94 protein-coding genes and 1 tRNA gene (2 of these 95 only partly in view) are annotated in these 115,343 nt (G+C 62.5%); 48 read left to right on the forward strand and 47 right to left on the reverse strand.

All coding sequences use genetic code 11. The features are described 5' to 3' along the window. The 6 genes from CCOS864_RS06345 to fes all read left to right on the forward strand — a co-directional run. Window positions 1-266, forward strand: partial view of a glycerophosphodiester phosphodiesterase gene (locus CCOS864_RS06345; protein ID WP_115085540.1) — the 3' portion only. 805 nt of this gene lie to the left of the window's left edge; 266 of the gene's 1,071 nt are visible here — the last part of the coding sequence; its start codon lies off the left edge, out of view; the stop codon is at window positions 264-266. Window positions 267-335: 69 nt separating this feature from the next. Continuing rightward, complete coding sequence (locus CCOS864_RS06350) at window positions 336-974, forward strand: LysE family translocator (protein ID WP_115085541.1); 639 nt, start codon at window positions 336-338, stop codon at window positions 972-974. 77 nt (window positions 975-1,051) lie between these two features. Next, window positions 1,052-1,591: an RNA polymerase sigma factor gene (locus CCOS864_RS06355; protein ID WP_115085542.1), complete on the forward strand. Its 540-nt coding sequence runs from the start codon at window positions 1,052-1,054 to the stop codon at window positions 1,589-1,591. Further along, entirely contained in the window at window positions 1,584-2,552 is a 969-nt protein-coding gene (locus tag CCOS864_RS06360; protein WP_115085543.1) for a FecR family protein, read from the forward strand. Before CCOS864_RS06355 ends, CCOS864_RS06360 begins: the two co-directional genes overlap by 8 nt. A gap of 69 nt (window positions 2,553-2,621) precedes the next feature. Further along, complete coding sequence (locus tag CCOS864_RS06365) at window positions 2,622-5,036, forward strand: TonB-dependent receptor (protein ID WP_115085544.1); 2,415 nt, start codon at window positions 2,622-2,624, stop codon at window positions 5,034-5,036. A gap of 7 nt (window positions 5,037-5,043) precedes the next feature. After that, entirely contained in the window at window positions 5,044-6,639 is a 1,596-nt protein-coding gene (gene fes, locus CCOS864_RS06370) for an enterochelin esterase (protein WP_233673912.1), read from the forward strand. A gap of 27 nt (window positions 6,640-6,666) precedes the next feature. On the opposite strand, the gene CCOS864_RS06375 is transcribed toward fes, so the two are convergent. Then, on the reverse strand, window positions 6,667-8,409 hold the full coding sequence (locus CCOS864_RS06375; protein WP_115085545.1) for a SulP family inorganic anion transporter: 1,743 nt from the start codon (window positions 8,407-8,409) through the stop codon (window positions 6,667-6,669). Between the two features lie 148 nt (window positions 8,410-8,557). Here CCOS864_RS06375 and CCOS864_RS06380 point away from each other — a divergent pair, with 148 nt between their 5' ends. Beyond that, window positions 8,558-8,965, forward strand: a complete 408-nt coding sequence (locus tag CCOS864_RS06380; protein ID WP_233673913.1) for a DUF2388 domain-containing protein — start codon at window positions 8,558-8,560, stop codon at window positions 8,963-8,965. A gap of 58 nt (window positions 8,966-9,023) precedes the next feature. Here the strand turns inward: CCOS864_RS06380 and CCOS864_RS06385 are convergent. The 5 genes from CCOS864_RS06385 to CCOS864_RS06405 all read right to left on the reverse strand — a co-directional run bounded on the left by CCOS864_RS06385 (window position 9,024) and on the right by CCOS864_RS06405 (window position 12,887). Further along, window positions 9,024-9,097: transfer RNA gene (locus CCOS864_RS06385), tRNA-Gly, on the reverse strand. A gap of 157 nt (window positions 9,098-9,254) precedes the next feature. Further along, the gene (locus CCOS864_RS06390) at window positions 9,255-10,139 is read right to left on the reverse strand and encodes an alpha/beta fold hydrolase (protein WP_115085546.1); all 885 of its coding nucleotides are present in this window, start codon (window positions 10,137-10,139) and stop codon (window positions 9,255-9,257) included. Between the two features lie 319 nt (window positions 10,140-10,458). Beyond that, on the reverse strand, window positions 10,459-11,151 hold the full coding sequence (locus CCOS864_RS06395; RefSeq protein WP_115085547.1) for a pseudouridine synthase: 693 nt from the start codon (window positions 11,149-11,151) through the stop codon (window positions 10,459-10,461). Window positions 11,152-11,178: 27 nt separating this feature from the next. Then, window positions 11,179-11,400: a cysteine-rich CWC family protein gene (locus CCOS864_RS06400; RefSeq protein ID WP_115085548.1), complete on the reverse strand. Its 222-nt coding sequence runs from the start codon at window positions 11,398-11,400 to the stop codon at window positions 11,179-11,181. Then, window positions 11,397-12,887 carry a sensor domain-containing diguanylate cyclase gene (locus CCOS864_RS06405; protein ID WP_115085702.1) on the reverse strand — a complete coding sequence of 497 codons (1,491 nt, stop codon included), beginning with the start codon at window positions 12,885-12,887 and terminating at the stop codon, window positions 11,397-11,399. Before CCOS864_RS06405 ends, CCOS864_RS06400 begins: the two co-directional genes overlap by 4 nt. A gap of 213 nt (window positions 12,888-13,100) precedes the next feature. On the opposite strand from CCOS864_RS06405, the gene CCOS864_RS06410 reads away from it, so the two are divergent. Next, window positions 13,101-13,478 (forward strand): hypothetical protein, encoded by a 378-nt coding sequence (locus CCOS864_RS06410; RefSeq protein ID WP_115085549.1) that lies wholly within the window; start codon window positions 13,101-13,103, stop codon window positions 13,476-13,478. An 8-nt stretch (window positions 13,479-13,486) separates the two neighbouring features. On the opposite strand, the gene CCOS864_RS06415 is transcribed toward CCOS864_RS06410, so the two are convergent. Further along, the gene (locus CCOS864_RS06415) at window positions 13,487-14,596 is read right to left on the reverse strand and encodes an enoyl-CoA hydratase/isomerase family protein (RefSeq protein ID WP_115085550.1); all 1,110 of its coding nucleotides are present in this window, start codon (window positions 14,594-14,596) and stop codon (window positions 13,487-13,489) included. Between the two features lie 126 nt (window positions 14,597-14,722). On the opposite strand from CCOS864_RS06415, the gene ung reads away from it, so the two are divergent. The 4 genes from ung to CCOS864_RS06435 all read left to right on the forward strand — a co-directional run bounded on the left by ung (window position 14,723) and on the right by CCOS864_RS06435 (window position 22,047). Then, entirely contained in the window at window positions 14,723-15,415 is a 693-nt protein-coding gene (gene ung / locus CCOS864_RS06420) for a uracil-DNA glycosylase (RefSeq protein WP_115085551.1), read from the forward strand. Window positions 15,416-15,543: 128 nt separating this feature from the next. Continuing rightward, the gene (locus CCOS864_RS06425; RefSeq protein ID WP_115085552.1) at window positions 15,544-17,478 is read left to right on the forward strand and encodes a hypothetical protein; all 1,935 of its coding nucleotides are present in this window, start codon (window positions 15,544-15,546) and stop codon (window positions 17,476-17,478) included. A 187-nt stretch (window positions 17,479-17,665) separates the two neighbouring features. Beyond that, the gene (locus CCOS864_RS06430; protein WP_115085553.1) at window positions 17,666-19,561 is read left to right on the forward strand and encodes a hypothetical protein; all 1,896 of its coding nucleotides are present in this window, start codon (window positions 17,666-17,668) and stop codon (window positions 19,559-19,561) included. A 221-nt stretch (window positions 19,562-19,782) separates the two neighbouring features. Further along, window positions 19,783-22,047, forward strand: a complete 2,265-nt coding sequence (locus CCOS864_RS06435; RefSeq protein ID WP_115085554.1) for an autotransporter outer membrane beta-barrel domain-containing protein — start codon at window positions 19,783-19,785, stop codon at window positions 22,045-22,047. A gap of 45 nt (window positions 22,048-22,092) precedes the next feature. Here CCOS864_RS06435 and CCOS864_RS06440 read toward each other — a convergent pair whose 3' ends face one another. The 5 genes from CCOS864_RS06440 to CCOS864_RS06460 all read right to left on the reverse strand — a co-directional run bounded on the left by CCOS864_RS06440 (window position 22,093) and on the right by CCOS864_RS06460 (window position 27,466). Next, entirely contained in the window at window positions 22,093-23,124 is a 1,032-nt protein-coding gene (locus tag CCOS864_RS06440; protein WP_115085555.1) for an AbrB family transcriptional regulator, read from the reverse strand. Next, the gene (locus CCOS864_RS06445; RefSeq protein ID WP_115085556.1) at window positions 23,117-24,631 is read right to left on the reverse strand and encodes a tripartite tricarboxylate transporter permease; all 1,515 of its coding nucleotides are present in this window, start codon (window positions 24,629-24,631) and stop codon (window positions 23,117-23,119) included. Before CCOS864_RS06445 ends, CCOS864_RS06440 begins: the two co-directional genes overlap by 8 nt. A 1-nt stretch (window position 24,632) precedes the next feature. Continuing rightward, the gene (locus CCOS864_RS06450; RefSeq protein WP_115085557.1) at window positions 24,633-25,091 is read right to left on the reverse strand and encodes a tripartite tricarboxylate transporter TctB family protein; all 459 of its coding nucleotides are present in this window, start codon (window positions 25,089-25,091) and stop codon (window positions 24,633-24,635) included. A gap of 70 nt (window positions 25,092-25,161) precedes the next feature. Beyond that, window positions 25,162-26,142 carry a Bug family tripartite tricarboxylate transporter substrate binding protein gene (locus tag CCOS864_RS06455; RefSeq protein WP_115085558.1) on the reverse strand — a complete coding sequence of 327 codons (981 nt, stop codon included), beginning with the start codon at window positions 26,140-26,142 and terminating at the stop codon, window positions 25,162-25,164. A gap of 34 nt (window positions 26,143-26,176) precedes the next feature. Then, a complete protein-coding gene (locus tag CCOS864_RS06460) occupies window positions 26,177-27,466 on the reverse strand; it encodes an OprD family porin (RefSeq protein ID WP_115085559.1) in 1,290 nt (429 codons plus the stop codon). Between the two features lie 201 nt (window positions 27,467-27,667). Here CCOS864_RS06460 and CCOS864_RS06465 point away from each other — a divergent pair, with 201 nt between their 5' ends. After that, window positions 27,668-28,339: a response regulator gene (locus tag CCOS864_RS06465; RefSeq protein ID WP_115085560.1), complete on the forward strand. Its 672-nt coding sequence runs from the start codon at window positions 27,668-27,670 to the stop codon at window positions 28,337-28,339. Then, window positions 28,332-29,711 carry a sensor histidine kinase gene (locus CCOS864_RS06470; protein ID WP_115085561.1) on the forward strand — a complete coding sequence of 460 codons (1,380 nt, stop codon included), beginning with the start codon at window positions 28,332-28,334 and terminating at the stop codon, window positions 29,709-29,711. Before CCOS864_RS06465 ends, CCOS864_RS06470 begins: the two co-directional genes overlap by 8 nt. Here CCOS864_RS06470 and CCOS864_RS06475 read toward each other — a convergent pair. Both CCOS864_RS06475 and ygfZ read right to left on the reverse strand, forming a co-directional pair. Next, window positions 29,708-30,514 (reverse strand): HDOD domain-containing protein, encoded by an 807-nt coding sequence (locus tag CCOS864_RS06475; RefSeq protein WP_115085562.1) that lies wholly within the window; start codon window positions 30,512-30,514, stop codon window positions 29,708-29,710. The genes CCOS864_RS06470 and CCOS864_RS06475 overlap by 4 nt on opposite strands. A gap of 54 nt (window positions 30,515-30,568) precedes the next feature. Then, the gene (gene ygfZ / locus CCOS864_RS06480) at window positions 30,569-31,510 is read right to left on the reverse strand and encodes a CAF17-like 4Fe-4S cluster assembly/insertion protein YgfZ (RefSeq protein WP_115085563.1); all 942 of its coding nucleotides are present in this window, start codon (window positions 31,508-31,510) and stop codon (window positions 30,569-30,571) included. A 165-nt stretch (window positions 31,511-31,675) separates the two neighbouring features. On the opposite strand from ygfZ, the gene CCOS864_RS06485 reads away from it, so the two are divergent. Beyond that, on the forward strand, window positions 31,676-31,930 hold the full coding sequence (locus CCOS864_RS06485; RefSeq protein ID WP_115085564.1) for an FAD assembly factor SdhE: 255 nt from the start codon (window positions 31,676-31,678) through the stop codon (window positions 31,928-31,930). Further along, on the forward strand, window positions 31,914-32,366 hold the full coding sequence (locus tag CCOS864_RS06490) for a protein YgfX (protein WP_115085565.1): 453 nt from the start codon (window positions 31,914-31,916) through the stop codon (window positions 32,364-32,366). Before CCOS864_RS06485 ends, CCOS864_RS06490 begins: the two co-directional genes overlap by 17 nt. Here CCOS864_RS06490 and nadB read toward each other — a convergent pair. Then, the gene (gene nadB / locus CCOS864_RS06495) at window positions 32,335-33,951 is read right to left on the reverse strand and encodes an L-aspartate oxidase (RefSeq protein ID WP_115085566.1); all 1,617 of its coding nucleotides are present in this window, start codon (window positions 33,949-33,951) and stop codon (window positions 32,335-32,337) included. The two genes, CCOS864_RS06490 and nadB, sit on opposite strands and share 32 nt — an antisense overlap. Before the next feature lie 432 nt (window positions 33,952-34,383). Between nadB and rpoE the strand changes: the two genes are divergently transcribed. The 10 genes from rpoE (at window position 34,384) to pdxJ (ending at window position 44,415) form a co-directional block, all read left to right on the forward strand. Then, window positions 34,384-34,965 carry an RNA polymerase sigma factor RpoE/AlgU gene (rpoE, locus tag CCOS864_RS06500; protein WP_010220971.1) on the forward strand — a complete coding sequence of 194 codons (582 nt, stop codon included), beginning with the start codon at window positions 34,384-34,386 and terminating at the stop codon, window positions 34,963-34,965. Between the two features lie 31 nt (window positions 34,966-34,996). After that, a complete protein-coding gene (locus CCOS864_RS06505) occupies window positions 34,997-35,587 on the forward strand; it encodes an RseA family anti-sigma factor (RefSeq protein WP_115085567.1) in 591 nt (196 codons plus the stop codon). Between the two features lie 12 nt (window positions 35,588-35,599). Beyond that, the gene (locus CCOS864_RS06510) at window positions 35,600-36,565 is read left to right on the forward strand and encodes a MucB/RseB C-terminal domain-containing protein (protein WP_115085568.1); all 966 of its coding nucleotides are present in this window, start codon (window positions 35,600-35,602) and stop codon (window positions 36,563-36,565) included. A 204-nt stretch (window positions 36,566-36,769) separates the two neighbouring features. After that, window positions 36,770-38,167, forward strand: coding sequence for a DegQ family serine endoprotease (locus CCOS864_RS06515; protein WP_166675652.1), 1,398 nt, complete (start codon window positions 36,770-36,772; stop codon window positions 38,165-38,167). A gap of 225 nt (window positions 38,168-38,392) precedes the next feature. Beyond that, the gene (gene lepA / locus CCOS864_RS06520) at window positions 38,393-40,192 is read left to right on the forward strand and encodes a translation elongation factor 4 (RefSeq protein WP_115085570.1); all 1,800 of its coding nucleotides are present in this window, start codon (window positions 38,393-38,395) and stop codon (window positions 40,190-40,192) included. A 5-nt stretch (window positions 40,193-40,197) separates the two neighbouring features. Further along, complete coding sequence (gene lepB / locus CCOS864_RS06525; RefSeq protein WP_115085571.1) at window positions 40,198-41,052, forward strand: signal peptidase I; 855 nt, start codon at window positions 40,198-40,200, stop codon at window positions 41,050-41,052. Window positions 41,053-41,300: 248 nt separating this feature from the next. After that, window positions 41,301-41,990 carry a ribonuclease III gene (gene rnc, locus CCOS864_RS06530; protein ID WP_115085572.1) on the forward strand — a complete coding sequence of 230 codons (690 nt, stop codon included), beginning with the start codon at window positions 41,301-41,303 and terminating at the stop codon, window positions 41,988-41,990. Further along, a complete protein-coding gene (era, locus tag CCOS864_RS06535; RefSeq protein ID WP_115085573.1) occupies window positions 41,983-42,885 on the forward strand; it encodes a GTPase Era in 903 nt (300 codons plus the stop codon). Before rnc ends, era begins: the two co-directional genes overlap by 8 nt. A gap of 57 nt (window positions 42,886-42,942) precedes the next feature. Further along, the gene (recO, locus tag CCOS864_RS06540) at window positions 42,943-43,626 is read left to right on the forward strand and encodes a DNA repair protein RecO (protein ID WP_115085574.1); all 684 of its coding nucleotides are present in this window, start codon (window positions 42,943-42,945) and stop codon (window positions 43,624-43,626) included. Between the two features lie 63 nt (window positions 43,627-43,689). Continuing rightward, window positions 43,690-44,415 carry a pyridoxine 5'-phosphate synthase gene (pdxJ, locus tag CCOS864_RS06545; RefSeq protein ID WP_267954166.1) on the forward strand — a complete coding sequence of 242 codons (726 nt, stop codon included), beginning with the start codon at window positions 43,690-43,692 and terminating at the stop codon, window positions 44,413-44,415. Between the two features lie 139 nt (window positions 44,416-44,554). Here the strand turns inward: pdxJ and CCOS864_RS06550 are convergent, their stop codons facing one another. Both CCOS864_RS06550 and CCOS864_RS06555 read right to left on the reverse strand, forming a co-directional pair. After that, the gene (locus CCOS864_RS06550; protein ID WP_115085575.1) at window positions 44,555-45,946 is read right to left on the reverse strand and encodes a heavy metal sensor histidine kinase; all 1,392 of its coding nucleotides are present in this window, start codon (window positions 45,944-45,946) and stop codon (window positions 44,555-44,557) included. After that, window positions 45,943-46,617, reverse strand: a complete 675-nt coding sequence (locus CCOS864_RS06555; protein WP_045197646.1) for a heavy metal response regulator transcription factor — start codon at window positions 46,615-46,617, stop codon at window positions 45,943-45,945. Before CCOS864_RS06555 ends, CCOS864_RS06550 begins: the two co-directional genes overlap by 4 nt. Before the next feature lie 204 nt (window positions 46,618-46,821). Between CCOS864_RS06555 and CCOS864_RS06560 the strand changes: the two genes are divergently transcribed. From CCOS864_RS06560 to CCOS864_RS06580, 5 genes are all read left to right on the forward strand, one after another. Further along, window positions 46,822-48,075: a TolC family protein gene (locus tag CCOS864_RS06560; RefSeq protein ID WP_115085576.1), complete on the forward strand. Its 1,254-nt coding sequence runs from the start codon at window positions 46,822-46,824 to the stop codon at window positions 48,073-48,075. Between the two features lie 37 nt (window positions 48,076-48,112). Then, on the forward strand, window positions 48,113-49,327 hold the full coding sequence (locus CCOS864_RS06565; protein ID WP_115085577.1) for an efflux RND transporter periplasmic adaptor subunit: 1,215 nt from the start codon (window positions 48,113-48,115) through the stop codon (window positions 49,325-49,327). A gap of 13 nt (window positions 49,328-49,340) precedes the next feature. After that, complete coding sequence (locus CCOS864_RS06570) at window positions 49,341-52,502, forward strand: CusA/CzcA family heavy metal efflux RND transporter (RefSeq protein ID WP_115085578.1); 3,162 nt, start codon at window positions 49,341-49,343, stop codon at window positions 52,500-52,502. A gap of 100 nt (window positions 52,503-52,602) precedes the next feature. Continuing rightward, window positions 52,603-53,931, forward strand: coding sequence for an OprD family porin (locus CCOS864_RS06575; protein ID WP_115085579.1), 1,329 nt, complete (start codon window positions 52,603-52,605; stop codon window positions 53,929-53,931). Between the two features lie 98 nt (window positions 53,932-54,029). Further along, window positions 54,030-54,236, forward strand: coding sequence for a hypothetical protein (locus tag CCOS864_RS06580; RefSeq protein WP_115085580.1), 207 nt, complete (start codon window positions 54,030-54,032; stop codon window positions 54,234-54,236). Window positions 54,237-54,306: 70 nt separating this feature from the next. On the opposite strand, the gene cmoB is transcribed toward CCOS864_RS06580, so the two are convergent. The 7 genes from cmoB to CCOS864_RS06615 form a co-directional block, all read right to left on the reverse strand. Beyond that, entirely contained in the window at window positions 54,307-55,263 is a 957-nt protein-coding gene (cmoB, locus tag CCOS864_RS06585; protein ID WP_115085581.1) for a tRNA 5-methoxyuridine(34)/uridine 5-oxyacetic acid(34) synthase CmoB, read from the reverse strand. Beyond that, window positions 55,260-56,003 carry a carboxy-S-adenosyl-L-methionine synthase CmoA gene (gene cmoA / locus CCOS864_RS06590; RefSeq protein ID WP_115085582.1) on the reverse strand — a complete coding sequence of 248 codons (744 nt, stop codon included), beginning with the start codon at window positions 56,001-56,003 and terminating at the stop codon, window positions 55,260-55,262. The genes cmoB and cmoA overlap by 4 nt, the downstream gene beginning before the upstream one ends. Before the next feature lie 85 nt (window positions 56,004-56,088). Beyond that, complete coding sequence (locus CCOS864_RS06595; RefSeq protein WP_115085583.1) at window positions 56,089-56,481, reverse strand: protease inhibitor I42 family protein; 393 nt, start codon at window positions 56,479-56,481, stop codon at window positions 56,089-56,091. A gap of 191 nt (window positions 56,482-56,672) precedes the next feature. Continuing rightward, the gene (lon, locus tag CCOS864_RS06600) at window positions 56,673-59,093 is read right to left on the reverse strand and encodes an endopeptidase La (RefSeq protein WP_115085584.1); all 2,421 of its coding nucleotides are present in this window, start codon (window positions 59,091-59,093) and stop codon (window positions 56,673-56,675) included. A 142-nt stretch (window positions 59,094-59,235) separates the two neighbouring features. Next, window positions 59,236-61,644, reverse strand: a complete 2,409-nt coding sequence (locus CCOS864_RS06605) for a glucose/quinate/shikimate family membrane-bound PQQ-dependent dehydrogenase (RefSeq protein WP_115085585.1) — start codon at window positions 61,642-61,644, stop codon at window positions 59,236-59,238. Window positions 61,645-61,674: 30 nt separating this feature from the next. After that, window positions 61,675-63,033 (reverse strand): carbohydrate porin, encoded by a 1,359-nt coding sequence (locus CCOS864_RS06610; protein ID WP_115085586.1) that lies wholly within the window; start codon window positions 63,031-63,033, stop codon window positions 61,675-61,677. Between the two features lie 266 nt (window positions 63,034-63,299). After that, window positions 63,300-65,372: a TonB-dependent receptor gene (locus CCOS864_RS06615; RefSeq protein WP_115085587.1), complete on the reverse strand. Its 2,073-nt coding sequence runs from the start codon at window positions 65,370-65,372 to the stop codon at window positions 63,300-63,302. Between the two features lie 197 nt (window positions 65,373-65,569). Here CCOS864_RS06615 and CCOS864_RS06620 point away from each other — a divergent pair, with 197 nt between their 5' ends. Continuing rightward, a complete protein-coding gene (locus tag CCOS864_RS06620) occupies window positions 65,570-65,791 on the forward strand; it encodes a VF530 family protein (protein WP_045197670.1) in 222 nt (73 codons plus the stop codon). A 4-nt stretch (window positions 65,792-65,795) separates the two neighbouring features. Further along, window positions 65,796-66,449 carry a Pr6Pr family membrane protein gene (locus CCOS864_RS06625; RefSeq protein WP_115085588.1) on the forward strand — a complete coding sequence of 218 codons (654 nt, stop codon included), beginning with the start codon at window positions 65,796-65,798 and terminating at the stop codon, window positions 66,447-66,449. A 9-nt stretch (window positions 66,450-66,458) separates the two neighbouring features. Here CCOS864_RS06625 and CCOS864_RS06630 read toward each other — a convergent pair whose 3' ends face one another. Together CCOS864_RS06630 and CCOS864_RS06635 are read right to left on the reverse strand one after the other, a co-directional pair. After that, the gene (locus CCOS864_RS06630; RefSeq protein WP_115085589.1) at window positions 66,459-67,226 is read right to left on the reverse strand and encodes a siderophore-interacting protein; all 768 of its coding nucleotides are present in this window, start codon (window positions 67,224-67,226) and stop codon (window positions 66,459-66,461) included. After that, window positions 67,223-67,792 carry a PadR family transcriptional regulator gene (locus CCOS864_RS06635; RefSeq protein WP_115085590.1) on the reverse strand — a complete coding sequence of 190 codons (570 nt, stop codon included), beginning with the start codon at window positions 67,790-67,792 and terminating at the stop codon, window positions 67,223-67,225. Before CCOS864_RS06635 ends, CCOS864_RS06630 begins: the two co-directional genes overlap by 4 nt. Window positions 67,793-68,095: 303 nt before the next feature. On the opposite strand from CCOS864_RS06635, the gene CCOS864_RS06640 reads away from it, so the two are divergent. Further along, a complete protein-coding gene (locus CCOS864_RS06640) occupies window positions 68,096-68,512 on the forward strand; it encodes a C40 family peptidase (protein WP_415842482.1) in 417 nt (138 codons plus the stop codon). On the opposite strand, the gene CCOS864_RS06645 is transcribed toward CCOS864_RS06640, so the two are convergent. Further along, a complete protein-coding gene (locus CCOS864_RS06645) occupies window positions 68,509-71,634 on the reverse strand; it encodes a transglycosylase domain-containing protein (protein ID WP_115085592.1) in 3,126 nt (1,041 codons plus the stop codon). The genes CCOS864_RS06640 and CCOS864_RS06645 overlap by 4 nt on opposite strands. A 437-nt stretch (window positions 71,635-72,071) precedes the next feature. Here CCOS864_RS06645 and CCOS864_RS06650 point away from each other — a divergent pair, with 437 nt between their 5' ends. Next, the gene (locus CCOS864_RS06650) at window positions 72,072-73,493 is read left to right on the forward strand and encodes an amino acid permease (RefSeq protein ID WP_115085593.1); all 1,422 of its coding nucleotides are present in this window, start codon (window positions 72,072-72,074) and stop codon (window positions 73,491-73,493) included. 244 nt (window positions 73,494-73,737) lie between these two features. Next, window positions 73,738-74,328: a hypothetical protein gene (locus CCOS864_RS06655; RefSeq protein WP_115085594.1), complete on the forward strand. Its 591-nt coding sequence runs from the start codon at window positions 73,738-73,740 to the stop codon at window positions 74,326-74,328. Between the two features lie 143 nt (window positions 74,329-74,471). Here CCOS864_RS06655 and CCOS864_RS06660 read toward each other — a convergent pair whose 3' ends face one another. After that, window positions 74,472-75,596, reverse strand: a complete 1,125-nt coding sequence (locus tag CCOS864_RS06660) for an OpgC family protein (protein ID WP_115085595.1) — start codon at window positions 75,594-75,596, stop codon at window positions 74,472-74,474. A 263-nt stretch (window positions 75,597-75,859) separates the two neighbouring features. Here CCOS864_RS06660 and CCOS864_RS06665 point away from each other — a divergent pair, with 263 nt between their 5' ends. Genes CCOS864_RS06665 through CCOS864_RS06675 form a run of 3 tightly spaced genes read left to right on the forward strand, consistent with a single transcriptional unit; the run spans window position 75,860 to window position 78,743 of the window. Beyond that, window positions 75,860-76,234 (forward strand): GtrA family protein, encoded by a 375-nt coding sequence (locus CCOS864_RS06665; RefSeq protein WP_115085596.1) that lies wholly within the window; start codon window positions 75,860-75,862, stop codon window positions 76,232-76,234. Further along, complete coding sequence (locus CCOS864_RS06670) at window positions 76,231-77,196, forward strand: glycosyltransferase family 2 protein (protein WP_115085597.1); 966 nt, start codon at window positions 76,231-76,233, stop codon at window positions 77,194-77,196. The genes CCOS864_RS06665 and CCOS864_RS06670 overlap by 4 nt, the downstream gene beginning before the upstream one ends. After that, window positions 77,193-78,743 (forward strand): glycosyltransferase family 39 protein, encoded by a 1,551-nt coding sequence (locus CCOS864_RS06675; protein WP_115085598.1) that lies wholly within the window; start codon window positions 77,193-77,195, stop codon window positions 78,741-78,743. The genes CCOS864_RS06670 and CCOS864_RS06675 overlap by 4 nt, the downstream gene beginning before the upstream one ends. A gap of 5 nt (window positions 78,744-78,748) precedes the next feature. Here CCOS864_RS06675 and CCOS864_RS06680 read toward each other — a convergent pair whose 3' ends face one another. After that, window positions 78,749-80,359, reverse strand: a complete 1,611-nt coding sequence (locus CCOS864_RS06680) for an FMN-binding glutamate synthase family protein (RefSeq protein ID WP_115085599.1) — start codon at window positions 80,357-80,359, stop codon at window positions 78,749-78,751. Between the two features lie 201 nt (window positions 80,360-80,560). On the opposite strand from CCOS864_RS06680, the gene CCOS864_RS06685 reads away from it, so the two are divergent. After that, the gene (locus CCOS864_RS06685; RefSeq protein ID WP_115085600.1) at window positions 80,561-80,824 is read left to right on the forward strand and encodes a type B 50S ribosomal protein L31; all 264 of its coding nucleotides are present in this window, start codon (window positions 80,561-80,563) and stop codon (window positions 80,822-80,824) included. Here CCOS864_RS06685 and CCOS864_RS06690 read toward each other — a convergent pair. Further along, complete coding sequence (locus CCOS864_RS06690) at window positions 80,817-85,118, reverse strand: DEAD/DEAH box helicase (RefSeq protein WP_115085601.1); 4,302 nt, start codon at window positions 85,116-85,118, stop codon at window positions 80,817-80,819. The genes CCOS864_RS06685 and CCOS864_RS06690 overlap by 8 nt on opposite strands. 184 nt (window positions 85,119-85,302) lie before the next feature. Here CCOS864_RS06690 and CCOS864_RS06695 point away from each other — a divergent pair, with 184 nt between their 5' ends. Together CCOS864_RS06695 and CCOS864_RS06700 are read left to right on the forward strand one after the other, a co-directional pair. Beyond that, the gene (locus CCOS864_RS06695; protein WP_115085602.1) at window positions 85,303-85,716 is read left to right on the forward strand and encodes an NUDIX hydrolase; all 414 of its coding nucleotides are present in this window, start codon (window positions 85,303-85,305) and stop codon (window positions 85,714-85,716) included. 22 nt (window positions 85,717-85,738) lie between these two features. Next, window positions 85,739-86,377 carry a LysE family translocator gene (locus CCOS864_RS06700; protein ID WP_115085603.1) on the forward strand — a complete coding sequence of 213 codons (639 nt, stop codon included), beginning with the start codon at window positions 85,739-85,741 and terminating at the stop codon, window positions 86,375-86,377. Window positions 86,378-86,380: 3 nt separating this feature from the next. Here the strand turns inward: CCOS864_RS06700 and metR are convergent, their stop codons facing one another. Further along, the gene (gene metR, locus CCOS864_RS06705) at window positions 86,381-87,298 is read right to left on the reverse strand and encodes a transcriptional regulator MetR (RefSeq protein ID WP_045197692.1); all 918 of its coding nucleotides are present in this window, start codon (window positions 87,296-87,298) and stop codon (window positions 86,381-86,383) included. Window positions 87,299-87,408: 110 nt separating this feature from the next. Here metR and metE point away from each other — a divergent pair, with 110 nt between their 5' ends. Then, the gene (gene metE / locus CCOS864_RS06710; RefSeq protein ID WP_115085604.1) at window positions 87,409-89,718 is read left to right on the forward strand and encodes a 5-methyltetrahydropteroyltriglutamate--homocysteine S-methyltransferase; all 2,310 of its coding nucleotides are present in this window, start codon (window positions 87,409-87,411) and stop codon (window positions 89,716-89,718) included. A 49-nt stretch (window positions 89,719-89,767) separates the two neighbouring features. Here the strand turns inward: metE and CCOS864_RS06715 are convergent, their stop codons facing one another. Both CCOS864_RS06715 and CCOS864_RS28010 read right to left on the reverse strand, forming a co-directional pair. Next, window positions 89,768-95,176, reverse strand: a complete 5,409-nt coding sequence (locus CCOS864_RS06715; protein WP_148708517.1) for a dermonecrotic toxin domain-containing protein — start codon at window positions 95,174-95,176, stop codon at window positions 89,768-89,770. After that, window positions 95,169-95,375: a hypothetical protein gene (locus CCOS864_RS28010; protein ID WP_148708518.1), complete on the reverse strand. Its 207-nt coding sequence runs from the start codon at window positions 95,373-95,375 to the stop codon at window positions 95,169-95,171. The genes CCOS864_RS06715 and CCOS864_RS28010 overlap by 8 nt, the downstream gene beginning before the upstream one ends. Between CCOS864_RS28010 and CCOS864_RS06720 the strand changes: the two genes are divergently transcribed. Further along, window positions 95,374-96,366: an alpha/beta fold hydrolase gene (locus CCOS864_RS06720; protein ID WP_115085606.1), complete on the forward strand. Its 993-nt coding sequence runs from the start codon at window positions 95,374-95,376 to the stop codon at window positions 96,364-96,366. The two genes, CCOS864_RS28010 and CCOS864_RS06720, sit on opposite strands and share 2 nt — an antisense overlap. Before the next feature lie 96 nt (window positions 96,367-96,462). On the opposite strand, the gene CCOS864_RS06725 is transcribed toward CCOS864_RS06720, so the two are convergent. The 11 genes from CCOS864_RS06725 to CCOS864_RS06775 form a co-directional block, all read right to left on the reverse strand. Then, a complete protein-coding gene (locus CCOS864_RS06725) occupies window positions 96,463-96,789 on the reverse strand; it encodes a GlpM family protein (protein ID WP_162195932.1) in 327 nt (108 codons plus the stop codon). Window positions 96,790-96,822: 33 nt separating this feature from the next. Continuing rightward, window positions 96,823-98,148: a two-component response regulator AauR gene (aauR, locus tag CCOS864_RS06730; protein ID WP_115085607.1), complete on the reverse strand. Its 1,326-nt coding sequence runs from the start codon at window positions 98,146-98,148 to the stop codon at window positions 96,823-96,825. Further along, a complete protein-coding gene (aauS, locus tag CCOS864_RS06735; RefSeq protein ID WP_115085608.1) occupies window positions 98,145-100,052 on the reverse strand; it encodes a two-component sensor histidine kinase AauS in 1,908 nt (635 codons plus the stop codon). Before aauS ends, aauR begins: the two co-directional genes overlap by 4 nt. 65 nt (window positions 100,053-100,117) lie before the next feature. Further along, complete coding sequence (locus CCOS864_RS06740; protein WP_115085609.1) at window positions 100,118-100,852, reverse strand: amino acid ABC transporter ATP-binding protein; 735 nt, start codon at window positions 100,850-100,852, stop codon at window positions 100,118-100,120. Next, the gene (locus CCOS864_RS06745; RefSeq protein ID WP_167458866.1) at window positions 100,849-101,517 is read right to left on the reverse strand and encodes an ABC transporter permease subunit; all 669 of its coding nucleotides are present in this window, start codon (window positions 101,515-101,517) and stop codon (window positions 100,849-100,851) included. The genes CCOS864_RS06740 and CCOS864_RS06745 overlap by 4 nt, the downstream gene beginning before the upstream one ends. After that, complete coding sequence (locus tag CCOS864_RS06750) at window positions 101,514-102,260, reverse strand: amino acid ABC transporter permease (RefSeq protein WP_115085611.1); 747 nt, start codon at window positions 102,258-102,260, stop codon at window positions 101,514-101,516. The genes CCOS864_RS06745 and CCOS864_RS06750 overlap by 4 nt, the downstream gene beginning before the upstream one ends. Before the next feature lie 99 nt (window positions 102,261-102,359). Then, window positions 102,360-103,292 (reverse strand): glutamate/aspartate ABC transporter substrate-binding protein, encoded by a 933-nt coding sequence (locus CCOS864_RS06755; protein ID WP_115085612.1) that lies wholly within the window; start codon window positions 103,290-103,292, stop codon window positions 102,360-102,362. A gap of 313 nt (window positions 103,293-103,605) precedes the next feature. Next, window positions 103,606-105,144 carry a glycerol-3-phosphate dehydrogenase gene (glpD, locus tag CCOS864_RS06760; RefSeq protein ID WP_115085613.1) on the reverse strand — a complete coding sequence of 513 codons (1,539 nt, stop codon included), beginning with the start codon at window positions 105,142-105,144 and terminating at the stop codon, window positions 103,606-103,608. Window positions 105,145-105,327: 183 nt separating this feature from the next. Beyond that, window positions 105,328-106,083, reverse strand: coding sequence for a DeoR/GlpR family transcriptional regulator (locus CCOS864_RS06765; protein ID WP_045197716.1), 756 nt, complete (start codon window positions 106,081-106,083; stop codon window positions 105,328-105,330). Window positions 106,084-106,209: 126 nt separating this feature from the next. After that, window positions 106,210-107,709: a glycerol kinase GlpK gene (glpK, locus tag CCOS864_RS06770; RefSeq protein WP_115085614.1), complete on the reverse strand. Its 1,500-nt coding sequence runs from the start codon at window positions 107,707-107,709 to the stop codon at window positions 106,210-106,212. A gap of 67 nt (window positions 107,710-107,776) precedes the next feature. Next, entirely contained in the window at window positions 107,777-108,628 is an 852-nt protein-coding gene (locus tag CCOS864_RS06775; RefSeq protein ID WP_115085615.1) for an MIP/aquaporin family protein, read from the reverse strand. A 283-nt stretch (window positions 108,629-108,911) separates the two neighbouring features. Between CCOS864_RS06775 and ybaK the strand changes: the two genes are divergently transcribed. After that, the gene (gene ybaK / locus CCOS864_RS06780) at window positions 108,912-109,382 is read left to right on the forward strand and encodes a Cys-tRNA(Pro) deacylase (protein ID WP_115085616.1); all 471 of its coding nucleotides are present in this window, start codon (window positions 108,912-108,914) and stop codon (window positions 109,380-109,382) included. 94 nt (window positions 109,383-109,476) lie between these two features. Continuing rightward, window positions 109,477-110,256, forward strand: coding sequence for a PhzF family phenazine biosynthesis protein (locus tag CCOS864_RS06785; protein ID WP_115085617.1), 780 nt, complete (start codon window positions 109,477-109,479; stop codon window positions 110,254-110,256). Between the two features lie 50 nt (window positions 110,257-110,306). On the opposite strand, the gene CCOS864_RS06790 is transcribed toward CCOS864_RS06785, so the two are convergent. Both CCOS864_RS06790 and argF read right to left on the reverse strand, forming a co-directional pair. Further along, on the reverse strand, window positions 110,307-111,416 hold the full coding sequence (locus tag CCOS864_RS06790) for an ABC transporter ATP-binding protein (protein ID WP_115085618.1): 1,110 nt from the start codon (window positions 111,414-111,416) through the stop codon (window positions 110,307-110,309). Further along, window positions 111,413-112,333, reverse strand: coding sequence for an ornithine carbamoyltransferase (gene argF / locus CCOS864_RS06795; protein ID WP_115085619.1), 921 nt, complete (start codon window positions 112,331-112,333; stop codon window positions 111,413-111,415). The genes CCOS864_RS06790 and argF overlap by 4 nt, the downstream gene beginning before the upstream one ends. Window positions 112,334-112,710: 377 nt before the next feature. Between argF and CCOS864_RS06800 the strand changes: the two genes are divergently transcribed. Further along, entirely contained in the window at window positions 112,711-114,819 is a 2,109-nt protein-coding gene (locus tag CCOS864_RS06800; RefSeq protein WP_115085620.1) for a molybdopterin oxidoreductase family protein, read from the forward strand. A gap of 92 nt (window positions 114,820-114,911) precedes the next feature. Next, on the forward strand, window positions 114,912-115,247 hold the full coding sequence (gene grxD, locus CCOS864_RS06805) for a Grx4 family monothiol glutaredoxin (protein ID WP_028943477.1): 336 nt from the start codon (window positions 114,912-114,914) through the stop codon (window positions 115,245-115,247). A gap of 70 nt (window positions 115,248-115,317) precedes the next feature. On the opposite strand, the gene bfr is transcribed toward grxD, so the two are convergent. Then, window positions 115,318-115,343, reverse strand: the 3' end of a protein-coding gene (bfr, locus tag CCOS864_RS06810; RefSeq protein WP_115085621.1) for a bacterioferritin. It continues 445 nt past the right edge of the window; only the last 26 of its 471 coding nucleotides appear in the window; the start codon falls outside the window, past its right edge — the gene reads right to left on this strand; its stop codon occupies window positions 115,318-115,320.

A 115,343-nucleotide genomic window follows, 5' to 3' on the forward strand; every position in this document is an offset into this window, starting at 1 on the left:
CCATTGGCACCGGGCCGTCGGCGGCACTTGCCGAGGGGGGCGCGCAGAGTTACGCCGACCTGGTGCAGCCCTGGATGAATCAGCTCAGCCACGACAAAGGCCTGCTGGTGCATGTGTACACGGTTGATGAGGCGGTAGATTTTCGCAAGGTGATGGCCGCTGGCGTCGACGGTATCTTCACCAATCGCAGCGGCCAGCTGCTGCGCTATTTCGCCCGGCCAAGCGCCCACAGCGAGGCACAGATCCTGCGCGCTCACGGCTACTGAGAGACTGGCTGAGGCCAGGCGGCTGCCGTAGACTTCGCGCCTTGCACTGACTTTCAGGACACTGCCCCGATGACCTTTTCGCTGCTGCTCGCCGTACTCGCTTCCGGTTTTATCTACGGTATTACCCCGGGGCCCGGCGTGCTGGCGGTGCTCGGCATTGGTGCCACCCGCGGGCGCCGTGCCGGTGCGGGGTTTCTTTGCGGGCACTTGCTCGGCGATGTGCTGTGGTGCAGTACCGCGCTGGTGGCGATCGTCGGTGCCCGGCAAATCGGCAGTTCGGTGTTCGACATCCTCGGTGTGATCAGCGGCCTGTACCTGTTCTGGCTGGGCATGCGGGCCTTGCGCAGCCGTCCGGGCAATGGCGAGGGTGAGCAGGGGCCGGTGCGCAAGCCGTTCTGGCACGGCGTGGTGTTTGGCCTGACCAACCCCAAGGCCTACCCGGTGGCGGTGGCGACTTTCACTGCCTTGCTTTCGAGTCGCGCCGAAGCGCTCGACTGGTCGATGCTGCCGGCGCTGATCGCCCTGAGTTTTGTCGGCGGCTTGCTGGCCTACGTCATCCTGATCGGCGTGGTCGGCGCCCGCCACGTGCGCACTGTCTACACCCGCTACGAGCTGTGGATCACCCGCGCTTGCGGGCTGATGTTCATCGGCTTTGCCGTCAATGCCCTGGCGCACGCCTTGCCAGGCCTGTTGCCGCGCAACAGCTGAGGGCTGGCAGAAGGCTACACAGGTATGTGAGAATGATATGAATTCCTATTCATGTCCTTCTCGCACGCCGGACCTTCATGACTTCGCTCTCTACGCCCTGGACCGCGGCTGCCCCGGCCTTGCAGGCGGTCGCCGACGATCTGCTGGCCAACTACAGCGACTTGCGCCGCTACCTCTGTGGACGCCTGCGCAATCCGGATGATGCGGCCGACATTGCCCAGTCGAGCTTTGCCCAGGCCTATGCCCACGCCTTGAATGCCCCAGTGGTCAACGCCCGGGCCTTGCTGTTCCAGGCCGCGCGCAACCTGTGCATCGATCAATACCGACGGCGCAGCAACGAATTGGCGGCGCTGGAAGACTGGCTGACCCGGGCTGATGTGCTGAGCCCGAGCGTTGAAGAGATCATCATCGCCCGCGAGCAGTTGCAGCAGTTGATCGAGCGTATCGAGCGCATGCCGCGCCTGCGCCGCGAGGTGTTCGTTCGTGTGCGCCTGCACGGCCAGCCCCATCGCCAGGTGTGTGCCGAGCTTGAACTGTCGGCCAAGGCTGTGGAGCTGCACATCGCCCGTGCGGTGTTCGATTTGTCCGAGCTGAGCCTGGCGGCGCGGCATGCCTGAGTCTTCGCCGGTCTCCACGCGCAAGGTGCAGCAGGCCCTGACCTACCTCGCCGCGCTGAACAGCGACGACCCCGAACGGGTGCAGCAGGCGCGCGGTCAGCTGGAACGCTGGCGCGGCAAAAGCAGCGAGCACGAACGGGCCTGGCAAGAGGCTGAACAACGCTGGCAACTGGTGCATCGACTGACCCCGCAACTGCGTACGGCAGTGGCCCCGGAACCGCTCAATATCAGCCGTCGGCGTCTGCTGCGCCAGGGCGGTGGCTTGCTGGTGGCGGTGGCGGGGGCCAGTTGGCTGGGCTGGCTGTGGCGGCGTACGCCGCAGTTCGATCGCCTGCTGCAAACCGTGCATGCCGAACCGCCACGCCGCGAGATCTTGCCCGATGGCAGCCAGTTGCTGCTGGCCGCCGAATCCAGCCTGCGCATCGAGTACAGCAACGGCGTGCGCCAGGTGCGCTTGCTGCATGGCAATGTCTATTTCGATGTGGCGCGCGAGCGCTTGCGGCCGTTTCTAATCAGCACCCGGCTGGGCGAGGTTCAGGTGCTGGGCACGGCGTTCAGTGTCAGCGACCGCGGCGGTGAGATTCAGATTGCCGTGGCCCGTGGACGGGTCGAGGTGCGAGGCCTGCGTGAAGGTTCGCAGGTACTGCAGGCCGGTGAGCGCATCAGCCTCGATGCGCAAGGCCGTTTGCTGCCGCTCAGGGCTGATCCGCATGCCACGGCGAGTCTGCAGCATTGGCAGCGTGGCTGGTGGTCGTTCACCGATGCGCCGCTGGTCGAGGTGATCGCCGAGCTCAACGCCTATGCCCTGCAACCGGTGACGCTGGCCGCTGATGCCGCCCAACTGCACCTGACCGGCAGCTTCCCTAGCGACCAACCGGAAATGCTCCTGCAGACGCTACCGAAAATCCTCCCGGTGAGCCTGGTTCAGCATGGACAGCAACGCACCCTGCAACGGCGCTGAAAAAGTTTTGAGGGGTAATGGCGAGGTGGCCCGTCTTCATCGCTGAACCCACCTCTGCAAGGACAGATCATGTCGCTTCCCCATGCCCGCCCGGCACACCCTGTGGCTTTCCCCGGTACCCTGCGTCGGCTGGCGCTGGCCTGTGCCCTGGGTAGCGCCAGCCTGTTGCCGTTGAGCGCGGTCAACGCCGCCGCCCTGGCCGCCGATGCTCAGGCCTTGAGCCTGAACCTGCCGGGCCAGTCCCTGGAAGCCGCGGTGCATGCCCTGGCCCGCGAAGCCGGGGTCGCCATCGCCGCCGACAGCCAGTTGCTGGCCGGCCGCAGCGCCCCGGCATTGCAGGGCCGGTTCACCTTGCAGCAGGCCTTGCAGCGCTTGCTGGCCAACAGCGGCCTGGTGGCCAGCGAAGAGAACGGGGTGATCATCCTGCGCAGCCTGAACAGCGACGGCGCCCTGACCCTGGGCGAGCTGAACATCAACGCCAACAGCAACCCCAGCAGCGTACCCGAGGCCTACAGCGGTGGCCAGGTTGCTCGCGGCGCACGGCTGGGCATGCTGGGTAATCGCGATGTGATGGAGACGCCCTTCAACGTCACGTCCTACACCGCCCAGCACATGGAAAACCAGCAAAGCGGCACGGTTGGCGCGGTGCTGCGCAACGATCCGTCGATCCGCTTCAGCACGGGCGAAGGCCACGCCTACGAAAACTTCATGATCCGTGGCTACTCCCTCGACTCCACCGAGCTTGCGCTAAATGGTCTGTACGGCCTGGCCCCGGATGGCCACGTGCCGACCGAGTTCCTTGAGCGGGTTGAAGTGCTCAAGGGGCCCGGTGCCTTGCTCAACGGCATGGCGCCCAACGGCGGTGTCGGCGGGGTGATCAACCTGGTGCCCAAGCGCGCCGGCGAAGCGCCGCTGACCCGTTTGACCAGCAGCTACGTGTCTGACGGTTATGTTGCTGAACACATCGATCTGAGCCGTCGCCTGGGTGACGAGCAGCGCTTCGGCATTCGCTTCAACGGTGTCTATGGCAGCGGCGAAACCGGTGTCGACCAGCAGTCCAAGGACCGCACCCTGGCATCGCTGGGCATGGACTACCGTGGCGATGGCTGGAAGCTCGAACTGGATGCCTACGAGAGCCACGAAAAACTTGAGGACGGCAGCCCGATGATGGCCGGCTTCAGCAAACTGGGCTACGTCACCAAGGCGCCGAAACCGGATACCAACATCCTCGACGGCATCTCGGCCAAGCAGATCAGCAAGGCCGTGGTGCTGCGCGGCGAATACGACCTCAACGATGACTGGAGCGCCTACGCCAGCGTCGGCAGCGCCCGCACCCGCTACAAAGGCTTTCTCAATGGCACCCGGGTGATCGTCACCGGCGCCAACGGCGATGCCAGCGGCGAGACCTACAACCAGGCCGGCTACACCCATAGCCTGTCCACCGAGGCCGGGGTGCGTGGCAACTTCGTCACCGGCCCGGTGAACCATCAACTCGTGCTGAGTACCACCCTGCTGCACCAGGACATCGGCCGCGCCGCCACCGTGACCAGCAAGAAGTACCTGACCAACATCTACCATCCGGGCAAGCCGATCATTGCCGGCGACATCGGTTCCAGCGACAAGACTGGCGACAACACCCTGTCCAGCTTCGCCGTCGCCGATACCCTGGGCTTTATCGACGACAGAGTGCTGCTGACCCTCGGCGTGCGCTCGCAACGGGTGCGGCAGAAGATGAGCAAGCCGGCCTACGACGAGCGCGCCCTGACCCCGGCCCTGGGCCTGGTGCTCAAGCCCTGGGACGCGCCGGTGTCGCTGTACGCCAACTACATCGAAGGCTTGACCCAGGGCGGCATGGTCACCGACTTGGCCGCCGCCAACTACGGCGAGCAGTTCGCCCCGTACAAGGCCAAGCAGATGGAGGCCGGGGTCAAGTGGGACCTGGGCGACTTCACCCACACCCTCAGCGTGTTCCAGATCGAGAAGCCGAGCATGCTCCTCGACCGCGCCAGCAATCGCTACACCGACGATGGCGAGCAGCGTAACCGTGGCGTCGAATGGAACCTGTTCGGCTCGCTGACCCCGAGCGTGCGCCTGCTCGGCGGTGTCACTTACACCCGTGCCGAACTGACCCGCACCGCTGGCGGCACTTTCGATGGCAACACCGCCCGTGGTGTGCCGGCCTGGTCGGCCAACCTCGGCGCCGAGTGGGACACCCCCTGGGTCGAGGGCCTGACCCTGACCGCGCTGGGCATCCACAGCAGCTCGCAGTACCTCGATAGCGCCAACGACCTGAAAATCCCGCAGTGGACCCGCTACGACCTCGGCGGCCGCTACAGCACGCGCATCCTCAGCAAGGACGTGGTACTGCGCGCCAGCCTGGAGAACGTCGAGAACCGCGCCTACTGGGCCGGGGTGTTCAACGACGGCTATGCCACGGTCAGCGAGCCACGCACGCTGAAACTCTCCGCCAGCATCGACTTCTGAGGTGAACATGCAGACGTTCAATCAATGGAGCTGCGCCCTGGCGCTGGCCCTGTGCGTGAGTGGCAACGCGATGGCGGAAACCGACAATATCCTGCACCCGGGGCAAACTGTCAGCGCCAGCTTTGCCCAGGCGCAACAACCAATCTGGACCGTGCAGCTCAAGACCGGCGATCTGGTCCAGGGGCGGCTGCAGGGCGATGTCAGCCTGCGTTTGCTCGATGCCCAGGGCCAACCTGTGCGGCTGCTGATCGATGGCCGGGACCAGCCGCGCGAGTTCATCTTCATCGCCGATCGCGATGGCGCCTACGGCCTGCGTGCCGAGGCGCTGGCCACCCGGCCGCAAGCCACCTACGCGTTAAGCCTGAAGCCGGTGATTTCAGCCAGCGCGCAGAAGCGCACGGCTGCCCCGTTGCAGAGCCCGACCCTGCGGGCGTTGCAGCAACAGCTGGCCCAGGGGGCGAGCACCGAAACCTTCTGGAAGGATCGTCAGCAACAGGGCGCGCCGATGGTCGAAGCGGTGGAGGGCAAGCCTGGCTTGTCCTTGGTGACCTTCCTCTGGCGCGGTGCGCGGAACAACGTGCGGGTGTTCGGCGCGCCCTCGGGTAATCACGATGAGCTGCAACGTCTTGGCGACAGTGACGTGTGGTTTCGCAGCTATCTGCTGCCTGCGTCTGCACGCCTGAGCTACCAGATGGCCCCGGACGTCCCGGCGTCCGATGATCGTCGAATGATCCTCGCCAGCACCCAGCGTGATCCGCTCAACCCGAACCGCTTTGCTGATGGCAGCGGTGATCCGTTCCTGTCGCGCTCGCGCCTGGAACTGCCTGCAGCGCCCGCGCAGCCCTGGGTCGCCGAACGCCCGGGCATTGCCCGTGGCACCCTGGAGCGCAAGGTGCTGAGCAGCAAACTGCTGGGCAACGAGCGTGACGTGTACCTGTACCGGCCGGCGCAGTGGCAGGCTGGCGCGAAGGGGCAGGGCTTGCTGGTGCTGTTCGATGCCCATGCCTATACCCGCCAGGTGCCGACGCCGACGATTCTCGACAACCTGATCGCCGAGGGTCTGATCCCACCCACCGCGGCGTTGATCATCGCCAACCCCAGCGACCTCAGCCGCCAGCAGGAGTTGCCGCCCAACCCGCAGTTCGCCCGCTTCATGGCGGAAGAGCTGATGCCCTGGGCGCGCCAGCAAGGCCTGGCGGCGTCGGCAGCGCGCACCGTGGTCGCCGGTTCCAGCTACGGCGGCCTGGCTTCGGCCTATATGGGACTGAAGCACCCGGAACTGTTCGGCAATGTGTTGAGCATGTCCGGTTCCTACTGGTGGGGGCATGAGGGCGAGGAGCCGGGCTGGCTCACCCGCGAATACGTCAAGTCGCCTAAGCAACCGCTGCGCTTCTACCTGCAGTCGGGCCTGTTCGAAGGACCGAAAATCCTCGACACCAACCGCCATCTGCGTGATGTGCTGTTGGCCAAAGGCTATGCAGTGGAGCAGGTCGAGTACCCGGCCGGGCATGATTATTTGCAGTGGCGGGGCAGCCTGCCGTGTGGCTTGATCAGCTTGATCGGCAAGGCTGCGCAAGCGCCCGAGGCCTGTCAGCTCCGGTAATGGCTCGATCGCGGGGCAAGCCCGCTCCTACCCATCTGTAGGAGCGGGCTTGCCCCGCGATGCCGTTTCCATCCCCGGCACCGTTGCCCTGCGACTGCGGTTACGCCATAACCGATACGCCCTGATCCCCGAGCGCACCGAGCCAAACAGCAAGCCGTTCTCCATCTCCCGCGCGATCCCCGAGCGCACCAGCATGCGCAAGAAGCGCCCGCGCGCCCGGGCGATGCCGAAGTAGATGCCGCGGGCTTTCAAGGTATCGCGCACCTCGCGCAGGGCAGCGATGCCGCTGACATCGATCGAGCTGACCGCCTCGGCATCGAACAGCACCGCGCGCGGCTGCTCTTCGCGCTGCACCGCCTCAAGCAAACGCATCTTGAAGTAGTCGGCATTGAAGAACAGGATCGCATCGTCAAAGCGATACACCACCAGCCCCTGCACCGTGCGCGCATCCTGGTGGCGGCGGATGTCGACCTGGCCTTCGATGCCCGGTACCCAGCCGAGTACTGCATCGGTGGGCTGATAGATGCTGTAGAGCAGGCGCAGGATCGCCAGGGTCACGGCGATGATGATGCCCGGCAGCACGCCGACCCCGAGCACGCCGACGGTGGTCAGCACGCACAACCAGAACTCGAAGCGGCTGAGGCTGTAGATTTTCTTCAGCGACTGCACATCGATCAGGCCCCAGCCGGCCATCAGCAGCACCGCGCCGAGGGCGGCCTGGGGAATCCAGGCCATGGGCGTGGTGAAGGCGAGCAGGATCAGGGCGATGACCAGGGCGGCGATAATCCCCACCAGCTGGCTTTTACCACCGACCATGTCGTTGACCGCGGTGCGTGAGTCGGCACCGCTGATGGCAAAGCCCTGGGAAACCCCGGCGGCAATGTTGGTTACCCCGAGCGCCAGGAATTCATGGTTGGCGTTGATCGCATATCCATGGCGGGCAGCAAAGCTGCGGGCAGTGAGCATGGCGCTGCAAAAGCTCACGGTGGCGATACCCAGGGCATCGCGCAGCAGGCTTTTCATCTCTTCCAGATTGGTTTGCGGCCAGGCCAGTTCCGGCATGCCGGCCGGCACCGGGCCGAGAATCGCCACGCCGAAGCGGTCGAGGCCAAACAGCCCGACCACCAGGGTTGCCACTGCCACGGTCACCAGCGCCGCCGGCAGGCGCGGGTAGCGGCGCGGCAGCCAGATCAGCAAACCCAGCCCGGCGACGCCGATCACCAGGGTCAGCCAGTGGATTTCTTCCAGGCGCTGCAGCAGGTTGATCAGGCTGAGGATGAAGCCGTTGCCTTCGATCTGGAATCCCACCACCTTGCCCAGTTGCCCGGCCAGCAGGCTCAGGCCAATACCGTTGAGGTAGCCGATGAGAATGGGCCGCGAGAAAAAACTGGCAATAAACCCGGCCCGCGCCAGCCCGGCACCGATCAGCATCAAACCGACCAGGATGGTGACAATCACCGACAACTGCGCCAGCCGCGCCGGGTCGCCCATGGCCAACGGTGCAATGGCCCCGGCGACCATGGCGCAGGTGGCGGCATCCGGGCCGACCATCAACTGCCGCGAACTGCCGATCAGGGCATAGACCATCATCGGCAGGATGCACGCATACAAGCCGTACTGCGGCGGCAGCCCGACGATCTGCGCATAGGCAATGGCGATAGGAATCTGGATCGCCGCCACCGACAAACCGGCCTGCAGGTCATGGCGAAACCATTCGCGGCGGTATTGCAACAGATTGGCCAGGCCTGGCAGCCAGCGGGAGAGAAACATGCACGGATCCTTTCGAGTGTTTCGCGGTGGGCTATTAAAGCGCAGTGCGTAGTGCCTGGGCAGGGCGTCAAATCAAAAACACCGCTGTTAAGTCTGGTTCAAGCCGTGGAGAATGCCGGCCGATTACAGGGACATTGAATGGAAGCCGATGGAACGCACGATCAATAGCTGGAAAAAGCCCGCAATCCTGCTGAGCCTGGCCTGGTGCTGCACCGCCCAGGGCATGGGCGACATCTTTGGCGATGGCACTGGCAATGTTGATGGCATGCTGACCCTGGGGGCCACGGTGTACGTGCCCTTCATGCTCACCGGGGCAACCACCTTCGGGCCCACCATGGCCTCCGAGGGGACTTCCGGCAGCGATGGCAAGCGGGTGCTTGCACAAGCCCGTGACGATGCTGCGGCGTTCATTGCCAGTGACGGGGCTTACCGGGGTGTCTATCTGCAATCGGCGCTGAATTGGTTGCGCAGCGAGGGGCGTGGAGCAGGCGCAACGGACCGCGAGCTGGCCCAGGGAATACTGGTGCTGGCAGCAGTTGAGGCGAAGGGGATTTAGCGAAACAGCCACCAGGGCGGTGGCCAAGGCCTCAGCTGCGCTGAAACCTGAAAGAAACTGGAGCGGGTGAAGGGAATCGAACCCTCGTTATCAGCTTGGGAAGCTGGAGTAATGCCATTATACGACACCCGCTTTCAGGGCTGACTTTGTACCAGAACTTCGCCGCGATTTGAAGCTCTTTGTTGCTGCAGAGCCATCGGCCGGTGGCCGCTAGTGCAAGGTCGTGCATCTTCTTTCTGGCCTTTGGGGCCGTTGATGCAGGAGGCTGCGCTAGCGGTCACCGTGTCGCTCAGATAGCCAGTGCATGGTGCTCCTGGGTGTAGCTGTAACGGGGACGCGATTCTTTCAGCGCAGGCTTGAGGAAACCCAGCAGCACTTCACGGGTGTCGCGGCAGGCGGCCTTGTGTTCCATGTCGAGGAAATGGCCGGTGGCGCGGATCTCGCGAAAGTGGCTGTTGCGCACATGCTGACCGAACTGGCGGGCATCCTCGGTGGTGGTGTATTCGTCCCACTCGCCATTCATGAACAGCACCGGAATGTCGATCACCCGCGCCGCCCGCAGAGCGTTGCCCAGGTCGTGGTCGAGCACCTGGTTGATGTGAAAGTGCATCTGCGCGTATTCGTGGTTGTCCAGGCTGCTGACGTGCCGGTAGTTGAAGCGCTTGAACAGCGACGGCAGGTGCTTGCCGATAGTGTCATTGACCAGGTTGCCGACCCGGTAGCGATCGCAGGCGCTCAGGTACTGGCAACCGCGTTCGAGGTAGTCGCGCATCGGTTCGTTGATCACCGGCGAGAACGAACTGACCACGGCCTTTTCGATGCGCCGTGGCTTGTGCGCCAGGGCCAGCAGGGTGCAGGCGCCGCCCCAGGAGAAGGACATGACGTGATCGGCGCCAAAATGGTCGATCAGCTCCAGGAGGATCTGCCCTTCGGTTTCCTTGGTCAGCAGATGTTCGTTGCGGTTGTGTGGCTTGGACTTGCCGGCGTAGGGCTGGTCATAGAGCACCACGTTGAATTGCGGGTGCAGGTTGCGCACCGTCTGGGCAAAGGAGGCCGTAGTGGCCAGCGAGCCATTGATCAGGATGATCGTCTTCTCAGCGGCGTCTGCGCGATAGAACTCCGTGTAAACCCGATACTGACCTTGTATATCAAGCACAGCGATTTCTGGCCTCATGTCGTCGACTCCTGGCGCAAAAAGGGTGTTCGCACATGCAAGGATGCGCGTTCTTTATGACAGGTAGGCATACGCCTTGAAGTAGCTGAGGGCCCTGGTCGATCCGTTGGCACGCTGGTCGACCGGTATTGTTCTAGGAGGGCAATCTGCCGGACGCCGATGCTTCGAGGCACGGGTCGCCAGCAAAAAGGTGTCTTGGACTACGACTGTGACCGGTGAGTCACATGCAGACTGACGATTGGATTCAAGCAGGCACCTGGGCAACCCGCAAGTGCCTTTCGGGCAATTGGTGAAATTTTTCCGCCAGGCGGTCGCAGGCTCAGATCGCCTGGATTTCTTCCGGATAGAGCGCCCGGTACTGGCCCGGTTGCAGGTTCGGGTCCAGCTGCAATGGGCCCATGCGTTCGCGGTGCAGGCGCAGGACCTTGTTGTCGAAGTAGCCGAACATGCGCTTGACCTGGTGATAGCGCCCTTCAACGATGCTCAGGCGGGCGCTGCGCGGGCCCAGCAGGGTCAGTTCGGCGGGCTGGGTGGTGAGGTCTTCGAAGGCGAAGTAGAAGCCCTGCCGGAACTTGTCGATGTAGTGTTCGCCAATCTCCTGCTCGGTCTCGACGTAGTAGACCTTGGGCAGTTTGGTCTGCGGCTGGGTCAGGCGCCGCGACCACAGGCCGTCGTTGGTCAGCAACATCAGCCCGGTGGTGTTGAAGTCCAGGCGCCCGGCGATATGCAGGTCCTGGGTATCGGGCTGGTCGATCAGCTCGATCACTGTGGGGTGCTGCGGGTCCTGGGTGGCACTGACGCAACCCTGGGGCTTGTGCAGCATCAGGTAGCGCAGCGGGCGCCCGGCCTGCAGCAGTTGCTCGTCGACTTCGATGCGGCTGAACTCGCGCACCTCGACGCGCGGATCGCTGACGCACTGGCCATCCACGCGCACGCGCCGCTCGACCAGCAGCAGGCGGACTTGCTGACGGCTGAAGCAGGGCAGGTTGCTGAGGAATCGATCGAGACGCATACAAAGCCAGGCGCAGGGCGCGACAGTTTAACCTTCGGGCGAGGCCTTGGCTGCCTGCAATTGCGCCTCGACCTCGGCGCAGCGCGGGCACAGGCAGGCCTTGTCGCGCAGTTCGGGCGGCAGGGCCTCCAGGACCTTGGGGTCGATGCTCACGCCATAGCACCAGCAGGCCTGGGCGGCCGTGCGCGGGTCGGCCAGGCTGCAACGGTTGCTGGCGCCACAGGCGGGGCAAAGGCGGCTGTCATTCATGATCGAGGCTGTTCATGGTCGGATCGGGGCATCTCGGCGCAAACGCGGTTGCGTCCACTCTGTTTGGCCCGGTAAAGGGCGTGATCGGCACGGGCAATCAGGCTGTGCAGGGTGTCGTCGGCCTGCAGGTTGCTCAAGCCGATGCTGGCGGTCAGGTGGATCGGTTGCTCAGCATAGGTAAAAGCCAGTGCTTCGGTCTTGCTGCGAATCTTCTCGGCCACCGCCAGTGCACTGTGGCTGTCGGTGTCCTTGAGCAGCACGATGAATTCCTCACCACCCCAGCGGCAGATGATATCAGCATGACGCAGGCACTCTTCCAGCACCTGGGCGAACTGGCGCAGCACTTCGTCGCCGGCCAGGTGGCCGTGAGTGTCGTTGAGCGCCTTGAAGTGGTCGAGGTCGATCAGCAGGGCGATCAGCGGTTTGGGTTCGCGCTGGGCTTCTTGCAGGGCTTGCGCGGCCAGCAGGTCGAAACCGCGGCGGTTGGGCAGGCCGGTGAGGCTGTCGAGGGTGGCCAGGGCCTCGATGTTGTCCTGATGGCGCTTGACCATGGCATTGAGCAGCGACAGCACCACCAGGGTGATCATCGCGCAGATTGCCAGGTTCAGGTACAGCGACTGGCGAATGGCGTCCATGGCGCCGTCTTCGCGCTTGTCGACGAACAGGTACCAGTTCAGCTCCGGCACCAGGCGCACGTTGAGGAAATGGCTGTGGCCGTCGCTGCTGCGGTACTCGTGGCTGCCGCTGACCGGTTGGGGCATTTGCCCGAACCCGTCCAGTTCGACCAGCGACTGCCCGGTCCTGGCACCATGGGGCCCGCCGTTCGAGCCGGTCAGCACGATGAGCCCCTGCTGGTCGACGAAGAACACCTGGCGCTGGTAGCGCTGCTGATAGTCATCGATCAGGCGGATCACCGCTTCGACGGTCAGGCCGATACCGGCAACGCCGATGAACTTGCCGTCGTAATCGAACACCCGGTAGTTGATGAATACCGTGAGGCGGTCCTGATTGGCCATGTCGAGGTCGACGTTGATCTCGTAGGGCGTGTTCATTTTCAGCACCCGCTGGTACCAGGCATCCCGCGGTTCTTGTGGGTCGATCTTCTTCAGTACGCCTTTGGCCTGGTAGTAGACACCCGTGTTGCTGGAGACGAAGAACGCCGTGTAGGCCTGGTACTGGCGCATGATTTCGCCCAGGTAGCGGGTGACCTGAGCGGTGTCGCGCTCGCCGCCCAGGGCCCAGTCGCGCAGGAAGGTGTCGTGGGCCATCATCGACGAGATCAGGATCGGCCGCACGAGGTCCTTCTGGATTTCCGAATAGACCGTATCGGAGGTCAGCGGCAGCTCGGTGTTGATGATGCTGTCGCGGATCGAGCTGCGTGAGGCGAAGTAGCTGAGCAAGGAGGTCGACAGGAAGCCGCAGGCGAGCAACAGCAGTAATGTCAGGATCAGCGAGCGCTGCGAAAACAGGGCGGAACGAGGCGGCATGACATTCCCGGTCTGTGGGCCATTGGCCTTCATTCTAGTGGTCTGGCGGAAAAATAACTTTACGATTTTTAAGGGTATCGGCCTTGTTTCAATTTATTGCAGCAATGGCACCGGACCTGGTTTTGGCAGTCTTATTCAATGTCGATGAACGCTTGCCGATCGACGCCGACCAGCGCCGCTGGGATGGGCAGTTTCGCGGTCCAGGAGGCCGCCATGTATCGCCGACTTTTGCTGATTGTAGTGCTGGGTTTGCTGACAACCGCTTGTGTCCCCTACGGAGGTAACGGTTACTACCGCACTGAAATCTACACCGCCGACCGCTACGGTTATCCGGGTTACTATCGACCGTCCTACCCCTACAGCCGCGGCTATTACGTAGCGCCGCAACCGCGCTACTACGTGGCGCCACCCCCGCGTTATTACGCGCCGCCACCGCACTACTATCGTCCGGCGCCCCACGGCTACTACCGTGAAACGCCGCATAACTACTACAAGCCTTACCCGGGCCGCGGCCATGACCGCTATCGTCAGGGCTCGTCACGTCACGATCGCAACCGTGACGGCTGGCCGGATCGCAACTGGCGCCGCTGAGGCGCCATTCAGGCGAGGTCCGCCAAGGGGTGACGACCTTCCCAAGCCTTGCTGAAATGCGCCTGGACCACCGCCGTTGGCACCTGGGCAATGTCCGCCCAGTGCCAACGCGGTTTCTGGTCCTTGTCGATCAGCCGTGCGCGTACCCCTTCGCTGAACTCCGGATGCTGGCAACAATTGAGGCTCATGGTGTATTCCATCTGGAACACCTGCGCCAGTGACAGGTGGCGGGCGCGCTGGATCTGCTGCCAGACCAGATGAGCGGTCAGCGGGCTGCCTTCGAGCATGGTTTGTGCGGCCTTGGCCAGCAGTGGATCAGCGTGGTTGCGCAACTGGGCGATGGCGCGCCAGGCGCACACCGGGTCGGCGACATCGAGCAGGGCGTCGATCTGTTGGCGCCTGGGCAGCCACTGGGCTTCGGGGCGTTCCGTCTGGGCGCCATGCTGCTGGGCCTTGAGCAGGCTGTTGAGCTGCAGGGCGGTTTGCTCTTGCCAGTTCAACTGCAGCAGGTCATCGAGCAGTTCTTCCTGCTGGCTTTCGCCGAGCAGACGGTCCGCCAGGCCCAGGTCGAGGGCATCGGTGGCATTGATCGGCGCGCCGGTCAGGCCGAGGAACAAGCCCAGCTTGCCGGGCAGTCGCGACAAAAACCAGCTGCCGCCGACATCCGGGTACAGGCCGATGCTGATTTCCGGCATGGCCAGGCGGCTGCTTGGGGTTACCACGCGCACATTGGCGCCCTGCAACAGGCCCATGCCGCCGCCCAGCACATGGCCATGGCCCCAGCAGATCAGCGGTTTGGGGTAGGTATGCAGGCGGTAGTCGAAGCGGTACTCGGCGGCAAAGAACTGCGCCGCCAGGGGCGGCACCCGGCCGGGATGGTCACGGCAGGCCTGGGCCAGGCTGCGCACCTCGCCACCGGCGCAAAAAGCCTTGGCGCCTTCGCCGCGCAGCAGCACGCAGACGATGTCCGGGTCATCGGCCCAGGCCTTGAGCTGTTCGTCGAGCACCTCGATCATCGGCAGCGACAAGGCATTGAGGGTTTGTGGCGCATTGAGTGTGGCGACGCCGATGCGCGCGCCGTCGACGCCGGTGAGTTCTTCGCACTGTACTGCAGCCATGGGCGACCTCTCGAGTGATCCGCACAAGTATGGCCGCTGCTGGCGATTTCGGCGGTCGCCGGTCGGATCGATTGACAAGCGCGGGCAGCTTTCCTAGTGTCGCGCCATTGTTTTACGGACCCGACCATGACTGACGACGACCGCATCAAACTTGAACCGAGCTGGAAAGAGGCCCTGCGCGCCGAATTCGACCAGCCCTACATGCACCAGCTGCGCGAATTCCTGCGTGAGGAACACGCCGCCGGCAAAGAGATCTACCCGCCGGGCCCGCTGATTTTCAACGCCCTCAACTCCACCCCGCTGGACCAGGTCAAGGTGGTGATCCTCGGCCAGGACCCGTACCACGGCCCGGGCCAGGCCCATGGCCTGTGCTTCTCGGTGCAACCGGGGGTGGCGCCGCCGCCGTCGCTGGTGAACATCTACAAAGAGTTGCAGCGTGACCTGAACATCGAGATCCCCAAGCACGGCTGCCTGCAGTCCTGGGCCGAGCAGGGCGTGTTGCTGCTCAACACCACCATGACCGTCGAGCGGGCCAATGCCGCGTCCCACGCCAACAGGGGCTGGCAGTTCTTCACCGACCGCATCATCGAAGTGGTCAGCGAACACCAGCCCAACAGCGTGTTCCTGCTCTGGGGCGCCCATGCCCAGAGCAAGCAGAAGTTGATCGATGCCACCAAGCACCTGGTGCTCAAGTCGGTGCATCCGTCGCCGCTGTCGGCTTACCGGGGCTTTCTCGGTTGCGGGCATTTCAGCCAGGCCAACCGCTTCCTCGAGCAGCGCGGGTTGAGCCCGATCGACTGGCGTTTGCCGCCGGTTTGAGGCTGGGTACCTAGCATTTTTGTCAGTTTCGGCCGATTTGAAATAGGCATCTAATACTTCCAGGTTTTCCACGGCAGTCAGCTACAGGCTGGCTGCCACGGTCCTCTTCGCTGGAAGGAACTGTCGCAATGGGCTCGGATGATTCTGGTACTGCTGATGATCCGGTAAAACCCCGGGAGCGTTACGCCGCACCGGTCGTTCCGGCCGCCATGGAACTGACGGACGATGACGTACTGGGGCATTTGGTGCGCAAGGAAGACCAGTTACGTCCACTGGAGATCAGGATCGAGGAGATCTGGGCGGACTACGATACTGCGCCTCCGGACTTTGACACCAAGGTCGAGTTTCTCTGGCGAGGGGATGTGGTTGAAACATTCACCTTCCCGCAACCGGTCATCCCGGCTGATGTTATTCCAGTGGTCTGCACGATGCCGTCGGACTACATGGCGGCACCGGGCCCTGCGCGGGTCGAATACCGCGTTACGGTAACGGTGAACCCGTCCCTTTCGCACGCAACGCACTTGTTTATCGACAAGCAGGCGCCAAATGGCGACGAGGAAGGTAGGCCCCTGCAATTTGATCAGGAAGTCCTGATCAGCGGCGTCACCGAGGATTACCTCAGCCGGCACGACTCAGTCGATGCCCGGGTCGAGCCTTGGCCAGATATCAGGGTGGGCGACCTGCTGATGTATTACTGGGAAAAGTTGCCCGCCATTGAAACGGATGAGCAATCCCTCGAACTGCCCTACGCTGGTGAGTTGCGCATTACCGATGTTAACGCTCCGATCATTGTGCAATACGATGCGATGCTGGTCCGTGAGAGCGGTTCAGGCCCACATGAAGCCTACTATCGCCTGGAAGATCGAACCGGTAACCGCGGGCCAAAGTCCGAGGTCCAGCGGCTTGAGGTGGTGCTGGATGAGTTGCCGGGAGCCTTGCCTGATCCTCGGGTGCCCAGGTTCGATGCTGATGGGCTGATCGACCTGGAAGACGCCCAGACAGGCGTCGAAGTTCATATTGACGCCATCACCGACGCACAGGCAGGCGATCAGGTTCAGGCCTACTGGCGTGGGCTGCCGCTTCGCTTGATAACCCTGTCAGACGATCAGCAATGGCCTTTGAGGGCCCCGGTCAGTTGGGCAATCCTCGCGGCAGGAGGCTTTGCTGCACCTTTTGTTGATCGGGTGCACTACACCTGGCGACGCGGCGGGGCTTTGCTCACTTCCGCGACCTTATGGGTAGACGTCGACCTGACGGTGGCCGGTCCGCCTCCCGGTCCGGATCCGGTCAACCCCTTGTTGCTACCGGCTGTAGTCAAGGGCATGACCGCCGACGATGTACTGACAGGCGCCGATGCCGGGCAGGACGCACGCGTCGAGATCCGTCTGTACGACAACCCGCAAGCCGGTCAGGTGCTGGAATTGTTCTGGGGGAGCCATCCGCAGGCGGTAGATCGCTACGAGGTGAAGGCTGAGGATGTCGGCGGGCAATTGATTGTGCTGAGCGTTCCTTGGACGATTATCCATGGGGTCGGCAATTCACCGGCACTCCCCATGCAGTACACCACCTTCAACGGGGTTAACCGGCAAAGGTCGCCCGTAACACCCGTGCGTGTCGAGGTGCGTGTCATCGAAGGCCTGGCGCCGGCCACTTTCCCAGACGCCGATCGAAACCAGTGGATCAATTGCAGCAACCAGCCGTGGCTGGGCGTGCGGGTAGAAATTCCCAAAGACCCACAGTTCCAGGTAGATGACAAAATTACCCTGCACTGGGAAGGCGACTACGGCCAGATAGGTAATAACCCTATTCCCGGGACCCAGGCAAGTTTCGAACATGTGCTGACGCGTGAGGATCTTGAGTCCGAGCAGGGTTACATCTTTACCGTGCTGCCCTACGACCCGTTGATCAAGTTGGCAGCACGGGAGGACGGGCGTGGCGGCGGGAATGTCCGTTACCGACTTGATAAGGCTGACGGAAGCGGTGCGGGCAACTCTGGATTAGCGCGCGCGCGACTCTCGGTCCTCGATCTGAGCACGGGTTTGTACTGTGATCCGGAAACTTGAACAGTGTCGTGCATGAGGTTTTGCTCCGCACGGTGAAGTGCTGAGCATCCGTACTTAGGGTGACGTTCTGCTTTGAACAATGTTTGGCTTTGTTACCACTTGGCTGTTGAACGGCAGGGTGGCGGCTGGGCCGACGGTGTGGTGCTGATGGTGTTCCAAATCTATTTATATTTCAGGAGATACCAAGATGACCAAGTTTGAAAAGACAACCGGCGTGCTGGTCGCAACAGCCAAGACGCGAGCGCCGCAGCCTAGACGTTTTCGGAATTTGTTCAATCCGCCTGTTCCCACTAACACAGAGCAAAATATTGAAGGGGGACAGATTAATTTGCTGCGTACACCGAAAATCCCCGAAGGGCTCAAGGTGGAAATTCCGGCTTTCACTACAGTCGGGCCACCCAGCACGATCGATACGGTGACCGTTTACATTAACGAGAGGCCCGTTCACAGTTTTGAGTTGCCGGTGCCCCATGTGGTCTCGTTTCCCATTCCCGTGACGCTACAGGACCCGGTGCTTGAGTCTCACGGTGAGAAAATCGTCTACTTTGATGTAGTCAACTCCATAAATCCCAATGATGGGGTTTCGCAAAATCTTACGGTAACAGTAGACAGGCTAGATCCGAATCTTGGCGCTTTTCCAGCGGCAATCATTCTTCCGGCGGATCTGCCGGAGGCCACGGTGACGCCTGAGTATCTGGAAGCGCACGACAATCAGTTAGTGTTGCAGATTCCAGACTACCTTGATCCGCAAGTGGGTGACTATTGGGCAATCCTCTTTGGCGATGAGCAGTCCCAACCCAATAAGGGCGGGCTGGTCAGTGAAAGGCCCATCAATGTAGTGCTGACAACAGAAGAGTTGCTCCTTGCTGGGCCGGGTACCAAGCAGGTGACCTATATACTGGAAGACCGGGCCGGCAATCCGAGCAAGCTGGCACACCGTCAGCAAGTATTCGTAATCCTCGAGCCAACGCCAATCGACCTGCTACCACCCAGGGTGGATGCAGCGCCCATTGATATTGTCGAGGCACGTGAAGGCGTGCTGATCGAGGTGGATGAATATACCAATGCCCTGGCGGGCGATGAAGTACGTGTGTACTGGAATGATATTTATGTGAATCGAGCCATCCTGCCACCAACGCCTAACTGGCCTTTGCCGTTTACTGCATCGTGGGCGACTATTTCCAACGGGGTCGAGGGGACCGCGCATACGGCCAAAGTGCGCTATGAAGTCATCCGCAGCAAAACCTACCTTTCTCCTGTCCTGGACGTGGAAGTTGACCTGGAGTTGATTGGGCCGCCTAACCCGGGCGAGCCCGACCCGGTCAATCCGGAGCTGGATGTTCCGCTCCTGACCTCGTCGACGGGTGAACTGAATCTTCTGCGCCCAGAGGATGCAGGCCAGCCTGCCGACGTCAGTTTTGCCCTTTATGATCCTGCGCAAACGGGGGAGGTTATTCGGCTTTACTATGGCCCGGAAAACCTGTTGGTGGCCACATACACAGTGCTGAGTACAGACAATCCCGGTGACTCGATCCCGTTGCAAATCAGCTGGGACGATATTGTCACGGTCGGCAATGGAACGGACATCCCGCTGTTCTATAAGATCTTTGCCAATGCGACCACTACCAACTTCCAGGCGTCGGGCAGTCAATTGGTGGATGTCAGTGCCATTCCATTGGCGGAGGTCAACGAGCCCGAGTTGAATTTGCTTGGTAACCAAGTGGGTATCAGTTGTTCCGATTCTCCATGGCGAGGTGTTAATGCCAGGATTCTTGATGCTCAAAATCTTCAAGTGGGCGACACCGTTACTTTGCACTGGCTGGGCCTGGAAGGTTTTACCGGTTCGGTGCCTGTCGAAGAAACGCGTTCATCTTTTCCACGGGATGTGCTCACTCAAAACGAAGTTGACACTGGGGTAAATCTCATGATTCCGTGGGCTCCCTGCATGGAGCCGCTGCGCAGCGGTTTTGTCGAGCTGTATTGGATTCAGGAACGTGGTGGCCAGGCAATTGGCCGTTCTCCAGTGAAGTCTTACTATTACTTTGGCGAACAGGGGACCGGGCTTTGCCCTGGAAGGCCATAAGCTGAGTGTTTGATAATGAATGAATCCGAGCAATGCTCGGCTTCATTTTTTCTATATGGGCGCGACACTGCCTGTTGATTGCGCCTACTTCTTATGAGGAATATTCCTACATAAGATTCTGTCAGAAGTTTCTATTCTGCGCTCCGAACAAACGGGGCTTGAACTAGTTGGCTCTGTTTAATCCGGAACTGAATAGTATCAATGCTGCGGAGTAGATTTTCATGACCAAGCCAAGCATCTTCAAACCCTCGGCGCTTTCTTGCGCCTTGCAGGCAGCCTTTGTCGCCCCCTTGGTGATGGTATCGGCTCAGGCCCTGGCTATCACCAAGGTTGTCGAAAGCAACCAGACTTTTACGGCTACCTCGGGGACGCCGTCCTACAACTATCGCGTAATGGAAAATGCCACCCTGAATGTCCAGGGTTCCCGTACCGAGCACATTCAAGTGCGCAAGGGCCAGTTGAACATCGACGGTGGCACGGTCACTGCCGGGGGCTCAAACAATGCTGTTGCCCTGGTCAGTGGTACCGCCCGCATCGCCAACGCTCGTATCGACAGCGCTCAAGGCAGCGGCCTGACGATTGGCCGATTACTGGATGGTTCGGCAACCGGTTCTGAGGTCCAGGTCCAGAGCAGCGAAATCACCGGTGGCCGATTCGGTGCAACGCTCAGCGCCTATAGCAGCCTGTCGCTCAAGGACTCGAGCCTGAGCGGCGCTACGGCTGATGGTCTGCTGATGATCGGCGGCCAGGCGCAGGCGTACAACAGCGTGATAGAAGGCGCCGAGAGCGGCGTGCGCTTGTCCCATGAATACTATGGCTCTGAAGCCAACGACCAGGCCCCGACGTTGCTCCTGGACAATAGCAAAGTGATCGGGGGGACTGGAGCGGCCCTGGTGGTGGACTCTGCAACCACCGCCCGTATCGACGTACTCAATGGTTCGAGCCTGGAAGGCGCCAACGGCAACTTGCTTGAGCTCAAGAACGCCGGCTCGGCGGATATGCAGGTCAGCCGCAGCACCCTGGCCGGTAACATCCTGGTCGGTGAAGGCAGCACTGCAAATCTGGACTTGAGCAACGCCAGCCTGGAAGGTGATGTGATCGTCGCCGCGGGCGGCGCGGCGCAACTGAGCCTGAACGATCAATCGCTGTTCAAGGGGCGCCTGGAAAACGTCGACGCATTGGCGCTCAATGGCGACAGCACCTGGGCGCTGATTGGCGACAGCCAGGTTGAGCAGTTGAGCCTGCAGGGCGGTCATGTGCAATTCGGCGAGCCAGGCCAGTTTTATCGCCTGGACCTGGGCGAGTTGTCTGGCAACGGTACCTTTCATATGTCGGCGGACTTCGCCACTGGCGAAGCTGACCTGCTCAATGTCAGCGGTCAGGCCGATGGTCAGCATACCCTCGCCATCAGTGCCAGTGGTCATGACCCGGCCGCCGTTGAGCGGATCACCGTGGTCACTACCGGTGGCGGCGATGCCGAGTTCAGCCTGTTGAACGGTCCTGTAGACCTGGGTGCGTTTTCCTACGGTCTGACCAAGGAAGGCAACGACTGGCACCTGGACACCGAGAAAAAGGTCATCAGCCCCGGTACCCGTTCGGTGCTGGCGCTGTTCAACACCGCCCCGACCATCTGGTACGGCGAGCTGTCGTCGCTGCGCACCCGCATGGGCGAGCTGCGCTACAACGAAGGTAAAAGCGGCGCCTGGGGCCGTGCCTATGGCAGCAAGTACAACGTTGCCGAGTCGTCTGGCACCGCCTACAAGCAGACCCAGCAAGGCTTCACCCTGGGTGCCGACGCGCAGTTGGGCGACAGCCAGTGGCTGGTCGGCGTACTGGCCGGTCATAGCAAGTCGGATCTGGACCTGAGCCGCGGTACCAGCGGTACGGTCGACAGCTACTACGCCGGTGCCTACACCACCTGGCTGGATCAGGACAGCGGTTACTACTTCGACGCCGTGGCCAAGGTCAACCGCTTCGACAACAAGTCCAAGGTAGCCATGAGCGACGGTAGCCAGGCCAAGGGCAACTACAAGACCAACGGTGTGGGTGCATCGGCTGAGTTTGGCCGTCACATCAAGCTCGATGACGGCTACTTCGTTGAACCCTTCGCCCAGGTGTCGGCGGTGAGCATCCAGGGCGCGTCCTATGACCTGGACAGCGGCCTGAAGGCAGAAGGCGACCGGACCACCTCGGTGCTGGGTAAGGCCGGTGCCACGGTGGGTCGCAACTTTGATCTGGGTGAGGGCCGCTTTGCCCAGCCATACCTGCGCGCTGCGGCGGTGCATGAGTTCGCCAAGAACAACCAGGTCAAGGTCAACGACAACGTGTTCAACAACGACCTGTCAGGCTCGCGTGCCGAGGTCGGTGCCGGTATCGCCGTGTCGCTGTCCGAGCGCCTGCAGCTGCATGCCGATATCGACTACAGCAACGGCGACAAGATCGAGAAGCCGTTCGGTGCCAACGTCGGCGTGCGCTTCACCTGGTAAGCGCGCAATGAAACAGAGGAAGCCCTGGCTTCCTCTTTTTTTGCTTCAGTCGCAGCGTTTGTCCCAATGCCTGAACAATGGCTCGGCCAGAAACAGCACGAACAGCAAGCGCATCACCTGCAGCGCCGTGACCAGTGGCACCGACAGTTGCAGGGTTTCGGCGGTCAGGCTCATTTCGGCGATGCCACCGGGCATCATGCCCAGGGTCAGCGAGCGCAGGTCGAGGTTGGTCATGACGCTGAGCACGCACGCGGCGAGGCCGGCGATCAGCATGGTCAAGGCCGTGGCAATCAAGGTGCGCCCGAGAAACGACGGCGCCCGGCGAAAGAACGCGCGGTTGAAGTGGCAGCCCAGGCCGCTGCCGATCAGCCATTGGCCGATCTGGCTGGCGCCATCGGGCAGGGCAACCTGCAGGTTGGCACTGACACTGGCCACCGCCGCCACCAGCAACGGCCCGAACAGCCAGGGATTGGGTTGCTTGAGGCGTTGCCAGCCCAGGGCCAGCAACACGCCCAGTGGGCAGATCAACAACAGCCAGCCCCAGTTGACGCTGCCGGTATGGGTCAGCGGCACGCCATTGCCGAGCAGGAACTTGAACAGCGCCGGCACGCACAGCACCACCGCCAGCACCCGCAGGCTTTGCGCCGCCGCCACCTGGCTGAGTACCGCGCCATTACGGGCACCGAGGTTGACCATCTCCCCGGAGCCACCGGGCATGCTGGAAAAGAACGCCGTGGCGCGGTCTTCCCCGGTGCGCCTGAGCAACCACACCCCGACCACACTGGAGACACTGGTGATCAGTGCCCCGCAGAAAATCAAACCGAAGTTGCTCGCCACCTGCTCGACCACCGCCGGGGTGAAGTGCAGGCCGATACCGATGCCGATGATCCACTGCCCGCATTTGCGCCCACCGGGGATCTCGCTCAATTGCCAGGGCGTCAGGCAACGCACCAGGATGATCGCCAGCAACGAGCCGACCATCCATGGCAGTGGCCAGCCGACCAGGCTGGCGAGGTAACCGCCAGCCAAGCCGACCAGGCCGGTGGCCCAGTACAGTTTCAGTCGCCCATCAGACATCGGCCAGGGCACGGCGCTGGAGGCTGCGCTTGCGCCAGATGCGCAGCAGCGGCAGGAGCATCATGGCGATGGTCAGGGCCCAGACGCTGATGCTGATCGGGCTCGACCAGAGGATATCCAGAGCGCCGTTGGAGATCGACAGCGCGCGGCGCAGGTTCTGCTCCATCAGCCCGCCGAGGATGAACCCGAGGAGGATCGGCGACAGTGGGAAGTCCAGCTTGCGCAGGATGTAGCCGAAGATGCCGATGCCGATCATCAGGAACAGGTCGAAGGTGGTGGCATGCACCGCGTACACACCGATCGCGGTGATGATCGCGATCACCGGCACCAGCGCCCAGTTCGGCACGGCAAGGATGCGGGTGAAGATGCGGATCATCGGGATGTTGAGGATCACCAGCATGATGTTGGCGATGAACAACGAGGCGATCAGGCCCCAGACGATGTCCGGTTGCTGGGCGAACAGCATCGGGCCCGGCGTGATGTTGTACAGGGTCAGGGCGCCGATCATCACCGCCGTGGTGCCCGAGCCGGGTACGCCAAGGGTCAGCATCGGCACCAGGGCGCCGCAGCAGGAAGCACCGATGGCGGTTTCCGGCGCCGCCAGGCCGCGCTTGTCACCTTTGCCGAAAGTGCCGCTGGCACCGGCGATGCGTTTCTCGGTCATGTAGGCCACGGCACTGGCCAGGGTCGCGCCGGCGCCGGGTAGCACGCCCATGATGAAACCGAGCAGGCCGCAGCGAATGTTCACCACGAACACTGACGCCGCTTCCTTGAAGTTGAACAGCATGCGCCCGGTGGCCTTGACTGCTTCGTGGCCATGATGGGTTTTTTCCAGCAGCAGGAGGATCTCGCTGATGGAGAACAGGCCGAGCACCAGCACCACGAACTGAATGCCGTCGGCCAGGTGCACGCTGTCGCCGGTAAAACGGTAGACGCCGCTGTTGGCATCGATGCCGACACTGGAGAGGAACAGGCCGATCAGTGCAGCAATGAACGTCTTCAGTGGCCGGTCACCGGCCATGCCGCCGAGACAGACAATGGCAAACACCATCAGTACGAAGTATTCCGCCGGTCCGAAGGCGATCGCCCATTTCGCCAGCAGCGGCGCGAACAGCACCATGCCGCAGGTCGCGATAAAGGCGCCGATGAACGAGCTCCAGGCCGACAGCGACAGCGCCACCCCGGCCAAGCCCTGGCGGGCCATGGGGTAGCCGTCGAGGGTGGTCATGACCGTCGAGGCTTCACCGGGGATGTTGAGCAGGATCGAGCTGATCCGCCCGCCGTATTCGCAGCCCAGGTACACCGCCGCCAACAGGATCAGCGCCGACTCCGGCGGCAGGCCCAGGGCAAAGGCAATCGGGATCAACAGCGCTACGCCGTTGATCGGGCCCAGGCCCGGCAGCAGGCCGACTACGGTGCCGATCAGCGTGCCGGCAAGGGCGGTAACCAGGTTGTAAGGGCTCAGGGCGACGCCGAAGCCCTGGCCGAGATAGCCAAGCGTATCCATGTCAGTTCTCCAGAACGTCGAGCAGGCCGAGGGGCAGGGGCACATCCATCACGCGGTCGAACAGCCAGTACAGGGCGATGCTCATCAGGCCGATGATCACCACGCTGGGCAGCCAGCGCCCGCCATACAGGCGCGCCATCGGCACGCCGATGAGGATGCTGCTGACAATGAAGCCCAGCGGCTCGAAGGTGGCGGCGAAGACCAGTAGCAAGGCGACGCAGAGGCCGATCTTGTTCAGGGTTTCGCGGTCCAGTTGCGGTTCGTCGTCCTTGTGCACGATGGGCGTGGGGCGAAAGGCCAGGTACAGCAAGCCTGCGGCCATCAGGCCCAGCATCAGCAAGGGGTAGGCGCGAGGGCCGACCGGTTCGTAGGAAAAGGCTGCCTGGTAGGGCCAGGCCATTACGGCCAGGGCGGTGCACACCGCCAGCAAAAACAGGGCGAACAGGCGTTGCAGGATCATTGCGGAATCCTCTTTTCGCGGGGCAAGTGGGAGCGGGCTTGCCCCGCGATGCGTTCGAAAAGGGAGAGGCTTACTGAATCAAGCCAAATTCCTTGGCCAGGGCCTTGTAGTCAGCCACCTGCTTCTTCACGTAGGTGTCCAGCTCGGCACCGGTCATGGCGAAGGGGAACAGCTCGCGCTGGTCGCGCAGCTTGGCGAACTCTTCCGAGGCCAACAGCTTGTCGAACGAGGCCTTCCACCAGTCGTACTCTTCATCGGTCACTTTTGGCCCGAGGTAGAAACCGCGCACCACCGGCCAGACGATGTCATAGCCTTGTTCCTTGGCCGTGGGGATGTTCTTCATTTCCGGCTCGTCCAGGCGGGTTTCGGCAAACACCGCGAGCAGGCGCATATCACCGCTCTGGATGTGCGGCATGGAGTCGGAGATGTCGGTACTGCCGACCTGGATATGCCCGCCGAGCAGTGCCGTGGCGATTTCGCCGCCGCCTTCCAGGGCGACGTAGCGCAGGTCGCGCGGGTTGATCCCGGCGGCCTTGGCGATCAGCGCGGTTTGCATCCAGTCCTGGCTGCCAACGGTACCGCCGGAGCCGATCACCACCTTGCTCGGATCTTTCTTCAATGCCGCGACCAGATCGTCGAGGGTCTTGTAGGGCGAATCGTTTTTCACCGCAATGGCACCGTAGCTGGTACCCACCGCCGCCAGCCAGCGCACGGCATTCTCGTCGAAACGGCCGAACTTGCCCTGGGCCAGGTTCAGCAGCGAGCCGCTGGACCAGGCTACCAGGGTGCCAGCATCGGCCGGGCGCTGGGCGACCACGGCGTTGTAGGCCACCGCGCCGACACCGCCAGGCATGTAGGTGACGCGCATCGGCTTGCTGAGGATCTTCTCGTTGACCAGGGCGCTTTGCACCAGCTTGCAGGTCAGGTCGAAGCCACCGCCGGGCGAGGCCGGGGCGATGCATTCGGGGCGTTTCGGTTCCGCGGCCAGGACGTTACCGGCAAGCAGCAGGCAACCGGTGGCGAGGGCAATACGGCGCAGTGAAAAAGTCATCGTCTATCTCCGTGAGCATTATTGTTGTCGGGGATTACCACAGCGCAAGGCTGTAACTCACCAGCAGTCGCACTTCGTCGGCATCGCGGGCGAAGTTGGAACGGAAGGTGGCATTGCGCAGGCGCACGGCGACGTTTTTCAGGGCGCCACTTTGCACCACATACTTGAACTCGGTGTTGCGTTCCCACTCTTTGCCCTCACCGCCATCGGCCAGGCTGACATTATCGCCGCTGATGTAGCGGGTCATGAAAGTCAGGCCGGGGATGCCAAGCTTGGCGAAGTCATAGTCGTAACGGGCTTGCCAGGAACGCTCGTCGGCGCCGGCGAAGTCGTTGATCTGCACGAAGTTGACCAGGTACGGGTCGGCGCCATCGACATAGGGGAAGGCGGTGTCGCCGGACAGGTGCTGGTAGCCGGCGCTGAGCTTGTGGCCATTGAGGCCGTAGCTGAGCATGCCGTTGAGCGCGGTGTTGTCGATGTTGCCGCCGCGGGCCTGGCCCTGGTCGTCGCTGAAGGCCATGCGCAGGTCGGCGCCGAAGGTGCCCGGGCCCCAGGGCTGGGAGGCGATCATGCCGACGAAGTGCTGACGGTAGACGTCATCGAGCTGGGCCCAGTGGTAGCTGCCGGTGATCTTGTCAGTGAACTTGTAGTCCAGGCCGGCCATGTCGAAATGGTTGCCGGCGACGGTGCCGAGAAAGCGGCTGTTCTTGTTGTTGAGGGCGATATCCTCGTTGTTGGTACTGTCGCGGTCACGGGCTTTTTCCAGGCGCCCGCCGGTGAAGGTCAGGTTCTTGATTTCGCCCGAGGTCAGCAGGCCGCCCTCGAAGGTCTGCGGCAGGATGCGCCCGTCGTTGGGCTGCAAGGTCGGCAGTTCCGGGATCAGGGTACCGATCTTCAATTCGGTCTCGGAGAGTTTCACCTTGCCGGTCAGGCCGAGCTTGGAATACTCGTCGGCGGCGCGGCCATCGTCGTGGGTCGGCAGCAGGCCGGTGCCGGTGCGGTCGGGGCTGGAGTCGAGCTTGATACCGAGCATCCCCAGGGCATCGAGGCCAAAGCCTACGGTACCGTCGGTGTAGCCCGACTCGAAGTTGAGCATGAAGCCCTGGGCCCATTCGTCACGCTTGGATTGCTGGGCGCTGGTGCCGTCGCGAAAGTCGCGATTGAAGTACATGTTACGGGTTTCGAAGCTCGCCTTGCTGTCATCGAAGAAGGCGGCCTGGCTCAACGGGGCGACGCCGGCAAGGGCGAGGGCGCTGGCAACTGCGGTCTGGCGGGAGGGTAGACGTCGGGTAGGCGCGTACGCCTGCGGCTGCATGGACAGCATCGTGGAGTGACTCCGTTATTGTTCTTATTAGTTCGGACCTTGGGTCCGGTTTTACGGCAAGCAGAGTGAGCCGTGAGAGGATGCTAGGACGTGAACCTTTCGCTAACCTTTCAGCAGCTTTTGATTGCTGCGAAGGCTTCACAGGCGGGCTGTCGGCTGTACACTCCGCGCCATTGAACGCGACGCAAAGGGGAGAGATCGATGCGTGTGCTGCTCGTCGAAGACCATCTGCAACTGGCCGAAAGCGTGGCCCAGGCCCTGAAAAGCACCGGCCTGACCGTGGATGTACTGCATGATGGCGTGGCCGCCGACCTGGCCCTGGCCAGCGAGGAATATGCCGTGGCGGTGCTCGATGTCGGCCTGCCGCGCATGGACGGCTTCGAGGTGCTGGCGCGCCTGCGTGCCCGCGGCAAGACCGTGCCAGTGCTGATGCTGACCGCGCGCAGCGACGTCAAGGACCGGGTCCATGGCCTGAATCTGGGCGCCGACGATTACCTGGCCAAACCCTTTGAGCTGACCGAGCTGGAAGCGCGGGTCAAGGCCCTGCTGCGCCGCAGCGTCCTCGGTGGCGAACGCCAACAGCGCTGCGGGCCGCTGGTCTATGACCTCGATACCCGGCGCTTCAGCCTCGGCGAAGAACTGCTGACCCTGACCTCCCGCGAACAGGCCGTGCTCGAAGCCCTGATCGCCCGGCCCGGGCGGGTGATGAGCAAGGAGCAACTGGCCGCCCAGGTGTTCGGCCTGGACGAGGAAGCCAGCGCCGACGCCATCGAAATCTACGTGCACCGCCTGCGCAAGAAGCTCGACGGCCATGCCGTGGCCATCGTCACCTTCAGGGGGCTCGGCTACCTGCTCGAGCATAAAGATGCGTGACAGCGGCAGCCTGCGTGGGCGACTGCTGTGGAACCTGGCGATCCTGCTGGTAGTGCTGATGCTGGCCAGCGGCCTGAGCGCCTACTGGAACGGCCGTGAAGCCGCCGACACCGCCTACGACCGTACCTTGCTGGCCTCGGCGCGGACCATTGCCGCCGGCCTGTCGCAGCGTGACGGTACCCTCAGCGCCGATGTGCCTTATGTGGCTCTGGACACCTTTGCCTACGACAGCGCCGGACGTATCTACTACCAGGTCAACGACATTCACCAGCGCTTGATCTCCGGCTACGAAAACCTGCCAGCACCGCCACCCAATACCCTGCGCACTGACGATTACCCGGCCCTCGCACGCTTCTACAACGCCCGCTACCTTGGCCAGGACGTGCGCGTGGTCAGCCTGCTCAAGGCGGTCAGCGAGCCGAACATGAACGGCATGGCCGAAATCCGCGTGGCCGAGACCGAAGAAGCCCGGGTGCGCATGGCCCGCAGCCTGATGGCCGATACCTTGCTGCGCTTGGGCATGCTCGCCCTCGGCGCCCTGATGCTGGTGTGGTTTGCCGTCAGCGCCGCCCTGCGCCCGCTGGAGCGCTTGCGCAGTGCCGTCGAAGAACGTCAGCCGGATGACCTGCGGGCCTTGCCGGTGGTGCAGGTGCAGCGTGAGCTGAGCCCATTGGTACGCGCCCTGAATCACTTTACCGAACGCCTGCGCGGCCAGTTCGAGCGGCAGGCGCAGTTCATTGCCGAGGCCGCCCATGAACTGCGCACGCCCCTGGCGGCGCTCAAGGCGCGGGTCGAACTGGGGCTGCGCTCGAACGAGCCGCAGGTCTGGCGTGAAACCCTGGAGTCCGCCGCGCAAGGCACCGATCGCCTGACCCACCTGGCCAACCAGCTACTCTCGCTGGCGCGGGTCGAGAACGGCGCGCGGGCGATTGCCGAAGGTGGCGCGCAATTGCTCGACTTGAGCCAGTTGGCCCGTGAACTGGGCATGGCCATGGCGCCGCTGGCCCATGCTCGTGGCGTGGCCCTGGCGCTGGAGGCCGAGGTGCCGGTGTGGGTGCGCGGTGAGCCAACCCTGCTCAACGAACTGCTCAGCAACCTGGTGGACAACGCCCTGGCCCATACGCCCAAGGGCGGCAATGTGATCCTGCGGGTCAGCGAGCCGGGCGTTCTCGAAGTCGAGGACGATGGCCCCGGCATTCCTGAAAACGAGCGGGAAAAGGTCTTCGAGCGCTTCTACCGGCGCAGTGCGCAAGGCACGGGCCTGGGCCTGGCGATTGTCGGCGAGATCTGCCGGGCGCACCTGGCGCAGATCAGCCTGCATGATGGCGAGCGCGGCGGTTTGAAAGTGCGGGTCAGCTTCAGCACCGACTAGCGGAACATCGCCTTGGCATTGAGCAGGTCGCTGGCCTGCAGCTCGGTGCCGGTGGGCAGGCCGAGGTGGCGGTAGGCGGGCAGGGCGGCCAGCGGCCGTTCCTTGCTGTTGCTGCTGAGCACCTGGGCGATCTGCACGATATCGACGTAGTCGACCTTGTCGGTGCCACGGTCCAGGTCCTGGATCAGTCCGGGCAGGTGCACCAGTTGCTCGGGAAACTCCCAGACACTGAGGATCTTGTCGCCCAGTGCCGGGTGAATCTGCTCGATCACATAGTTCAGGCTGACCGGGTCGGAAAGCAGCTCGTTGTGCTCTTCGGCATACAGCAGGATCGGCAGCACGCCAATCTGGTGGACCAGCCCGGCCAATGCTGCCTGGTCCGGCTTGAGCTGAGTGAAGCGCAAGCACAGTTCATAACTGATGCCGGCCACATCCAGGCTTTTCGCCCAGATTTCGCGCATTTTCTGTTCAACGACATCGGAGCGGGCGTGGAAGATCTGCTCGATCACCAGGCCGATCGCCAGGTTGCAGCTGTAGTTGATGCCCAGGCGGGTGATGGCCGTGTGCAGGTCAGTGACCTCGGTGGCGGCGCGCAGCAGCGGGCTGTTGACCACCTTGATCAGGCGCGCTGACAGCGCCGCATCGCGGCCGATCACCTTGCTCAGGGTGCTGACGCTGATCTCGCTGTCTTCGGCGGCTTCGCGAATGCTCAAGGCCACTTCCGGCAGGGTCGGCAGCACCAGGTCATCGTTGTCGATGGCGCTCAGCAGGTGGGCCTGGATCATCTCGGCCATCTTGTTCATGGTGATTCTCTACCGCAATTCAGGAGTGCCCCGCCCCGGAGGGCGGGAGCAGGCTCAGCGCTGGATTTCGCGATCGCGATCCAGTTCGTAAGGAAGCGTCAGCAGCGCCAGGCGCGGGCCTTCGGGGCTTCCCAGGTGCAGGTTGTTGTCTTCCACGGCATCGGCGGTCAGTACGGCCAGCAGTTCGCAGCCCTGTTCGCTGCGGGCGGCCAGCACCACTTCACCGACGGAGGAGTTATGGGTTGGCGAGAACACTTCGGTACCGGGCTCCGGCAGACTGCCTTCGGCCAGCGCCACGCGGTACTGGCGGCGCTTGAGCTTGCCCAGGTACTGCATGCGCGCGACGATTTCCTGGCCGGTGTAGCAGCCTTTCTTGAAGCTCACGCCACCCACGGCCTGCAGGTTGATCATCTGCGGGATGAACAGCTCGCGGGTTTGCAGCATGACCTGGCCGATACCGGCGCGGATCTGGCCGAGCAGCCAGTCGTTGAGATCAGCACTGGCCAGGTGTGCAGCCAGTTGGGCTTGCACGGCTTCGGCCTGTTCGACAGGTACCCACAACTCGACACGAGCGGTCGAGACCTCGATGGCAATCAGGCCGTTGTGACGGGTTACGGCGTCGGTCTGCGCCGGCACTTCCAGGCCCAGGGCCTGCAGGGCGGCTGCACCGTTGTGCAGGCCGAAACGCACCCAGGCGGCGCTGTCGTCGGTCAGCTTGGCCTTGGAGAACACCGCATATTTCTTCAGGTCCGCCAGTTGCGGTTCGAGCAGTTCGCGGGTCATCGCCAGCAAGTAGCCATCGCCCTCGGGGAGGATGCGAAAGCTCGACTGCATGCGGCCCTTGACCATGCAGCGGGCGCCGAGGCTGGCGGTATGGTCGTTGAGGTAACTGATGTTGCAGGTCAACTGGCCTTGCAGGAACTTGCCGGCGTCCGAACCGCGGACGGCGAGAACGCCTTCATGGGAAAGGGTGCAGAAAAAAGCGGAATCGGCCATGGTTTATCGCAAGGTGATAGGTCTGGGGGCCATGATAGAGCGCTGTTGGCAAAATAGGTAGTTGAGCGCGGCCCTCCGTCATTATTTGCTCACATGTCCGGACCAACGTCGCGTGTCCCTCGGCTGCTGGCTCTGTATACTGGCGGCCTATTTTTGGAGGGCTTCATGGTCGAACAAATTGAACTCAACAAGCTCTTTTGGCACAGCCGCCGCGGCATGCTCGAGCTGGACGTGTTGCTGGTTCCTTTCAGCCAGGACGTTTTTCCAACCCTGAGCCCGGAAGATCGACAGCTGTACTGGCGTTTGCTCGGCTGCGAAGACCAGGACATGTTCGGCTGGTTCATGGAACGCAACGAGTCCGAAGACCCGGAACTGCAACGCATGGTTCGCATCATCCTGGACCGTGTCCAGCCCAAGTGACCGCTTCGAATGTCGCTGGCAGGGCTCAAGGGCCCTGCTGGCGGCGTACCTCGTCAGCCTGCTGCTGGCCTTGTTGGCACTGAGCCTGCTACAGGTTCCCTTGTGGTTACGCCTGGCGGCCATCGCCTTGTGCTTGCTGCACGGCGCCTGGATCATCCCCCGGCGCATTTTGCTGACCGATCCCAACGCCATTACCGCACTGCGCCGCGATGCCCACGGCTGGCAGTTGTTCAGCCGCGCCCAGGGCTGGCAGGCGGTGCAGCTCAAGCCCGACAGCCTGGCCTTGCCCGGATGGGTGGTACTGCGCTTTCGCAGGGCCGGGCGGCGTTTCAGTGAGGGTCAGTGCATAGCGTTCGACGCGCTGGAGCCGGTGCAGCACCGGCGCCTGCGCTTGCGTCTGAAGTTCAGTCGGCGTAGGTGGGCGGCTGCAGGATAGTGTCGCGGGCCTCGCTGAGCATGCCCGGGTAATCCAGGGTGTAGTGCAGGCCGCGGCTTTCCTTGCGTTGCATGGCCGAGCGGATCATCAATTCGGCAACCTGGGCCAGATTGCGCAATTCGATCAGGTCGCGGCTGACCTTGTAGTTGCTGTAGAACTCGTCGATTTCGTCGAGCAGCAGGCGTACCCGATGCTCGGCACGCTGCAGGCGCTTGTTGGTGCGCACGATCCCCACGTAGTCCCACATGAAGCGCCGCAGTTCGTCCCAGTTGTGCGCGATGATCACGTCTTCGTCCGAATCGGTGACCTGGCTGGCATCCCAGCATGGCAGCGCCTGGGGCATTTCGACCTGATCCAGGCGGGCGACGATGTCGTTGGCGGCCGAACGCCCGTAAACGAAGCATTCGAGCAGCGAATTGCTGGCCATGCGATTGGCGCCGTGCAGGCCGGTGAAGCTGGTTTCGCCGATGGCGTACAGGCTCGGTACGTCGGTCAGGCCCTGTTCGTCGACCATCACCCCGCCGCAGGTGTAATGGGCGGCCGGCACGACCGGGATCGGCTGGCGGGTGATATCGATGCCAAAGGTCAGGCAGCGTTCATAAACGGTCGGGAAGTGGCTTTTGACGAACTCGGCCGGCTTGTGGCTGATGTCCAGGTAGACGCAGTCCACCCCCAGGCGTTTCATTTCATGGTCGATGGCGCGGGCAACGATGTCGCGCGGGGCCAGTTCTTCACGCGGGTCGAAGCGCGGCATGAAACGCTCGCCATTGGGCAGCTTGAGCAAGCCACCCTCGCCACGCAGGGCTTCGGTAATCAAGAAGCTCTTGGCCTGCGGGTGGTACAGGCAGGTCGGGTGGAACTGGTTGAACTCAAGGTTGGCCACCCGGCAACCGGCACGCCAGGCCATGGCGATGCCATCGCCGCAGGCGCCGTCGGGGTTGCTGGTGTACAGGTAGACCTTGGCCGCGCCGCCGGTAGCCAGCACGGTGAAGCGGGCGCCGAAGGTGTCGACCTCTCCGGTATTGCGGTCCAGGACATAGGCCCCCAGGCAGCGATCGCCGTCCTGGCCCAGGCGCCGCTCGGTGATCAGGTCGACTGCCACCCGCTGCTCCAGCAGCTCGATGTTCGGGCGCAGGCGCGCTTGTGCCAGCAGGGTGGTGAAGATCGCCGCCCCCGTGGCATCGGCGGCGTGGATGATGCGCCGATGGCTGTGGCCGCCTTCACGGGTCAGGTGGAATTCAAAGCCGCTGTCTTCGTCGCCGGCGTGTTCGTCACGGGTAAACGGCACGCCCTGGTCGATCAGCCACTGAATCGCTTCGCGGCTATGCTCAACGGTGAAGCGCACGGCGTCTTCATGGCACAGGCCGCCGCCGGCATTGAGGGTGTCTTCGACGTGGGATTGCACCGTGTCGGTGTCGTCCAGCACCGCGGCCACGCCACCCTGGGCCCAGAAGGTCGAGCCATTGGCGAGGTCGCCCTTGCTGAGCACGGCGATGCGCAGGTGACCGGGGAGGGTCAGGGCCAGGCTGAGGCCGGCGGCGCCGCTGCCGATCACGAGAACATCATGTTGGAATTGTTGGCTCATGTCAGGACACTAGTATCTGAAGGGGGGGATCGGCACAATAGTCAGGCGCTTATGGCATTGTGAAACTATCGTGAATCTGGACCGGCTGCCTTTATAGCAGCCCCAAGGCCCTGATTTCCAATGGCGCTTGCGCAGTCCAGGCAGCCTTTTGTGGGAACTTTCCGTGGTGCACGGATATCCATAGAAGGATGCCCGCACGCCACAATGCCGCGGCGACGCACGGCAGGCGCCCCTTGAAGGCACTGTCTGCGTATTCGAGACCCGATTATCGACGCAGCCGGCCGTGACCGCGCTGCGTTTTTCGTGCGAGCCGACCAAGGGCCGCAGGAAACTTGCTTGGAGGGGAGAACTTTTGCGAAAAGCCCGAGTCTATGGTTGCAAGCCTGAACGATGGCTGTTGCAACGCTCCTTCGAGTTCACTGAGGAGTGTTCATGCTAACCCAGGAAGAGGATCAGCAGCTTGTCGAGCGCGTGCAGCGTGGCGACAGGCGAGCGTTCGATCTGTTGGTGCTGAAGTATCAGCACAAGATTCTCGGGTTGATCGTGCGTTTTGTACACGACACCCATGAAGCCCAGGATGTAGCGCAGGAAGCTTTCATCAAAGCTTACCGGGCGCTTGGTAATTTTCGTGGTGACAGCGCCTTTTATACCTGGCTGTACCGCATTGCCATCAACACGGCAAAAAACTATCTGGTGTCCCGCGGTCGGCGGCCACCGGACAGCGATGTAAGTTCCGAGGATGCGGAATTTTACGACGGCGATCATGGCCTCAAGGATCTGGAGTCCCCCGAGCGCGCGTTGTTGCGAGATGAGATCGAAGGCACCGTCCATCGGACCATTCAGCAACTGCCAGAAGATTTACGTACGGCGTTAACTTTACGTGAATTCGATGGTCTGAGTTACGAGGACATTGCAAGCGTCATGCAGTGTCCAGTGGGTACCGTGCGCTCTCGAATCTTCCGCGCTCGGGAGGCCATAGACAAAGCCCTGCAGCCGTTGTTGCAGGAAACCTGAGACAGCGGCGACAGCCAAGAGAGGAACCGCCATGAGTCGTGAAGCTTTGCAGGAATCGCTGTCCGCGGTGATGGATAACGAAGCGGACGAACTGGAATTGCGTCGGGTATTGAATGCCGTCGATGATCCCGAAACCCGTGCCACCTGGTCGCGTTACCAGGTTGCCCGTGCAGCCATGCACAAGGAGCTGGTACTGCCACGGCTGGATATCGCTTCGGCCGTATCCGCCGCGCTGGCCGATGAAGCCGCTCCCGCCAAGGCCTCTCGTGGCCCATGGCGCAGCCTGGGCCGCCTGGCCGTCGCCGCTTCGGTGACTGTCGCGGTACTGGCCGGTGTACGCCTGTACAACCAGGATGAAATCAGCGGTGCCCAGCTGGCGGCCCAGCAGCCGGCCCAGCAAGGCCTGAGCCTGCCACAAGCGCAAGGCCCGGCCGTACTGGCAGGCTATAGTGAAAGTGCAGATCAGCCAGGCCCGATGGCCAATGGCGTGCTGCAAGGGCAAACCGGCTGGCATGACCAGCGTCTGCCTGGCTACCTGCGTCAGCATGCTCAGGAAGCAGCCCTCAAGGGTACCGAGAGCGCTCTGCCGTACGCACGTGCAGCCAGCCTGGAAAATCGCTAAGTAAGGAGGATCATGCGCGCGCTACCTCTCATACCGCTGCTGCTTGGTGGCTGGTTGACGCTGTCGGCCCTTGCCGCCAACTCCTCTCCGGAGGCAGGTGACTGGCTCAAACGTCTGGCCCAGGCCGAGCAACAGCAGAGTTATCAGGGTACTTTCGTTTACGAGCGTAACGGTAGCTTCTCCACCCACGATATCTGGCATCGTGTCCAGGACGGCAAGGTCAGCGAGCGGCTGTTGCAGCTCGATGGCTCGGCCCAGGAAGTCGTGCGTGTCGATGGTCATACCCAGTGCGTAAGCGGGTCCCTGGTGGCAGGTGTGGCCAATACCCCGGAAGCGGCGGCGCGAGTGCTTGACCCCTTGAAGCTGATGAGCTGGTACGACCTCGGGGTCGCCGGCAAGTCCAGGGTGGCAGACCGTGAAGCGGTCATCGTCACCCTTACCCCGCGTGATCAACACCGTTATGCCTTCGAGCTGCACCTGGATCGCCAGACCGGGCTGCCGCTCAAGTCGTTGATGCTCGATGACGGAGGGCGGTTGCTGGAGCGCTTCCAGTTCACCCGCCTGGATACCCGTGACGCGCCAACAGACGATGAACTCAAGGCCAGCGGTATCTGCAAGCCGCTCGCTCAACTGAGTGCGCAAGCTGCCCAGCCTGTCACCGGCTGGCGTTCGGACTGGTTGCCTCCGGGCTTTGAACTGATCAACAGTTCGGTGCGCAAGGATCCGCAAAGCAAGAACGCGGTCAGCAGCCTGATGTACGACGACGGCCTGGCACGCTTCTCGGTATTCGTCGAAGCCCTGGATAAAGGCACTGCTGCCGATATCCGCACGCAACTGGGCCCGACCGTAGCGGTCTCCCGCCGGTTGACCACGCCCAAGGGTGAAATGATGGTCACCGTGGTTGGCGAGATCCCTATCGGTACTGCCGAACGCATCGCGCTGTCCATGCGCGTCCAGGATGCCCAGGTGAAAAAATGAGGCGCAGGCAATGAGGTTGACAGGTCGAGGATTGCTTGGCTGACATGATTGGCAAGCTTTGCAGTTTGCAAAAACTCCAGAATTTTTCTATAGGTCAGTCCTTTCGGGGGCTGGCCTTTCCTGCTTCTGCAGGTCCCTACTGCTAACCACGCTCGTTGTGACGGGAGCCGTATGTCAATACCACGCTTGAAAACCTACTTATCGATGGTCGCCGCCGTGTTCATGCTCGGCCAGGTGCTCACCGCCCAGGCCGAAGCCCTGCCGGACTTCACCACCCTGGTCGAGCAGGCATCGCCTGCGGTGGTCAATATCAGTACCAAGCAGAAACTGCCCGACCGCAAGTATGCGGCGGGGCAGGTGCCAGACCTCGAAGGCCTGCCGCCGATGTTCCGCGAGTTCTTCGAACGCAACATGCCACAGGCCCCGCGTTCGCCGCGCGGTGACCGTCAGCGTGAAGCGCAATCGCTGGGTTCGGGCTTCATCATCTCCAGCGACGGTTATGTGCTGACCAACAACCACGTGGTCGCCGATGCCGACGAGATCATCGTCCGCCTGTCGGACCGCAGCGAGCTGCAGGCCAAGCTGGTCGGCACCGATCCGCGCACCGACGTGGCCCTGCTCAAGGTCGAAGGCAAGGACCTGCCGACCGTCAAGCTGGGTGACTCCGAGAAGCTCAAGGTCGGTGAGTGGGTGCTGGCCATCGGTTCGCCGTTCGGTTTCGACCATTCGGTGACCAAAGGCATCGTCAGTGCCAAGGGTCGCACCCTGCCCAACGACACCTACGTGCCGTTCATCCAGACCGACGTGGCGATCAACCCGGGTAACTCCGGTGGCCCGTTGTTCAACATGAACGGTGAAGTAGTGGGGATCAACTCGCAGATATTCACCCGTTCCGGCGGCTTCATGGGCCTGTCGTTCGCCATCCCGATCGACGTGGCGCTGGATGTCTCCAACCAGCTGAAGAAAGACGGCAAGGTCAGCCGTGGCTGGCTGGGCGTGGTGATCCAGGAGGTCAACAAGGACCTGGCTGAATCCTTCGGTCTCGACAAGCCGGCCGGTGCCCTGGTCGCCCAGGTGCTGGAAGACGGCCCGGCGGCCAAGGGTGGCCTGCAGGTCGGTGACGTGATCCTGAGCATGAACGGTCAGCCGATCGTCATGTCTGCCGACCTGCCGCACCTGGTCGGTGGCCTCAAGGACGGCGCCAAGGCCAAGCTGGACATCATCCGCAATGGCAAGCGTCAATCGCTGGACATCACCATCGGCGCACTGCCGGATGACGACGCCGAGATCACCACCAACGCCAACGGCGGTGTCGAGCGCAGCAGCAACCGCCTGGGCGTGTCGGTGTCCGACCTGACCGCCGAGCAGAAAAAGGCCCTTGAGCTCAAGGGCGGCGTAGTCATCAAGGAAGTCCAGGAAGGTCCGGCCGCGCTGATCGGGCTGCGTCCGGGTGATGTCATCAGCCACCTGAACAACCAGGCGATCCTCTCGGCCAAGCAGTTCACCGAAATCGCCAAGGAGCTGCCGAAGAACCGTTCGGTGTCCATGCGCGTCCTGCGTCAGGGGCGCGCCAGCTTCATCACCTTCAAACTGGCGGAATAAGCCGGGTTGAGCAGAAAAGGGCAGCCTCGGCTGCCCTTTTTTCTGGGTGCTGCCCCAGGCCCTTGCAGGCAGGCTGTGGGAGCGGCGGGGCGGCGTCCCGACCTGGAAACATTTCCTACGGTTCCCTTGCCCACAGTTCACGTGACGCCAACGTCAAGCTTCAGGTACAATTCCCGGCTATTTTTCGGTGGGCGTTCGGCCCGCAGCCTTTTTGAGTGTTGACCCGTGAGTGATTTGAGTCATATCCGCAATTTCTCCATCATCGCCCACATTGACCATGGCAAGTCGACCTTGGCCGACCGCTTCATTCAGATGTGCGGTGGCCTGACTGCGCGTGAAATGGAAGCCCAGGTACTCGATTCCATGGACCTGGAGCGTGAACGCGGTATCACCATCAAAGCCCACAGCGTCACCCTGTACTACACCGCGCAGGACGGCAAAACCTACCAGCTGAACTTCATCGACACCCCCGGCCACGTCGACTTCACCTACGAAGTCAGCCGCTCGCTGGCGGCCTGTGAAGGTGCCTTGCTGGTGGTCGATGCCGGCCAGGGCGTAGAAGCCCAGTCGGTTGCCAACTGCTACACCGCCATCGAGCAGGGCCTTGAGGTCATGCCGGTGCTGAACAAGATGGACCTGCCCCAGGCCGACCCGGACAAGGTCAAGGACGAGATCGAGAAGATCATCGGCATCGACGCCACCGACGCCGTGGCCTGCAGCGCCAAGAGCGGCATGGGCGTGGACGAGGTGCTCGAGCGCCTGGTGCAAACCATTCCTGCGCCTACCGGTGACATCGAGGCGCCCCTGCAGGCGCTGATCATCGACTCCTGGTTCGACAACTACCTGGGCGTCGTCTCCCTGGTGCGTGTACGTCACGGCCGGGTGAAGAAGGGCGACAAGATCCTGGTCAAGTCCACCGGCAAGATCCACCTGGTCGACAGCGTCGGTGTGTTCAACCCCAAGCACACCCAGACCGCTGACCTCAAAGCCGGTGAAGTAGGCTTCATCATCGCCAGCATCAAGGACATTCACGGTGCGCCAGTGGGCGATACCCTGACCCTGAGCACGACCCCCGAGGTCGAGGTGCTGCCAGGTTTCAAACGCATTCAGCCGCAGGTTTATGCCGGCCTGTTCCCTGTCAGTTCCGAAGATTTCGAAGATTTTCGTGACGCTCTGCAAAAACTGACCCTGAACGATTCGTCGCTGCAGTACCTGCCGGAAAGCTCCGACGCCCTGGGCTTCGGCTTCCGTTGCGGCTTCCTCGGCATGCTGCACATGGAGATCATCCAGGAGCGCCTCGAGCGCGAGTACGACCTGGACCTGATCACCACCGCGCCAAGCGTAATCTTCGAGGTCAAGCTCAAGACCGGCGAAACCATCTACGTCGACAACCCGTCGAAGCTGCCGGATGTGTCCGCGGTCGAAGACTTCCGTGAGCCGATCGTTTCGGCCACCATCCTGGTGCCTCAGGAGCACCTGGGTAACGTCATTACCCTGTGCATCGAGAAGCGTGGCGTGCAGCGCGACATGCAGTTCCTCGGTTCGCAGGTGCAAGTACGCTACGATCTGCCGATGAACGAAGTGGTACTGGACTTCTTCGACCGCCTGAAGTCCACCAGCCGTGGCTACGCCTCGCTGGACTACCATTTCGACCGCTACCAGTCGGCTAACCTGGTCAAGCTTGACGTACTGATCAACGGTGACAAGGTCGATGCCCTGGCGCTGATCGTGCACCGCGACAATGCGCACTACAAGGGCCGCGCATTGACCGAGAAGATGAAGGAACTGATTCCTCGGCAGATGTTCGATGTGGCAATCCAGGCCGCCATTGGCGGGCAGATTGTTGCGCGTACCACTGTCAAGGCGCTCAGAAAGAACGTACTGGCCAAATGCTACGGTGGTGACGTTAGCCGTAAGCGCAAGCTGTTGGAGAAGCAGAAGGCCGGTAAGAAACGCATGAAACAGGTCGGCAACGTGGAAATCCCACAAGAAGCCTTCCTCGCCGTGCTCAGGTTGGATAGTTAGGTCCTATGTCGCTAAATTTCCCGCTGTTGCTTGTCATCGCCGTCGCCGTCTGCGGTCTGTTGGCCCTGGTCGATCTGCTGTTCCTGGCCCCGCGCCGGCGTTCGGCAATCGTCAACTATCAGGGCAGCGTCAGCCAGCCAGAGATGGCAGTGGTCGAGCGCCTGAACAAGGAACCGTTGCTGGTCGAGTACGGTAAATCGTTCTTCCCGGTGCTGTTCATTGTCCTGGTGCTGCGGTCGTTTCTGGTCGAGCCGTTCCAGATCCCTTCGGGGTCGATGAAGCCGACCCTGGAAGTGGGCGATTTCATCCTGGTGAACAAATTCTCCTACGGGATTCGTCTGCCGGTGATCGACAAGAAGGTCATCGAGGTCGGTGACCCGCAGCGTGGCGATGTCATGGTGTTCCGCTACCCGAGCGACCCGAACGTCAACTACATCAAGCGTGTGGTTGGCCTGCCGGGCGATCAGATTCGTTACACCAGCGACAAGAAGCTGACCGTCAACGGTCAGGCGATTGCCGAGCAATTGGTCGGTACCGAGCCGGGCACCCTGGGCAGCGCCGAGCTGTACAAGGAAAAACTGGGCGAAGCCGAGCACCTGATCCGCAAGGAAATGAGCCGTTACCGCATGCCGCCTGACCAGCAATGGACAGTCCCTGCCGGCCATTACTTCATGATGGGCGACAACCGCGACAACTCGAACGACAGCCGTTACTGGGATGATCCCAACATTCCCAAGGAACTGCACGGCATGGTTCCGGACAAGAACATCGTCGGCAAGGCCTTCGCGGTCTGGATGAGCTGGCCAGAGCCTAAACTGAGCCACTTCCCGAACCTGTCGCGGGTCGGGTTGATCAAGTAACACCACAACGGCGCTGTCCTGGGACAGCGCCGAATGCGTTTCTGGCATAGGCTGTGTTCAGGGATCCCTGGATTCAACCGATCACCCCGGCCAGCGAGCATGAGCCAAACAGTCTTTCAGGATGTTGATTTGAACAACGCGTTAAATCCGACGGTAGCCCCGATGGCGGCGTACCGAGTTGCAAAGTGTGAGCCTCGCGCCCAGGCGTGCGGGCTGAATTTCGACCACGAACTGCGCGTGGGTACACTGTGAGCGTTTCCTTGAGCCGCCTCGAGCGCCAGCTCGGTTATACCTTCAAGAACCAGGAGCTGATGCTGCTGGCCCTGACGCACCGCAGTTTTGCCGGGCGCAACAACGAACGCCTCGAGTTCCTCGGCGATGCGATCCTCAACTTCGTCGCCGGTGAAGCGCTGTTCGAGCGCTTCCCCCAGGCCCGCGAAGGCCAGCTGTCGCGCTTGCGCGCGCGGCTGGTCAAGGGCGAGACCCTGGCGGTACTGGCCCGAGGCTTTGACCTGGGCGAATACCTGCGCCTGGGCTCGGGCGAGCTGAAGAGCGGCGGTTTCCGCCGCGAGTCGATCCTTGCCGATGCCCTGGAGGCGCTGATTGGTGCCATCTACCTGGATTCGGACATGCAGACCGCCCGCGAGCGGGTGCTGGCATGGCTGGCGGGCGAATTCGAAAGCCTGACCCTGGTCGATACCAACAAGGACCCGAAAACCCGTCTGCAGGAATTTCTGCAGTCACGGGGCTGCGAACTGCCGCGCTACGAAGTGGTGGATATTCAAGGTGAACCCCATTGCCGGACGTTTTTCGTCGAATGCGAAGTGACCCTTTTGACTGAAAAAAGCCGAGGGCAAGGCGTCAGCCGGCGTATCGCCGAGCAAGTCGCGGCCGCCGCAGCACTGATCGCCCTGGGCGTGGAGAATGGCAATGACTGATACCAACACTACCCGCTGCGGCTATGTCGCCATTGTCGGCCGCCCGAACGTGGGCAAGTCGACCCTGCTCAACCATATCCTCGGGCAAAAGCTCGCGATCACCTCGCGCAAGCCGCAGACTACCCGCCACAACATGCTCGGGATCAAGACCGAGGGTGATGTCCAGGCGATCTACGTCGATACCCCGGGCATGCACAAGAGCAACGAAAAGGCGCTCAACCGCTACATGAACAAAACCGCCTCGGCCGCCCTCAAGGACGTCGATGTGGTGATCTTCGTCGTTGACCGCACCAAGTGGACCGACGAAGACCAGCTGGTGCTCGAGCGCGTGCAGTACGTGCAGGGCCCGGTGATCCTGGCGATCAACAAGACCGACCGGATCGAAGAGAAAGCCGACCTGATCCCGCACCTGCAGTGGCTGCAGGAGCAACTGCCTAACGCCGAAATCGTGCCGATCTCGGCCCAGCAGGGGCATAACCTGGAAGCGCTGGAAGGCCTGATCGCCAAGCACCTGCCGGAAAACGATCACTTCTTCCCGGAAGACCAGATCACCGACCGCAGCAGCCGCTTCCTGGCGGCAGAGCTGGTACGCGAGAAGATCATGCGTCAGCTCGGCGCGGAGCTGCCGTACCAGATCACCGTCGAGATCGAAGAGTTCAAGCAGCAGGGCAAGATCCTGCACATCCATGCGCTGATCCTGGTCGAACGTGACGGCCAGAAGAAGATCATCATTGGCGACAAGGGCGAGCGGATCAAACGCATCGGCTCCGAGGCGCGCAAGGACATGGAAGTACTGTTCGACGCCAAGGTCATGCTCAACCTCTGGGTCAAGGTCAAGGGTGGCTGGTCCGACGACGAACGCGCCCTGCGTTCGCTGGGCTACGGCGACCTCTGATTGCTCCAGGCCCGGTAGCGTCCGCTGCCGGGTCGAACCTCTTCTGAAGCGCCGCTCATGGAACTGCCAGTTGGCCAACCGGCCTACGTGCTGCACAGCCGGGCCTACCGTGAAACCAGCGCGCTGGTGGATTTCCTCACCCCGCAAGGGCGCCTGCGCGCGGTCATGCGCCGTGCCCGTGGCAAGGCCGGCAGCCAGGTGCGTCCCTTCGTACCCCTTGAAGTGGAATTTCGCGGCCGCGGCGAGCTGAAAAATGTCGGCCGTCTGGACAGCGTCGGCGTGGCGGCCTGGCTGCATGGCGATGCGCTGTTCAGCGGGCTGTACCTCAACGAGCTGCTGATTCGCCTGCTGCCCGCCGAGGATCCGCATCCGGTGGTGTTCGAGCACTATGCTGCGACCTTGCAGGCGCTGGCCGCCGGTCGTCCGCTGGAGCCGCTGCTAAGGGCGTTCGAGTGGCGCTTGCTGGACGAGCTGGGTTACGCCTTTGCCCTCGACCATGACGTCAACGGCGAACCACTGGCCGTCGATGGCCTGTACCGTTTGCAGGTCGATGCCGGGCTTGAGCGGGTCTACCTGTTGCAGCCGGGGCTGTTCAACGGTGCCGAGCTGTTGGCCATGGCCGATGCCGACTGGGAAATTCCCGGCGCCCTGAGCGCGGCCAAGCGCCTGATGCGCCAGGCCCTGGCCGTGCATCTGGGCGGTCGGCCGCTGGTCAGTCGCGAACTGTTTCGCAAGCGCTGAACAACGTCGTATGCTGTGGGGCTCAATCTTCAGGAGAGCCTCTTCGTGACTCAAAGCAACCGCATGCTGCTCGGCGTGAACATCGACCACGTGGCGACCCTGCGCCAGGCGCGTGGCACCCGCTACCCGGACCCGGTCAAAGCCGCGCTGGACGCCGAAGAGGCCGGTGCCGATGGCATTACCGTGCACCTGCGCGAAGACCGCCGGCACATTCAGGAGCGTGATGTGCTGCTGCTCAAGGACGTGCTGCAGACGCGCATGAACTTTGAAATGGGCGTCACCGAAGAAATGATGGTTTTCGCCGAACGCATTCGCCCGGCGCATATCTGCCTGGTCCCGGAAACCCGTCAGGAGCTGACCACCGAAGGCGGCCTGGATGTTGCCGGCCAGGAAGCGCGAATCAAGGCTGCGGTCGAACGTCTGTCGCGCCTGGGCGCGGAAGTATCGCTGTTCATCGATGCCGACGAGCGCCAGATCGAAGCGTCGCGCCGTGTCGGTGCACCGGCCATCGAGCTGCACACCGGCCGTTATGCCGATGCGCAGACCCCGAGTGAAGTGGCCGAAGAGCTCAAGCGTGTGGCCGATGGCGTGGCCTTCGGCCTGGGCCAGGGGTTGATCGTCAATGCCGGTCATGGCCTGCATTACCACAACGTTGAGGCAGTGGCGGCGATCAAGGGTATCAACGAGCTGAACATTGGCCATGCGCTGGTGGCCCATGCGCTGTTCGTCGGCTTCAAGTCGGCGGTGGCAGAGATGAAGGCGTTGATCCTGGCGGCCAGCCGGCACTAACAGATTCGACGCCAATCCTGTGGGAGCTGGCTTGCCAGCGATCGAGCGCGTAGCGGTCGCCTAATAGGCAGTGGATGTGCTGCCTGTACTGGCCTCATCGCTGGCAAGCCAGCTCCCACACGATTGGGTGTAGGTCCATTTATTCGGTAGTATCGGCAAACACCAGGCTGAACCGCGTCACCCCCTGCAGTTCGCTGTGCACCTCAACCCGCCCGCCATGCACCTGCATGATCGAGCGCACGATCGCCAGCCCCAGGCCCGTCCCGCCTTCCAGCCGCGAGCGCCCCGAACCCACGCGGTAAAAGCGTTCGAACAGGTGCGGCAAATGCGCCTGGGCAATACCCGGCCCGCGATTCTCCACCGACACCCACACCGAACCGTCCCTACGTTCAATCGCGATATCGATCGGCTGCCCCTCATACCCATGGCGGATCGCATTGCTGAGCAGGTTGGACAGCGCCCGCTGCACCATCAACCGTTCTCCCAGCACCGTGCCCCAGCCCTGTACGCGCAAGGCAATGCCTTTTTGCTCGGCATTGCATTCGAACAGTTCGCACACCCGCTGTACCTCGTCGGCCAGCACCACTGGCTTGAGCGGCACCTGCGTCTGTGGCTGGCTGACCTGGGCCAGAAACAGCATGTCGTTGATGATGCGGTTGAGTCGGGTCAGTTCTTCGATGCTGTTTTCCAGCGCTTCGCGGTACTCGTCGTTGGAGCGCTCGCGGGTGAGGGTGACCTGGGCCTTGCCCATCAGGTTGCCGATGGGCGTACGCAACTCATGGGCAAGGTCATCGGAAAATTGCGAAAGCCGCTGCACACCGTCGTCCAGGCGGTCGAGCATGATGTTGATACCACCTGCCAGGTCACCCAGCTCTTGCGGCAGGCCGGTTTCCGGCAGGCGGTGGCTGAGGGTTTGCGCCGAGACCTGTTCGGCAACCCGGCGGAAGCGGCGCAATGGCAGCAGCCCGCACTGGACCAGCTTCCAGGCGCCCAGGCCGATCAGCACCAGCAGCAACGGCAAGGCCCACAGGGTCGAGCCCAGGTAGGCCTGGAGCAGGGCATGGTCGTCGGCACGGTTGACTGTCAGCAGCACGCGCACCAGGGTGCCGTCCTGCAGGCGCATCAGCCGCGAGGCGGTGAGCAGGTGCTCGCCTTCCTGATCGCGCCACGGGCTGAAGCTTAGCTGCGGGCCGCTCTCAATCTGCAGCAAGGCGCTGGCTTCCAGGGCCGGGCCCAGGGTCAGCAAGGCCGAATGGCGACCGGTCAGGGCGATGACACTCAGGCTCAGGTTGTCGTGGCCCATGACCACATCCAGCAGTGGATGTACCGGCGTGCGCAGGTCGGCGGCCTTAAGGTCGATGGTCAGGCTGTGCTCGATCTGCGCCATCTTGTTGGCCAGGTGCTTGCGTGCACGGCTGTCCAGCTCATGGTCGAGGGCAAACACCGCCAGACAGGCGAGCAGCAGCACCAGTGCCGCGCCCATCAGGCTGACGCTCAGGCCCAGGCGCAGTGACAGGCGCGCAGGTTTCATTCGCGGGCCTCGAGTACGTAGCCGACGCCGCGCAGGGTATGGATCAGCTTGTTGTCGAAGGGGTCGTCGATTTTCGCCCGCAGGCGGCGGATCGACACTTCCACGACGTTGGTGTCGCAGTCGAAGTTCATGTCCCAGACCAGCGAGATGATCTGCGTGCGCGACAGCACTTCACCGCTCTGGCGCATCAGCAGGTGCAGCAGGGCGAACTCCTTGGCGGTCAGGTCGATGCGCTGGCCGCTGCGGTAGGCGCGGTGACGGCTGGGGTCCAGCTCCAGGTCGGCGACCTTGAGGGTGTTCGGTTGCAGCGCCTGGTCGTTGCGTCGCAGCAGGCTGCGGATGCGCGCCAGCAGTTCAGGGAACTCGAAGGGTTTGAGCAGGTAGTCGTCGGCACCCAGGTCCAGGCCCTTGACCCGGTCGGCCAGCCGGCCGTGGGCCGTGAGCATCATGATCCGCGTGCTGGACTCGGCGCGCAGGCGCTGCAGCACGGTCCAGCCATCGAGCTCGGGCAGGTTGACGTCGAGAATGACCAGGTCATAGGCCTGCTGCCGAGCCAGGTGCAGGCCGTCGGCGCCGGTGTGGGCGCAATCGACGATGTAACCGTTTTCGCGCAGGCCCTGTTGCAGGTATTCGGCGGTGCGCAGTTCGTCCTCGACAATCAGTAGACGCATGAGATGACTCGTTGGCAGTGAAAGGCGCTGATTCTCAACCCTGTAGTTACTGCAAGGTCAAGCGGTGAAATGCATCGAGCGGCGGATACTAAGCCATCCGGGCGCGCGGTTTGCCTGGATTACAGATTTGTAATACTTGAGTCATCCTGGCGATAAACCTCGATTACTAGAGTGCGGGCTCCGATCAAGGCGCAGGAGTCTGCCATGTTTTGCACCCTGGACCGGCCAGGCACAGGCCCTGGCCGAATATTGCTGGCACTGCTGTTGCTAGTCTCGCCGGCGCTGGCCCTGGCGCAAGAGCGCGTAATGACCCTGGAGTCGGCGCTGCAGGCGGCCCGCGACAACAACCCCGAGCTTGCCGCAGCGCGTTGGGGCATCGACATTGCCGAAGGCGAACGGCGCCAGGCCGGTGTGCTGCCCAACCCGGAACTGAGCTGGGAAGTGGAAGACACCCGCAAGGGCTCGCAGACCACCACCGTCGGCGTCAGCCAGCTGTTCGAGCTGGGTGGCAAGCGCGGTGCACGTCTGGACGTCGCCGGACGCGATGCCGAGCTTGCTGCGCTGGAGCTGGAGCGTCAGCGCAATGTATTGCGTGCCGAAGTCATCGGTGCGTTCCAGGCCGCAGCCCAGGCTCAGGAAGGTTTGCAGCTGGCCGAACAGTCGTTGCGCCTGAGCGAGCGAGCCTTGCAGGTGGTGCAAGGCCGGGTCCGGGCCGGCAGCGCATCGCCGGTCGAGGCAACCCGCGCCCAGGTGCAGCTGTCCGAGGTGCGCCTGGAGCAGGGCCGTGCCGAGCAGGCACTGACCATCGCCTACCAGCAGCTGGCGGCCGTGACCGGCGCGCCGATGGTGCAATTCAGCCGGGTCGACGGCGGCCTGGTCACAGACAACAGCATTCCCAGCCGCACGCTGTTGCTCGATCGCCTGGAGCAGACCGCCGATCTGCGTCTGGCCCGCCTGCAGATCGACCAGCGTGAAGCGGCCCTGGGCCTGGCCCGCAGTCAGCGCATCCCCGACCTGACCGTCAGCGTCGGCAGCCAGTACAGCGAAACCGACCGTGAGCGCATCAATGTGGTCGGGCTGTCCGTGCCGATTCCCTTGTTCGACCGCAACCAGGGCAACGTCCTCGCCGCCGCCCGGCGCGCCGACCAGGCCCGCGATCAGCGCAATGGCGCCGAACTGCGCCTGCGCAGCGAAGTGATCCAGGCCTTGACCCAGTGGAGCACGGCGGTCCAGGAGGTGCAGACCTTCGACCGCGCGATCCTGCCCTCGGCGCAGCAGGCGCTGGATGCCGCCACCCGCGGCTTCGAGCGCGGCAAGTTCGCCTTCCTCGATGTGCTCGATGCCCAGCGCACGCTGGTGGCGGCACGCCTGCAATACCTGCAGGCGCAGGCCCAGGGCAGCGAGGCGCGGGTTCGCCTGGAACGGATCTTTGGCGACCTGAGCCTCGCCAGTCGCTGAACGCGACCTTCACCCGACTATTTGCTGAGGAACCTGCATGAACAAGAAGTCCACCACGCTGCTGGTCGCGGCCTTGCTGCTCGGCCTGGGCCTGGGCGTGCTGCTGGCGCGCCAGGGCGGCCCGGTTGCCGCCGCCCCTGCATCCGCTCACGCCCATGCCGAAGGCGATCACGAGGAAGAAGAGCATGGCGAATCGGAAAAAGCCGAAGAAGGTCACGAAGAAGAGGGCGCACTGACCCTCAGCCAGGAGCAGATCGACCTGGCCGGTATCGAACTGGCCGCCGTTGGCCCGCGCCAACTGCAGCGCAGCCTGTCCCTGCCTGGCGAGATCCGTTTCGACGAAGACCGCACCGCGCACCTGGTACCGCGTGCTGGCGGGGTGGTCGAGTCAGTCGCCGTGGTGCTTGGCCAGAAGGTCAAGGCCGGCGACTTGCTGGCGGTCATCGCCAGCCCGCAGATCTCCGAGCAGCGCAGTGAACTGGCCGCCAGCCAGCGCCGCCTGGAACTCGCCCGCAGCAGCTACCAGCGCGAGAAGGACCTGTGGCAGGAGGGTATCTCCGCCGAGCAGGATTACCAGCAGGCCCGTCAGGTCCTGCAGGAAGCGGAAATCGCCCAGGCCAACGCCCGGCAGAAGATTAGCGCCCTGAGCGGCAGCGTGGTCCTGGCCGGCGGCAACCGTTACGAGCTGCGCGCACCCTTTGCCGGGCAGATCGTCGAGAAGCACCTGGTTCCGGGCGAGGTGGTCAACGAAACCAGCGCCGCCTTCACCCTCTCGGACCTGTCGCGGGTCTGGGCGACCTTCGGTGTGGCGCCCCGTGACCTGCCTAAAGTACGCGCCGGCATGCCGGTGACCATCGTCGCCAGTGAGCTGGGCGAGCAGGTTAGCGGTACGGTCACCCATGTGGGCAGCCTGCTCGGCGAGCAGACCCGTACCGCCGCTGTGCGGGTCACCCTCGACAACCCACGAGGCGCCTGGCGCCCCGGCCTGTTCGTCGCCGTGCAGGTGCCCACCGAGCAGTATTCCGCCGCCCTGAGCGTACCGGACCAGGCCCTGCAGACCCTGGAAGAGCAACCCACGGTGTTCGTGCGCACCACCGAAGGCTTCATCGCCCAGGCGGTTGAACCAGGCGCCAGTGCCAACGGCTTCGTCGAGATCCGCAAGGGCCTGCAGGCCGGCCAGCAAGTGGCGGCGCAGGGCAGCTTCATCCTCAAATCGGAGCTGGGCAAGGCCAGCGCCGAACACGCCCACTGACCGGGAACCTCACATGTTCGAACGCCTCATACAATTTGCCATCGAGCAGCGCCTGATGGTGCTGCTGGCAGTGCTGCTGATGGCCGGTCTGGGGGTTGCCAGCTATCAGAAGCTGCCGATCGATGCCGTGCCGGACATCACCAACGTCCAGGTGCAGATCAACACCCAGGCCGCGGGCTTTTCGCCGCTGGAAACCGAGCAACGCATCACCTTCGCCATCGAAACCGCGATGGCCGGCCTGCCGGGGCTGGAACAGACCCGTTCGCTGTCGCGTTCGGGGCTGTCGCAGGTGACGGTGATCTTCGAGGAGGGCACCGACCTGTTCTTCGCCCGGCAACTGGTCAACGAGCGCCTGCAGCAGGCGCGTGAACAATTGCCGGAAGGCGTTGAAGCGGCCATGGGCCCGATCTCGACCGGCCTTGGCGAGATCTTCCTGTGGACCGTCGAAGCTGCCGACGATGCGCGCAAGGCCGATGGCAGCCCCTACACGCCGACCGACCTGCGCGAGATCCAGGACTGGATCATCAAGCCGCAACTGCGCAATGTGCGTGGGGTGGCGGAGATCAACACCATCGGTGGTTTCGCCAAGGAGTATCAGATTGCGCCAGACCCCAAACGGCTGGCGTCCTATAAGCTGACCCTGGGCGACCTGCTCACCGCACTTGAGCGCAACAACGCCAACGTCGGTGCCGGCTACATCGAGCGTCGCGGCGAGCAGTTGTTGATTCGCGCACCGGGGCAACTGGCCGGCATCGATGACATCGCCAATATCGTCCTGGCCAACGTCGACGGCACGCCGATCCGTGTGCGCAACGTCGCCGAAGTCGGTATCGGGCGTGAACTGCGCAGCGGCGCGGCAACCGAGAACGGCCGCGAAGTGGTGTTGGGCACGGTGTTCATGCTGATCGGCGAGAACAGCCGCACGGTGTCCCAGGCGGTGGCGCAAAAGCTGGTGGAGATCAACCGCTCGCTGCCTGAAGGGGTGAGTGCGGTGACCGTCTACGACCGTACCAACCTGGTCGACAAGGCCATTGCCACGGTGAAGAAGAACCTGATCGAAGGCGCGATCCTGGTCATCGTCATTCTGTTCCTGTTCCTCGGCAACATTCGCGCAGCGCTGATCACCGCCATGGTCATTCCGCTGTCGATGCTGTTCACCTTCACCGGCATGTTCGGCAACAAGGTCAGTGCCAACCTGATGAGCCTGGGCGCGCTGGACTTCGGCATCATCGTCGATGGCGCGGTGGTGATTGTCGAAAATGCGATCAGGCGCCTGGCCCATGCCCAGCAGCATCACGGCCGCCTGTTGACCCGTTCCGAACGCCTGCACGAAGTGTTCAATGCCGCCCGCGAAGCACGCCGGCCGCTGATTTTCGGCCAGTTGATCATCATGGTGGTGTACCTGCCGATCTTTGCCCTGAGCGGGGTCGAGGGCAAGATGTTCCACCCGATGGCGTTTACCGTGGTGATCGCCTTGCTCGGTGCCATGCTGCTGTCGGTGACCTTCGTGCCAGCGGCCATTGCCCTGTTCGTGACCGGCAAGGTCAAGGAAGACGAGAACCTGTTGATGCGCAGCGCCAAGCGCGGCTATGCGCCGTTGCTCAAGTGGGTCATGGGCCATCGCCCGCTGGCGTTTTCCCTCGCCGCGCTCACCGTGCTGCTCTCGGGCGTGCTGGCCAGCCGCATGGGTAGCGAGTTCGTGCCGAGCCTGAGTGAGGGCGACTTTGCCCTGCAGGCCCTGCGCGTGCCCGGCACCAGCCTGAGCCAGTCGGTACAGTTGCAGCAGCGCCTGGAGCAGAGCGTGCTCAGTCAGGTGCCGGAAGTAGAGCGCGTATTCGCCCGCACCGGTACCGCCGAGATCGCCTCGGACCCGATGCCGCCGAACATTTCCGACAGCTATGTAATGCTCAAACCACAAGACCAGTGGCCCGACCCGAGCAAGAGTCGCGAACAGCTGATTGCCGACATCCAGCGCGCCAGCGCGCGGGTGCCGGGTAGTAACTATGAACTGTCGCAGCCGATCCAGTTGCGCTTCAACGAGCTGATCTCCGGGGTGCGCAGTGATGTCGCGGTGAAGGTTTTCGGTGATGACATGGCCGTGCTCAACAGCACCGCGGCGAAGATCGCCAGTACCTTGCAGGCGGTGCCGGGGGCGTCGGAGGTGAAGGTCGAGCAGACCTCGGGGTTGCCGGTGCTGACCATTGACGTCGACCGCGACAAAGCGGCGCGCTATGGCCTCAATGTCGGTGACGTGCAGGACACCATTGCCGTGGCCGTGGGCGGTCGCCAGGCCGGTACCCTGTATGAGGGGGATCGGCGCTTCGACATGGTGGTGCGCCTGTCCGACACCCTGCGCACCGATATCGACGGCCTGTCGCAGTTGCTGATACCGGTGCCGGCCAGCAGCGGCAGCGGTGGCCAGATCGGCTTTATCACCCTTGCGGATGTGGCCAGCCTGGACTTGGTGCAGGGCCCCAACCAGGTCAGCCGCGAGGACGGCAAGCGCCTGGTGGTGGTCAGCGCCAACGTGCGCGGCCGGGATATCGGCTCGTTCGTTGACGAGGCGGCGGCGCGCATCGATAGCCAGGTGAGCATCCCGGCCGGTTACTGGACCCGCTGGGGCGGCCAGTTCGAGCAGTTGCAGTCGGCGGCGCAGCGTCTGCAGGTGGTGGTGCCGGTGGCCTTGCTGCTGGTCTTTGGCCTGTTGTTCATGATGTTCAACAACCTCAAGGATGGGCTGCTGGTGTTCACCGGTATTCCCTTCGCCCTGACCGGCGGGGTGGTGGCCCTGTGGCTAAGGGATATCCCCCTGTCGATCTCGGCAGGCGTGGGTTTTATTGCCTTGTCCGGGGTCGCGGTGCTCAACGGTCTGGTGATGATTGCCTTTATCCGCGGCCTGCGCGAGCAGGGTCGTTCGCTGAATCAGGCCATCGACGAAGGCGCACTGACGCGCTTGCGGCCCGTGCTGATGACCGCGCTGGTCGCCTCCCTGGGCTTTATCCCCATGGCCCTGGCCACCGGCACCGGCGCCGAAGTGCAGCGGCCGCTGGCCACCGTGGTGATTGGCGGCATTCTCTCGTCCACGGCGCTGACCCTGCTGGTATTGCCCGCGTTGTATTACTGGGCTCACCGCAAAGACGAGGAAGAGGTCGTATCCGAGGTGACGAAACTGTAATTCGCCGCTCATCTTCGGGTTATTCAGCCCTTGTCAGGATACCCATGGCGCCCGCATTGCGGGCGCCTTGCGTATCTCTGCCAATAATCAGGAGTTGAAGATGGGGAATAAAACCACAGCCTGTTTTACCGGGGCCCTGGCCCTGGCCAGTTGCGCTACCGCCAATGCCGTCAGCCAGCCCGAGGGTGGCGGCTTTGTCGAAGACAGCAGCCTGACGGTGCTCAGCCGTAACTTCTATTTCAACCGCGACTACCGTAAAGGCGAACAGTCGCCCACCGGCAAGGCCGGCTACGCCGAAGCCTGGGCCCAGGCCTTTATCGCCCGTTTCGAGTCGGGTTATACCGAGGGCACCGTGGGTTTTGGCCTGGATGCCCACGCCATGCTCGCCCTCAAGCTCGACAGCGGCGATGGCCGCAGCGGCGGGCGCAGTTCGTTCGACATGCTGCCGGTGGACCGCAATGGCAATACCGCCAGCAACTTCAGCAAGCTGGGCGGCGCGATCAAGGCGCGCCTGTTCGATACCGAGCTGAAGTTTGGTGACGTGTTCCCGACCACCCCGGTGGTGCACTTCGGCGACTCGCGCCTGTTGCCGGAAAGTTTCACCGGCTGGACCCTGGAGAACACCAGCCTGGCAGGCCTGAAAGTCCAGGGCGGGCGCTTGCACGCCATGAGCCAGCCGCTGTCGAGCAACAACCGCGATGGCTTCGTGACCTTTTACGGCGGCCCCGTCGATTCGCCCTGGCTGGGCTATTTTGGCGGCGATTACCAGGCCAGCGACAACCTCAGCCTGAGCCTCTACAGCAGCCGTCTGAAGGACGCCTGGGATCAGTACTACGCCGGTGTCAGCTACAAGTACCCGATCACCGACGAGCTGACCGGCTTCACCAGCTTCAACTACTACAAGGCCAAGGATGAGGGCCAGCAATTGCTGGGCAAATTCGACAATGACATCTGGAGCGCCCGCGTCGGCGTGAGTTATGGCGCCCATACCCTGGCCCTGTCGCACCAGCGCAACCAGGGCGACAACGACTTTGACTACGTGCGCCAGTCCGACTCGATCTACCTCGACAACTCGATCCAGTACAGCGACTTCAACTCGCCGAAAGAACGCTCGTGGATGCTGCGCTACGACCTCGACATGACCGCTTATGGTGTGCCGGGCCTGTCGTTCATGAGCCGCTACGGGCGTGGTAGCGGCATCGATTATTCCGATGCCAATGGCGTGTACATGCGCCGCGATGCCGACGGCAACCCGCTGACCGGGCAGAAGCGCTGGGAGCGCGATATCGAGGCGAAGTACGTGGTGCAGTCCGGCAGCCTCAAGGATTTGTCGCTGCGCGTGCGTCAGGCCACGACCCGGGCCACGGCTTTCGAATCGGACCTGGATGAGGTGCGCCTGATTGTCGAGTACCCGCTGACCCTGCTGTAGGGCGAATCTTGCAGCACTGTAATGTCCGCCTCACCTTGGCGTTAGCTTGCCCTCCGTAAGATTGAACTGTCCTGAAATTCAATCACGAGGTGAGCAACATGAGCCTGAACAAGTATGTGCTGATGGCTGTATTGGCCCTGGGCAGTAGCGCGGCACTGGCCGAAGGCGGGGCGGAGCGTTCGAAGCAGTTCTGGGAAAACTTCCGCCTCAGCCAGGAACAGATTCACGGCAAGAAGGACCAGGCAGTGGCCAAGTCCGACGCGCAAAAACCTGACACGGCGAGCAGGCAGGTCGCCAAGGAGTAGCTCCATTCACCTTCGAAGCTCCCGCTCCAACGGAAAAGGTGAACTTTGGCGCCCTACACGGGCGCCTGTTTTACTTGCGTGCCACCAGCACGGCGCGCCGTGGTGCCGGCAGGCCTTCGATGGTGCGGCTGTGGTCGTCGGGGTCGAGGAAGTCGCTGAGCGACTGGTAGCGCATCCATTCGGTGCTGCGCTGTTCTTCGACGCTGGTGGTGCTGACGTCGACGCAACGCACATCGCTGAAACCGGCACGGCGCAACCAGCGCTCAAGGGCCGGCACCGACGGCAGGAACCAGACGTTACGCATTTGTGCGTAGCGATCTTCCGGCACCAGTACCTGATTTTCGTCGCCTTCGATCACCAGGGTTTCCAGCACCAGTTCACCGCCCTTGACCAGGCAGTCCTTGAGCGCCAGCAGGTGCTCGATGGGCGAGCGGCGATGGTAGAACACGCCCATGGAAAATACCGTGTCGAAGCCTTCGAGGTTGGCCGGCAGGTCTTCCAGGGCGAAGGGCAGGTGCCAGGCCGGTAGCTCCGGCAGGTAGCGCTGCACGGCCTGGAACTGGCAGAAGAACAGCCAGTTGGGGTCGACACCGATGACACTGTCGGCACCGGCACCAAGCATGCGCCACTGGTAGTAGCCGTTGCCGCAACCGACATCCAGTACCCGCTTGCCCTTGAGGTCCAGGTGCGGGGCAACCCGCGACCACTTCCAGTCCGAGCGCCACTCGGTATCGACATGCACGCCGAACAGATCGAACGGGCCCTTGCGCCACGGCGACAGGCCCATCAACGCCTGCTGCATGCGCGCACGGGAGTCGTCATCGCAGTCGCAATCCAGATTGAGGCCGTTTTGCAGGTCAATGCGCGTGGGCGTCAGCGCTGGCAGGGCATCCAGCGCAGCCTGCCAGCGTTCCAGGTCGCCATGACCCTTTTCCATCTTGGCGTCGAGTTGCGCTTGCAGGCCTTGTGCCCATTGCGCCAGGGGAGTGCCCGCCAAGCGGCGGACCAGGGGGGACAGATCAATCATGGCAGGGCAATCAACGAGGCAAAGTTAAGGCATTGGAACCAGGGCACGACTTTCGAGAATCCGGCCGCCAGCAGGCGTTCGCGGTGTTCTTCGAGGCTGTCGGGCTTCATCACGTTCTCGATGGCGCTGCGCTTCTGGGCGATTTCCAGTTCGCTGTAGCCATTGGCCCGCTTGAAGGCCACATGCAGGTCGGTGAGCAGCGCGTGTTCCTCATCGTCAACGAAACGCAGCTTCTCCGAGAGGATCAGCGCGCCGCCCGGCAGCAGCGACTGGCGGATGCGCGTGAGCAGTTCGAGGCGCTGTTCGGGGGCAATGAACTGCAGGGTGAAGTTCATCGCCACCACCGAGGCCGGCTGGAATTGCAGGGCGAGGATATCGCCTTCGATCACCTCGACCGGCAGCAGCTCCTGGCACATCGAGTCCTGGGCGTTGAGGTACTGCCGGCAGCGCTCGACCATGGCCGCCGAGTTGTCGATGGCAATCACCCGGCAACCCTCGCTGCGCACATGCCGGCGCAGGGCCTGGGTCACGGCACCGAGCGAGCTGCCCAGGTCGTACAGGGCCGTGTCGGGCTGGGCGAACTGGGCGGCAAGCACGCCGAGGTTCTCGACGATGGTCGGGTAACCGGGGACCGAACGCTTGATCATGTCCGGGAACACCCGCACCACGTCTTCGTTGAAGACGAAGTCGGGCACCTGGCCAAGGGGCTGGGCGAATAGGCGGTCGGGTTCTTTGCTCACGGGGGCAATCCAGGCGTTGGGCGGTAAAGGGCCGGCATTTTAGCCAAACTGGCGGCAGGATGCATGGCCCGCTGACCAGCGCGGCCTACTTCACCGTGATTGCGCAGTCGAAGGTCTGCACCGGACGCACTTCCGGGGCCCAGGGCTGCTGGTAGACCAGCAGCAGATGGCCTTCGCCAGCGGCCTGGGCCTGGAAGCGCCACACCGATTGCCCGGCGCTGCCGACCACGCCGGCGTCTTCCGGGTGGCTGTAGACCTCGGGGCCGAGGCTGCGCAGGATGCCGGTGGCTGGGTTTTGTACTAGCCAGCGATAACCGGTGCTGGGGTTGCTGGGCAGTGTCAGCGTGAGGTTCTGGCCCGTTTGCAGTTGCAGCGGGCAGTCGGCCTGTTTGTCCAGTTCGACGTTATGCACCGGTTTTTGTGCGCAGGCGGCAAGCAGGGCGAGGCTCAGGGGAACGAGCAGGCGGGCAGCAGTCATGAAAGCTCCGGATAGGCGACGATAGCGCAGCATAACCGAAGATGATCGCAGGGCAAGGGCCTGCATCGTCTGTGGGAGCGGGCTTGACCCGCGATGAGGCCGGTACAGCCAGCACTCCAGGTGAAGCCTGAATTGCGCCCGCTGCGCGCCCGATCGCGGGGCAAGCCCGCTCCCACATCTATGGTCCGGGGTTAGAACAGCACCTTCGCCACATCACTGAAGCGCTTGGCAAAGTGCACGCTCAAACCCTCCTTGAGGTACTCCGGCAACTCTTCGAAATCACCCCGGTTGGCTTCCGGCAGGATCAGCTCGAAGATCTTCTGCCGCCGCGCCGCAATGACCTTCTCGCGCACCCCGCCGATCGGCAGGACCTTGCCGGTCAGGGTCAGTTCGCCGGTCATGGCCACGCCTTTCTTCGGTGCCTGGTCACGGGCCAGCGACAGCAATGCACTGGCCATGGTCACCCCGGCGCTGGGGCCGTCCTTGGGCGTGGCACCTTCCGGTACGTGCAGGTGAATGTAGGCCTCATTGAAGAAGCTCGGATCACCGCCGTATTGCTTGAGGTTGGCACTGACATAGCTGTAGGCGATTTCGGCGGACTCTTTCATCACCTCACCCAGCTGACCGGTCAGTTTGAAGCCGCGATTGAGGGTGTGGATGCGTGTCGCCTCGATCGGCAGGGTGGCGCCGCCCATGCTGGTCCAGGCAAGGCCGGTGATCACGCCCTTGCCGGAGAGCACCTGTTCGCTGCGAAACACTGGCATGCCCAGCGATGCTTCAAGGTCCTTGGGGCCGATCTTGATCTTTTTCTCGGGATCTTCGAGCAGTTGCACGACCGCCTTGCGTACCAGCTTGCCCAGCTGCTTTTCCAGCTGGCGCACACCGGCTTCGCGGGCATAACCTTCGATCACCGTGCGCAGGGCGCTGTCGCTGATGCTCAGGCTGGTCTTGGCCACACCGGCTTTGTGCAATTGCTTGGGCCACAGGTGGCGCTTGGCGATGGCCAGTTTTTCTTCAGTGATGTAGCCGGACAGGCGAATCACTTCCATACGGTCGAGCAACGGCCCGGGGATCGAGTCGAGGGTGTTGGCGGTGCACACGAACAGCACCTTGGACAGGTCCAGGCGCAGGTCCAGGTAGTGGTCGAGGAAGTCGACGTTCTGCTCGGGGTCGAGGGTTTCCAGCAGCGCCGAGGCCGGGTCGCCCTGGTAGCTCTGGCCCATCTTGTCGATCTCGTCGAGCATGATCACCGGGTTCATAACCTCGACATCCTTGAGTGCCTGCACCAGCTTGCCCGGCTGGGCGCCGATGTAGGTGCGGCGGTGGCCCTTGATCTCGGCCTCGTCGCGCATGCCGCCGACGCTGAAGCGGTAGAACGGCCGGCCCAGGGATTCGGCGATGGACTTGCCGATGCTGGTCTTGCCGACGCCCGGCGGGCCTACCAGCAGCACGATGGAGCCGCTGATCTCGCCTTTGTAGGCACCCACGGCGAGGAACTCGAGGATGCGTTCCTTGATGTCATCGAGGCCGGCGTGATGCTGGTCGAGCACTTTGCGCGCGTGCTTGAGGTCGAGCTTGTCCTTGCCGTAGACACCCCAGGGCAGAGCGGTGGCCCAGTCCAGGTAGTTGCGTGTGACGGCGTATTCCGGCGAACCGGTTTCGAGGATCGACAGCTTGCCCAGCTCCTCGTCGATGCGCTTTTTCGCGGCGGCGGGCAGGGTCTTGCCTTGCAGGCGCTGCTCGAACTGTTCGATGTCCGCGCTGCGGTCGTCCTTGGTCAGGCCCAGCTCCTGCTGGATGACCTTGAGCTGCTCCTTGAGGAAGAACTCGCGCTGGTGCTCGCCGATCTGCCGGTTCACCTCGGCAGAGATCTCGTTCTGCAGGTGCGCGACTTCGACCTCCTTGCGCAGCATCGGCAGGACCTTTTCCATGCGCTTGAGCATGGGCACGCAGTCGAGCACTTCCTGCAACTGGTTGCCGGTGGCCGAGGTCAGCGCGGCGGCAAAGTCGGTCAGGGGCGACGGATCGTTGGGGCTGAAGCGGTTGAGGTAGTTCTTCAGCTCTTCGCTGTACAGCGGGTTGAGCGGCAGCAGCTCCTTGATCGCATTGATCAGGGCCATTCCGTAGGCCTTGACCTCGTCGGTCGGCTCGCTCGGTTGATGCGGGTACTCGACCTCGACCAGGTACGGCGGGCGATGGTGCTTGAGCCAGGTACGGATGCGCACCCGGGTCAGGCCCTGGGCGACGAACTGCAGTTTGCCGTTCTCGCGGCTGGCGTGGTGCACCTTGACCAGGGTGCCGTACAGCGGCAGGGCCGAGGTGTCGAAATGACGGTGGTCTTCTGGCGGCGTGTCCATGAAGAACAGGGCCAGGGAGTGATGTGGGGTCTTGGCTACCAGATCCAGGGTTTCGGCCCAGGGTTCTTCATTGACGATCACCGGCAATACTTGCGCGGGGAAGAACGGGCGGTTGTGGATCGGGATGATATAGACCTTGTCGGGTAACTGCTGGCCCGGCAAGGCGAGGTTATGGCCGCTGTGTTCGGAGGCTTCGAGATGTTCGACTTCGGCGTCTTCCTCGGGATGTTCCGGTAGATCCTGCTGATCGCTCATGGCGCACCTGCTCAATGACTATGGTGCTTAGATGGGGCGGGTGGAGGAAAGATTCAAGCTTCAAGCTTCAAGCTTCAAGCTACAAGCCGCAAGTGGGGAGCGCGGTGCTTGCAGCTTGAAGCTTGCAGCTAGCAGCTAAGGTCTACTCAGCCAATTTGTAAGCGATTACGTAATCACCCATCTTGGTGCCCAGCGAGCCGTGACCACCGGCGGTGACCAGCACGTACTGCTTGCCGTCCTTGCCGGTGTAGGTCATCGGCGTGGCCTGGCCACCGGCCGGCAGGCGCGATTTCCACAGCTCCTTGCCGGTGTTGGTGTCATAGGCACGCAGGTACTGGTCCAGGGTGCCGCTGAGGAAGCCCAGGCCGCCAGCGGTGACGATCGAGCCGCCCATGCTTGGCACGCCAATCGGCAGGCCGATCGGGATTGGCGAGCTGTCGCGGCTGGTGCCGTTCTTGTGCTTCCACACCACCTGGTTGGTGGTCAGGTCGATACCGGCCACGTAGCCCCAGGCTGGCGCCTGGCACGGTACGCCCAGTGGCGACATGAACGGGTGCATGATCACCGCGTACGGTGCGCCGGTGTTGGGTTGCACACCGCTGGTTTCGCTCTCGCGCTTGCTACCGGCGGCGACTTCGGCGCGCGGCACCATCTTCGAGACGAAAGCCATGTAGTTCGGGGTGGTGAACAGCAGTTGGCGAACCGGGTCGACCGAGACGCTGCCCCAGTTGAACACGCCGACGTTACCCGGATAGACCAGGCTGCCCTGCACCGACGGCGGGGTGTACTGGCCTTCGTAGCGCAGTTCGCGGAACTGGATGCGGCAGAGCATCTGGTCGAACGGGCTGGCGCCCCACATGGCCTGTTCGGTCAGGTCCGGGCCGAGCAGGTTGAGGTCCGAGCGGGCCTGGGTCGGCGCAGTACGGTCGCCTTCGACTGCACCTTGCGGTACCGGGATCTCGCGGATCGGCACGATCGGCGTACCGTCGCGACGGTCGAGCACGTACAGGCTGCCCTGTTTGGTCGGGGCGATCAGCGCAGGTTTCACGCCGTCGGCGGTTTTCAGGTCCAGCAGGGTTGGCTGGCTGCCGACGTCCATGTCCCACAGGTCGTGGTGGGTGAACTGGTAGTTCCAGCGTACCTTGCCGTTGGCCAGGTCCAGGGCGACGATGCCGGCGCTGTACTTCTCGGCGCCCGGGGTGCGGTCAGCGCCCCACTGGTCCGGGGTCTGGTTGCCCAGCGGCAGGAAGACCATGCCCAGTTTCTCGTCGACACTGGCCAGCGACCACATGTTCGCCGAGTTGCGGCTGTAGGTCTTGCCGGGTGCCAGCGGTGCGGTGTCGTCCGGGTTGTTGCTGTCCCAGTTCCACACCAGACGGCCATCGTGCACGTCGTAGGCGCGGATCACGCCGGACGGCTCGTTGGTCGACTCGTTGTCGGTGACATGGCCGCCGATGATTACCAGTTCGCGGGTGATCGCTGCAGGCGAGGTGGAGTAGTAACCGCCAGCAGTGAACGGGCCGATGCCGGTGGTGAGGTCGATCACACCCTGGTTGCCGAAACCTTCACAGACCTTGCCGGTGTCGGCGTTCAGGGCGATCAGGCGGGCGTCGGCGGTCGGCAGGTAAAGGCGACGCGGGCAAGCGATGGCAACGGCTTGGCCGGCGTCGCTGATTTTCGGCGCCGGGCTGCCGTCGGCATTGACGTAGTTGTTCTCGTCGTAATACGACACGCCGCGACAGGTCATGTGGGCGAAGCCCTTGAAGCCCACCGGGCTCTTGATCTGCGGGTCGAAACGCCAGATTTCGGCACCGGTGTCCGGGTCCAGGGCCAGCACTTTGCTGTGGGCGGTACAGGCATACAGCTTGCCGTTGGCCTTCAGCGGGGTGTTCTGGTTGGTCAGCTCGACCGGGTCGTTGTCGGTTGGCAGGTCACCCGTGCGGATGCGCCAGGCTTCCTGCAGCTTGTGCACGTTCTGCGGGGTGATCTGGCGCAGCGGCGAGTAGCGGTCGCCGAATTCGGTGCGACCATAGGCCTGCCACTCGCCATCCGGCATCTGCGGTGCAGTGCTGCTCATCTCGGCGCTTTCGCGGCCCAGCTCGCCCTTGATTTCACCCGGGTGGGTGAACTGGCTGGCCACTGCAGTGGCGCCGGACAGCACCACGGCCAGGCTCAGCAGGCCGGTGTTGACCTTGGACGGGTTGCCCAGCAGCGGGCGGCGCGCCCACGGCAGCAGCAACACCGCACCCAGGGCGAACCACAGGGCCAGGCGCGGTACCAGTTGCCACCAGTCCAGGCCCACTTCCCACAATGCCCACAGGGTGCTGCCCAGCAGCACCAGGCCGTACAGGCCCAGGGCGTTGCGGCGCAGGGCCAGCAGCAGGATGCCGGACAGGGCGAAGCCGATGCCGGCGATCAGGTAATACAGCGAACCGCCCAGCTGGCTCAGTTTGATACCGCCAGCCAGCAGGGCCAGGCCCATCAGCAACAACAGCACACCGATCAGTCGCGGCAGCCAGCGGGTTCTACTCAAGGCACCATCAGTGCTCATCGTGTGTTCTCCGTTAGGTGAAAAGGGTGGTTAGAAACTGCTCTGGATCTTGATCCCGCCGATCAGTGCGTCATCGACCTGGCTCACGCCACCGGGATGGCGGATGTACTGCAGGTTCGGGCGCACGGTCAGCCAGTCGGCCAGGTGGATGCCGTAATACAGCTCGGCGCTGTACTCGGTGTCCTGGATCGGACGGAACAGTGGATCGTTGTAGTCGCTGACGCCGCGAGCCTGATTGATGGCCTGGGCGTTCTTGCGGTAGGCAGGGTTGACGTGCACGCGTGCCAGGGCGAAACCGATGTCGTCCTTGGCGCGGGCATCGAAGGGCCCCTTGTACACCACACCTGCCTGAACATAGTTGTCGATGGCATTGGTCTTCTTGTCGTGCAGCGTGGCGTTGGCGAATACGCTCAACCCTCGCGAGTGGTCTGATGCCAGCGACGTCACCTGTTGCTGGGCACCGAGCCAGAAGCCGTGCTTGCTCGAACTGCTGCGGTAAGCCTGGCCGCTCAATGCTGCCGGTTGTTCGTTGCTGTCCTTGTAGACATCGCTTGCCTTGGCATTACTGTAGTAGTAACCGGCGCGATATTCCCCTTTCAGGCCATTCACAGCCGGGCTCCAGACCAGTTCGACCGGAATCACCGCGCCCTGGGTACCGCTGCCGCTGAGCTTGAATCCGTTGCCGCGATCGAGGTTGGAGGGGTTCTGCTCATAGGCGCCGATTTGCGCGTACAGCTCTGGGGTCAGGTTGTACTTGACCCGCAGGGCCCACTGGCTGACCGGCCAGTTGTACCAGATGTCACCTACCCAGTTGCCCACCTGCGAGCCGCAGAACGCCAGGTTCTGGAAGTCGCAGGGGAAGCTGTTGAAGTCCTCGCCCTGACCGAAGCGGCCGAATTTCACATCCAGCGCGCCGTCGAAGTATTTCTGCTTGATCCACATCTGCGTCAGCCGCCAGGTCTGGCCGCGGCCCCAGACTTCCTGGGCCGAGGTAAAGCCACCGACGCGTGGGTCATTGATGCGGTCGTTACTGATGTTGTTGCCGTGCCGTTCGGTGACGGTCAGCTGGAACTCGGCATCGTGCCAGCCAAGGATCTTCTGCAGGTCCAGGTGGATGCCGAGGGCGAACTGGTCGCTGTAGCGCGCGGTCTTGTCGTCGTCATAACCGCCATGCAGGTTGGCGCCCATCTCGCCGGTGTAACCGAGGGTGAAGTCGTAGCCGCGTTCAGCCAGCTCCGTGCGGGTACCGCCCCAATCGCCAAGCATCCATGGCGAGTCGCTGGCGAACATCGCCGCGGCCTGGGCGCAGGGCGCGAGGCTGGCGATGGCCAGACCCGAAAGCAGTGTCCGGGTGGCGGGGGAAAAGCGGAAACGATCAATCTGAGGCATGAGATAGCGCTATCTTTTGATTATTGAAAAAACGGCAAGGCCACCGAGTTCCGAGGATCATCGGCGATAAAGCTGCAGGGAAATAAACTGAAGCGGTTCAGCTTGCGGCGGGGAGGATATAGCTGAACTTGTAAGAAAAAAAGTCAATTCAACGAGAGGCACCGTTGCCGGATCGGTAACAGTCCGGCTGAGGCAGGTGACACTGATCCCTTGTGGGAGCCGGCTTTGCCGGCGATGAGGCCGGCTCCCTCGGGATGGGTGTTGGCTTAGAAGGTGGTACGCAGGCCGACTTCAACACTACGCCCTGGTGCCGGGGCGATGTCGCGCAGGATCGAGCTTGAGTAGCGCACGGTCTGGTCGGTGAGGTTCTCGCCGCGAACAAAGGCCAGCCACTGGCTCTGGCCGATGTCGAAGCGGTAACCCACGCTGGCGCCGAGGGTGGTGTAACCGTCGGTGCTGGTCTCGTTGGCCGGCTTTTTGTGCTGGGCACTGGCGTGTTGCACATCCACCCGTGCCTGCCAGCGGTCCAGTTCCCACAGCAGACCACTGTTCAGACGCAGCGGGGCGATGCGCGGCAGGTCTTCGCCAGTGTCGAGGTTCTTGGCCCGGGTGTAGTCGCCGGACAGTTCCAGAGCAAAGCTGCCGTAGCGGTTTTGCGCCAATTGCCAGCGATCCTGGGCCTCGATGCCGTAGAAGCGCGCGCGAACCCCGTGGTAGAGGTATTCGGGCACATCGCCGCCGTGGTCATGATCATGATCATGATCATGGTCGTGATCGTGCTCTTCATCGCCGTGACCATGGTCGTGGTCATGGCCTTCGCGCAGGTTGCCGCTGGCCAGCAGGCCGATGTAGTTGCGGAAATGACTGTAGAACACGCCGACGCTGCCCTTGTGCGTGCCATTGTCGAAGCGCAAGGCCAGGTCGCTGGAGATGGCTTTCTCCTTGCTCAGGTTCGGATCGCCGACCTCGTAGGTGCCGGTGGCGACGTGGGCGCCGTTGGCGTACAACTCATAGAAGGTCGGTGCGCGCTCGGTGTAGCCCAGGGTCGCGGCCAGGGACCAGACCGGGGTCAGCTCGTAGACCGCGCCGGACGACAGGCTGGCCGCGGTGAAGCTGCTCGAACGATCGGCCTCGGCAAAGCGCTCGCTGCCCTTGCTGTCGGGTTCGACCCGGGTGTGCTCCAGGCGCCCGCCCAGGCTCAGGTTCAGGCGTTCGGTGGCTTGCCACTGCTCGAGCATGAACAGCGCCAGGCTGTTGGTGTCGGTCTGCGGCACAAAGGCTTCTTCGCCGAGGGCGGAGAACTCGTTGCGGCTGACCTGGGCGCCAATCACCCCTTCGACCGGCCCCAGCGGCTGGTGCCGGGCTTCGACCCGCGCCTCGTAACCCTTGTTCTTGAAGGTGGTATGCACCTCGCCGCTTTCAACCTCGCGGTGCTGGTAGTCGGTGTAGCCAAGGTCGACCTTCACCGAGCTGAACGGACCGTCGAGGTCGCGCAGTTCCGAGGCGAAGCCGTAATGATCCTGTTGCATGTCCAGGCGCACGCCCGGTTCGGCCACCGAGCCGTAGTTGGAGTCATAGCGGCTGTAGGAAAGGCCGGCATAGCCATGATCCCAATGGTAGGAACCACCCAGCGCGCCGCCATCCTGGCGACCGTCGCTGTTCTCCAGGCGGTGTTTGCTGCCCGGTTCGTCGGCGTCGCGCACTTTCGAGCTGCGGGCGTAGCCGGGAATGCGCAGGTCATTGAACTGGCGGCTGTTGGCGTCCAGGTGCAGGGCGAAGCGGCCGTCACCGGCCTCCAGCTTGCCGGCGCTGCTGCGGGTGGTGTCGGCACCGCCATAGCGCAGTTCGCCCGCCCCGTGAATGCCGTCGATGGGCGAGGTCGGGATGCGGTTGTCGAAGCTGTTGACCACCCCGCCGATGGCGTTGCCGCCGTAGAGCAATGCGGCCGGGCCGCGGACGATTTCGATGCGCTCGACGGTGGCCGGGTCCAGTGGCACGGCGTGGTCATAAGACAGCGAAGAGGCATCCAGGGCGCCGACACCGTTGCGCAGGATACGGATACGGTCGCCGTCCAGACCGCGGATCACCGGGCGGCTGGCACCGGGGCCGAACCAGGTCGAGGCGACGCCGGGCTGGTTGTTCAGGGTCTGGCCGAGGCTGCCTTTCTGTTGCAGGGCCAGGTTGTCGCCGTCGAGTACGGTGCTGGGCGCGGCCAGTTCGCTGTTGCCCAGCGGGTTGGCGGTGATCACCTGGGGTTGCAGCTCGACAGCCTGACTCAAGGGCGAGGCGAGCCAGAGCGCAGCGGCAAGGGGGGAGAGGCGCAGGGGTAAGTGACGCATGGAGGGAAGGGGTCCTTGGCAGTGTTATAGTATTGATACAATATAACATTACCATGAAAGATAAAACGCCCATGCGCTGGCTAGAGCCTTTGCCCACACTAGAATGTCTGTAAGCAGCACCTTGGATGCGAAAAGTCTGAAGACTTGCAGCCGTGCCTCGGCTAAGGTGCGCACCTTTCGTTGGCTGGAGCACAGGCATGACCGCCGCAAATCAAAACCCGCTGCATGGCGTGACCCTGGAGCAGATCCTTACCGCGCTGGTCGCGAAATACCAATGGGATGGCCTGGCTGAGCGCATCGATATCCGCTGCTTCAAGAGCGACCCGAGCATCAAGTCGAGCCTGACCTTCTTGCGCAAGACGCCCTGGGCCCGGGAAAAGGTCGAGCGCCTGTACCTGAAAATGCAACGCGGCCGCTGAGCCGGTGAGCCGGCGCAGACTGTTCATCGCCCTGGCCGCGTGCCTGGGCTGGAGCGCGCTGGCAATCCAGATGTACCTGCTGTTGTTGGCGCGCTGGCAGGAACAGGCCAGCCTGCTGGGTGGCCTGGTGAGCTTGTTCAGTTTCTTCACCGTGCTCAGCAACACTCTGGTCGCCGTAGTGCTCAGTCACGCGGCATTCGGCCGGGACTCGCCGCTGCGGCGCTTCTTTCTCGCGCCCTGGGTCAGTTCCGGGATTGCCGCGAGCATCATCCTCGTGGGCCTTGCCTACAGCTTGTTACTGCGTCACCTGTGGCACCCGCAAGGCTGGCAATGGCTGGCGGACGAGCTGCTGCACGATGTCATGCCGCTGCTGTTCGTGGCCTATTGGTGGTGCTGTGTAGAGAAGGGCAGCCTGCGCTTCAGGCATCTGCTGGCCTGGCTGCTGTATCCGGCGGGGTATTTTGCCTACGCGCTGCTGCGCGGGCATGTGCTGGGCGCCTATCCCTATCCGTTCATCGACGTGGCCGAACTGGGCTACGGCCAGGTGCTGCTCAATGCGCTGGCGATTCTCGGTGGATTCGTCGCTATCGGCCTGCTGTTGCTTGGCCTCGATCATTGGCAGGGCGGGCGCCTGGCCAAGGCCAGGACGCAACCCTGAGGTAGCCGTTTATTCGTCGTGTGGATCGAGGTGCCAGTAGGCGGCGGCCTTGATCAGGTCTTCCTTGACGCCCTTGTCATCAATCAGCAGGCGCTTGGTCTTACGCATCAGCGACTTTTCCAGGGCTACCCAGGTATACAGCTGACCGCTTGGCAGGGGCAGGTCCTTCACCACTTCCAGCAGATCCTGCTGCTGACGCTGTACCCAGATCACCTCGACCTGCGCAGCACTGGCCAGTGGCTGTTGTTCCTGGGCATCCTCGATCTCGATCACTGCCACCACCTTGCGGCCCGCGGGCAGTTCTTCCAGGCGCCGGGCGATGGCCGGGATCGCGGTTTCGTCACCGATCAGCAGGTAGCTGTCGAAGATGTCCGGCACCACCAGCGAGGCTCGCGGGCCGGCAATGTTGAGCACCTGGCCGACCTGCGCCTGGGCCGCCCATGTGGAGGCAGGGCCGTCGCCGTGCAGGACAAAGTCGATATCCATCTCGCCGCCCGCCAGGTCGATGCGCCGCGGGGTGTATTCGCGCATGGTCGGGCGCAGGCCGTCGCGGCTGAAATCGAGGTTGTCGAGCACCGCCTGTTCTTCTGCCGAGCAGGCGAACATCAGCTTGACGTGGTCGTCGCTGCCAACGCTGGCAAAGCCTTGCAGCTCTGGCCCGCCGAGGGTGATGCGGCGCATGCGTGGGGTCAGGTCGGTAACCCGCAGCACGTTCAGGCGGCGGTGTTTGATCTCGTGGTTGACGCGGTGAATGGTGGCGTTTTCGCTAACAGTCATTCGGGTTGCTCCGGTGAGGTCGCAGTGGGCCCTGCGACGATGGCTTTGGCGGTGTCATTGAGCAGGGTACGAACCCGCTCGATTTCCGCCGGGTTCCAGCGCCCGCTGTGCATCTGCAGGGCGTGGCGCAAGTTGTGTACGGCCTCGTGGATCTCTGCCGGACGGTCGTGGCCGCGCAGCGAGCGCTTGCTGACTTCGATGCGCATGCGTACCCCGTCCAGGGCAATGGCCTGGTCGGCCAGGGACTTCTGCCCGGCCGGGGTAATGCCGTAGAGGCGCTTGCTGCCTTGGGTCTGGCCGCTGATCAGCTCGACTTCTTCAAGGAAATTAAGGGTCGGGTAGATCACCCCGGGGCTGGGGCTGTAGCTGCCATCGAAGAGGCTTTCGATCTGGCGGATCAGGTCGTAGCCGTGGCAGGGCTGTTCGGCCAGCATCGACAACAGCAGCAGCTTCAGGTCGCCGGGGGCAAACACGCGGGGGCCGCGGTCGCCACGTTCACGGCCGTGACGACGTTCGAAGCCGTCATGCCGGTCGCCATGTTCGCGGTGGGGATGATGGTCACGCATGGGGGAATCTCCGTTTGCGTTAGATGTATCTTCAGATATTACTCAAGATATATCTTAAATCAAGCGTGAGAATAGGAATGTTTCTCATGATGATCGTAGGAAGCGCTGAATTTGTGTAGGAATGCTTCAGGGTTTTCCTACAGATGCCTCGGATTGCCTTGATCTACACACACGGAAATCGCTCCTAAGATTCGCCACGTTTTCTTCACCTGTGAGTATTTCTCCGTGGCGCGTTCAATTTTTTTCATCGGCCTGCTCTGGGGGCTGTCATTTTTTGCCCAGGCCAGTTTCTCCGTGACCCATATCGCTCGTGAGCACACTGTGCGGCACGAACTGGAAGCCAACCTCGATCGTCTGGTCGAGCGCGCACACGAGCTGATCGGCGTGCCCTATCGCTGGGGCGGCATGTCGGTAAAGGGCGGGTTTGATTGCAGTGGGCTGCTGGTCTACCTGTTTCGCCACGAGGCCGATATCAGGATTCCGCGCACCACCGCGGGCATGCTCAAGTCCGGCGCCCGGACCATCAAGCAGAGCCAGCTAAAACGCGGAGACGCAGTATTTTTCAATCGCAATGGCCAGGGCCGGATCGGTCACGTCGGCCTGTACATCGGCGAAGGGCGCTTCATCCACGCCCCCCGCACCGGCAAGAACATCCGTATCGATTCCCTGAGCAACAGCTACTGGGCCAAAAGCTATACGACTGCCAAGCGCTTCCACTAGCGCTGCACCATCCGCGGTGGCTTGCACAGGGTGTGACTGCCCGGCTCCAGGTACGGCATCAGGATTGGCGCCATGCCCTTGAGCACCTGCACCGGCAGCGCCGAGGTAAAGCGGAAGGACTCCGCGGCACGGCCGGGGACGAAGGCGGTGAGGGTGCCGAAGTGGTTTTCTCCGAGGTAGAACACAAAGGTGGCGGTACGGTTCAGCGAGCGTGAGCCGATCAGCCGCCCGCCGGCGCCGAAGCTTTCGATGCGGTTGTCGCCGGTACCGGTCTTGCCGCCCATCACCAGCGGGCTGCCGTCGGCCAGTTTGAAGCTGCCCGACACTCGCCGCGCGGTACCGGCATCCACCACTTGCGAGAGGGCGCCGCGCAGGGCCCGGGCGACTTCCACCGAGAGCACTCGCTGGCCCAGGTCGGGGTCGCTGGTCAGACGGGTTTCGTAGGGTGTGTCGGCAGCAAAGTGCAGGGTGTCGATGCGCAGCACCGGCAGGCGTACGCCGTCGTTCTGGATAATCCCGATCAGTTCAGCCAGGGCTGCCGGACGGTCGCCGGAGCTGCCGATGGCGGTGGCCAGCGACGGTACCAGGTGGTCGAAGGGGTAGCCGACGCGTTTCCAGCGTTGATGAATATCGAGGAAGGCTTCGATTTCCACCAGGGTGCGGATGCGGCTGTCGCGCGCGCCCTTGTGGCGGCTCTTGAACAGCCAGCCGTAGACTTCCTGGCGTTCAAAATGGCCGGCCTGCGCCGCCTCCTGGAAGGTGGCGCTGGGGTGTTGCAGCAGATAGCCAAGCAGCCACAAATCCAGCGGATGCACCTTGGCGATAAAGCCCTGGTCGGGCAGGTCATAGGCGCCTGGCCGGTAAGCTTCGTACAGCTCTTGCAGGCGTTTCTCGGTGACGGTGTTCTGCTTGGTGGCCGGGCGTTTGTTCTCGACCCGGTCCTTTTTCAGGTGAGCCTGGACGAACGCATTGAAGGTGGCCTGGTCGGCTTCCGGAAACAGGTAACGGTGCACCGCGGCCAGGCGGATCGGTGTGACCCGCAGGCTGTCGAGGAAGGTGTCCAGGCGCTGTTGCGAGGTCTTGCGCTGGTATTTTTTCCAGAACCTGCGCATGTAATCGGTGCCTTCCTTGTCGGCAAAACGTGCCAGGTATTCCTGGCGGCGCGGTTCGGCATCGTCCTTGAGCAGGCTGGCGCTATTGCCCGGCTGCTGGTAGGTGCTGTAGCGCACCAGATCGCGCATCAGGCGAATGAACGGCAGGTTGATCGACTCGCGCAGGGCGTCCTTGAGGGTGGGGATGCGGCCGTTGTCTTCCTTGCGAAAGTTGTTGAATACATGCAGGCCGCCGCCGGTGAAGAAGGCTTCGCCGGGGCTGGCGGAGTACTTGCGCTCCAGCGCGGCGTTGAGCATGGCGCTGAGGTCGCGGTCCTTGTTCTGGACCAGGTAGTCGATGGCCCAGCGGGTGATGAAGTCCAGCTCGGCCACCTGTACTTTTTTCAGCTCGGCGGCCGGGGTAGCGGCGTACTTGTCGTGCAGTTCGGCGACTATTTCCAGGTAGCTGGTCAGTACCCGCAGCTTGGCGGTGGAGCCCAGTTCCAGTTTGCTGCCTTCGTTGATGTCGAAGGGCTGGTCGGTGCTGTCGGTTTGTACCCGCACCCTCGAGCCATCGGCGGTACGCTCCAGCAGGGTGAAGCTGTAACGCACCTGGGTGGTGCTGGTCGGGGTCAGCAAGCGTTCGCCAAACAGGCCCATTTTTTCTGCAAAGGCCGGGTCGGCGAGGTTCTTCAGGTATTGGCTGACCTGGCCCTGCAAATCCGACTGCAGGGTGCTGGTGGCCGACAGGTCGAGACGGTCGAGGTCATACAACGGCCGGCCCAGCGCCGAAGACAGGCGGCTGCGGGCGACGCTGATGCCTTTGTTGGTAACGATCGGCTGAATGGTCGGCTGGGCCACCCAGTCGCGGTAGATGGCCGTGCTGGAGAGGGCCGCATCCGCCAGCGGCTTGTCGATGATGTTGCTGGCCGAGAGGATGCGGATGTGGCTGTCGGTCAGCAGCGCCAGTTCCGCACGCCCCTTGGACAAAAAGTGCGAGGGGCGGCGCTGGGCGATCATCAGCGACAGCACCTGGCGCAAGGCCAGGCCACGGGTGGCGAGGCTCGCGGGGTCGTTGTCGGTGGACGACAGGGCCTGGTTGACCTGGGCAAAATCAGCGCCATACCAGACGCGCAAACCCTCGGCCATGCCATGCACTTCGCCATGCCCGGGCACCGCCGACAGCGGTACGCTGTTGAGGTAGTCGCGCACGATACGCTGGCGTGTTTCCAGGGTCTGCGGGCCACCTTTATACGCGCGCACGCTGGCGGAAATCATCTGGCGGATCTTCTCGCTGCCCGAGGCGGTCAGGCCGTCGGGGGAATGCCGGTATTTTTCCAGTTGGGTCGCCAGGGTACTGCCGCCCGCCGACTGGCCGGGCAGGGCCAGGTACTTCGCCACCTGGGTATAGGCGGCCTTGGCAAAGCGCGGCCAGTCCACGGCGGGGTTGTTCAGCGGGTCGTTGGGGTCGAGCAGGTCGCGGTTTTCGATGAACAGCAGGCTGTGGACAATGACCGGCGGGATCGAGGCGAAGTCGGGGTACAGGTGCTGCGGGTAATGAAACTGGTACAGCGCATCGCCCTTGCAGTCGGTGATCGACAAGCCGGCCTGAATTTTTTCGGCGTAGGGAACGAAAAAGCCGTGATCGACGTAGTCCATCAGCGCAGGCGAAAAGCGCGTCTGCTCGTTTATCACGTAGTCGCGCTTCAGTAGGCGCGGCAGGAATTCACCCAGAGAGCTGTAGCCCAGACGCTTGTCGAACGGACCTTCACCCGGGTAGCGAATGGCATCGCTGGGGCCGGGCTGCATGGAGTAGCTGAGGGTCGCGGCGAACCGGCTGAACTCCCGGGATTGCAGGCGCGAGGTGTGTATTTCGGTAGTGACGGCGTAACCCAGGGCGATCAGGGCGATCAGCAGCACCAACCAGAACAGCCGCCACCAGAGATGGCGCTGGCGTGGGCTTTTCGGCAATGGGAGTTGTTCAGGGGGAGCTTCCGTACTGTTCGGTTCCGATTGCCACAATGCGCCCATAGTCTTCAGCCCGGCTACGTATTTTCGTCTTGCTTGCCTGAAGCTTAGACGGTGGCCGGGTTTGGTGAAAATTTTGTAGTCAGTTGCCGGGCATTTCCTAAAAACGTGTCAGAAATGCTCCTTTGGTGGAGCTTGAATTGCCCCGTTTTGGTGCTATGTTAGCCGCCCTGTTTCCTGCAGAGGCTAAAGCACGGGGAATGCCCCTCCGTAGAAGCGGATTTTGCCGAGAGTTCTCGCCAAATATCGCGCTTTATACAGTGAAATGTCCTGCAGGGGCCTTTCTATACTGCTCGCCCCTTTCGCTCTGCCGGTTTTGCACTGACGGCAGACGGGCCCGCTCACAAGGCGGTGCCCGGCGAGGCAACGCATCAAGCCCACCGGCGATGCCAGGCCTGCACGAATGGTCATATCCAATAACAAAATGAGGTTGTATTTCTATGCCAGTCGGCAACCACCCTTCTCATGGTGAGACCGCCCAGGGCGGCCCACTCAAGCGAGAACTCGGCGAACGCCACATTCGCCTGATGGCGCTGGGCGCCTGTATCGGTGTCGGCCTGTTCCTGGGTTCGGCCAAGGCCATCGAAATGGCCGGACCAGCCATCATGCTGTCCTACATCATTGGTGGCCTGGCGATCCTGGTGATCATGCGCGCCCTCGGCGAAATGGCCGTGCACAACCCGGTAGCCGGCTCCTTCAGCCGCTACGCTCAAGACTACCTCGGCCCGTTGGCGGGCTTTCTCACCGGCTGGAACTACTGGTTCCTGTGGCTGGTGACCTGCGTGGCGGAAATCACCGCGGTGGCCATTTACATGGGCATCTGGTTCCCCGAAGTACCGCGCTGGATCTGGGCCCTGGCGGCCCTGGGCAGCATGGGCGCGATCAACCTGATCGCCGTCAAGGCCTTTGGTGAGTTCGAGTTCTGGTTCGCCCTGATCAAGATCGTCACCATCATTGCCATGGTCCTGGGTGGCATTGGCGTCATCGCTTTCGGTTTCGGTAACGATGGCGTGGCGATGGGCATCTCCAACCTCTGGAGCAACGGCGGCTTCATGCCCAATGGCGTGACCGGCGTGCTGATGTCGCTGCAGATGGTGATGTTCGCCTATCTGGGCGTCGAGATGATCGGCCTGACTGCCGGTGAAGCACGCAACCCGCAAAAGACCATTCCCCAGGCCATCGGCTCGGTGTTCTGGCGCATCCTGCTGTTCTACGTCGGCGCACTGTTCGTGATCCTGTCGATCTACCCGTGGAACGAAATCGGCAGCCAGGGCAGCCCGTTCGTGATGACCTTCGAGCGTCTGGGCATCAAGACCGCTGCCGGTATCATCAACTTCGTGGTGATCACTGCTGCGCTGTCGTCGTGCAACGGCGGTATCTTCAGCACCGGACGCATGCTCTACAGCCTGGCGCAGAACGGTCAGGCCCCGGCCACCTTCGCCCGCACCTCGAGCAACGGCGTGCCGCGTAATGCCCTGTTGCTGTCGATCGCAGCCTTGCTGCTGGGCGTGCTGGCCAACTACCTGGTACCGGAGAAAGTCTTCGTCTGGGTAACCGCCATCGCCACCTTCGGCGCGATCTGGACCTGGGTGATGATCCTCCTGGCCCAGCTGAAATTCCGCGCGGGCTTGAGCAACGCCGAGCGTGCCGCACTGAAATACCGCATGTGGCTGTGGCCGCTGAGCTCCTATCTGGCGCTGGCGTTCCTGATCCTGGTGGTCGGCCTGATGGCCTACTTCGAGGAAACCCGCGTGGCCCTGTACATCGGCCCGGCGTTCCTGGTGATGCTGACCGTGCTCTACTACGTGCTCAAGCTGTCGCCAAGCACCGTGGAGCAGCGCGCTGCAAGTTCAGTGTCCTGACCCTCTGGTTGTCATGAAAAAGCCCGTATCGATGGATACGGGCTTTTTTTTTTGGGGTTCTTCACGGATTGCCGGGAAAGTCGTTGGCAGCCAACAGATCTTGCAGATGTATCTGCTGCACTGCGCGCTTGAGATTCTCTGGGGGATCTGGTGAAGAACAATTAAGTACCGCACCGGCGCAGTTGCAATCCCGAGAATCGCTGCGAAGGCAGTTACGCCTTCATGGACTCAGGAGAGCCGCAGCATGACCACCCATCGACAACGTTCGTTCATCGCCACACTCTCAACCCCCTCTGGCCGCTTTGGCTTTCTCGACCAGTTGCATTCGGTCTTCTACGCCGATCCGCAACGTACCTTCACCTGGACCGGCATCAGCATCCCCAGCGCCGGGCACATGCTCGGTCACGTGAACGAGAAGCTGACGTCGGAGCCCTTGAAGCTCTACGTGCGCTTCACTGAGGGCGGCTACATCTTGTACGTCAGGAGCAAGGCCCATTTCGGTAAATGCATTGGCTACAAAAATGGTTACTTCGGTGCATTCGACCCGAAAGAGCAATCGCCAGCCAAATTCGGCCTGGAAGCCGTGGGTGTTGCTGACGGCGCCAGCGGCCAAGAGATTCAACTGGGCGGTGGCGCGATTCTCAGCCGTCTGATTTCCCTGGACACAGGCAAGCCCCTCGCTCTGCGCGAGCAAACGCTCAGCTATTACCGCAATAAAGCCTGGAGGAGCAGGCCGGTCACCTGTATTGCCGCCCATGGCGCCCAGGCAATGGACTTTCACGTCAACGTCCTGGAAACCAATAGCGCCTACCTGAGTCATCCGGACGAGATCTGAACAGGTGCGATTGATCTGCAATCCCGTCGAATACGCCTATCCTGCAAACTCGATCTCTTGACCCGGCCGCGCTGGTGGCGCAACAGTCGCTTGGAACTCAGGAACGGCCTGAGCAAGGCCGGTCCCTATGTCGATTGCGTTTTTCAGGTGGCAACCGCACGCATCGGCTGGTTCAGGCGTTTGTTGAAATCCAGCCAGGCGCCGAGCAGGGCCATGACGGCGACACCCACCAGTGCGGTGAATATCTGCATGGCAAAGGCATCGCCGGCCATGGCATTGATCATGTCCGCCAAGGGCGCAAGCAGTACCCCCAGGCAGAACACCTCAAGCGAGTAGCGGCCCATGCGGCAGGTTTGCTGCGCCAGCCAGTTCTGCGTCCAGCCGCTGCCCGGCAGCAGCTTGGCCGTGACGTAGGTCAGGGCCAGGAAGTGCAACAGGCGCACCGGCGACAGGTCGGTCTTGCTGATCGGGTACAGCAGATTGTTGATACTGGCCGGCATCAGTGCATCGTGAAGCTCTGACCAGCGCCAGGACAGGGTAATGATGCCTGCCGCCAGCGAGTAGGCGGCTGCCGCCAGAAACAGCGGTTGGCGCCGCAACGGCCGGGTTTGTGGCGGCCGTGCCTGTTGCCCGTAAAGCGCCGCTGCGCCACCGAGGATGAACAGGAACTGCCAGGTGACCGGGTTGAAATACCACACGCCATCGGAGAAGTTCGCCAGGTTCCAGCCGAACCCCGGGGCCATCAGATACACCGCCATCGATACCCCCACTACCGCCCAGGGCATGCGCATCAGCAACGGCAGCACCAGCGGCAAACCGGCCAGCAGCACAATGTACAGCGGCAGCGGGTCCATCAGGTTGGGCTTGAAGCGCAGCAACAACTCGTCCGTCAGGGCTTGCTGAGGGTTGGTGATGAAGTGGGTAAGGCCCATCTCCTGCACCAGATCGCGGGTCTGCACATGGCTGTTGGCGTAGAACACGATGCCCATCAACATCGCCAGCAGGAAGATATGCACGACATACAGCACCCAGGTACGGCGCAGGATCTTCACGCAGGCGATCAGGTAGCCGTCGCGTTGCAGGACTTTGCCGTAAGCCAGTACCGCGGCGTAGCCAGCGAGGAAGACGAAAATCTCCGCAGCATCGCTGAAACCGATGTTACGCAGGGTGATCTGGCCTAAAGGGTTGTGGGGGACGTGATCCCAGAAAATGAAGATCAACGCCAGGCCTCGAAAAAAATCGATGCGCGGGTCGCGTCCGTTAAGCATGGCAGCGGGCTCTTGAACAGTTGGTTAAGTAGTGACAGGCGCACGGCGGCATTCTCTCGCGCCGCACGTCGGGCGGGGGGCAGGGTGGCGGTATTCGTGGGTAATTGCAAAGGGGGCTTATTACTGAATGTCTCTATTCGCCCCTTGCGCCGTAGACCGTTGATCGCAAATCACCCGTACCTGTCAGATTTGCTAGTAGACGAACCACGGGTTACGTGGCCTGCTTGAGTTCAGCCGCAACAGCCATCGAGGCGTGACGCGCAATGGCCAACGTATGGAAAGGGTTTTCCACCTATGCCGTGATCGGTATTGCCAATACCCTGGTCCATTGGCAGCTCTTTTTCGTGCTCAGGGAAGTGTTCGCTTTAACTCAGGCCCTCAGTAATCTGCTGGCGTTTTGCGTTGCAGCAAGTCTTTCCTTTTATGTAAATGCCCTCTACACCTTCGCCGTGTCGCCTTCGTTCGGCCGCTACCTGCTGTTCATGCTGTGCCTGGGCGGGGTCAGCCTGGCAGTGGGCTGGATGGGCGACCACTGGCGGCTGCACGGGATGATCACGGTGGTGACGTTTTCCCTGATCAGTCTGACGTGTGGCTTCCTGTTGTCCAGGTGGTTGGTGTTTCGCAGGGCCGAGCCATGAAAGTCTCGCTGATCGTGCCGGTGTTCAACGAAGAGCAGGCCGTCAGGGGGTTTTACCAGGCGGTGAGGCAGGAACCCGCGCTGCAGGCCCACCTCATCGAAATAGTGTTCATCAACGATGGCAGCAGTGATCGCACGGCCGAGATCGCCCGTTCCATCGCCCTGACCGACAGCGACGTGGTGTTGATCAACTTCTCGCGTAACTTTGGCAAGGAGCCGGCCTTGTTCGCCGGCCTGGAGTACGCCAGCGGTGACGCCGTGGTGCCCATGGACGTTGACCTGCAGGACCCGGTGGCGGTGGTTGCGCAGTTGATTGATGAATGGCAGAACGGCGCCGACGTGGTTCTGGCCAAACGCCGGGACCGCTCCAGTGATGGCTACCTCAAGCGCCGCAGCGCCTCGCTGTTCTATCGCCTGCTCAATCGCATCGCCTATACCCATATTGAAGAAAACGTCGGCGATTTCCGCTTGATGGACCGCAAGGTGGTGGACGTGATCAAGACCCTGCCCGAACAGCAGTTGTTCATGAAAGGCGTGCTGTCGTGGGCAGGGTTCAATGTTGCCATTGTTGAATACGACCGCGCGGCGCGGGCAGTGGGCCGCAGCAAGTTCAACGCCTGGCGCCTGTGGAACCTGGCGCTGGACGGCATCACCTCGTTCAGCACCTTGCCCTTGCGCCTGTGGAGTTACCTCGGCGCGTGCATTTCTTTATTGGCGTTGCTGTACGCCGGTTACCTGGTAGTAGACAAGATCCTGTTCGGCAACGATCTGCCCGGATATCCGTCGTTGATGACAGCGATTTTGTTCCTCGGAGGGGTACAGTTGATCGGCATCGGCATATTGGGGGAATACATCGGCCGTATTTACATGGAGGCCAAGCATCGTCCTCGCTACGTTATAAAAAGTATTGTCGGAAAACCCGAGCAGCACACCCATAGGCCTTTGCTCAAGGAGAGCAGATGAGCCTGACGCTGCGCCTGCGGACTCAGGTTGCATGGCCGCTGGCTTGCTTGGCCATATTGCTGCTGAGCAGCGCTGTGCGTCTTTACCAGGTAACACAACCGGTGCTCTGGTACGACGAAGCTTTTTCCGTGGCTCTGAGTGCCTTGTCACCGTCGCAGATCCTGTTCCACACCGCTCGCGACGTTCATCCGCCGTTGTACTACCTGCTATTGCATTATTGGATGCACTGGCTGGGCAGCGACGTGTTGGCCCTTCGTGGCCTTAGTGTGTTCACGGGCGTGCTGACGGTGGCTCTGGGCATGTGGCTAACGCGCAGACTGGCCTCCCTGCGAGCAGCCTTGATCGCCGGGTCATTGCTGGCGCTGCTGCCCATCGCGGTGCGTTACAGCCAGGAAGTACGGATGTATTCGTTGCTGGGCATGTTGTTACTGGCAGCAACCTTTGTGCTTTTGCTCTGGGTGAGCAGACCGGCACAAAAGCCTCTCCTGATGCTTTATGCAATGCTGATGGTGGCCGGGCTGTATACCCACTATTTCACCGTACTCTGCGCCGCGGCGCATTGGTTGTATCTGTTATGTGTGAAGGATACACGGCGTCTTGTTCGAGCCTGGCCGTGGTGGCTGTGCAATGTGGCAATCGCGCTCGCCTATCTGCCTTGGCTGCCCTCGCTGGTGGGGCAGTTGGGACATACTTCGGCAGTCTCCTGGATTCCTCGGGTGACACTTGAAACGCTTCCTGCTGCCGTGTGGCAGTTTTTCACCCTCGATAACGGTAGTGCTTATCCTCGGCCGATATTCCTGGTGATGCCAATGGTGTTGCTCGTTGCCTCGGTTTTTATTCTGCGCAGGGATAGGCAGGCCTTGCGCCCGAACGCTCTGATCGTAGCGTCCAGTTATGTTCCACTTGTGCTGGTGTGGTGCATTTCATTCGCGATGCCGCTGTTCGTCGAACGCTATCTGTTGTTCGCGGCTGTCGGTTTGCCGATTGTGCTGGCATTGGCGCTGGATCGCCTTGCAGCCAGTCATCGTGGCTTGGCCTGGCTGTTGGCCGCCGCTTGCCTGACGCTGGAAGTGACCGGCATTGCGCGTATCTACAGCCAGCAGCACAGCTTGAATGATGCCGTAGGCTGGTATGTCAATCGCCTGGATGTTGTGGTCGATGGGGTCAACGCACAGTGGCAGCAGGGAGACTTGATAGTTGTCGATGGCCTGTATTGGTACTTCAGTGTGGCGTACTACAACAGGACCGGTAGCATACCGTTGATCTATGAAAATGGTGCGAAGGGCGATAGTACCGGCACCTCGAGCTCCAGCTATGGTGGTGCGACATTGCTCTTTTCCCGGGCGGAGCACTTGTACGTACAGATGCCTCAAGCGTTAGCGCCGAAATCCGGCAGGGTATGGTGGGTAGGTGGCGTTCCGGGCCCTGGTAAGGAGCGTCACTTGCCCGGTAACTGGACCAAGCTGGCGGAAATCAGGGCGGGAGAGACCCGGGCAATGCTGTTCGCAGTGCCCGAGCGATCAGAGTCGCAGACGACTGGCCATTGAACCTGTCAGGCGGCCAGCGGTTCGAAACTGTCGGCCCGCGCCATCTGCCACATCCGCGAGTAGAACTCGCCATTGACCTCGTCATTGAGCAATTCACCCGGCTTGAGGAATACATGCATCTGCGAGAACAGCTTGATCTCGGTGGCCGAGATGCGCCGCACCAGGTGCCTGGCTTCCAGCTGCGAGGGGTGATCGAGGCCGGCGGCGGCAAGCATCTCGGCCAGGGCCTTGAGGGTGTTGTGGTGGAAGTTGAATACTCGCTCGGCCTTGTCGGGCACCACCAGGGCGCGCTGGCGCAGCGGGTCCTGAGTGGCGACGCCGGTCGGGCATTTGTTGGTGTGGCAGCTTTGCGACTGGATGCAGCCGATGGCAAACATGAAGCCGCGCGCCGAGTTGGCCCAGTCGGCGCCGATGGCCAGCACGCTGGCAATGTCGAAGGCGCTGACGATCTTGCCGCTGGCGCCGAGCTTGATCTTGTCGCGCAGGTTCAGGCCCACCAGGGTGTTGTGCACGAACAGCAGGCCTTCGCGCAGCGGCACGCCGATATGGTCGGTGAATTCCACGGGCGCAGCGCCGGTGCCACCTTCCTTGCCGTCGACGACAATGAAGTCGGGCAGGATGCCGGTTTCCAGCATGGCCTTGGCAATGCCCATGAACTCCCACGGGTGACCGAGGCAGAACTTGAATCCTACCGGCTTGCCGCCAGACAGCTCACGCAACTGGGCGATGAACTGCATCATCTCGATCGGGGTGGAGAAGGCGCTGTGACGTGACGGCGAGATGCAGTCTTCACCCATCAGGATACCGCGGGTCTCGGCAATCTCGCGGGTGACCTTGTGCTTGGGCAGGATGCCGCCGTGGCCGGGTTTGGCACCCTGGCTCATCTTGATCTCGATCATCCGCACCTGCGGGTTGCGCGCCTGTTCGGCGAAACGCTCGGGGTCGAAGCGCCCGTCCGAGGTGCGGCAGCCGAAGTAGCCGCTGCCCAGCTCCCAGGTCAGGTCGCCACCGTGCTCGCGGTGATAAGGGCTGATGCTGCCTTCACCGGTGTCGTGAGCGAAGTTGCCGAGCTTGGCGCCCTGGTTCAGGGCGCGGATGGCGTTGGCGCTGAGCGAACCGAAACTCATGGCCGAGATGTTGAATACCGAAGCCGAGTACGGCTGTTTGCACTGCGGGCCACCGACGATTACCCGAAAGTTCGACGGGTCGCTGAGCGGCGCCGGGCGCATGGAGTGGCCGATGAACTCGAAACCGGACTGGTACACGTCGATCAGGGTGCCGAAGGGTTTGTCCGACGCTTCGTTCTTGGCCCGCGCATACACCAGCGAGCGCTGCGCCCGGGAAAACGGCAGGGCATCGCTGTCAGCCTCCAGCAGGTACTGGCGGATTTCCGGGCGAATGCCTTCGACCAGATAGCGGATGTTGCCGAGGATCGGGTAGTTGCGGCGCACCGCGTGACGGCTTTGCAGCAGGTCGCCGAGGCCGATCAGGCTGAGCACGGCGGTCACCAGGGTGAACGGCCACAGCCATTCGTGGTGGAGAAAGGGCAGGCTGGCCAGGGTGAACAACACACAGGCAGCGAAGAAGGCGTAGCGGCTGAGAAGTGACAGGCTCATACGGTTTCCTTGCGATGGCGCGGTCAGGCTCAGGGCCTGGTCAAACCCCGACCTTATCCCGGTTGGGGATTAAAGCGCCAGCCCGCAGCGCGCAAGGGCTGCAAGCTTCATCTTGGAATCGAAAATCATTTGTATTTGCGATTTATTGGTATGTTATATAGTATCAATTCGTCTTCGTTCATTTTCCCGAGAGGCTTGGCCATGAAACCCGGCATTCACCCCGACTACCGTCCTGTGTTGTTCCACGACACCGCTGCAGATGTGTATTTCCTGATCGGCTCGACCGTCGACACTGACCGCAGCCATACCCATAGTGACGGCAAGATCTACCCCTATGTGGCTCTGGATGTGTCCAGTGCTTCGCATCCGATCTATACCGGCCAGCAGCGCAAGGCTACGGTCGAAGGCCGGGTGGCTGGCTTCAACAAGCGTTTCGCCGGGTTCGCTGCGCCGCAGGTCAAGTGACCAGGGCAGGATCGCGGATCAAACGACCGCGCCACTCGCCCTGCGCCGCCAATTCATCGTCACCACTGAACTGGACCTTGCCGGCAATCAGCGTCGCCACCGACGCACCATCCAGATAGAGCAGGCGGTTGCCGCTGACCGCCGGGACCTTGTTGCCTGGCAGCAGGGTGCCGACCAGGTTCAGCGGGTCGCTGGCGCAGATTGCAACCAGGCTGCCATCGAGCGGGCGCCGGCGCACTTCACGTAGCAGCGCCACGGCCTCGGGCAGGGCAAACTGCTCGCCGGCCAGGCCACTGATAAAGCGCCCGCCACGGATTTCGCCACGGGCTTCCAGGCGGTGGTAGCAGCGCAGCAGTTCGCGCCAGCTGGGCAGCCAGTCGGCTTCGCGTTCAAGCAAGCGCCAGCAGATCACGCCATAGCGGCGCAGCAAGGTGCGGGCGATGTGTTCGAGGTCTTCGTCGCGCTTGGCACTGGGCTTGCGCAGCAGGGCCCAGCGCCCGGCGTCTTGCATGCCGCCGAACAACGGCCCGCGACCGCGGCGCTGGCTACGGCCCTGGCGTTTGCTGGCCGGGGTGATCAGGGCGCGCAGGCCGGCAAAGCTGTCGGCGCTGATCAAACCGGCGGCCACCAGCTCCTGCAGGGCGTTCTCCAGTTCGCTGGGCAGCAAGTGGGCGTCTTGCACCAGCTCTTCGAAGAACAAGGCGCCGTGCTCGCTCAAGACGGTGTGCACGCGCTGGGCACGCAGGCTCAGTTCACTGCTGTCCAGCGCCGGGCTCAGGGCCCGCCACAAACCCAGGCGAGCCCGTGGCAGCAGCACCAGCGGCGTGCTGCGCAGGGTGCTGGCTGCGGCACTCGGGGCCAGACGCACCCAGGCGTATTTGCCGGCGCGGCAGGCTTCGTCGAGCCAGCGCGGGCTGTAATCCTTGAGCCGGGTGGGCAGCAGGTCGCTTTCCCAGGCTGCTGCAGCTGCCGGGTAACCTTCGAACTGATCGAGCACGGCACTCAGCGCTGCCTGCCCTTGCAGGCGCGAGGCGGGCGACAGGTGCTGCCAGTCGAACAGAAAACGCATGAAGTCCTGCAGGCTGACCGGTTCGATTTCCCGGCGCAGGCGCTTGATGGTGTAACGATGAATGCGCGCCAGCAGGTGGCGTTCGCACCATTGCAGTGCCTGCTGGCCCGGCTGCTGGCTCGGCTGGAAGTACCCGCGCAGCACGTAACCTTCGCCTTCCAGGCGGGCCAGGGCCTGCTCGATGGCGCTGATCGACAGTTGCAGCGGTGCGGCAATCTGCTCGCTGGTCAGCGGGCCGAAACCGCTCAGGCGCGCGCGCAGCAGCTCGACCAGCGCCGCATCGGCGTCCATGGCTTGAGCAAAGCCGGGCAGGGCGGCGACCTCAGGCGTGACGGCCGCCTGCGGATAAAGGGTGCGCAGCAGCACCAGGCGTTCGCGGGCCAGCCACAACGCTTGCCCCCCAGCCAGTTGCAGACGGCAGGCGCGGCCTTCCTTGCCCAGCGCCGCCAGCCAGTCCTGCCAGCCGTCATTGGCCTCGGCTTCGGCCTGGCTGATACCGGCCAGGCTCATCAAGGCTTCATGCATTTCGTCGCTACGGGTTGGCATTGGCCAGGCTTCGGCGTGTACGGCGGCGATTGCCTCCGGATCCAGCGCGCCCAGGTCATCGCTGCTCTGCGCTTGATTCCAGCGGCGGTTGAGTACGGCCTGGGTACGCCGTTCTTCCAGCGGTGCGTCATCCAGGAAGGTATAGGGCCGTGCGTTGAGAATGGCCGAGGCCAGCGGCGAAGGTGCCGGCAGGTCACGGGCAACCAGCTTGATCCGGCCTTGCTCGATACGCCGCAACAGCGCCAGCCAGCCTTCGCTGTCCATGGCCTCGTGCAGGCAGTCGTCGAGGGTTTGCTCGACCAGCGGGTGGTCGGGTATCTGCCGCTCGCCGGCAAGGTTTTCCAGGCAGGCGATCTGGTCGGGGAACACCGCGGCAATCAGGTCTTCGCTTTTCATCCGCTGGATCTGCGGCGCCACCTTGCGCCCGCCGACAAAACGCGGCAGCGCCAGTGCGGTACCGGCATTCCAGCGCCAGCGCACACCGAACAGCGGCGCATCGAGCAGGGCCTGAACCAGGATCGACTCGGCGCTGTTGCTGTGCAGGTAACGCCAGACCTCTTCCAGGGCAAAACTGTGGCTGGCCGACAGCGACAGGACAATCGCGTCTTCGCTGGCCGCAGCCTGCAGTTCGAAGTTGAAGGTGCGGCAAAAACGCTTGCGCAGGGCCAGGCCCCAGGCGCGGTTGATGCGGCTGCCGAACGGCGAATGGATGATCAGTTGGGTGCCGCCGGACTCGTCGAAAAAACGCTCCATCACCAGGGTTTGCTGCGAGGGCAGGGCGCCGAGCACCTGGCGGGTGTGGGCCAGGTACTCAAGCAATGGTTCGGCGCAGCCCAGGCTCAGGCCCAGTTCGGCCGTGAGCCAGTCGAGCAGCGGTTGCAGCTGGCCATCGCTATCGCTCAGGCGCTGGTCGATCTCGCCTTGCAGGCGCGCGACGCCTGCTGACAGCTCATCACTGCGCCCCGGCGCTTCGCCGAGCCAGAACGGGATGCTCGGCGGCAGGCCCTTGGCGTCCTCGACCCGCACCCGGCCGCTTTCCACGCGCAAGATGCGGTAGGAGGCGTTGCCCAGCTGGAAGATATCGCCGGCGATGCTTTCGACCGCGAAGTCTTCATTGACGGTGCCGATGTTCAGGCTCTGGGGTTCGAGCACCACGGTGTAGTCGGCGTTATCAGGGATGGTGCCGCCGCTGGTCAAGGCCGTCAGCTGGCTGCCACGCCGCCCGCGCAGGGTGGCGTTGACTGCATCACGGTGCAGGTAGGCGCTGCGGATGCCCAGGCGGCCATTGAAGCCTTCGCCAAGCATGCGCAACAGCGCCTGGTAATGGTCTTGATCCAGCTCGGCGTAGGGCATGGCCCGGCGCAGGCAGTCGAACAGCGCCTGCTCGTGCCACTCCTGGTTGCTGACCTCGGCGACGATCTGTTGCGCCAATACGTCCAGCGGAGCTTGCGGTACCTGCAAGCGGTCCAGCTCGCCGCGGCGTACGCAATCGAGCAGTGCCGCGCATTCGATCAGGTCGTCGCGCGACAGCGGGAACAGCCGGCCTTTGGGCGTGCCCTCGACCTGGTGCCCGGAGCGCCCGACCCTTTGCAAAAACGCGGCAATCGAACCGGGCGAGCCGATCTGGCACACCAGCTCGACTTCACCGATATCGATGCCCAGCTCCAGCGAGGCGGTGGCCACCAGCACCTGCAGCTCACCGCGCTTGAGCCGTTGCTCGGCGTCCAGGCGGTATTCCTTGGCCATGCTGCCGTGGTGCGCAGCCACGGCATCGCGGCCCAGGCGCTCGCTCAAATGGCGGGTCAGGCGTTCGGCCAGGCGCCGGGTGTTGACGAACACCAGGGTGGTGCGATGCTCGCGGGCCAGGGCCGCCAGACGGTCGTAAACCAAGCCCCAGACATCAGTAGCCATCACCGCCCCGAGTGGCACCGGCGGTACTTCCAGGCCCAGGTCACGGGGACGGGCATGGCCGATATCGACGATGGCGCACTCGCGCGCCTTGCCTGCCAGAAATTGCGCCACCCGCTCGACCGGTCGTTGCGTGGCCGACAGGCCGATGCGCCGCAATGTCCGGCCACACAGCGCTTCAAGGCGCTCCAGGCTCAGGGCCAGATGACTGCCGCGCTTGTTGCCGGCCAGGGCGTGGATCTCATCGACAATCACCGTGTGTACGCTGGTCAGGCCCTGGCGCCCGGAGGCCGAGCCGAGCAACACATACAGCGATTCGGGGGTGGTGACCAGGATATGCGGCGCCTGGCGGCGCATGGCCGTGCGTTCCTTTTGCGGGGTGTCGCCACTGCGTACCGCCGTACGGATTTCCAGCGGCTCCAGGCCTTGTTCGGCCAGCACCGCGTTGATCCCGGCCAGCGGCGCCTGCAGGTTGATCTGGATATCGTTGGACAGTGCCTTGAGTGGCGAGACGTAGAGCACCTGGGTCTGGTCCGGCAGGTTTGCGCTGGCCAGGCCCTGTTCGAACAGCTCGTCGAGGATCGCCAGGAAGGCGGTCAGGGTTTTGCCTGAACCGGTGGGTGCGGCGACCAGCAAGGATTGCCCGCTGCGAATCAACGGCCAGGCCCGGGCCTGGGCGGCGGTTACCGTTGGGAACTGGCGCTGGAACCAGGTGCGGACCGCGGGGTGGAAGGCGTCCAGTTCCGGGTGCTTGAGGGCGGGGAGGTTCATGGGCTGTTTATGCGGCCAATGGTGCGGGGTTGCAAGGGGCGTTCGTCAGACCGGTGTGTGGGAGCGGGCTTGCCCCGCGATGCAATCGCACAGGCCAGCCTGATCGCGGGGCAAGCCCGCTCCACCATTGAAAGGCCCCCGCCAACATGTGATCCTTGCGCGCTTTCCCGTTCACGAGCGTCCCATGAGCAAAACCATCCGCATCGCCGCTGCCCTCCTGCTTGACCCGCAAGGCCGTACCCTGCTGGTGCGCAAGCGCGGTACCCAGGCGTTCATGCAGCCTGGCGGCAAGATCGAGGCCGACGAGCAGCCGGTCAATGCCCTGGCCCGCGAGCTGTTCGAAGAACTGGGCCTGGCGATCGAGCCGCACGACGCCGAGTATCTGGGCCAGTTCAGTGCCCCGGCCGCCAACGAGCCGGGTTTTGTAGTCCAGGCCGAGATTTTCAAGGTGCACACCGCCATGCCGGTCGAGCCCGCCGCAGAAATCGAAGAAGTGGTGTGGATCTCGGCACGCAAGCAACTGACCCTTGAGCTGGCTCCGCTCACACGGGACTTGATTCTGCCCCTGTACCGGCAGTTAACTACAACCCCTGCCTGATCTCACTTGCAAAGGAATGCCGATGATCCCCACCCATGAATGGCTGCTGTTTATCGGCGCCGCGCTGCTGATGGTCCTGACCCCGGGGCCGAACATGATTTATTTGATTTCCCGTTCGATCTGCCAGGGCCGCACGGCCGGGGTAACCTCGTTGCTCGGCGTGGTGGGCGGCTTTCTGGTGCACATGAGCGCCGCAGCCATTGGCCTGACCGCCTTGTTCATGGCCGTGCCGCTGGCCTACGACCTGCTCAAGTGGGCCGGTGCCGGCTACTTGATGTGGCTGGCCTGGCAGGCAGTCAAGCCCGGTGCCCGCTCGCCGTTCGAGCCCCGTGAACTGGCCCCGGATTCCCCGCGCAAGCTGGTGCTGATGGGCTTTCTGACCAGCGTGCTGAACCCCAAGGTGGCGGTGTTCTACCTTTCGGTGCTGCCACAGTTCATCTCGCCGGAAAACGGTTCGGTGCTGGCGCAGAGCCTGGCCCTGGGCCTGACCCAGATCGCCGTGAGCTTCTCGGTCAACCTGCTGATTGCCCTGTTCGCCGCCGGCATTGCCGGTTGGTTCGTGCGTTACCCGCTGTGGCTGATGCTGCAGCGCTACGTGATGGGCTTCGTCCTGGCCGGCCTGGCGCTGCGCCTGGTGCAGGAGCAGCGCCGGACCGTATAAGGCTCAACGTACCGCGCTGACGCCGTCGAGGGTGGAGAAGGACGTATCCTTGGCGGTCAGCAGGAAGTCGCGCATGTATGGCGCATCGAGCATGTCGCTGCGCACCGCCGCGTACAGCGTGGCAAACAGGCCTTTCTCACCCAGGCGCTTGGCCTTCACGTAACCGCGCGAGCTGTACTCGTGCAGGGCCCAGTGCGGCATGCCGCAGACCCCGCGGCCGCTGGCCACCAGTTGCATCATCATCACCGTCAGCTCGGCTGTGCGCACCTGCGCCGGCTCGACGTCGGCCGGCTCCAGGAAGCGGGTGAAGATGTCCAGGCGGTCGCGCTCCACCGGGTAGGTGATCAGGGTTTCCGTGGCCAGGTCTTCCGGCACCATGTACGGCTTGTGCGCCAGCGGGTGCTGGTTGGCCACGGCGAGCATGGCTTCGTAGGTGAACAGCGGCACGTAGGTAATGCCGCTGAGCTCCAGCGGGTCGGAGGTCACCACCAGGTCCAGATCGCCACGGGCCAGGGCTGGCAGCGGGGCGAAGGCAAAACCCGAGGCCAGGTCCAGCTCGACCTCCGGCCAGGCATCGCGGAACTGGTCGATGGTCGGCATCAGCCACTGGAAGCAGCTGTGGCATTCAATGGCCATGTGCAGGCGCCCGGCGGTGCCACCGGCCAGGCGGGCGATGTCGCGCTCGGCGCCGCGCAGCAGCGGCAGGGTGGCATCGGCCAGCTGCAGCAGGCGCAGGCCGGCGCTGGTGAAGCGCAGCGGCTTGGTCTTGCGCATGAACAGCGGCATGCCCAGGCGCTCTTCCAGCTCCTTGAACTGATGGGACAGCGCCGACTGGGTCAGGTGCAGGCGTTCGGCGGCCTCGACCAGGCTGTCGGCTTCGCGCAGGGCGTGCAGGGTTTTCAGGTGACGAATTTCCAGCACCGAGGGGCTCCATGAGTAAACTTTGAGATGAACACGAATTTATTGAGTTTGTCTCATGTTGGTCTGGCTGTCGACAATAGCGTCATCTTTTACAGGGAGGACGTTTTCTCATGGCATTGGCCCACAACCTTGGTTTCCCGCGCATCGGCGCTGACCGCGAACTGAAAAAAGCGCAAGAAGCCTACTGGAAAGGCGATCTCGATCAGGCAGGTCTCGAGGCTGTTGGCCGCGAACTGCGCGCCCGCCACTGGCAGCTGCAGAAAGACGCCGGTATCGAACTGCTGCCGGTCGGCGATTTTGCCTGGTACGACCAGGTCCTGACCCACTCGCTGACCTTCGGGGCGATCCCCGAGCGCTTCGCCCAGGTCAGGGGCGACAATGGCCTGCCGACCCTCGACACCCTGTTCGCCATGGCTCGTGGCGCCAGCACCTGCTGCGGCGGTAGCCACGGCCAGACGCAATATGCGCAAGAGCTGACCAAGTGGTTCGACACCAACTATCACTATCTGGTCCCGGAATTCAGCGCCGACCAGCGCTTTTTGCTCAGTTGGGAACAGCTGTTCGATGAAGTGGCCGAAGCCCAGGCCCTCGGCCACGCGGTCAAGCCGGTGCTGATCGGCCCGCTGACCTACCTGTGGCTGGGCAAGGCCAAGGGCGGCGAGTTCGACAAGCTCGACCTGCTTGAGCGGCTGCTGCCGGTGTACGGCGAAATCCTCAGCCGCCTGTCGCGCCAGGGCGTGGAGTGGGTGCAGATCGACGAGCCGATCCTCGGCCTTGACCTGCCGCAGGAATGGAAGAACGCCTTCGAACGTGCTTACCACATCCTGCAGTACTCGCCCCTGAAGAAGCTGGTCGCCACCTACTTCAGCGGCCTGGAGGACAACCTCGGCCTGGCCGTCGGCCTGCCGGTGGATGGCCTGCATATTGACCTGGTGCGCGCACCGGAACAACTGCCGGCGGTACTCGATCGCCTGCCTACCTATAAAGTGCTGTCCTTGGGTGTGGTCAACGGCCGCAACGTCTGGCGCTGTGACCTGGACAAGGCGCTGGAGCAGCTGCAACAAGCCCAGCAACGCTTTGGTGCCAACCTCTGGGTGGCCGGCTCCTGTTCGCTGCTGCACAGCCCGGTGGACCTCGGCCGGGAAGACAAGCTCGATGCCGAACTGAAAAGCTGGCTGGCCTTTGCCGTGCAGAAGTGCGAGGAAATCGCCGTGCTGGCCAAGGCCCTGGACAATCCGCACTTGCCTGCCGTGCAGAACGCCCTGAGCAACAGCCGCGCCGTACAGAAGCGCCGTGCCGAATCACCACGCATTCACAAGCCGCAGGTTCAGGCCCGCCTGGCCGCCGTGACCGCTGCCGACAGCCAGCGCCAGTCGGCCTTCGCCCAGCGTATCGAAGCCCAGCGTCAGCGCCTGCAACTGCCGGCGTTCCCGACCACCACCATCGGTTCTTTCCCACAGACCTCGGCGATCCGCCTGGCGCGTCAAGCCTACAAGCAGGGCAAACTCTCGGCCAACGACTACACCGACGCCATGCACAGCGAGATCCGCCATGCCGTGCAGGTGCAGGAGCGCCTGGGCCTGGATGTGCTGGTGCACGGTGAAGCCGAGCGCAACGACATGGTCGAGTACTTTGCCGAGCAACTGGACGGTTACGCCTTCACCCGTTACGGCTGGGTCCAGAGCTACGGTTCGCGTTGCGTGAAACCGGCGATCATCTATGGCGACCTCAACCGCCCGCAGGCCATGACCGTGGCCTGGATCGAATACGCCCAGCGCCTGACCAGCAAGGTCATGAAAGGCATGCTGACCGGCCCGGTCACCATGCTGATGTGGTCGTTCCCGCGTGAAGACGTGTCGCGCAAGGTTCAGGCCGAACAACTGGCCCTGGCCATCCGTGACGAAGTGCAGGACCTGGAAGCCGCTGGCATCAAGATCGTGCAGATCGACGAAGCCGCATTCCGTGAAGGCCTGCCGCTGCGCCGTGCGCAGTGGCAGGCGTACCTGGACTGGGCGGTGGAAGCGTTCCGCCTGTGCTCCAGCGGTGTGCGCGATGAAACCCAGATCCACACCCACATGTGCTACAGCGAGTTCAACGATGTGATCGAAGCGATCGCCGCCATGGACGCCGACGTCATCACCATCGAGACCTCGCGCTCGGACATGGAACTGCTGGAAGCCTTTGAAGCCTTCGACTACCCCAACGACATTGGCCCGGGCGTCTATGACATCCACTCGCCACGGGTGCCGGACACTGCCGAGATGGTCCAGCTGATGAGCAAGGCGGTCAAGCGTATCCCGGCCGAGCGCCTGTGGGTCAACCCGGATTGCGGCCTGAAGACCCGCGCCTGGCCGGAGACGGAAGCTGCGCTGGTGAACATGGTGGCGGCGGCGCGGCAATTGCGTAGCGAGCTGGCGTGAGAATACGCCAAGGGAGCAGCTTGCCTGTTCCCTTGGCGCCTGGATTAACTCATAGCAATTGAAAATGCTTGCTAGCGATTTCTCGGTTGATGTCTCCGCGCCAGATAGTTTCAGCCTGAGCGCCCAGCGATTGTTGCCATTTTGACCCCAGATAGCGGTAGTCGCGCAACTTGAGGTGGGCTTTGACAAAGTCGCTGAACGCTGCTGACTGTGCGTTGTAATGGAAGTGCGCATACCACAGGGGCCATGGTGGTGTTTGCGTCAAGTCGCGAACTTCGTATTCCTGCATGAAGTCGCGGCGCCCCTCTGGGCTTCGGGCAAGTTCGATAAGCCCTTCCTTTTTTATAATGTCGACTGCCTGCTGTGCAACCAGGTAATCCAGATGGCCGGCATTGGGTTTCTGGCTGGCCAATGCCTGCGTGATTCGCAGCTGCTTGCCTTGTTCGGCAAGCTGCGCCGCTTTGCTTCTTAGGCTGGCAATGAGTGGCTGTTTGTCGTCGAGTTGATGAATTTTTTGAGCACGGGATCTCAATTGTTCGGCCAACTCGTTCATCAAGTCTTCCAACTCTGCGGGAATTGAGTCAGGTTTTATGTAGGCGCGAATGCGAGTGGCATCCTGTTCGATGTTGCCCAGCCGCTGTTTTGCTTCAGTCATCAGCTGTTGCAGGCTGAATCGTGTCCCGGCAGCGGGGGGCCGTGGCGACTCCAATTGCCATTTACCCCGAGGGCCTTGCACATAGGTTTCCGTGAGCCCTCCGGGGCCAGTGACGCTGAATCGGTGCGGCTGAGCGCCTGAGGCAACGGATTCGGAGCCGATCAGAAAATACTCATCTTCCGTTTCAAATACACGAGAGGGCGGCTGCCCTGGGGCCGCAGGTTTGGGCTTTACTGTCTGGCTTGCACCGGCTGCACCCGCTGTGCCCAATTCCTTGTTGGCCAACCGGGTCAGTTGCTCCATGGCCTCGCCGATTGGCGCAATAAAGGTTGAATCAAAATACTGCGGGTAGTTGACCGACCACAGCCTGAGATTTGAAATGTGCTGCTGATAGACCACGACACAGTCTCTCAAGAGTGTCTTGCGCTCACTCGCAAGGCTGATTTTGTGCACGTTATGATGATTGCTCAAGGCGTGCTCAAATCGTTTTACCGCCTGCTTGATGCTGTCATTGAAATACTGCCAGGCCAGGTCGTTTGTTGGGCGGGCAATATGTACGAGCTGGGCAAGTTCGCTGGTTTTTGTGGTGAAATGATTGACGTTGAGTATCTTGGGTAAGTCGGCATTCACAGCAGTAATCGTCTGTTTATTCGTCGTACGCGCAAGCCAGGTCCTGATGTCTTTTTCCAGGTTCTCGATGTGATCCAGGGTTTCGATGAACTTCTTGATTTGTTGGATGTATTGATCAAATTGTGCCTGGGTCAGTAGGGTGGTTCCTGAGTGGCCGATGCTGTTTTGCACCGTCTTGGCGAGCTTCCTGGCGTGGCTAACCCGATTGAACGAGCGATGGACGATGATGGTTACAGCACTGTTCTTGAATCGGCTGTTGTCGGCCAGGTTGTTACCGGAGAGCAAGGGGCGGTATTCCTCCAGCGTCTTGAACACGGCTTTGGCTTCGGCGATTTCGTCTGCGCAAGCCCGGTCGATGCGCGCGAGTTCGATGGGGTCGGAAGAACCGTTGTTTTTCAGTTGGTCATTGGGGTCATACTGATCAGCCAGCTTGCTGTAGGTGCGTTCAGTGTTTTCCTTCAGAGCCAAGCGACGACGATGGGTGGCATCAGTCCACCAGCGGGGCAGCCGATCACGTATAGGGGCAGGCCACAAAGGATCAGCGAGGTCGGCCAGGCGTCCGACTACCTGGCCACCACCCGAACCACCACCGTGCAGATGCACACCGTACAGCGCGAAATGGGTATTCCACTGGCCGTTCTCATCCAGGGCGATGTTCTTTCTCCAGGTCTTGTGCGCGTTGCCGCGCAGGCGCCAGGTGTGTTCCGTTTCGAGCCATTCAACCTGGCAAGGACGGTCTTCGACCAGAATGAAATCGCCATCGGCGTGTTGGTAGATGCCGCGGTATTTGCCTTCCAGGCCAGGTTGTATGCCCATCAACGATAGCGGTTGGTGATACTCGTACCCTTCGAAAGCTTCCAGGCGCTTCTGGGCGCTGGGGGCGCCGGGGCGAAAGCCGGTACCGGGGCCCTTGAGCAGCTGGCGCAACTGACGTTGGCGGGTGAGCCTGCGTGCGATGCTGGACTTGGCGACTACGCTAGGGAGCACATCCATGGCACCATCAATGAACGACAGCAGTGCTTGTTCCAACTCGTCCAGTGCTTTGCCCACCTCACCGCGCACCAATGCAGCGGCAGCGTTGGCGCTGGCCTTGTAATAGTCGTAAGCGCCGACAGCGAGGCCGATCACTGGAACGAAGCCTAGCGCCATCTTGATGTAGTTGAAGATCATGCCGCTCTGGTAGGCGAAGTTCTCCAGCCATAACTGCTGGTTCGAGCGCGAGGTCGCCCGATGCGCCTCCAGAACCCGACCGCCTTGGGCGTCAAGCAGGTGCTGGGCCAGCGAGGTGGTCCGCGGCCAGGCTGAGCCCAGGCCGATGATGCCGTCGAAACGATGCTCGATGGCCAGACGCATGCGTGAGCGGTGTGAGTCCGGGTCGCCCAGCAAGGCACGACCGGCCATATAGTCGATTTCACCGCTCTGTTTGCTCAACTCGTACAAACCCAGGCGCGCCGCTTCGAGGCTGGAGTATTGGCGCAGGTGTTTTTTCGGATGGTCAGGGCAGTAAAGCAAGGTATTGCCGCTTTTCTGGTCAGTGATGAAGGTCACACCGGAAAGGGTAACGCCGTAACTTTCGGTGTCTTCACCTCCAGCGGTAAGCCTGGCGGGGATCAGGCGAATATCGTGTCCATTGGCCCGATAAGCCTCCGTGCTGTCGGCATCGATGGCGATATCGAGAATGGCCTGCCCCCCGGCGTTCATATCACCTGTTGTCCTGGCCTGGACGCTATGCATCTTGAGCATCAGGCGCAAGGGTTCGCCCAGGCATTCACGGCGAAACTGGCGGGCAAAGTAGCCTTCTTCGGTGCCGCGATAGGCGGCCAGAATCATGTCTTCGCGTTTTTGCGCCAGATCGATATCCTTGGCCAGCTTGATCAGGTAGTCGGCATCGAAACCGCTTCGCAGCGCCTGTTCAAGGGTTGAATCGGAGGTCGTTGTCTGTAACTTCATGAAGCCCAGGCGGCTTTTCATCTCTGCGTCGATGTTCTCCAGCAGCAGGGTCTCCAGGCTCAGGGTTTCCCGCGCGTCACTGGCCACCGGCACCTGTTTGACCGGTACGCCAGGGGCACCGCTGCCGGCAACCGGATCATTGCCAAGTGAGGTGCTCTTGGGCAGGTCGACGGAGAGGGAACTGCCGTCGAAGTCAGGGAAATCCTGTTGCAGACGTTGGTTGATGTGTTGACGGCAAAACAGCGACAGGTTGGGCAGGTCGCGGGAAATCAATGCCTGGGATCGACGCATGGCGTCGATGTAGGCCAGGGTGCTGGACCTCAGCGTCTGACGATCAGTTGCCGTCAGATTGGCCAGCCAGGGAACGGAGGTTTCGCTCAAGGTGGCGCTGGCCTGCTCCGCTTGCAACTGGCTGAAGGCAAACTCACGGGCGGCATGACGAGGAATTTGCAAGGACTGTGCGAGAGATGTGCGAATGCGTGCGTGCGAATCGTCCGACGGGCTTGATTGCGATGCGATTTTGCTGCGGCTCAGGTGGTAATCGAGGACCTTCTCCAGCACATCGCCAGTGACGTGGGTGAGTTGCAAAGACAGCCCATCTGTATCTGTGAGGCCGAAGCATCGCTCCAGTTCCTCCTGGTTGGCGCAACGTATGAGCCCGCCCGACTCACCTGGCCAGTACAGCAGGAGGCTGTGCGGCGCGTCCTCATTTTGTAGGGTGACGATCAGGCAGTCATGGACAACAGTGCTGGTGGTCGTTTCGGTGTCGTCGTGTACGGTCGTGGTGTTCAATTGCGGATGGGCTGCGATGATGCTAGAGCCCATGCCGGGAAAGCTGTCGGGCTGGTCGAGCAGGCTTTCGATCCATCTGAGCTCTTCGTCATTGATCTGCCCCAGCGTGTTCTGCAAGCGAGCATGAGCGCGCAGGCCTTGATGATGAGCCGTGAGCAGATCGCTGGGGACAGTAGCCGTTTGCGCCGAGCGCCATTCGTCAGTGGACAGCAACTGCTCAATGGCCTTTTCAGCAATATCGCAGGCATCGAGCAAGGCCCGGCGCTGACCGCTCAGGAATTGCAGGTCTTCTTGCGTAGTGCTGTCCAACAGATTTCTCTGCCGGATGATTTGCTCCAGGCGTACCAGGTACGGGGCTTCGATTCCCAGGTTGCCGAAGTCGTAGAACGAGAGCTGGGGTACCTCGTCGTGGTCCTCTTCCATGAGCAGCGGCGGAGCCTGGAATACGTCGGGGCTGCGTTGCCTGCTGTCGACCCAATGAATCAAGGACAGTGCAAGTTCGCCGTATTGCTGGATATCGGCGCCGGGGTCGTGTTCCAGGGCCTTGAGCCGTGCATCGAGAAGGCTATCGAACAGTGTGGTGAAACCGGCCGAAAGGGTGTCGTGACTTTGAAATCCGATGCTTTCCGACATGGCGCTGGCCTGCTCCATCAAGGCGGTAGTCAGGGCCTGACGAGTGGCATGGACGCTGAACGCTGGCTTGCGACCAGGTTGGTAAAACATCAGCGCAGGCTCATCCTCGACACTGAACACCAGGGCACCGGGTACAGCCTTCCCTGAGATCAGGGGAGTCTCCAGATGTAGACGCTGGTTGCCCACGCGCATCCATTCGGGATTGTTCAATAGGCCAGTAACCGGGCGTTGCTGCTGGTCATCGAACTCGCCAACTGCCACCGCCGCCTCCCAGCTTGCCCGGAGAAGCCCAAGGTACTGGTTCAGGGCGTGGGTATGTCGGCTGGTTGGCGTACCCTTGGCCCTTGCTTGCCAATAGCTGTTCCATTGCAGGCGCAGGTCACCTACCAGGTCCAGTCTGGCGACGTGGGCCAGCAACTGGCTGGGGGTCATGTTCAGCAGCGGGCTCTGGCCGGCCAGGTCCACGACTATCGCGGTGCTGTCCAGGTTGGCAGGGGCGGCAGGGTGATGGCGAGCATGCACGGCAAGCGCCACCAAGCTGACATCCGTGGTGTGCACGGAGCCCACCTGAAAGCGCAGGGCGGTGCTGATCGGGTCGCTGCCCAGCTGCGTGCGCAACGACTCAAGTAATGTCTGGTAGACGCTAGGCGCCTGGGAAAGCAGTGCGTGGAAGGTTTGCAGGTGATCCTCCCAGCGTCTGAGTACGGAGCGGGGTATGGCGTGGGCAGATGCCTGGTCGCTAAGGAAGTGGACGGCAGACAGGGGCAGGCTCGGCAGTGTTTCAGGCTGTTCACTCATGATGGTTTTCCAGGATCGGGATGACGCCGGTAATGGCGTCTCGCATTTGGCGGAAAACCGGGCTGCTCGCTGCGGTACATATTGCTGAATACCGTTGGGCGCCATTCATCAAATTGTCACGCAACTGTGGCAGCGCGCTTGAACGAAGTTCATCAGACTCGCGCTCTACTGGGGATTTGCATTCTGGTGTTTCGCTCATGCGGGCTTTTGCTTTTTTTCTGGCGCTGATGTGCGCCGTTCCTTCTTTTGCGGCGTCGCGTTGCGACGTCAGCGTGCCGACCGAACGGGTCGAGCTTTCGCAGGTCAGCCTGGCGTATCAGAGTATCGGCCGCGATTCGGACCCGGCTTTGCTGCTGGTCATGGGCCTGGGCGGGCAACTGATCCACTGGCCCGATGAAGTGGTGGTCGCCCTCTGTCAGCAGGGCTTTCGGGTGATCCGCTACGACAATCGCGATGTCGGCCTGTCCAGCTGGAACCAGGCCCCCAACGGCGCCAACCTGACCTTCGAGCTGCTGCGCTACAAGCTCGGCCTGCCGGTGGCCGCGCCTTACACCCTGAGCGATATGGCCGAAGACGGCCTGGGGCTGATGGATGCCCTGCAGGTGCGGCGCTTTCATGTCATGGGCGTGAGCATGGGCGGGATGATCGCCCAGCACCTGGCGGCGCAGGCGCCGGAGCGGGTCGAGAGCCTGACCCTGATCATGTCGAGTTCCGGTGCCCAGGGCTTGCCGGCACCGAACCCGGCGCTGGTGCAGTTGCTGGCCCGGCGTGGTGCGCCGAATCGCGAGGTGGCGCTTGAGCAGCAGGCCGACCTGCTGGCGGCCCTGGGTAGCCCCGAGGTCGAGGATGACCGCCAGGCGCTGCTCGAGCAGGCGGCGCTTGCCTATGACCGCGCCTTCAATCCCGAAGGGGTCAAGCGCCAGATCATGGCGATCCTGGCCGAACAGAGCCGGGTCGAGATGCTCAACACCCTGCGCCTGCCGACCCTGGTCGTGCACGGCACCGCCGACCCGCTGCTGCCGGTGATGCACGGTGTGCACCTGGCTGCGCACATCAAGGGCAGCCAGTTACGGCTGATTCCGGGCCTGGCCCATCGTTTTCAGGAGCAGTTCAAGGGGCCGTTGCTGGGTGCGGTGCTGCCCTATCTGAAGACGCAACGGCTGGCCGATACCCATCTGGCGGTGTACTGATCGCGGGGCAAGCCCGCTCCTACAGGATCTGCATGCACCGGATTTTGTGGGAGCCGGTCTTGCCGGCGATGGGCTACGAAGTAGCCCCCAAGAGCTTTAATGCAGCCTGACCCAGACACTCACCAGCACCGTCGCCGCCACCAGCCAGGCCACCGCCGCCAGGGCCAGCGAAGCCTCCAGGCGCAGGCGATCGACCAGCAGGTACAGCGCCGCCAGGTAGACGAAGTAGGGGATGATCGACCACATGCCGAACAGGATGGTGGTCTTCAGGTCATCCAGCGAGCGGCCCTTGCCGACGATGTAGTGGGCGATCAGGGCGAAGGTCGGGAACAGCGGCACCAGGCCGGCAATATAGTAGTTGCGGGTCTTCGCCAGGGCGGCAAGGATCACCACTACGGCAGCGCCCAGGCAGGCTTTGAGTATCAGGTCCACGTCTTGTCCCGTTTCACCGGCCGGTTAGCCCAGGCCATATTTTTTCACTTTGTCGAACAGCGTGGTCTTGGCCATGCCCAGCTCCTGGCTCGCCTGGCTGAGGTTGCCGCCGGTGCGCTGCAAGGCATCGCTGAGCAGATTGCGTTCGAAGGCCTCGACCGCCTCGGCAAAGCCCAGGCCCTGGTTGGCACTGGCCCCGGCCTTCTTGAATGCGGGCAGGCCCAGGGCGTAGCGCTCGGCGACGTTACGCAGTTCGCGCACGTTGCCCGGCCAGTCGTGGGCCATCAGCCGCGACAGGGTCTGGCTGTCCAGTTGCGGGGTTTCCCGGTCGAAGCGCAGGGACGACTGCTGCAGGAAGTGTTCGAACAGTTGCAGGATGTCTTCACGGCGCTCGCGCAGTGGCGGCAGCTCCAGGGTCACCACGTTCAGCCGGTAGTACAGGTCGCTACGGAACTGCCCGCTCTGGCCCAGGGCGTCGAGGTCGGACTTGGTCGCGGCGATCACCCGGCAATCCACGGCAATGCTCTGGTTCGAGCCCAGGCGCTCCAGGGTGCGCTCCTGCAATACACGCAACAGCTTGATCTGCAGGTTGAGTGGCATGCTTTCGACTTCGTCGAGGAACAACGTGCCGCCGTTGGCGTGCTCGATCTTGCCGATCCGCCGTTTACCGGCGCCGGTAAAGGCGTTGGCCTCGTGGCCGAAGATTTCGCTCTCGAACAGGTTCTCCGGCAGGCCGCCGCAGTTGAGCGCCACGAACGGCGCGCCCTGGCGGCGGCTGAAATCGTGCAGGCAGCGGGCGACCAGTTCCTTGCCGGTGCCGGTCTCGCCTTCGATCAGCACGTTAGCCGAGGTATCGGCGACGTTGGCGATCAGTTCGCGCAGGTTCTGCATGGCCGGCGAACGGCCGATGATGCGCCCTTCAAGGGTGCTTTGCCCGGCCAGTTGGCGGCGCAGGGCGAACACTTCGCGGGACAGGCCGCGTTGTTCCAGGGCACGACGCACCACTTCGACCAGGCGTTCCGGGGCGAAGGGCTTTTCCATGAAGTCGTAAGCGCCGTTACGCATGGCACCGACCGCCATGTCGATGTCGCCGTGGCCGGTGATCAGCACCACCGGCAGGCTGCGGTCGCGGGCTTTCAAGCGGCTGAGCAGTTCCAGGCCATCGATGCCGGGCAGGCGGATATCGCTGACAACGATGCCGGCAAAGTCATCGCCGATGCGCTGCAGGGCTTCTTCGGCGCTGCCGACGCCTTCGCAGGCGATGTCTTCCAGCGCCAGCGCCTGCTGGCAGCCGAGCAGCACATGCGGGTCGTCTTCGACAATCAGGACGGTAAGGGGCGCTTGGTTCATAGGGACTCGGCTGATTCTGTGGGGGCATTGACCAGCGGCAGGCTAAGCACGAACGCGGTACCGCCAGTGGCGGGATGTTCGACGCTGAGGCTGCCCTTGGCGGCGGCGGCGAGGCTGGCAGACAGGGTCAGGCCCAGGCCCAGGCCGTGCTCTCCCGGTTTGGTGGTGAAAAACGGTTCGAACAGGTGCTTGCGCGTTTCGTCATCGATGCCGTGACCGTTGTCGCGCACCCGCAGGCGGTATTTGTCGCCCAGCAGCTCGCCTTCCAGCCACAGTTGCGGCATGGGTTGCGCGGCCATGGCATCGAGGGCGTTGCCGATCAGGTTGACCAGGATCTGCTCCAGGCGGGTCTGGTCGATAGCCAGCTTCTGGTCTTCGTAGTTGCTGTGCAGCTGCAAATGGCAGCCGGCGATGCGGTTGCCCAGCACCTGCAGGCTGGCCTCGACGGCCTTGCTCAGCGAGGCCTTGCCGCTGTCTTCACCGCGGCGGGCGAAGGAGCGCAGGCTGGCAGTGATACGGCCCATGCGGTCGATCAGGTCGTTCATGGTGCGCAGGTTGGTGCTGACGGTTTCCAGCGCGCCGCGTTCGAGGAAGCGCACGCTGTTGCCTGACAAGGTGCGCAGGGCGGCCAGCGGCTGGTTCAGTTCATGGGCGATGCTGGTCGACATCTGGCCGATGGCTGCCAACTTGCCGGCCTGGACCAGTTCATCCTGGGCGTGGCGCAAAGTCTGTTCGGCATGCCGGCGTTCGCGGATCTGGCCCTTGAGGCGTTCGTTGCTGGCGCGCAGGTCGGCAGTGCGTTCGGCGATCTTGCGTTCCAGTTGACTGTTGGCTTCTTCCAGCGCTTCACGAGCGGCCAGGCGGGTGGCAATCACCTTGCGCCGTTCGTTCCAGGCAATCAGCAGGATGGCCAGCAAGGCAAAGGCGACGCCGACCAGGATGCCCTGGACCATGGATTCGCGGCGCAGGTCCTGCAAGGGCGTGAGCAGGGTGAAGTGCCAGGGCGTATCGCTCAGGCGCCGGGTTTGCGCGAGATAAGCCACTTCGCGGCGGCCGTCGCCGAGTTCGGCATTGGCCGGGAAGCTCAGCTTCTCGACACCGTCGGCGATTTTCTCTCGCGACAGCGGTTCCAGTTCATTCAGCGGCCACCAGTAATACTGCAGGCTGCGCGCCAGGCGCTCCTTGATTTCCGGGGTCAGCGGGCGCACCGACTTGAGCCGCCGCGCCGGGTCGCTGGAGAGGATGATGATGCCGTTCTCGTCGCTGACAAAAGCTTCAAGGCGTGCCCGTTGCCAGCGTTCTTCCATGGCCTCCAGGCGCACCTTGATCACCGCTACACCAATGATCTTGCCGTGTTCTTCGAGGCCGTGGGCAAGGAAATAACCCGGCTCGCCGGTGGTGCTGCCGATGCCGTAGAAGCGCCCTGGCTGGCCACGCACGGCGTCCTGGAAATAGGCGCGGAACGACAGGTCTTCACCGAGGAAACTGTCGACATCGCGCCAGTTGCTGGTGGCCTGGACCCGGCCGGTGGTGTCGAGGACGAAGATCGCCCGGCTACGGCTGCGGCGGTTCAGGCCTTCAAGGTATTCGTTGACCGCCTGGCGGTGTTCGCCATCGGCTTCGGTGAGCAGGTTGGAAACGTTGTTTTCAAGCTCCAGCAGGCTCGGCAGGTAGGTGTACTTGCTGATCTCGCTCTCGACCGCGCGCGCGTGCAGCTCGAGCTGGCGCTCGCCGTTTTCGCTCAAGGTGCGGATGCCGTTGTGTTCGCTGATCATGAAACCGGCCACGCCCAGACCGATCATCAGCAGGATGATCAGTGGCGGTAACAGCAGTTGGCGGATCAGACGGGGTTTCACGGCAAGGGCAGGCTTGGCAGGGCGAAAGAGCGTAGGGTCGCATTTCATCACAGTAGCCCGGTAACTAACAGCGCTGCCTGCCCGGCGTACACCGGACAAGCAGCGTTGTGACCTCAGTGTTGCAGGATCTTGCTGAGGAAGTGCTGGGTACGCTGGTCGCGTACGCTCTGGTCACCAAAGAATTCTTCCTTGGTGCAGTCTTCGATGATGTTGCCCTTGTCCATGAAGATCACCCGGTTGGCGACCTTGCGGGCGAAGCCCATTTCGTGGGTCACGCACATCATGGTCATGCCTTCATGGGCCAGCTCGACCATTACGTCCAGTACTTCGCTGACCATTTCCGGGTCCAGTGCCGAGGTCGGTTCGTCGAACAGCATGACGATCGGGTCCATCGACAGGGCGCGGGCAATGGCCACACGTTGCTGCTGGCCACCGGACAGTTGCCCCGGGTGCTTCTTGGCGTGGGCGCTGAGGCCGACGCGCTCGAGCAGGGCCAGGCCCTTCTTGGTCGCTTCGGCTTCGCTGCGGCCCAACACCTTGCGCTGGGCAATGGTCAGGTTTTCGGTGATGGTCAGGTGCGGGAACAGCTCGAAATGCTGGAACACCATGCCGACCCGCGAGCGCAGCTTGGGCAGGTTGGTCTTGGGGTCGGCAATCGAGGTGCCGTCGACGATGATGTCACCCTTCTGGAAGGGTTCCAGGGCGTTGACGCACTTGATCAGGGTCGACTTGCCCGAGCCCGACGGGCCGCAGACCACGACCACTTCGCCTTTCTTGACCTCGGTGTTGCAGTCGGTCAGAACCTGGAAGTCCCCGTACCACTTGTTGACGTTCTTGATGGAGATCATACGGTTATCCTTTTCTGCAGACGCTTGACCAGGAAGGAAGCGGAGAAGCTGATGACGAAGTACACGACGCCGGCAAACACCAGGAACTCATTGGAGCGCCCGATGATGTCGCCACTGGCCCGTGCCGAGTTGAGGAAGTCGACCAGGCCGACGGTGTACACCAGCGAGGTATCCTGAAACAGGATGATGCTCTGCTGCAGCAGCAGCGGGGTCATCTTGCGAAACGCCTGGGGCAGGATGATCAGGCGCATGGTCTGGCCGTAGGTCATGCCCAGGGCCTGGGCGGCGCCCATCTGGCCCTTGGAGATCGACTGCACGCCGGCACGGACGATTTCACAGAAATACGCCGCCTCGAACATCATGAACGCCACGACGCAAGAGGTGAAGGCCCCGACCGGGGTGTCTTCGCCGGTGATCCAGCGCAGCACGAACGGCACCGCCAGGTAGAACCAGGTGATGACCAGCAGCAGCGGGATGGAGCGGAAGTAGTTGACGTAGGCGCCGGCAAAATTCGACAGCAGCTTGCTCGACGACAGGCGCATCAGGGCCAGGATGGTGCCGAGCACGATACCGCCGACAATGCCCATGACCATCAGTTGCAGGGTCATGACCATGCCGTTCCACAGGCCCGGCAGGGCAGGGATGATTCCACTGAAGTCCATTATTTGCCCCCCACGGAGATCAGTCCGGGTACCGCGACTTTTTTCTCGACCATGCGCATCAGCAGCATCAGGCCCATGTTCAGGGTGAAGTAAATCAGGGTGGCCAGGGTGAAGGCTTCAAACAGGTTGGCCGAGAACTCGGCGGTCTGCTTGGTTTGCGCCAGCAGCTCCATCAGGCCGATCAGCGAGGCCACCGAGGAGTTCTTGAACACGTTCAAAAATTCCGAGGTCAGTGGCGGAATGATGATCCGGTAGGCTTGCGGCAGCAGCACGTTCCAGTACACCTGCGGCAGGCTGAAGCCCATGGCGCGGGCGGCGGCTTCCTGGCCGCGGGGCAACGCCTGGATACCGGTACGCACTTGTTCGCAAACCCGCGCAGCGGTGAACAGGCCCAGGCAGACGACCACACTGATCAGTGCCGAGGTGGTCGGGTTGAGGTCTTGCTTGTACCACTCCTGCAGGTTCTCCGGCAGCAGGTCGGGCACCAGGAAGTACCAGATGAACAGCTGCACCAGCAGCGGTACGTTACGAAAGAGTTCCACGTAGGCGGTGGCAATGCCCGATACCAGACGGTTCGGCACAGTACGCATGACGCCGAGTACCGAACCCAGCAGCAATGCGATGATCCAGGCGGCAATGGCAATGGCGATGGTCCAGCCCAGGCCGGTGATATACCAGTCCAGATAGGTTTCGCTGCCGACGCCAGTGGACTTGAAGAATACGCCCCAGTCCCAGTTGTAATTCATCGGGATCTCCCCTCAGATCAGTTGTTTCACGGGCACCTTCGAGCATCCGGGGGCGCAAGGCGCCCTCGGATGAAAGGTTAGACACTAACTAGCTGGGGATCAGGACTTCTTTTCGTCTGCAGCTTTGTCGGTAGGATTGGCGATCAGCGCCTTGAGCTCGTCGCTCATCGGGAACTGCAGGTTCAGGCCTTTAGGTGGGACTGGCTGGTTGAACCACTTGTCGTAGATCTTGTTGATCTCGCCCGACTTGTAGAGCTCGACGATGGCCTTGTCGACGGCAGCCTTGAACGCCGGGTCGTCCTTGCGGACCATGCAGCCGTAGATTTCATAGGACTGCGGCGTACCGACGATTGCCCAGCCTTTCGGGTTCTTGGCCTTGGCCATTTCACCGGCGAGCAGCGCGTCGTCCATCATGAAGGCCACGGCGCGGCCGGACTCGAGCATCTGGAACGACTCGCCGTGGTCCTTGGCCGAGATGACGTTCATCTTCATCTGCTTGTCGGCGTTCATGGCCTTGAGGATGCGCTCGGAAGTGGTACCGGCGGTGGTGACCACGTTCTTGCCGGCCAGGTCCGGGAAGTCCTTGTACTTGGCGTTTTCCGGCTTGCCGTCTTCTGCCTTGGTCAGCAGGCGGGTACCGACTTCGAAGATACCGACCGAGAAGGCGACCTGCTGCTGGCGCTCGACGTTGTTGGTGGTCGAACCACATTCGACGTCAACGGTGCCGTTCTGTACCAGCGGGATACGGGTCTGGGAGGTGACGAGGTTGTATTTGACCTTCAGGTCCGGCTTGTTCAGGTCCTTTTTCAGGGCCTCGACGATTGCCAGCTGGATGTCATGGGAGTAACCGACGGGTTTGCCCGAAGCGTCGGCGATGTAGGAGAACGGAATGGAAGCGTCGCGGTGCCCCAGGGTAATGGTGCCCGACTCGTTGATCTTTTTCAGGGTGCCGGTCAGTTCGGCAGCGAAGGCTGGCGCACTGATCAAAGCGGCCGCAACAGCGGCGCCCAACAGATGGGGAACGATACGCATCAAAATTTCCTCGACGTTGTTTTTTTTATGGAGCCGTTGGCCGGCTCTTTCGTTCAGCGAACACTGCAGTGAAGCGGTTTGCGCATTCGGGTACTGAGTGTAGAGCATGACTCGTGCCAAGCCCTGATTTCGATCATAACGCCATGAAAAATCGGGGGATTAATCTTTTTTGACGGTTTGCGGGAGGTAGGATTCGTCCGGATGGCCGAATGCGGTGGGGTTTGGTGTTCGGAAATCCGAATGATGGGCCGCGTCCGAGGGCAAGCCCGCTCCCAGTGTAGGAGCGGGCTTGCCCCGCGATGTTGGTCAGCGACTAGGCAGCTTGAACCCGCGCGCGATTCAGCTCCAGGCGCTGAAGATAGTCCTGCAAAGCCTGTTGTTCAGCTGCGGTAGTGAACAGCCCCAGCTTGCTCCGGCGCCAGAGGATGTCATCGGCATTCACCGCCCATTCCTCACTGCACAGGTAATCCACCTCACGGGTGAACAATCCGCCGCCAATCGCCTCACCCAGGTCTTCCGGGCCTTGTACGCCTTCCAGCAGGCGCCACACGCGGCTGCCATAGGTACGTGCCCAACGCTTGGCGATTTCGGCGGGCAACCAGCCGTAGCGGGCCAGGATGGCATCGACCAGCGCTTGCGGGGTGCTCATGTCTTCGCCGCCCGGCAGAGGGGCGGTAGCCGTCCAGCTACCGCGCATCTGGGTGAAGAACGGGGCCAGCTCGGCCATCGCCGACTCGGCCAGTTTGCGGTAGGTGGTCAGTTTGCCACCGAATACCGACAACAGCGGTGCTTCGCCAGTGCTGGCCGACAGCGCCAGGGTGTAGTCGCGGGTAACGGCCGACGGGTTGTCGGACTCGTCGTTGCACAACGGACGAACTCCGGCATAGGTGTGGAGGATATCGGCGCGGCTGAGCTGGTGATTGAAGTGCTCGTTGACCACTTTCAGCAGGTAATCGGTCTCGCCCTTGGTGATTGCCACTTTCGCCGGGTCGCCAGTGTATTCGCGGTCGGTGGTGCCGATCAGGGTGAAGCGTTCCAGGTACGGAATGGCGAAGACGATGCGCTGGTCTTCGTTCTGCAGGATGTAGGCATGTTCGCCGTCGTACAGCTTCGGCACGATCAGGTGACTGCCCTGGATCAGGCGGATGCCATATGGCGCGTCGAGCTTGAGGTCGTCCTGGATGAACTTGGCCACCCACGGGCCGGCCGCATTGACCAGGGCACGGGCCTGGATCGACTGCTGGCTGCCGTCGGCGTTTTCCAGCTGCACGTTCCACACACCATCGACCCGGCGGGCGCTGGTGCAGCGAGTGCGAGTACGAATATCGGCGCCTTTTTCACGGGCGGCCATGGCGTTGAGCACTACCAGGCGGGCGTCGTCTACGGCGCAGTCGGCATATTCGAAACCACGGGTGATCGCCGGTTTGAGCGGATTGCCCGGGCCGAAGCGCAGGCTGCGCGAAGCGCCGAGCTGCTTGCGCTTGCCCAGGTGATCGTAGAGGAACAGGCCGGCGCGGATCATCCATGCCGGGCGCAGGTGCGGGCGGTGCGGCAGGACGAAGCGCATCGGCTTGACGATATGCGGCGCCTTGGCCAGCAGCACTTCGCGCTCGGCCAGGGCTTCACGCACCAGGCGGAATTCGTAATGTTCGAGGTAGCGCAGGCCGCCGTGGATCAGCTTGCTGCTGGCCGAGGAGGTATGGCTGGCCAGGTCGTCCTTTTCACAAAGGAACACGGAAAGACCGCGTCCGGCTGCATCGGCGGCAATCCCCACACCATTGATGCCACCGCCGATTACGGCGAGGTCATAGATTTCGGCAAGGGCGGGCGATGACACGCTGGATTGGGACACGGGTGGCCTCCTGAAGGTCTTTCCGACATCGAATCTGAACATTAATGTTCACTTTCGAAAATACTAGCGCAACAGAATGCTGCTCGCCAGTCACTTCCCATAGAAAATACTGATCAGATGACAAATAAATGAAAAATAACGAACATTCGAGCTGCCATCGTTGCGATGGCAGCTTGCGGCGGCTCAGACCACTTCGAGGCGGATCTTGTACTGGTTGAGCAGTTGGCTGAGGGCGGGCACTGGTGCCTGGTCGGTCACCAGGCAGTCGATCAGGCTGATCGAACCCAGGCGCACCATGGCATTACGGCCGAACTTGCTCGAGTCGGCGGCGAGGATCACCTGGCGGGCATTGGCGATGATTGCCTGGGATACCCGCACTTCCTGATAGTCGAAATCCAGCAGGCTGCCGTCTTCATCGATGCCGCTGATGCCGACCAGGGCGAAGTCGACCTTGAACTGGTTGATGAAGTCGACACTGGCTTGGCCGACCACGCCGCCGTCGCGACGTACATTGCCGCCGGCCAGCAGCACTTCGAAATCATCCTTGGCACTGAGGATCGAAGCCACGTGCAGGTTGTTGGTGATGATTTTCAGGTGGTTGTGGTTGAGCAGGGCGCGGGCGATGGATTCGGTGGTCGTGCCGATGTTGATGAACAGCGAGGCGTGGTCGGGAATCTGCGCAGCAATGGCTTCGGCGATACGCTGTTTTTCATCGCGCATCTGGTCGGCGCGCATGGCGTAGGCGGTGTTTTCGATGCTGGAGTCGTAGGCTGCGCCACCGTGGTAACGGCGCAGCAGATTGACCTCCGCCAGCTGGTTGATATCACGGCGGATGGTTTGCGGGGTGACGACGAACAGCTGCGCCATTTCTTCGATACTGACATAGCCGCGTTCGCGGACCAGTTCGAGGATTTGTTGTTGGCGAGGGGGCAGATTCATGGGCGGTCCTTTGGGGCAGCCGGGCAAATTGCGCCATGAAAACAGCTCAAGCTGCAAGCTGCAAGCCACAAGATGATTCGTGGCCTACACGCTTGCAGCTTGTAGCTTACAGCTTGTTTCTACTGCTCACTCCTCGTGCGGTTCCCAATCGCGCGTGCGATCCACGGCCTTCAGCCAGCCGGCGTACAGCTTCTCTTTCTGCACTTCGTCCAGTTGCGGGGTGAACTCGCGCTCGATGATTGCCTTGCCGCGCAGTTCATCCAGGCTGCCCCAGAAACCGCAGGCCAGGCCCGCCAGGTAGGCCGCGCCGAGGGCAGTGGTTTCACGCATTTGCGGGCGCTCGACGCAGGTGCCGAGGATGTCGGCCTGGAACTGCATGAGGAAATTGTTGGCTACAGCACCACCATCGACCCGCAGCTCGCTCAGGCGCTGGCCGCAGTCCTGCTGCATGGCGTCGAGTACGTCACGGGTCTGGTAGGCGATCGACTCCAGCGCCGCGCGGATGATGTGATCGACCTTGACCCCGCGGGTCAGGCCAAACAGCGCGCCACGGGCGTAGGGGTCCCAGTACGGTGCGCCCAGGCCGGTGAAGGCCGGTACCAGGTACACGCCGTTGCTGTCTTTGACCTTGCTGGCGAAGTATTCGGTGTCGTGGGCGTCGTTGACGATCTTCAGCTCGTCACGCAGCCATTGCACGGTGGAACCGCCGTTGAAAACGGCGCCCTCCAGGGCGTAGGCCACTTCGCCGCGAGGGCCGCAGGCGATGGTGGTGAGCAGGCCGTGGGAAGATTTGACCGCCTTGTCGCCGGTGTTCATCAGCAGGAAGCAGCCGGTGCCGTAGGTGTTCTTGGCCTGGCCGGGCTCCACGCACATCTGGCCGAACAGCGCGGCCTGCTGGTCGCCAGCGATACCGGCAATGGCGATACCGCTCTTGGTGCGGCCGTAGACTTCCGAGGAGCTGCGCACTTCGGGCAGCATCTGCCGAGGGATGTTCAGCACCTCGAGCATCTTCTCGTCCCACTGAAGGGTGTGGATGTTGAAGAGCATGGTGCGCGAGGCGTTGGTGTAGTCGGTGACGTGGACCTTGCCGCCGGAGAATTTCCAGATCAGCCAGCTGTCGACAGTGCCGAACAGCAGGTCGCCACGCTCGGCGCGCTCGCGGGCGCCTTCGACGTTGTCGAGGATCCACTTGAGCTTGGTGCCGGAGAAGTACGGGTCGGTGACCAGGCCGGTGGTTTCGCGGATGTAGTCCTGCAGGCCGTCACGCTTGAGCTGTTCGCAGATCTCGGTGCTGCGCCGGCATTGCCAGACAATGGCGTTGTACACCGGACGACCGGTTTCCTTGTCCCACACCACGGTGGTTTCACGCTGGTTGGTGATACCGATGGCGGCTACCTGGTCGTGGCTCAGGCCTGCCTGGGCCAGGGCTTCGACCATGGTCGCGCTCTGGGTGGCGAAGATTTCCATCGGGTCGTGCTCGACCCAGCCGGCTTGTGGGTAATGCTGTGCGAATTCGCGCTGCGAGGTGCCAACCACGTTGGCATCACGGTCGAAAATGATGGCCCGCGAACTGGTCGTACCCTGGTCCAGGGCAATGATGTAGTTCTTGTTCTGGGTGTCTGTCATGTCGTTGGCCTTGCACTAAATAGGGTGGAGATCAGGGCGGGGCGAGCCTGGCTCGCCACTGCAGGCATCAGGATGCCTGGGTCTTGCCCTGAGGGTTGGCGTCGGTCTGGGCGCTTTCGCTCTCGGCAACCGGCAGGTTGCGGGCGATCACACTGCGGTACAGGGCAGCCCCAAGGCTTGCCCCTATGATCGGCGCAAAAATCGGAATCAGGAAATAGGGAATATCACGACCGCCAGTAAAGGCGACTTCGCCCCAGCCGGCGAGGAAGGTCATCAGCTTGGGCCCGAAATCCCGCGCCGGGTTCATCGCGAAGCCGGTCAGCGGGCCCATGGCGCTGCCGATCACTGCAATCAGCAGGCCGATCAGCAGGGGCGCCATGGCGCCGCGCGGCAAGCCGTTGTTGTCATCGGTCAGGGCCATGATCACCGCCATCAGTACGGCGGTGATGATCACTTCGACCAGGAAGGCCTGGCCGGTGGACAGCGCCGGGTGCGGGTAGGTGGAGAACACCGAGGCCAACTCGAGGCTGGCCTGGCTGCCACGGATCATTTCATGGGCTTGTTCGAAATCGAAGAACAGGTTGCTGTACAGCGTGTAAACCAACGCTGCGCCACAGAAGGCGCCGGCGATCTGGGCGACGACGTAGAACGGCAGTTTGTGCTTCTCGAAACCGGCGAACAGGCACAGGGCGATGCTTACCGCCGGGTTCAGGTGCGCGCCGGAAACCCCGGCGGTCAGGTAGATCGCCATGCTCACGCCGACGCCCCAGATGATGCTGATTTCCCACAGGCCAAAGCTGGCACCCGCTACTTTGAGCGCAGCGACGCAACCGGTGCCGAAAAAGATCAGCAGTGCGGTGCCGAGAAATTCGGCCATGCACTGGCTTGAAAGTGTTGGTTGTCGCAGAGCAGTCGTCATTCGTTACCTCGGTTCTTGTTGTTGTGAGGCGCAGTGAGCGCTCGACAAAAACCCGACAGAAATCCCCATTTCGGTCGGGCGGCGGCAGGAAATGCACCTTAACGGGGCATAGCTATATTCAGAATCGAAAAAATATAGACAAGAAACGCTTATGTCAAAGGTCGAAAGTGAACCACCATTCACAATCTGACTATTGGAGGCGGTGATGGGCGTTGGTTGCGGTTGGGGTTTTGCCCTAAAGTAGCCAGCGAAATGGCATTCACCCTACTGTTTGGAGTCCTGCATGACGCCCGCCCTGGATCTGCTGAAAAAGGTTCGCGCCGAACACCATATCCACAGTTACGAACATGACCCCAAAGCTGCGTCCTACGGCCTGGAAGCGGCGGAGAAGCTCAATCTTGAGCCGGCGCAGGTGTTCAAGACCTTGTTGGCCAGTAGCGAAAAGGGCGAGTTGCTGGTGGCGGTGGTGCCGGTGGTCGGTAGCCTGGATCTGAAGGGCCTGGCCCATGCTGCCGGGGTAAAGAAGTGCGAGATGGCCGATCCGGCGGCGGCCCAGCGTTCGACCGGTTACCTGCTGGGCGGGATCAGCCCGTTGGGCCAGAAGAAGCGCCTGCGTACCTTTATTGACGAAACCGCTCAATCCTTTGAAACAATTTTCGTCAGTGCCGGCCGCCGGGGTCTGGAAGTCGAACTGGCCGCTGCGGTGCTGGCCGAGCACACCCAGGGAAAATTCGCCGCCATTGGTCGTGACTGACATCTGTATGCTCAAAATCGCTTGATTCTGTCTCTGTCGGTCGTCAGTGCTTGGCGGGCATGCTCTGTGGCCCGCCACTGAGAGAAATCGTCCCATGCAGCTTGAATTCCATCAGGTCGATGCCTTCAGCGACCGTCCCTTTGCCGGCAACCCGGCCATGGTCTATCGCCTCGGCAGCTGGCTCGCCGATGAGCTGATGCAGCAGATTGCCGCCGAACACAACCTGGCCGAGACTGCGTTCGTCGTCCCCCATACCGAAGGCTGGCAGATTCGCTGGTTCACCCCGACCACCGAAGTACCGCTGTGTGGCCACGCGACCCTGGCCAGTGCTCATGTGTTGCTGGAGGTCTATAACGTGCCGGGCGAGCGGTTGCTGTTCCAGAGTAAATCCGGCCCGCTGAGCGTAAGCCGCGAGGGCGGGCGCTTGCAGCTGGATTTTCCGCGTGTCGATCCGCAACCGCTGGATGAAGCGCTGCCGGTGGCCGAAGCCCTGGGCTGCCCGGTGCTGGAAGTATGGAAAACCAGCGAACTGTTGGTGCGGGTCGAATCCGAGCAGGTGTTGCGCGCTTGTACGCCGGACATGACAGCACTGGCGCAATTACCGGGGCTGGGAGTGATCGTCACGGCGCCAGGTATCGAGCACGACTTTGTTTCGCGCTACTTTGCGCCGGGGATAGGCATACCGGAAGATCCGGTGACAGGTTCCACCCACTGCAGCCTGATCCCGTACTGGGCGCAGCGCCTGGGCAAGAGCGAGCTGCGCGCGTTCCAGTGTTCGAGTCGCGGCGGTGAGTTGTTCTGCCGGCTGGAGGGGGAGCGGGTGAAGATTGCCGGGAATGCCAGGCTGGTGGCCAGTGGGGTTTTGATGATTTAGAAGCATCGCGGGGCAAGCACGCTCCCACATGCCCCGCGATTGGCCTTACATCAGACCGCCGAGCTGTACCGGCGAACGCCGTTCTCCGGCACCGGCAACTGCGCCGCCACGCTGCCCGGAACGGCAAACACCACCAGGTGATCCGCCGCCACTTCAATCCCTACTTCGGCACCGACCTGATGGTCGTTGTGGCTCGGGAAGATCGCTTCCAGCTGGCTGCCGGTCGGCAGTTGCAGGCGATACAGGGTCGAGGCGCCAAGGAAGCTCTTGCCCACGATCAGCGCCTTCAGCTCGCTGCGCGGCGCATGGATGATGTCGTCCGGGCGCAGCAGCACATCCACGGCGCTACCAGGTGTCAGGGTATAGGCACGGTTGCCGCGCAGTTCACCGAGCTCGGTGCGTACCGATTCCGGGCTGGTCAGCTGGCCGCGAATGAAATAGCCCTGGCCAATGAAGCTGGCCACAAACGGCGTCAGCGGTTCGTGGTAGAGGTTGTAGGGGGTATCCCATTGCTCCAGGCGACCTTCCTTGAACACACCGACGTGATCGCTGACGGCGAAGGCTTCTTCCTGATCGTGAGTGACCAGGATCGCGCTGGTGCCACGGCTTTTGAGGATGTCGCGCACTTCGTGGCTCAGGCGCCGGCGCAGCTCTACGTCGAGGTTGGAGAACGGCTCGTCGAGCAGCAGCAGTTGCGGTTCGGGCGCCAGCGCGCGGGCCAGGGCCACACGTTGCTGCTGGCCGCCGGAAAGCTCGTGGGGGTAGCGTTTGCCCAGGCCGCCGAGCTTGACCAGCTCGAGCATCTCTTCGACCACCTGGCGCTGTTGCGGGTGCTTGCCGATACCGAAGGCAATGTTCTCGGCCACGGTCAGGTGCGGGAACAGCGCGTAGTCCTGGAACACCATGCCGATCCGGCGTTTCTCCGGTGCCAGGGTGAATCCGGCCTTGGAGATGACCTCGCCGCCCAGCTGGATCTCGCCTTCGTGCACCGGCTCGAAGCCGGCGATGGCGCGCAGGGTGGTGGTCTTGCCGCAGCCTGAGGAGCCCAGCAGGCAACCGATGTCGCCGGCGTTCAGGTGCAGGTTGAGGTTCTGGACGATGCGCTGCTCGCCATAGCCACAGGCGAGCTCGCGCAGGTTAAGCAGTAAAGGTTGACTCATGCGTGGTGATAGGCCGGTTCAACAAGAAATTCGAGAAGCGCCTTCTGTGCATGCAAGCGGTTTTCGGCCTGGTCCCAGGCGACCGAACGGGGGTCGTCGAGCAGGTCCAGGCTGATTTCCTCGCCGCGGTGAGCGGGCAGGCAGTGCATGAACAGGGCATCGGGTGCTGCCAGGTCGAGCAGTTCGCGGGTTACCTGGTAAGGCGCGAACAAGGCCAGACGCCGTGCAGTTTCCTCTTCCTGACCCATGGAAGTCCAGACATCGGTGCTCACCAGGTGGGCACCCTGCACCGCATCCTTGGGTTCACGGAAGATCTGCACGCGGTCACCGGCCTGGGCCAGGAACTGCGGATTGGGCTCGAACTCGGCCGGGCAGGCGATGCGCAGCTGGAAGTCGAACTGGATCGCCGCTTCTATATAGCTGTTGCACATGTTGTTGCCGTCGCCGATCCAGGCCACGGTCTTGCCCTGGATGGCGCCGCGGTGCTCGAGGAAGGTCTGCATGTCGGCCAGCAGCTGGCACGGGTGCAGGTCGTCGGACAGGCCGTTGATCACCGGCACCCGCGAGTTGGCGGCGAATTCGGTCAGGGTGCTGTGGGCAAAGGTACGGATCATCACCGCATCGAGCATGCGCGACATAACGATGGCGCAGTCGCCAATCGGCTCGCCACGGCCCAGCTGGGTGTCCCGTGGCGAGAGGAAGATGGCCTGGCCGCCAAGCTGGATCATGCCGGCTTCGAACGACAGGCGGGTGCGGGTCGAGGACTTTTCGAAGATCATCCCCAGCACGCGGTTTTTCAGCGGTTCGAACAGTACGCCGCGGTTACGCAGGTCCTTCAGCTCGATACCTCGACGGATCACACTGAGCAGTTCGTCGGGTGTGAAATCCATCAGGGAGAGAAAGTGCCTAGCGCTCATTTTTGACTACCTTTTTGCAACAGACCGCAGATCAGCCATACCGGTTTTTCAAAACAACGGAAGTGACCTGCGGCGAAAGCCGCACGGGGCGACGAATTAGGGGAAGACGCAATACTATAATTAAATGTCGCGTCATACCAAGAGGGGGTTTCGTCGCCGATGTTTCAGGCAGTGTCGTAACCCATTGGTCAGAAGCTTTTTTTATACGTTACACAAGGGTTTTACACTGCCTGCCAGCGCCTTGGCAAACCCGGCAGCGGCCCCGCGGCGAATCGCTGCGCCTGATGCCTGAAGATTCACGCGACAAACCTCACTGGTCGCCAGGCCGGGTCAGGCTCATAGTCGGTTGATCCCAGACACCCGAGCAAGAGGTGGCCATGAACAAGACCCAGCATCACCGTGCCTGTCATCTATGTGAAGCCATCTGCGGCTTGACCCTGGAGATCACCCACGAACCCGATGCCGCGCCGCGCATCACTTCGATCAAGGGCGACCCCGAGGACAGCTTCAGCCGCGGCCATATCTGCCCCAAGGCGGTGGCCTTGCAGGATATCCAGAACGATCCGGATCGCTTGCGTGCGCCACACAAGCGCGTCGCTGACAGCTGGCAGGCGATCAGTTGGGAGGAAGCCTTCGAACTGGCCGCGCAAAAGCTCTGGGCCATCCAGCAGGCCCACGGGCAGAACGCCGTGGCCGTCTATCAAGGCAACCCGAGTGTGCACAACTACGGGCTGATGACCCACAGCAACTACTTCCTCGGCCTGCTCAAGACCCGTAACCGCTTCTCTGCCACCTCGGTGGACCAGCTTCCGCATCACCTGACCAGCTACCTGATGTACGGCCATGGCCTGCTGCTGCCGATCCCGGACATCGACAACACCGAGTTCATGTTGATCCTTGGCGGCAACCCACTGGCCTCCAACGGCAGCATCATGACCGTGCCGGACGTCGAGAAGCGCCTCAAGGCAATCCAGGCCCGCGGCGGCAAACTGGTGGTGGTCGACCCGCGCCGTAGCGAGACGGCGGCCATGGCCGACCAGCATGTGTTCATCCGTCCTGGCGGTGATGCGGCGCTGCTCTGCGGCCTGCTCAACACTTTGTTTGCCGAGGGCCTTACCTGCCAATCGGCATTGCCGGTCGATGGTCTGGACGAGGTGCAAGCGGCGATCGCGCCGTTCACCGCCGAGACCATGAGCCCGCTGTGCGGCGTCGATGCCCAGGTAATTCGCCAATTGGCCCGGGACTTTGCCGCCGCCGACAAGGCGGTCTGTTACGGGCGCATGGGCGTCTCGACCCAGGCCTTTGGCACCTTGTGCCACTGGCTGGTGCAGTTGATCAACCTGGTCAGCGGCAACCTCGACCGCGTGGGTGGCGCCCTGTGTACCGAGCCTGCGGTGGATCTGGTGGCCAGTACGTCGGGTGGGCATTTCAATGTCTGGCAGAGCCGGGTCTCCGGGCTTCCCGAGTACGGCGGCGAATTGCCGGTGGCGGCCCTGGCCGAAGAGATGCTGGTCGAAGGGGAAGGGCAGGTTCGCGCGCTGGTGACGGTCGCGGGTAACCCGGTGCTGTCCACGCCCAATGGCCGGCAGCTGGAGCGGGCCCTGGACGGCCTTGAGTTCATGCTCAGCATCGACCTGTACATCAACGAAACTACCCGTTACGCCGACCTGATCCTGCCGTCCACCTCGGCACTGGAGAACGATCACTACGACACCACCTTTAATCTGTTCGCGGTACGCAATGTCAGCCGCTTCAATCGGGCCATGCTGCCCAAACCCGAAGGCGCCTTGCATGACTGGGAGATCTTCGTCGGCCTGGCCAAGGCCTTTGCCGCTCTCAGCGAGAGGCCGTTGAAGCCGACCTTGCCGCCGGCGCAAATGATCGATATCGGCTTGCGCCAGGGCCGATATGGGGATGCTTCGGCGTTCAAACTGTCGCTTGAGACCCTCGATCAGTACCCGCATGGCATCGACCTGGGCCCGCTGCAGCCGAACCTGGCTGCGCGTTTGAAGACGGCTAACCAACGGGTTCAAGCCGCACCGCCGGAGATTCTCGGCGACCTGCAGCGCTTTGCCGGGCAACAGCCGCTGGCGGCGGATCAACTGCTGCTGATCGGTCGTCGCCATGTGCGCAGCAATAATTCCTGGATGCACAACTACCATCGCCTGGTGAAAGGCAAGCCGCGTCACCAGCTGTTGATGCATCCGGATGACCTGGCCGGCCGCCAGTTGCAGGATGGCCAGCGGGTGCGGGTCAGCTCGCGGGTCGGGGAAATCGAGGTCGAGGTGCAGGCCAGCAGCGACATGATGCCGGGGGTGGTCAGCTTGCCCCATGGCTTTGGCCATGCCCGTGCCGGGGTGCGCATGGAGATCGCCCAGGGCCAGCCCGGCGCCAGCGCCAACGACCTTACCGATGAGCGCCAGCTGGATGCGGTGTCGGGCAATGCGGCGCTCAACGGCGTGCCGGTGCAGGTGGTTGCGGCCTGATATCGGCAAGGCCGAGCGTCCTGCTCGGCTTTCCGATACAATGCGTCACCGTGCCGACAACCAGGTCGGAAAGTTCAGCCGCGAGGTGCTTCATGGATATCATTGAAACAATCAAAGAGCAGATTGCCAACAACACCATTCTGCTTTACATGAAAGGCTCGCCGAATGCCCCGCAGTGCGGTTTTTCGGCCAAGGCGGCGCAAGCCGTGATGGGTTGTGGCGAAAAATTCGCTTACGTGGATATCCTGCAGAATCCGGAAATCCGCGCCAACCTGCCAAAGTACGCCAACTGGCCAACCTTCCCGCAACTGTGGGTTGCCGGTGAGCTGGTCGGCGGTTCCGACATCATGGCCGAAATGTTTGCCAACGGCGAACTGCAGACCCTGATCAAGGAAGCTGCAGCCAAGGCTGAGGCAGCCAAGGCCTGATTCCAGGTTTGGTCAAAAAAAAGCCCCGCAGTGCGGGGCTTTTTTGTGCCTGTAGGGCAGGGCGGTGAACTTACTCGCCCATTTGCGACTGCAGGT

It is taken from the genome of Pseudomonas wadenswilerensis, assembly GCF_900497695.1.
GTDB lineage: Bacteria > Pseudomonadota > Gammaproteobacteria > Pseudomonadales > Pseudomonadaceae > Aquipseudomonas > Aquipseudomonas wadenswilerensis.

Coding starts and splice junctions, on each gene's coding strand:
- CCOS864_RS06350 (WP_115085541.1), top strand. CDS start 336: ATGACCTTTTCGCTGCTGCTCGCCGTACTCGCTTCCGGTTTTATCTAC.
- CCOS864_RS06355 (WP_115085542.1), top strand. CDS start 1,052: ATGACTTCGCTCTCTACGCCCTGGACCGCGGCTGCCCCGGCCTTGCAG.
- CCOS864_RS06360 (WP_115085543.1), top strand. CDS start 1,584: ATGCCTGAGTCTTCGCCGGTCTCCACGCGCAAGGTGCAGCAGGCCCTG.
- CCOS864_RS06365 (WP_115085544.1), top strand. CDS start 2,622: ATGTCGCTTCCCCATGCCCGCCCGGCACACCCTGTGGCTTTCCCCGGT.
- fes (WP_233673912.1), top strand. CDS start 5,044: ATGCAGACGTTCAATCAATGGAGCTGCGCCCTGGCGCTGGCCCTGTGC.
- CCOS864_RS06375 (WP_115085545.1), bottom strand. CDS start 8,409: ATGTTTCTCTCCCGCTGGCTGCCAGGCCTGGCCAATCTGTTGCAATAC.
- CCOS864_RS06380 (WP_233673913.1), top strand. CDS start 8,558: ATGGAACGCACGATCAATAGCTGGAAAAAGCCCGCAATCCTGCTGAGC.
- CCOS864_RS06390 (WP_115085546.1), bottom strand. CDS start 10,139: ATGAGGCCAGAAATCGCTGTGCTTGATATACAAGGTCAGTATCGGGTT.
- CCOS864_RS06395 (WP_115085547.1), bottom strand. CDS start 11,151: ATGCGTCTCGATCGATTCCTCAGCAACCTGCCCTGCTTCAGCCGTCAG.
- CCOS864_RS06400 (WP_115085548.1), bottom strand. CDS start 11,400: ATGAATGACAGCCGCCTTTGCCCCGCCTGTGGCGCCAGCAACCGTTGC.
- CCOS864_RS06405 (WP_115085702.1), bottom strand. CDS start 12,887: ATGCCGCCTCGTTCCGCCCTGTTTTCGCAGCGCTCGCTGATCCTGACA.
- CCOS864_RS06410 (WP_115085549.1), top strand. CDS start 13,101: ATGTATCGCCGACTTTTGCTGATTGTAGTGCTGGGTTTGCTGACAACC.
- CCOS864_RS06415 (WP_115085550.1), bottom strand. CDS start 14,596: ATGGCTGCAGTACAGTGCGAAGAACTCACCGGCGTCGACGGCGCGCGC.
- ung (WP_115085551.1), top strand. CDS start 14,723: ATGACTGACGACGACCGCATCAAACTTGAACCGAGCTGGAAAGAGGCC.
- CCOS864_RS06425 (WP_115085552.1), top strand. CDS start 15,544: ATGGGCTCGGATGATTCTGGTACTGCTGATGATCCGGTAAAACCCCGG.
- CCOS864_RS06430 (WP_115085553.1), top strand. CDS start 17,666: ATGACCAAGTTTGAAAAGACAACCGGCGTGCTGGTCGCAACAGCCAAG.
- CCOS864_RS06435 (WP_115085554.1), top strand. CDS start 19,783: ATGACCAAGCCAAGCATCTTCAAACCCTCGGCGCTTTCTTGCGCCTTG.
- CCOS864_RS06440 (WP_115085555.1), bottom strand. CDS start 23,124: ATGTCTGATGGGCGACTGAAACTGTACTGGGCCACCGGCCTGGTCGGC.
- CCOS864_RS06445 (WP_115085556.1), bottom strand. CDS start 24,631: ATGGATACGCTTGGCTATCTCGGCCAGGGCTTCGGCGTCGCCCTGAGC.
- CCOS864_RS06450 (WP_115085557.1), bottom strand. CDS start 25,091: ATGATCCTGCAACGCCTGTTCGCCCTGTTTTTGCTGGCGGTGTGCACC.
- CCOS864_RS06455 (WP_115085558.1), bottom strand. CDS start 26,142: ATGACTTTTTCACTGCGCCGTATTGCCCTCGCCACCGGTTGCCTGCTG.
- CCOS864_RS06460 (WP_115085559.1), bottom strand. CDS start 27,466: ATGCTGTCCATGCAGCCGCAGGCGTACGCGCCTACCCGACGTCTACCC.
- CCOS864_RS06465 (WP_115085560.1), top strand. CDS start 27,668: ATGCGTGTGCTGCTCGTCGAAGACCATCTGCAACTGGCCGAAAGCGTG.
- CCOS864_RS06470 (WP_115085561.1), top strand. CDS start 28,332: ATGCGTGACAGCGGCAGCCTGCGTGGGCGACTGCTGTGGAACCTGGCG.
- CCOS864_RS06475 (WP_115085562.1), bottom strand. CDS start 30,514: ATGAACAAGATGGCCGAGATGATCCAGGCCCACCTGCTGAGCGCCATC.
- ygfZ (WP_115085563.1), bottom strand. CDS start 31,510: ATGGCCGATTCCGCTTTTTTCTGCACCCTTTCCCATGAAGGCGTTCTC.
- CCOS864_RS06485 (WP_115085564.1), top strand. CDS start 31,676: ATGGTCGAACAAATTGAACTCAACAAGCTCTTTTGGCACAGCCGCCGC.
- nadB (WP_115085566.1), bottom strand. CDS start 33,951: ATGAGCCAACAATTCCAACATGATGTTCTCGTGATCGGCAGCGGCGCC.
- rpoE (WP_010220971.1), top strand. CDS start 34,384: ATGCTAACCCAGGAAGAGGATCAGCAGCTTGTCGAGCGCGTGCAGCGT.
- CCOS864_RS06505 (WP_115085567.1), top strand. CDS start 34,997: ATGAGTCGTGAAGCTTTGCAGGAATCGCTGTCCGCGGTGATGGATAAC.
- CCOS864_RS06510 (WP_115085568.1), top strand. CDS start 35,600: ATGCGCGCGCTACCTCTCATACCGCTGCTGCTTGGTGGCTGGTTGACG.
- CCOS864_RS06515 (WP_166675652.1), top strand. CDS start 36,770: ATGGTCGCCGCCGTGTTCATGCTCGGCCAGGTGCTCACCGCCCAGGCC.
- lepB (WP_115085571.1), top strand. CDS start 40,198: ATGTCGCTAAATTTCCCGCTGTTGCTTGTCATCGCCGTCGCCGTCTGC.
- era (WP_115085573.1), top strand. CDS start 41,983: ATGACTGATACCAACACTACCCGCTGCGGCTATGTCGCCATTGTCGGC.
- recO (WP_115085574.1), top strand. CDS start 42,943: ATGGAACTGCCAGTTGGCCAACCGGCCTACGTGCTGCACAGCCGGGCC.
- pdxJ (WP_267954166.1), top strand. CDS start 43,690: ATGCTGCTCGGCGTGAACATCGACCACGTGGCGACCCTGCGCCAGGCG.
- CCOS864_RS06550 (WP_115085575.1), bottom strand. CDS start 45,946: ATGAAACCTGCGCGCCTGTCACTGCGCCTGGGCCTGAGCGTCAGCCTG.
- CCOS864_RS06555 (WP_045197646.1), bottom strand. CDS start 46,617: ATGCGTCTACTGATTGTCGAGGACGAACTGCGCACCGCCGAATACCTG.
- CCOS864_RS06560 (WP_115085576.1), top strand. CDS start 46,822: ATGTTTTGCACCCTGGACCGGCCAGGCACAGGCCCTGGCCGAATATTG.
- CCOS864_RS06565 (WP_115085577.1), top strand. CDS start 48,113: ATGAACAAGAAGTCCACCACGCTGCTGGTCGCGGCCTTGCTGCTCGGC.
- CCOS864_RS06570 (WP_115085578.1), top strand. CDS start 49,341: ATGTTCGAACGCCTCATACAATTTGCCATCGAGCAGCGCCTGATGGTG.
- CCOS864_RS06575 (WP_115085579.1), top strand. CDS start 52,603: ATGGGGAATAAAACCACAGCCTGTTTTACCGGGGCCCTGGCCCTGGCC.
- CCOS864_RS06580 (WP_115085580.1), top strand. CDS start 54,030: ATGAGCCTGAACAAGTATGTGCTGATGGCTGTATTGGCCCTGGGCAGT.
- cmoB (WP_115085581.1), bottom strand. CDS start 55,263: ATGATTGATCTGTCCCCCCTGGTCCGCCGCTTGGCGGGCACTCCCCTG.
- CCOS864_RS06595 (WP_115085583.1), bottom strand. CDS start 56,481: ATGACTGCTGCCCGCCTGCTCGTTCCCCTGAGCCTCGCCCTGCTTGCC.
- lon (WP_115085584.1), bottom strand. CDS start 59,093: ATGAGCGATCAGCAGGATCTACCGGAACATCCCGAGGAAGACGCCGAA.
- CCOS864_RS06605 (WP_115085585.1), bottom strand. CDS start 61,644: ATGAGCACTGATGGTGCCTTGAGTAGAACCCGCTGGCTGCCGCGACTG.
- CCOS864_RS06610 (WP_115085586.1), bottom strand. CDS start 63,033: ATGCCTCAGATTGATCGTTTCCGCTTTTCCCCCGCCACCCGGACACTG.
- CCOS864_RS06615 (WP_115085587.1), bottom strand. CDS start 65,372: ATGCGTCACTTACCCCTGCGCCTCTCCCCCCTTGCCGCTGCGCTCTGG.
- CCOS864_RS06620 (WP_045197670.1), top strand. CDS start 65,570: ATGACCGCCGCAAATCAAAACCCGCTGCATGGCGTGACCCTGGAGCAG.
- CCOS864_RS06630 (WP_115085589.1), bottom strand. CDS start 67,226: ATGACTGTTAGCGAAAACGCCACCATTCACCGCGTCAACCACGAGATC.
- CCOS864_RS06635 (WP_115085590.1), bottom strand. CDS start 67,792: ATGCGTGACCATCATCCCCACCGCGAACATGGCGACCGGCATGACGGC.
- CCOS864_RS06645 (WP_115085592.1), bottom strand. CDS start 71,634: ATGGGCGCATTGTGGCAATCGGAACCGAACAGTACGGAAGCTCCCCCT.
- CCOS864_RS06650 (WP_115085593.1), top strand. CDS start 72,072: ATGCCAGTCGGCAACCACCCTTCTCATGGTGAGACCGCCCAGGGCGGC.
- CCOS864_RS06655 (WP_115085594.1), top strand. CDS start 73,738: ATGACCACCCATCGACAACGTTCGTTCATCGCCACACTCTCAACCCCC.
- CCOS864_RS06660 (WP_115085595.1), bottom strand. CDS start 75,596: ATGCTTAACGGACGCGACCCGCGCATCGATTTTTTTCGAGGCCTGGCG.
- CCOS864_RS06665 (WP_115085596.1), top strand. CDS start 75,860: ATGGCCAACGTATGGAAAGGGTTTTCCACCTATGCCGTGATCGGTATT.
- CCOS864_RS06670 (WP_115085597.1), top strand. CDS start 76,231: ATGAAAGTCTCGCTGATCGTGCCGGTGTTCAACGAAGAGCAGGCCGTC.
- CCOS864_RS06675 (WP_115085598.1), top strand. CDS start 77,193: ATGAGCCTGACGCTGCGCCTGCGGACTCAGGTTGCATGGCCGCTGGCT.
- CCOS864_RS06680 (WP_115085599.1), bottom strand. CDS start 80,359: ATGAGCCTGTCACTTCTCAGCCGCTACGCCTTCTTCGCTGCCTGTGTG.
- CCOS864_RS06685 (WP_115085600.1), top strand. CDS start 80,561: ATGAAACCCGGCATTCACCCCGACTACCGTCCTGTGTTGTTCCACGAC.
- CCOS864_RS06690 (WP_115085601.1), bottom strand. CDS start 85,118: ATGAACCTCCCCGCCCTCAAGCACCCGGAACTGGACGCCTTCCACCCC.
- CCOS864_RS06695 (WP_115085602.1), top strand. CDS start 85,303: ATGAGCAAAACCATCCGCATCGCCGCTGCCCTCCTGCTTGACCCGCAA.
- CCOS864_RS06700 (WP_115085603.1), top strand. CDS start 85,739: ATGATCCCCACCCATGAATGGCTGCTGTTTATCGGCGCCGCGCTGCTG.
- metE (WP_115085604.1), top strand. CDS start 87,409: ATGGCATTGGCCCACAACCTTGGTTTCCCGCGCATCGGCGCTGACCGC.
- CCOS864_RS06715 (WP_148708517.1), bottom strand. CDS start 95,176: ATGAGTGAACAGCCTGAAACACTGCCGAGCCTGCCCCTGTCTGCCGTC.
- CCOS864_RS06720 (WP_115085606.1), top strand. CDS start 95,374: ATGCGGGCTTTTGCTTTTTTTCTGGCGCTGATGTGCGCCGTTCCTTCT.
- CCOS864_RS28010 (WP_148708518.1), bottom strand. CDS start 95,375: ATGAGCGAAACACCAGAATGCAAATCCCCAGTAGAGCGCGAGTCTGAT.
- aauR (WP_115085607.1), bottom strand. CDS start 98,148: ATGAACCAAGCGCCCCTTACCGTCCTGATTGTCGAAGACGACCCGCAT.
- aauS (WP_115085608.1), bottom strand. CDS start 100,052: ATGAAATGCGACCCTACGCTCTTTCGCCCTGCCAAGCCTGCCCTTGCC.
- CCOS864_RS06740 (WP_115085609.1), bottom strand. CDS start 100,852: ATGATCTCCATCAAGAACGTCAACAAGTGGTACGGGGACTTCCAGGTT.
- CCOS864_RS06750 (WP_115085611.1), bottom strand. CDS start 102,260: ATGAATTACAACTGGGACTGGGGCGTATTCTTCAAGTCCACTGGCGTC.
- CCOS864_RS06755 (WP_115085612.1), bottom strand. CDS start 103,292: ATGCGTATCGTTCCCCATCTGTTGGGCGCCGCTGTTGCGGCCGCTTTG.
- CCOS864_RS06765 (WP_045197716.1), bottom strand. CDS start 106,083: ATGAATCTGCCCCCTCGCCAACAACAAATCCTCGAACTGGTCCGCGAA.
- glpK (WP_115085614.1), bottom strand. CDS start 107,709: ATGACAGACACCCAGAACAAGAACTACATCATTGCCCTGGACCAGGGT.
- CCOS864_RS06775 (WP_115085615.1), bottom strand. CDS start 108,628: ATGACGACTGCTCTGCGACAACCAACACTTTCAAGCCAGTGCATGGCC.
- ybaK (WP_115085616.1), top strand. CDS start 108,912: ATGACGCCCGCCCTGGATCTGCTGAAAAAGGTTCGCGCCGAACACCAT.
- CCOS864_RS06785 (WP_115085617.1), top strand. CDS start 109,477: ATGCAGCTTGAATTCCATCAGGTCGATGCCTTCAGCGACCGTCCCTTT.
- CCOS864_RS06790 (WP_115085618.1), bottom strand. CDS start 111,416: ATGAGTCAACCTTTACTGCTTAACCTGCGCGAGCTCGCCTGTGGCTAT.
- argF (WP_115085619.1), bottom strand. CDS start 112,333: ATGAGCGCTAGGCACTTTCTCTCCCTGATGGATTTCACACCCGACGAA.
- CCOS864_RS06800 (WP_115085620.1), top strand. CDS start 112,711: ATGAACAAGACCCAGCATCACCGTGCCTGTCATCTATGTGAAGCCATC.
- grxD (WP_028943477.1), top strand. CDS start 114,912: ATGGATATCATTGAAACAATCAAAGAGCAGATTGCCAACAACACCATT.